The sequence below is a fragment of the Microbacterium hominis genome, from assembly GCF_013282805.1.
Taxonomy (GTDB): Bacteria; Actinomycetota; Actinomycetes; order Actinomycetales; family Microbacteriaceae; genus Microbacterium; species Microbacterium hominis_B.
Map to the genome: position 1 here is coordinate 2,693,070 of NZ_CP054038.1, position 114,476 is coordinate 2,807,545.

The following is a 114,476-nucleotide window of genomic DNA, read 5'->3' on the forward strand; positions in this document are numbered from 1 at the left end:
CGCGAGCAGCAGCGGATCCCGCCACAGGTCCGGCTCGGCGCCGATCGCCACGACGACGGCCTGCGTGCCCAGCGCCAGCGACCCGAGCCCGGCGACGACCGAGATGATGCGCTCGACGCGCGTGCGGGTGAACGAGCCCGTTCCGGCCGATCGGCCGTCGTTCGTGCGCGAGATGCGGCCCCACGCGAGGTCGATCGTCGACGTGGAGACCTCACCCGCCACTCGGAGCGCCTCCCTGCGGCTCGCCCGGGTCGGCCAGGATGCCGTCCTCCATCGCGCGGCGCAGCAGATCCACCTTGGTCGGCGCCGGACGCCCGACCTCGACGTACTTGACCCGCACGCGCGTGATGTTCTCCTTCGCCGTCGAGTACGCGACCCCGAGGCGATCGGCCACGGCCTTCAGCGGCAGCCCGGCCGCGTACAGCCGCAGCACGTCGCGTTCGCGCGCCGACAGCTGCGCGTCGGCGAAGGCGCGATCACCCTCGACGGCGCTGGCCCATTCCACGTTGTTCAGCGGCTCGCCCCGCGCGACGGTGCGCACGGCGGCGATGACGTCGTCGATGCGCGACGCCTTGCTGACCACGCCGGCCGCCCCCGCCGCGAGCGCCTCGCGCACCGCGGCTGGCCGGTCGGCGACGCTGTGGATGATGACGCTGGAGCCGCTCCCGACCAGACGCACGACGTTCTCGGTCACGGTGGTGCCGTCGCCGAGGGTGAGATCGAGCACCACCACATCGGCGGGGGCCGCACCGTGACGCTCGCGCCAGTGGAGGAACTCGGTGACGGTGCTGCCGGAGAAGACGACCCGCAGCGTGCCATCGCGCACGCACGCGGCCTCGAGCCCGAGACGCACGGACTCGTGGTCGTCGATCAGCGCGACCCGGGTCATAGCGGCCACTCTAGCCACGCCCGTCCGCGGTCAGCACGGCGACCGCTTCGAGGTGGTGGGAGTTCGGGAACAGGTCGAGCGCGCGCACGTGGGCGGTCTCGTAGCCGCGGGTGCGGAAGGTCGCGAGGTCCCGCGCCAGCGCGACCGGATCGCACGCCACGTACACGACGGCGCCGGGATTCAGGCCCGCCACCTGCTCGACCACCTCGCGGCCCGCGCCCGAGCGCGGCGGGTCCAGCAGCACGACGCCCCGGGACAGGCGCTCGCGCTCTCCCGCCGACGCCGTGTTCGCCAACTGCCCGATCCAGCGGTCCACACGCGCCGTCTCGGCGCGGGCGCCGACCCACTCGGAGAGGTTCTCGCCGGCGTGCTCGGTCGCCCGCGGGTCGGACTCCACGCTCGTCACGCGGGTGGAGGGTCCGCCCAGGTCGCCGAGCACCGCGGCGAACAGCCCCACCCCGCCGTAGAGGTCGAGGTGCCACGCGTCGGGATCGACGACGGCGCCGCCGTCGCCGAATGCCTGCAGCTGCTCGGTCACGACCCGGGCGAGAGTGGATGCCGCAAGCCGGTGCACCTGCCAGAAGCCGCCGGCGTCGACGCGGAAGGCGCGGCCCCCGACCGTCTCGGTCACGACCTCCCGCGCGGGATCGTTCTTCGCGGGGCGGGAGGCGGGGCCCCTGCGGCCGCGACGCTGCTCGGTCGGGCGCGGCAGCACGCGTACCCGCCCGTCGCCGGGCTCCACGAGATCGACGCGCCCGGGTGCGGTGCCGCCCAGGCGCAGCGCCGCCCGCTCGACGGCCGCCGTGGCCAGCGGGTGGTCCTCGACCTCGATGACGCGGTGGCTGCGGGCGGCGAACGGGCCGACGCGGCCGTCGTCGTCGACGTGGAGGCTCAGCCGCGTGCGCCATCCCGTGCCGTCGGGCGACTCCGCACGCGGCCGGCCGTCGGCGTCGGCCGACGCGGGCGCCTCGACCGAGGAGGAGACCTCGAGCCGACCGATCCGCTCGAGCGCGTCCCGCAGCACCTTGTGCTTGAGTTCGCGCTGCGTCTCCAGCGCGATGTGGCCGAAGTCCGCGCCGCCGGGGCGCTGCTCGGGGGCCGCGTCGATATCGGCCTGACGCCACACGTGCGGGCGGCGGCCGGGCGCGGCATCCACGACCTCGAGGGTCTCGGCCCGCAGGAACCTCTTCTGACCCGCCGCCTCGGGCGCGCTCAGCCGCACGCGCACCCGCTCGCCGGGCAGGGTGTCGGGGGCGAACACCACGCGCCCCTCATGACGGCCGACGAACACGCCGCCGTGGGCGACATCGGTGATGTCGAGATCGATCAGGTCGCCGGAATCCACGCGTCGAGCCTACGGTGGTTCCATGCGCGTGTGCCTCGCTTCGACCTCTCCCGCCCGGCTCATGCTGCTGGGCCAGTTCGGCATCCGGCCGCTCACGGTCGCCCCCGACGTCGACGAGGACGCCGTGGTGGCCGCCGTCGAGTCCGGCGAGGGGAGGCGCCTGTCGCCGCAGGAGCACGTGCTGCTGCTGGCCCGGCGCAAGGCTGCCGATGTCGCTGCGCGGCTGGCCGACGACATCCCCGACTTCGACGGGATCGTCATCGGGGGCGACTCGATGTTCGAGATCGGCGGAGAGGTGCTCGGCAAGCCGCTCACCCCCGAGAACGCCCGCGCCCGCTGGCACGCGATGCGCGGCCGCACCGGGGTGCTCCACTCCGGCCACGCCGTCGTGCGGCTCGCGCCCGGCACCAGACCGCAGGAGGTGCACGCGGTGGCGGGCGCATCGGTCACGTTCGCCGACGACGTCTCCGACGCCGAGATCGACGCCTACGTGGCCTCGGGCGAACCCCTCCACGTGGCGGGCGCCTTCACCGTGGACAGCCTCGGCGGGGCGTTCATCACCCGCGTGGAGGGCGACCCGTCGACCGTTGTGGGGATGTCGCTGTCCACGCTGCGCGGGCTCGTGCGCGAGGTGGGCGGCGAGTGGACATCGCTGTGGAACACGACCGATCCCTCGCTCGACGGCCCCTCGGCTGCCGTCGGCGCCACCCCGCCGTCGTTGTAGTAGGAATCCCACGTTTCTCGTCTGTTCTTGTACGAACCAGTCAAAGGACGGGGGAAACGCGTCGGTAGGCTGACATCCATGCCTCAGATCGCCAAGGTTCTCGTTGCCAACCGCGGCGAGATCGCCGTCCGCGTCATCCGCGCCGCCCGCGATGCCGGGAAGGCCTCCGTCGCCCTCTACGCCGACCAGGATCGCGACGCGATGCACGTGCGTCTGGCCGACGAGGCCTACGCCCTCGACGGCGCGACCTCCGCCGAGACGTACCTGTCGATCGAGAAGATCCTCTCCGTCGCGCGCCGCTCGGGCGCCGACGCCGTGCACCCGGGGTACGGGTTCCTCGCCGAGAACGCCGACTTCGCCCGCGCCGTCATCGACGCGGGGCTCGTGTGGATCGGCCCGTCGCCCGAGGCCATCGAGGCGCTCGGCGACAAGGTCACCGCGCGCGCCGTCGCCGAGAAGGTCGGCGCGCCGCTGGCGCCGGGCACCCCCGGCCCCGTCGCCGGCGCCGACGAGGTGGTCGCCTTCGCCGAGCAGGTCGGACTGCCGATCGCGATCAAGGCGGCCTACGGCGGCGGCGGACGCGGCCTCAAGGTCGCCCGCGAGCTCGGCGAGGTCGCGGAGCTGTTCGAGTCCGCCACCCGCGAGGCGATCACCGCCTTCGGCCGTGGCGAGTGCTTCGTCGAGAAGTACCTCGACAAGCCGCGGCACGTGGAGACCCAGTGCCTGGCCGACGCCGACGGCAACGTCGTCGTCGTCTCCACGCGCGACTGCTCGCTGCAGCGCCGCCACCAGAAGCTGGTAGAGGAGGCTCCGGCACCGTTCCTCAGCGACGAGCAGAATCGCGTGCTCTACGAGTCGTCCAAGGCGATCCTGCGCGAGGTCGGCTACGTCGGCGCGGGCACGTGCGAGTTCCTCATCGGCGCCGACGGCACGATCTCCTTCCTCGAGGTGAACACCCGCCTGCAGGTGGAGCACCCGGTGTCGGAAGAGGTCACGGGCATCGATCTGGTGCGCGAGCAGTTCCGGATCGCCGAGGGCGGCATCCTCGACTACGACGACCCGACGCCCGAGGGCCACTCGATCGAGTTCCGGATCAACGGCGAGGACCCCGGTCGCGGCTTCCTCCCGCAGCCCGGTCACATCCACGTGTTCAAGACCTTCGGCGGTCCTGGCATCCGCCTGGACTCCGGCGTCACCGCGGGCGACTCCGTCTCGGGCGCGTTCGACTCGCTGCTGGGCAAGATCATCGTCACCGGCCGCGACCGCGCCGAGGCGCTCCAGCGCGCCCGCCGCGCGCTCGACGAGTTCGAGGTCGCCGGCATGCCCACCGTGCTGCCCTTCCACCGCAAGGTGGTGCGCGACGCGGCCTTCACCGCCGACGACGGCGTGTTCGGCGTCTACACGCGCTGGATCGAGACCGAGTTCGTCAACGACATCGACCCGTGGGACGGCGAGCTCGACGCACCGAAGCCGGCGGAGAGCCGCCACACGGTGGTCGTCGAGGTCGCGGGCAAGCGCCTCGAGGTGAGCCTTCCCGATCGCATCGCGAGCTCCACGCCGCAGGTCGGCCGCCCCGCCGCCGTGCCGCCCTCGCGCCGCTCGCACGCGACCACCGTGATCGCCGGCGCCTCGGGCGACGCCGTCAAGTCGCCGATGCAGGCCACCGTGGTCAAGGTCGCCGTCGAGGAGGGCCAGACGGTCGTCAAGGGCGACCTCGTGGTCGTGCTCGAGGCGATGAAGATGGAGCAGCCCATCCAGGCGCACAAGGACGGCGTGATCGGCGCCATCAGCGCCGACCCCGGCACGACGGTCTCCGCCGGCCACCAGCTCCTCACCATCTCCTGACGCCCTCGGGGCGCTCGGGGGGCGCGACGAGCCAGTGGATGCCGCGGGCGCGGCATCCACTTCCCGGCGTCAACCGCCGTAGACCTTGTGGTCCACGACGTGCATCGCACGGGCGGCGTCGGTGATGCTGCCCGACAGCGACGGGTACACGGCGAACACGCGCGAGACCTGGTCGACCGTGAGGCGCCGCTCGACGGCGATGGCGATCGGGTAGATGAGCTCCGACGCGCGCGGTCCGACGATGACGCCGCCGATGACGGTGCCGCTGCCCTCGCGGGCGATGAGCTTCACGAAGCCGTCCTTGGTGCCCATCATCTTCGCGCGCGCATTCGCGGCGAGCGGGAGCTTGTGCACGACGCCGTTGATGTGGCCGTCTTCGATGTCCTTCTGCTGCCAGCCGATGGTGGCGATCTCGGGCGCGGTGAAGATGTTCGACGTGATCCGGCGGCGCTCGAGCGGGATGACGACGTCGCCGAGCGCGTGGAACACGGCGGTGCGGCCCTGCATGGCGGCCACCGAGGCCAGCGGCACGAAGGTGGTGCAGTCGCCGGCGGCGTAGATGTTCGGCACCGAGGTGCGCGCGACGCGGTTGACCTGGATGTGGCCGGACTCGGTCATCTGCACGCCGGCCTGCTCCAGGCCGATGCCCGCGGTGTTGGGGATCGAGCCGACCGCCATGAGGCAGTGGCTTCCCTCGACGACCCGGCCGTCCGACAGCGTCACCGTCACCCCGTCGCCGGTGTTCTCGACCTTGTCGGCGCGCGACTTCGACAGCAGGGTCATCCCGCCGCGCTTGAAGACCTTCTCGAGCACGGCCGCGGCGTCGGAGTCCTCACCCGGCAGCACCCGATCGCGGCTGGAGACCAGCGTCACCTTGGCGCCCAGGTTCATGTACGCGCCGGCGAACTCCGCGCCGGTGACGCCGGAGCCGACCACGATGAGGTGCTCGGGCAGCGTCGACATGTCGTACAGCTGCGTCCAGGTGAGGATGCGCTGCCCGTCGGGCTGCGCACTCGCGAGCTCTCGCGGGGAGGCCCCCACCGAGACGACGAGGGTGTCGGCCTCGATGCGGTCGAAGTCGGTGCCGCCGGGACCGGTCGAGACGACCACCGCGGTCTCGCCCTCGAGGCGGCCGTGGCCGGAGATGATGCGCACCCCCGCCTCGACGAGCGAGGCGCGCATGTCGTCGGACTGCTGGCGCGCGAGGGAGAGCAGGCGGCGGTTCACCGCGGCGAGGTTGATCGCGATCTCCGGCTTGAGGGGCTTGCCCTCCTTGCCCTTGGCGAACAGCTGCACGCCCAGATCGCTCGCGCCGGAGATGGCCACGGCGGCGTCCGCGGTGGCGATGAGCGACTTGGAGGGCACGACGTCGGTGATCACGGCCGAGCCGCCGACCCCGGCCCGCTCGACGAGCGTGACCTCCGCCCCGAGCTGGGCGGCGGCCAGCGCCGCCTCGTAGCCGCCGGGTCCGCCGCCGATGATGGCGACGCTCTGGGTGCGCTCGAAGCTCAAGGACATGGCATCCATTCTCCAACGCCCCGGGCTCCGGCACCGACACCGCCCCGACACACCGTGCGTCGGCGCTCTCTGGCCCTGGCGCGTCGGCGTCCATAGAGTGAGGGCATGTCCGACCTCCACGACAATCCGCTCGACGATCCCGCCTCCGATCCGTTCGAGGTGGCAGCCGCCGCGGCCGCCGACATCGCGCGTCTGACCGGCGTCGAGCACCACGACATCGCCCTCACCCTCGGCAGCGGCTGGGGCAAGGCCGCAGAGCTCATCGGCGAGACGGTGGCGGCCTTTCCCGCGACCGAGGTCACCGGCTTCAGCAAGCCGGCGCTGGAAGGCCACGTCGGCACGCTCCGCTCGGTGCGCACCCCCCGGGGCAAGCACGTGCTCGTCATCGGCGCACGCACGCACTTCTACGAGGGCCACGGCGTGCGCCGCGTCGTGCACAGCGTTCGCACGGCGGCCGCCACCGGCGCGCGGACGATGGTGCTCACCAACGGCGCCGGCGGCATCAAGCACACGTGGCAGCCGGGCCGCCCGGTGCTCATCAGCGACCACCTGAACCTCACCGCCGCCTCGCCGCTGGAGGGCGCGACCTTCATCGACCTCACCGACCTGTACTCGATGCGGCTGCGCGATCTCGCCCGCACGATCGATCCGAGCCTCGACGAGGGCGTGTACTGCCAGTTCCGCGGCCCCCAGTACGAGACCCCCGCGGAGGTGCAGATGGCGAAGATCCTCGGCGGGCACATCGTCGGCATGTCGACGGCGCTCGAGGCGATCGCCGCACGCCAGTCGGGCATGGAGATCCTGGGCTTCTCGCTGATCACCAATATGGCGGCCGGCATCCAGACCACGCCGCTGAGCCACCAGGAGGTCATCGACGCCGGCCGCGAGGCCGAGCCGGTGATCTCGTCGCTGCTGGCGCGTGTGATCGGGGCGATGTGACCGCGCCGGGGGGCGAGGGCGTGCTCGACGCGGCGCGCGCGTGGCTGGCCCAGGACCCCGACGGGCAGACCCGCGCCGAGCTGCGGGCCCTCATCGAGATGGCCGAGGTCGGCGACGCCGACGCCCTCGCCGACCTCGAGGACCGGTTCGCGACGCGCCTGGCCTTCGGCACGGCAGGGCTGCGCGGGCGCCTCGGCGCCGGCAGCAACCGCATGAACCGCGTGCTCGTCGCCCAGGCGGCCGCGGGGCTCGCCGCGTACGTGATCGAGCGGGCGGGCGGAGTGGGCGACGACCCCGACACCGCGCCGCTCGTGGTGATCGGCTACGACGGCCGCCGCAACTCCGACGTGTTCGCGCACGACTCGGCGGAACTGTTCGCCGGCGCGGGCCTGCGCGCCGTGCTGCTGCCGCGCCTGCTGCCGACCCCGGTGCTCGCCTACGCCGTACGGGCGATGGATGCCGCCGCCGGCGTCATGGTGACCGCCAGCCACAACCCGCCCGACGACAACGGCTACAAGGTCTACCTCGGCGGCGAGGACGACGGCTCGCAGATCGTCTCTCCCGCCGACGCGGAGATCGCCGCGCACATCCAGCGCGTGGCCGACGCCGGCGACATCTCGGCGCTGCCGCGGTCCCTCGCCTTCGCCACGGCACCGGAATCGCTGGTCGAGGCCTACATCGATGCGACGGCGGCGGTCGCCCCGGCGCCGGAGGGCGCCGAGGGCCTGCGCTGGGTGTACACCGCCATGCACGGGGTGGGCTGGGAGACCTTCTCCCGGATCCTCGAGGTCGCCGGCTACCCGCAGCCGGTCACGGTCGACGCCCAGATCGACCCCGACGGGGGCTTTCCCACCGTCGCCTTCCCGAACCCGGAGGAGCCCGGGGCGATGGATCTCTCGTTCGAGGCCGCCCGCTCCGCCGGGGCGGAGCTCATCATCGCGAACGACCCCGACGCCGATCGCCTGGCTGTCGCCATCCCCGATGAGCAGGCCGACGGCGGGTGGCGCCGGCTCAGCGGCAACCAGATCGGACTCCTGCTCGGCTGGCGGGCCGCGCAGCGCGCCGCGGAGACCGGGATGGATGCCGCGGAGGCGTCGCTCGCGTGCTCGCTGGTGTCGTCGCCGGGCCTGGCCGCCGTGGCCGAGCATTACGGCCTCGGCTTCCACGCGACCCTGACCGGCTTCAAGTGGATCTCCCGCGCGCCGGGGATGATCTACGGCTTCGAGGAGGCCCTCGGCTACCTCGTCAACCCCGAGACGGTGCGCGACAAAGACGGCATCTCGGCCGCGGTCGCGATGCTCGGCATGGCAGCCGACGCACGCGGGCAGGGCCGCTCGGTCACCGACCTCCTTCGCGAGTTCGACGAGACGTTCGGCTTCTTCGCGAGCGACCAGATCTCAGTGCGCGTCGACGACGTCTCGACGATCGGTCGCATCATGGCGGCGCTGCGGGCGGAGCATCCGGGTGCGATCGGCGAGGTGGGCGTGGACCGGATCGACGACCTCCTCGAGGGCGTCGACGACCTTCCGCCCGGCGATGTGCTGCGCCTGTGGCTCGTCGACGGCTCGCGGGTGATCGTGCGGCCCAGCGGCACCGAGCCCAAGCTCAAGCTCTACCTCGACGCGCGCGGAGACTCCGCCGACGATGCGGCGGCGCGCATCGCCGCACTCGGCGACGGGGCGCGCGCACTGCTGGACGCGATCGGCTGATCGCCCGAGCAGGTCGCTCTCGCGATATATCGCGAGTACCCTTTCTCTGTCACCACGACGGGAGGCATCCGTGTCCGCGACCGACGATTCCGCACCGACCCCCGCGTCCGTGACGGCGGCCGATGACCCGCCGCACTGGCTGCGCGGCGTCGTGCTGTTCCTGAGCGGACAGACCACGAGCCTGCTCGGCTCGATGCTCGTGCAGTACGCGGTGTTCTGGTACCTCACCATCACCTTCCAGTCGGGCCTCGTCATGATGCTTGCCGCGGTGTTCGGTTTTCTCCCCCAGGCGGTCGTGTCGATCTTCGGCGGCGTCTGGGCCGACCGGCACAACCGCAAGCTGCTGATCATGGGGGCCGACGCCGCGATCGCGGCGACCACCCTCGTGCTCGCCGTCGTCATCCTCACCGGCAACGACCAGCTGTGGGTGATCATCGCCGCCCTGGCGATCCGCTCGGCCGGCGCCGGCATCCAGATGCCCGCGGTGTCCTCGCTCATCCCCCAGCTCGTGCCGATGCGTCACCTCATGCGCGTCAACGGCATCAACGGATCGATCCAGTCCGCGATGGCGCTGCTCGCCCCGGCCGGGGCGGGCGCGATCTACGCGTGGTCGTCGGCGGTGAACGGCGGGTCGGCGGCGTCCCTGGTGCCGATCTTCCTCATCGACGTCGTCACCGCACTCGTCGGGATCGGATTCCTGGCCTTCATACCGGTGCGCGCCGTGCGCCGCGCCGCCGACGTCGAAACCGGCTACTTCGCCGACCTGGTCGACGGCCTGCGCTACCTCGGCAGCCACGCCTTCGTGCGATGGCTCCTGGTGCTGTTCGCGATCATCTTCCTGCTCACCGTCGCCCCGTCGAACCTCACCCCTCTCATGCTCGTGCGCTCGTTCCCGGCGGGCGAAGCGCAGGATGTCGTCAACCTGGCCGTGCTGGAGATCTCGTTCAGCATCGGCATGACTCTCGGCGGGATCCTCGTCGCCGCGTTCTTCGCGACACGCAGCCGCATCGGGATGATCGTCTCGGCGTCGCTCGTGTTCGGCGGACTCTCGATCGGCCTCGGACTGTCGGTGAACATCTGGATGTTCTTCGGCTTCATGTTCCTCATCGGGCTGGCCGTTCCGTTCTTCTCGACGCCCTCGATGACGCTGCTGCAGGAGACGGTCGAGCCGGAGCGCCAGGGCCGTGTGTTCGGGTTCGTCGGCATCGTGATGGCGGTCGCGATGCCGCTGGGGATGACGGTGTTCGGCCCGCTCGCCGATGTCGTGGCGATCGAGGTGCTCCTGGTCGCGGCCGGGGTGCTCACGTTCGTCGTCGTCGCCCTCGCGGTGTGGCTGCCCGCCGGACAGCGTGCGATCGCGGCGGCACGCGCGGCCGCCGACGCCGGCGACCCGACCTCGGGAGCGGATGCCGCGGAGCGGGCGATGCACCCCTCCGACGAACTCTGATCCCTGCCGCGGGTCTCACTCCGTCGCGGCGAGCTCGTCGAGCCGGCGCTGGAGGTGGCGGCGCTCGGGAGCGGTCGGGGCGCGATCCCGCGCCACCCGCAGCCGCGCCGCCGCAGCGTCCGTCTCACCCGCGCGCCGGAGGAACTCCGCCTGGGCCGCGGGCAGCAGGTGGGATGCGGGCAGGAGACCAGCCTGCTCCAGCGCGTCGAGCTCCGCCAGACCGTACCGCGGCCCGGCTGCCATGCCGAGGGCGATGGCGCGGTTCATCGCGACGGTGGCGGAGGGCAGGATCGCGAACAGCTCGTCGTACCGGGCGAGGATCGCACGCCAGTCGGTGTCGGCGGCGCGGGACGCCTGGTCATGCAGCGCCTGGATCTCCGCCTGCAATCGGTACGCCCCGCGCTCCCCCTCCCCCGCCAGCCCCGCCACCGGCGCCGCGAGCACGGCGCGCCCCTCGGCGATCGCTGCGGCATCCCACAGCGATCGGTCCTGACCGTCCAGCGGAACCAGGTCGCCGTGGGCATCGACCCGCGCCGACGCGCGGGCGTGCTGCAGCAGGAGCAGTGCGAGCAGTCCCCTCGCCTCGGCGGACGCCGGCACCAGAGCCACGACGAGCCGCGCGAGGCGGATCGCCTCGACGGACAGGTCCACGCGCAGGAGGCCGTCGCCGGAGGAGGCGGCGTACCCCTCGTTGTGCACCAGGTAGAGCACGGCCAGCACCCCGTCGACGCGCTCGGGCAGCACGTCGGCAGCGGGGACGCGATACGGGATCCCGGTATCGCGGATCCTGCGCTTTGCCCGCACCAGCCGCTGGGCCATCGTCGCCTCGGGCACGAGGTAGGCCCGCGCGATCTCCGCGGTCGTCAGGCCCGCGACCGTGCGCAGGGTGAGCGCGACGCGGGCCTCCATCGGCAGAGCCGGGTGGGCGCACGTGAACACGAGCCGGAGCCGGTCGTCGACCTCGAGCGCGCGCTCCCCGTCGTCGGCCGCATCGGCGGGGTCGGCCGCCCGGTCGAAGCTTCCGGCCGTCCTCTCGTCGGCGAGCCAGTCCTGCACCTTCTCACGCTCGACCGCGCGCCGACGGAGCCGGTCGAGCGCCAGATGGCGCGCGGTCGTGGTGAGCCAGGCCCCGGGCCGATCGGGGATCCCGTCGCGCGCCCATGCCGTCGCGGCGCGCTCGAAGGCGCCCGCCGCGGCCTCCTCCGCGACGTCCCAGTCCCCGGTCACACGGATGAGTGTGGCGACCACCCGAGCCCACTCGTCCGCGAACGCGCGCTCGAGGGCCGCGGCGACCGCGGGCGCGGGGGCGCGGCCCCCGCGCCCGCGGGTCACCGCGCGGTCATCGGGCATCGGAAGCGGCGGCCCGCGCGAGCATCGCGAGCGCCGCCGCGGCGGGGATCTCGGTGCGCCGATCGTGCTCGGGGGCTTCGCGCGCCGCGCGCGCGACATGGTCCTGGTGCACGTCGAACGCCCACAGCGGCCGCAGCTCCAGCGTGCCGCCTCTGGCCATGGGATGCGACGAGGCCACCTCGATCGCTTCGGCGAGATCGGCCACTTCGAGCAGGTCGAACCCGGCGATCCACTCCTTCGCCTCGGCGAACGGCCCGTCCCCCAGCAGCACCTCGTCCGCCCGGGTGCGGACGAAGGTGGCGGCGTGCGGACCCTGGAGCACATCTCCGAACAGACGCGCACCCCGGGCATCCATCTCCGTCACCCACCGCTCCGGATCGCTCTCGTCGCCCGGCTCCGCCGGCTCGCCGTCGCCTGCGACCACGAGCATGAGATACCGGCGGCCCCGCACCGGACGATCGGCGAGATCCGGCGGCACGACCCGATAGCCGGGCTCGGCGTCGGGCCACTGCACGAACGGGCGGACCTCGACCCGCCCGAAGGTCGCCGCGGGATGCCCGGCGGCGATCCGGACGGCCTCGTCGAGATCGGCCGCCTCGATCACGTCGAACCCGCCGATCGACTCCTTCGACTCGGTGAACGGACCGTCGGTGGCCAGAAGCTCGCCGCCGCGCACCCGCACGGTGGTCGCGTCGCGCTCCGGCCGGAGTCGCTCGCCGAATTCGAGGGCGCCGCGCGCGCCCCAGCGATCAGACCAGTCGCCGATGTCGTCGAGCTCGGGACGATAAGGCAGTGCGTCATCGCCCTCGGCGTAGAACAGTGCGTATTCCATGTGAGACCCCTTCCGGTCACGGTACGCAGGTACGACGAACGGCGCACCCCGATTTCGACACCGCCTCCGAACTCGTTCCCGCCGCGCTCTAGGCTCGGAGGGTGCTGCTGACCGAGCCGATCGCCCTCCAGAACGCCCACGTGCGGCTGGAGCCGCTCGAGCACGCCCATGCCGACGACCTCGCCGCGGCCGCCGTCGGGCTGGAGCGCACGTGGTACACCTCGGTGCCGAGCCCGGGCGGAGTGCGCGCGGCGATCGCCGAGCGCATCGCCTGGCGGGAGGCCGGCCGCATGAACCCGTGGGCGATCCGTCGGCTCGACACAGACCGCGTCGTCGGCATGACGACGTACTGCAACATCGACCAGCCGAACCGGCACGTCGAGATCGGCTACACCTGGATCGGCGTCGAGGCGCAGCGCACCGCCGTCAACACCGCGGCCAAGCTCCTGCTGCTGGGCCACGCGTTCGAGGACTGCGACGCGATCGCGGTGGAACTGCGCACTCACTGGCACAACCGGCAGTCGCGCGCGGCGATCGAGCGTCTGGGCGCCAAGCGCGACGGCGTGCTGCGCAACCACCTCATCGGCCCCGACGGCACGCTGCGCGACACCGTCGTGTACTCGATCCTCCCGCACGAGTGGCCGGCGGTGCGGCTCGGTCTGCGCGAACGGCTCCGGCAGGACTGAGCGCACCGCCGCGACGCGCCTCAGCCGTCGATCACGGCCACCAGCTCATCGAGGAAGCCCGCGAAGTCGGTGGCGCGCCGCACGATGCGCTGCACGCTGTCACGTTCGCTGAACACCTCGACGAACTGCTCGAAGACGGTCTGGAAGGCCTCGCGGTCGGTCTCCGAGAAGGCGACCATCGCCACCACCTGCACCCGCGCATCCCCCACGGCAGCGGCGGGTCGGCGATGCCGATCGCGATCGCCGTGCGCGCGGCGGTCATGCCGATCGCGTGCGGCACCGCGAGCGCGTCGGTGAACGCCGTCGAGGAGAGCTGCTCGCGCTGGATCGCCCGGTCCACGTAGTCGTCGTCGATGACGCCCTGCGCGACCAGCGTCGCCCCGAGCGCGGTGATCGCACCGTCGACGCCGGCGGCGGCATCCAAGCCCCGCAGGAACGACGCCTCGTCGAAGTACCGCTCGAGCTCGGTGCGCAGCCGCGCGAGACGCCGGGCCCGGCGCACGCGCCCGGCCGCCGCCTGCACGCGCTCGATGTCGGCGTCGGTGAGGAACGGCTGGATGCGCACGATCCGGTCGCCCGCCACCGGGGGCTCGATCGTGGTCAGCACCAGATCGGTGTCGATCGAGGCCCAGTCGGGGTCGACGCGGGTCTCCACGCCCACCACCTCGATCGCCTGGCCGAGGGAGCGGTCGACGCTCGAGCGCAGCAGCTCGTGCAGCTCGTAGTAGCCGGGGCACACGATGGTCGCCGTCAGCAGCTGGTCTGCGCGGCGGCTGCGCTCCAGCCGCCCGCCCACGTGCATCGCGATGTAGGCGATCTCGTCGTCCAGGAGCGGGATGTCCAGCCGCTCGTGCAGGCCGTTCGCGATGAACACCGCGACCTCGAAGATCATCGGATACGTCGCCTTCAGCGACTTCGTGAGCGGATTGCGCGACCACGCCTGCTCCCGCGCGCGGTGGCGCAGGTTCTGCACGTGCAGGGCCAGGCGCAGGAGGAAGTCCTCGTGCACGATGTCGACGAGGAACTCCGACGCCGCCTGGCCGACGACATCGCGCACCGCGCGCTCGACGTCGGGTTCGAGCCGCGCGCGCACCTCATCGCCGGGCGTCGCGCCCGGGGCTCCCGGTGCGACCACCCGCGTGAGCACGAGCGTCGACAGGTGCTGCAGGTCGCCCGCCCCGAGGGTCACGCCCAGGTGCCGCGCGGAGAGATCGGCGATGATCTGCGCCACCTCCTGGCCTGCCGGGCGCGCGGCCTGCACGGTCGCCGCGTCGAGGGGCCGGTCGCGCGACACGCGATCGGCGGCGATCGCGATGTGCATGACCACATCGGAGATGCCGAACTCGTTGACGAAGTAGCCGAGCGCGCCCAGCCGCGACACGAGGTCGGTCTTGAACGGCCCGAACGCCTGCGCGCCCACCGACTGCGTGCCGAGGGTGCGCCGCAGCGCGACGAGGTCGAAGGAGCCGGCATCCATCTCGTCATGGGCGAGCTTGGACAGAAGGCGTCGCTGGGCAGCCTCGGTGCCGTGCAGGCGCGCCCGCGAGGCCGAGCGCTCGAGGGTCAGCTCGGTGCCCCCAGCAGTCCGCGCACGCGCGCGAGGTCGGCGTCGAGGGTGGCGGGACTCACGAACATGCCCTCCGCGGTCTCGAAGACGTCGAGGCCGTCGGGTGCGTCCAGCAGCGCCCGCACCAGCGTGTGCAGCCGGTCCCGCGGGGTGCCCGCGTCGGGGGATGCCGAGCGCTGGGCCGTCGCCGCGTCGGGCCCCGCACGGTACCCGTGCGGCCCGGACTCGATGGCCACCCCGGGCGCGACGCGCGCGTTGACGGCGGTGACATAGGAGCGGATGCTGCGTGGAGTGACGCCGATGGTGTCGGCGAGGCTCGCCGCGGTGGCCCAGTCGTCCTCGCGGACGAGGAGCGCCAGCAGCCGATCCTGTCTCGCTCGGGTCACAGGGCTCCTCTCGCGACGGCGCGATCGTCCGCGGACTCCGTCCTCGCCAGTCAACCACGCCGGGCGCGCTGCGGCGCCGCACCGGCACGCGGGCGCTAGCGTGTGGCGCAGACGGGCGGATGGGCCGCTCGCAGGAAGGGACACAGCATGGCAGCACAGCGCCCCGGCGGGGTCACACTCGTCGCGGTGATCGCGTGGCTCAACGGCCTGTTCACGATCATCGGCGGGATCTTCCACATCTTCACCTGGTCGGGCTGGGTGAGCATCATCCTCGGTGTCATCACGATCGCCGTCAGCCTCGGCCTCTTCCGCGGGAACAACCTCTCGCGCATCCTCCTCACCATCGTGTTCGTGCTCGACCTCGCCGTCGCCGCCTACAACGTCTTCACCACCGGCAACGGCTTCTGGGGGCCTCTGGTGGCCGGCGCGATCGCGCTGATCGGCCTGGTGCTGCTCTACACGCAGAAGGCGAACGCCTTCTTCCGCTGAGCCGCACCCGCCCCACCGGGAACGGACCCCCTCGGGGGTCCGTTCCGCTTTCCGCCCCTGCGGAAGAAGACCTGGTTGTCCCCTCCCAGCGACTTCACAAGAATGAGGTCGAGGAGGCAGGTCGATGAGGATCCTGGTTGTCTGCGGTGCGGGCGCGTCGAGCACGTTCGTGGCCCAGCGCGTGCGCCACGCGGCGCATGACCAGGGTCTCGCCTACACCGCCTTCGCGGGCACCGAGCTGTCGTTGCCGATAGATCTCGACGCCGCAGACGTCGTGCTCGTCGGCCCCCACCTGCAGCATGCGCTGGAGCGCATCGAGCGGGAGGCGGCGCCGCGGGGCACAACGGTGGTGCTGCTGCCGAGCGACATCTTCATGGATCTCGACGGCACCCGCACCCTCGCGCTGGTGCGCGACGCGGTCGGAGGCTCCGGGGGGACGCCTCCGACCGCGAAACCCTCCCCGGGCTGATCCGCTCGCCCACGACCGCAGAACGCACGACCGCAGAACGCACGACAGAGACGCACGACAGACAGAGAGGTCACCATGCCCGGCATCGAACGCACGGTCCGCATCGGCTCGTCCCACGGTCTTCACGCCCGGCCCGCGAAGCTGTTCGCGCAGGCCGCGAAGGAGTCCGGCATCCCGGTCACGATCGCCAAGGGCGCGGGGGCGCCGGTGAATGCGGCCTCCATCCTCGGCGTCATCGCCCTGGGCGTCGAGAAGGGCGACTACGTCACCCTGAGCGCCGACGGCGACGCCGCCGAGGCCGTGCTCGACACGCTCAGCGAACTGCTGACCACCGACCACGACACGGAGGCGGCATCATGAGCGCGCTGCGCGGCGTCGGCATCGGATTGGGCGTTGCCCAGGGCCCCGTGGCGCGGATGGCCGAGCCCCTGCCCGCCCCCGCAGACGAGCCCAGCACCCAGACCGTCGAGGCGGAGAAGGCCCGCGTGGCAGAGGCCGTCGCCGCCGTCGCCCGCGAACTGGAGGAGCGCGGCGCGCACGCGGGCGGCGCAGCCCGCGACGTGCTCGAGGCGCAGGCCATGATGGCAGAAGACCCCACCCTCGCCGAGGAGGTCGACGCGCGGCTCGCGCAGGGGAAGACCGGCGAGTTCGCCGTGTTCGACGCCTTCGCGGCCTTCCGCGACCAGCTCACGGCGCTCGGCGGCTACCTCGGCGAGCGCGCGGCAGACCTCGACGACGTCGCCCAGCGCGTGATCGCGCGGCTGCGCGGCGTCCCGGCCCCCGGCGTGCCCGACCCCGGGCATCCGTTCGTGCTCGTGGCGAAGGATCTCGCCCCCGCCGACACCGCCCTCCTCGACCTCGACATGGTGCTGGCCCTGGTGACCACCGAGGGAGGCCCCACCTCCCACACCGCGATCCTCGCCCGCGAGAAGGCGATCGTCGCCGTGGTGGGCACCGTCGAAGCCACCGGGCTCGCCGACGGCGAGACCGTCATCGTGGATGCCGCGGCCGGCGTCGTGACCACCGAGCCGTCCCCAGCTGAGCTCGAGCGCGCACGCAATCGTGCCGACGCCCGCGCCGCCGCGGCATCCGCTCCCGTCACCCCGGGGGCACTGGCCGACGGCACGGCTGTGCCGCTGCTGGCGAATCTCGGCAGTCCGAAGGGCGCGGCCGAGGCGGTCGAGCTCGGGGCCGAGGGTGTGGGGCTGTTCCGCACGGAGTTCCTCTTCCTCTCCTCGAGCCAGGCGCCCACGGTCGAGCAGCAGCGCGCCTCGTACACGGAGCTGCTCTCGGCGTTCCCCGGCAAGAAGGTCGTGGTGCGGGTGCTGGATGCCGGCGCCGACAAGCCCCTCGCGTTCCTCAACGACGCGCACGAGGACAACCCGGCGCTGGGCCTGCGCGGCATCCGCGCGCTGCGGGCGAGCGAGGACATCCTCCGCGAGCAGCTGACGGCGCTGGCGCAGGCCGATGCGGCGACCGAGGCCGACCTGTGGGTGATGGCGCCGATGGTCGCGACGGTCGGCGAGACGGAGTACTTCACCGAGCTCGCCCGCGAGTACGGCATCAAGACGGCCGGCGTCATGGTCGAGGTGCCGTCGTCGGCGCTGCTGGCGGACCGCGTGCTCGGGATCGCGGACTTCGCCTCGATCGGCACGAACGACCTCACCCAGTACACGATGGCCGCCGACCGCCTGCTCGGCTCGGTCGCCTCGTTCCAGGACCCGTGGCACCCCGCGGTGCTGCACCTCATCCGCTCGGTCGGCGCCGCCGGCCGCGCGACCGGCAAGCCGGTGGGCATCTGCGGCGAGGCCGCCGCCGACCCGCTGCTGGCCGTCGTGCTCGTGGGGCTCGGAGCCACCAGCCTCTCGATGGCTCCCACCGCCCTCGCAGATGTGCGGGCCACCCTGCTCGAGCACTCCCTCGACGATGCCGCGCGCATCGCCGAGGCCGCCCTGGCCGCACCCGATGCGGCCGCAGCCCGAACCGCGGCGATGGAGGCCGCATCCCGCTCGGCGGACAGCGCCGCGGCGGCGAGTCACGAGAAAGCGAGCACGTCATGACAACGGAGTCAGCACCCCAGACCGGGGTCAACAAGGCCCGCGTCGGAGTCCAGCGCTTCGGCACGTACCTGTCCGGCATGATCATGCCGAACATCCCTGCGCTGATCGCGTGGGGCATCGTCACGATGTTCTTCATTCCCGACGGTTTCACCCCGAACTCGCAGCTGGTCACCATCGTCGGACCGTTCATCCACTACCTGCTCCCGATCCTCATCGCCTACACGGGCGGCAGCATCGTCTACGGCGTCCGTGGCGGTGTCGTCGCGTCCATCGGACTGTTCGGCGCCATCGCCGGATCCGACTACCTCATCGCGCAGTTCAATGCGAGCCTGCCGGGGGGTGATGCCCCGCTCGGCCAGGTGCACATGTTCATCGGCGCGATGATCATGGCCCCGCTCTCGGCCTACACGATGAAGTGGCTCGACAGCCTGTGGGAGGGCAAGATCAAGGCGGGCTTCGAGATGCTCGTCAACATGTTCTCCGCCGGCATCTGGGGCTTTGTGATGATGATCGTGGGCTTCTACCCGATCGCCTGGCTGGTCAACGGCATCATGAACGTCCTCAGCACGGCAGTGAACTGGCTGGTCTCGATGAACCTGCTGCCGTTGACGAGTATCCTCATCGAGCCGGCGAAGGTGTTCTTCCTCAACAACGCCATCAACCACGGCGTGCTCACCCCCCTCGGCCTCCAACAGGCCGCCGACTCGGGTTCGTCGATCCTGTTCCTCCTCGAGGCCAACCCCGGCCCCGGTGTGGGACTCCTGCTCGCGTTCACCTTCTTCGGGATCGGCGCGGCGCGGGCATCGGCTCCCGGCGCGGCCCTCATCCAGTTCGTCGGCGGCATCCATGAGGTGTACTTCCCCTACGCGCTCATGAAGCCGATGCTGATCCTCGCCCTCATCGCGGGCGGTGCGACCGGCGTCACGACGAACATGCTGTTCGGCGGCTCGCTCGCTGCTCCCGCCGCTCCCGGCAGCATCATCGCGGTCAGCGGACAGGCGATCAGCCCCGCGGCGGGCGGGGTGCCGAACCTGCTGGTGGTCTGGCTCTCTGTGCTGCTGTCCGCGACGGTGACGTTCGTCGTCTCGTGGGTCATCCTGCGAGCCTCGCGCAAGCGCGACCTCGCGGCGATGGCTGCGACCGACGACGCCTTCGGCGCGGCGATCACGCAGACCGAGGCGGCGAAGGGCAAGTCGTCCGACGCGCTGTCGGGCCTGCGCGGCGGCGCGGCGACCGGTGCGGACGGCGGCATCGAGCCGGCGACCATGACCGAGCGCGACATCAAGAACATCGTTTTCGCGTGCGACGCCGGAATGGGCTCCTCGGCGATGGGCGCGAGCGTGCTGCGCAACAAGATCAAGAAGGCCGGCATCGAAGACGTCACCGTCGTCAACAAGGCGATCGCGGCGCTCGACGGCTCCGCCGACCTGGTCATCACGCAGAACCAGCTCACCGACCGGGCGCGCAAGCAGACGCCCGGCGCCGTGCACATCTCGGTGGACAACTTCATGAACTCGCCCCGCTACGACGAGGTCGTCGATCTCGTCCGCGCACAGCACGACGAGAAGGGCGCCTAGGCGCCGAGACCGCTGCGGGGCCGGGACGTGGCGTGAGGCCCCCGGCTCCGCAGCCCCTCCCGCGACGCCACGGCGTCGCATCCACGATCGACGAAAGGCGAGATGATGGCGAACGATGTCCTGAGCATCGGGCAGGTGCGGATCCACTCCGGCGGAGCGACCCGTGAGGAGGCGATGAAGGAGGCCGCCGACATCCTCGAGGCGGCGGGCGCGGTCACCGGCGCGTACTTCGACGCGATGCAGCAGCGCGAGCAGACCGTGTCGACGTATATGGGCAACGAACTGGCGATCCCCCACGGCACGAACGAGACCAAGGAGGCGATCCTCGACTCCGCGCTGTCCGTGGTGCGCTACGACGGGGGCGTCGACTGGGGCGGGGAGCACGTCACGTTCGTCGTCGGCATCGCCGGAAAGGGCGACGAGCACCTCGACATCCTGTCGCAGATCGCGATCCTGTTCTCCGACGAAGACGACGTCGCGCGCCTGAAGGCCGCCGGCAGCCCCGAGGAGCTCTACGAGATCGTCGCGGCGACGGGCGTGTGATGAAGGCGGTGCACTTCGGCGCGGGCAACATCGGCCGCGGGTTCGTCGGCCTGCTGCTGCACGAGGGCGGGTACGAGCTCGTCTTCTCGGACGTGGCCGCGCCCCTCGTCGACGCGATCAACGCCGTCGGCGAGTACACCGTCCATGAGGTCGGCGAAGGGGGCCGGGACCACGTCGTGACCGGGTTCCGCGCCGTGAACTCCGCGGAGCAGCCCGACACCGTGGCCGACGAGGTCGCGACCGCCGACGTCGTCACCACGGCGGTCGGGCCGACGATCCTGCGCTTCATCGCCCCGCACATCGTGGCGGGCCTGACCCGGAGGCCGGCTGACGCTCCCCCGCTGCAGGTGATGGCGTGCGAGAACGCGATCGGCGCCACCGACCTCCTGCGCGACGAGGTCGTGGCGCTGGCCGGAGAGCAGTGGCGCGACCTGGCCGGTCGCGCGGTGTTCGCCAACACCGCCGTCGACCGCATCGTGCCGGGCCAGCCCGAGGGCGGCGGGGTCGACGTGACCGTCGAGCCGTTCCACGAGTGGGCGATCGAGCGCGGACCGTTCGGAGAGTACCCGCCGGCGATCCCCGGCGCGCACTTCGTCGACGACCTCGCCCCCTACATCGAGCGGAAGCTGTTCACCGTCAACACCGGGCACGCCACCACCGCGTACTTCGGCGCCCAAGCGGGGGTGGAGAAGATCGCCGATGCGCTGGCCGATCCGGCGATCGCACAGCGCGTGGCCGCCACCCTCGAGGAGACCTCGGCGCTGCTCGTGGCCAAGCACGGCCTCGACCCGCAGACGCAGGCCGAGTACCGCACGACGATCCTGGGGCGCTTCCGCAACGACGCCCTGCCCGACACCGTGTGGCGCGTCGGCCGGCAGCCGCTGCGCAAGCTCTCCCGGCACGAGCGCTTCGTCGGCCCGGCTGCCGAAGCGGTGGATGCCGGACTGGGCGTCGACGCCCTTCTCGCCGCGATGGGCGCGGCGCTGGCCTTCGACGATCCCGAGGATGCGCAGTCGGTCGACATGCAGCGGATGCTGCGGGAACTCGACGCCACGGCGTTCACGGCGGAGGTCACCGGGCTCGAGGCGCAGCATCCCCTCTTCGATCGCGTCCGGGAGGTCGTGGCGGCCCGCCAGGGCACTCTGCCGGGGTGAGCGTGGGTACGCTCGACGGGTGAGCGAAGACACCGCAGCCCCTGAGACCGCCCCCGCCCCGCGTCGTCGGCGCGGGCGGCGCATCGTCGCCTGGGTGCTGGGCTCGCTCGGCGCGCTGGTGCTCCTGGTCGCTGTCGGCCTCGTCGTCTACAGCCAGGTCGGCGTCATGGCCGCCGAGCCAGGGCCCGTGGCCGACGTGCGCGAGAATCCCGCGATCGAGGTGACCGAGACCGATGCCGCGATCGTGCTCGCGCCGGCGGACGCGGAATCCACCGTCGGCCTCGTCTACATCCCGGGCGCCAAGGTCGAGGCGTGGGCGTACGCCGCGAAGATGTCCGGGGCCGTCGTCGACGACGACGTGACGGTCGTGATCACCAAGCCCTGGCTGAACCTCGCGTTCTTCGACCTGCGCCCGCTGTCGGCGTTCACCGACCTCGCCCCCGGGATCGACACCTGGATCGTCGGGGGCCACTCCCTCGGCGGGGTGAAGGCGTGCATGCTCGCCGCCGATGCCGACGGCCTCGCCCTGTTCGCGTCGTACTGCGCGAACGACCTCGGCGATTCCGGCCTGCCGGTGCTCAGCATCTCGGGGAGCGAGGACGGCCTGTCCACGCCCGAGAAGATCGACGAGGCCGCGCCCCTGCTACCCGCCGACGCCGACTTCGTCGAGGTGGACGGCGCCGCGCACTCCTCGTTCGGCGACTACGGCCCGCAGGCCGGCGACGGCACCCCCACGATCTCCGACCCGGAGATGACCTCGGCCCTCACGGCGCTCGTCGGCACCCTCGTCGCACAGGTGCGCTGACGGGCGGAGCCCTCCCGGCCACGTAGGCTGGACGCCCGTGACTCTTCTCCTCGCCGGCATCGCGGCGCTCGTCTCGGCCGTCATCCAGCGCATCACGGGCCTGGGCTTCATGCTCGTGCTCGTCGGCCCGATCGTGCTCCTGTACGGTCCGCTCGAGGGCGTCACGATCGGCGTGCTGCTCGCCTTCGTCGCCTCGCTGTCGGCGATCCCGCTCGTGTGGCGCGAGATCGAATGGCGCCGCGCCTGGTGGCTCATCTGGCCCGGACTGCTGGCGGCCCCGCTGGGGGCGCTCGTGGTGCGCACCCTGCCCGAGCCGGCGCTGCTGCTGCTGGTCGCCGCGATGGCGTTCTTCGCGCTCGTCGCCGGCTGGATCCCGCTGCTCTCGAGCGCCCTCGTCGGTCGGTCCGGCGCGGTCGCCGCCGGCGCCGCGGCGGGCTTCATGCACGTCGCCAGCGGCCTGTCGGGTCCGCCGCTCGCAGCGCACGCCGTGGGCGACCGCTGGCCGCAGCGCAGCTTCGCGGCCAGCGTGCAGGTCATCTTCGCGGTCTTCAGCATCGTCTCGGTCGGGCTGCGGGGCCTGCCCACCATCGCCGCCGGCGACGTCGGCATCCTCGTGGTGGCCACCGCCGCCGGCATCCTCCTCGGAACCCTGCTGACCCGCTTCGTGCCGGCGCGCGCCGCGCGCCTGGCCATGCTCGTGATCGCGTGGGCGGGCGCGACGGTGGTGCTCGTGCGCGGGCTTCTGGCACTGTGGTCCTGACCCCCGTCGCTGCCGTGATTTCGGTTAATAGCGAGTAACGCTTAGGGTTCTTCCCTGGGGTCGGATCGTCGTGCCCCCACAACGTCGTGCGGGAGAGGACACATGGAGCACCGCTACGCCATCATCGGAGCCGGCCCGTCGGGGCTGGCCGCCGCGCGCGCCCTGCAGAAGGCCGGCATCGCCTTCGACGGCTACGAGGCGTCCCGCGGCGTCGGAGGCCTCTGGGACATCGAGAACCCCCGGTCGACGATGTACGAGTCCGCCCACCTCATCTCCTCGCGCACCACCACCGAGTTCGCCGAGTTCCCGATGGACACCACGGTCGACTACCCGAGCCACAAGGTGCTCATCCGCTACTTCCGGGACTACGCGTCGACGTTCGGCCTCACCGAGCGCTTCCGCTTCGAGACGAAGGTCACGGCGCTCACGCGCGAAGGCGACGGGTGGATGCTGCGCGCCGACGGCCCCGACGGCGAGACCACCGCGCACTACGCGGGGGTCATCCTCGCCAACGGCACGCTCGCCGAGCCCAACGTGCCCGCCTTCCGCGGCGAGTTCACCGGCGAGCTGGTGCACACGAGCGCCTACAAGCGCGCCACCCAGCTCACCGGCAAACGCGTGCTCATCATCGGCGCGGGCAACTCCGGCTGCGACATCGCCGTGGATGCCGTGCACCACGCCGCCGCCGTCGACATGAGCGTGCGTCGCGGCTACTACTTCGTGCCGCGCTATCTGTTCGGCCGCCCCTCGGACACCCTGAACCAGGGCCGTCCGCTCCCGGCGCCCCTCAAGCAGTTCGTCGACACGCGGATCCTGCGCGCCTTCACCGGCGACCCCGTGCGCTTCGGCTTCCCCAAGCCCGACTACAAGATCTACGAGTCGCACCCGATCGTCAACACGCTGATCCTCAACCACCTCGGACAGGGCGACCTCGGCATCCGCCCCGACATCGACCGGTTCGACGGCACGACGGTGCACTTCCGCGACGGGTCCTCGGCGGACTACGACACGGTTCTGCTGGCCACCGGGTACTCGCTGGACTATCCCTTCGTCGACCGCGGCGAGCTGAACTGGACCGGCTGGTCTCCGAAGCTGTTCCTCAACATCTTCCCGCCCTCGTTCAACGGACTCTTCGTGATGGGCATGGTCGAGGCGTCGGGCCTGGGCTGGCAGGGCCGGTACGAGCAGGCCGAGCTCATCGCCGAGTACCTCGCCGCAGACGCGGCGCACCCCGAGCGCGCGGAGCGCTTCCGCCGCACCGCCGCCGAGCCCTGGCCCGACCTCACCGGCGGCTATGACTACCTCGGCCTCGAGCGGATGTCCTACTACGTGAACAAGGACGCCTACCGCCGCACCGTGCGTCAGGCGACCGACGACCTGCGCGCCGACGCCGATCCCGACGCAGCCCCGCCGCGCCGCGGCATCCACATCACCCGCGGCCGGGGCAGCGACATGCAGCTCACCGTGAACCTGGGTCTGCGCAAGAAGGAGGGAGCGCGGGCATGAATCCCGACGACGTCCTGCTGAACTTCAACCCGGGGTCGCTGCTGCTGCTGAACGTGGTGCTCGGACTCATCATGTTCGGCATCGCCCTGGACACCACGCTCGAGGACTTCAAGATCGTCGGGCGAAAGCCCAAGCCCTTCGTCATCGCGATCCTCGCGCAGCTGCTCGTGCTGCCGGCCGTCACCTTCGGGCTCACGCTGATCCTGCCGGTCACCCCGTCGATGGCGCTCGGCATGCTGCTGGTGGCGTGCTGCCCGCCCGGCAACATCTCGCAGGTGCTCACCCATCGCTCGGGCGGCAACGTCGCGCTGTCCGTGTCCATGACGGCGGTCGGCAACGTGCTGTACATCTTCATGCTGCCGCTGAGCATCGCCTTCTGGGGATCCCTGCACCCCACGGCGAGCACCCTGCTGGAGACCGTCGCGCTCGACCCGTGGCAGATGCTCCTCGACATCTTCCTCATCATCGGCCTTCCCTTCGCGGTCGGACTGCTGATCCGGCACCGCTTCCCGGCGTTCTCCCGCCGCGTGCAGCCGTTCGTGAAGTGGTTCTCGCTGCTGGCGCTGGTGGGGTTCATCGTGGCGGCCCTCGCCGGCAACTGGACGTACTTCATCGCCTTCCTCGGGATCATCGTGCTGGTGGTGACGGTGCACGATGCTGTGGCCCTGGCGATCGGCTACGGCACCGCCGTGGTCGGGGGCCTCGGCACGCGCGAGCGGAAGGCGATGACCTTCGAGGTCGGCATCCGCAACGCGGGCCTCGGGCTCGGTCTCGTGTTCTCGTTCTTCGGCGGGCTCGGCGGCATGGCCATCGTCGCCGGCTGGTGGGGCATCTGGGACATCATCGCGGGCCTCATCGTCGCGAGCCTGTGGGCCGCGCGCACGCGCCGCCGCACCGGCTCCGCCAAGGGCGATGCGACCCGCCACGCGATGGCCGGGCCCGACGTCGACGCCGCGGGAGCTGCGGGGTCGGCGTCATGACCCGCGTGCTCATCACCGGCGGTGCCGGATTCCTCGGCTCGCACGTCGCCGCCGCTCTCGTCGCGCGCGACGACGTGGAGCTGGTCGTCGCCGGCGACGTGCGCCGGCCCGAGCATCCCGTCGACGGGGTCGTCTACGACGACAGCGACGTGACCCGCCCGGGCGGCCTCGCGCCCCTGCTGGAGCGGCACGCGATCGACGTGGTCGTGCACCTCGCGGCCATCGTCAACCCGGGCCGTGATCACGACCTGGAGTACCGCGTCGACGTCGACGGCACCCGCAACGTGCTCGAGGCGTGCATCGAGTCGGGCGTCTCGCGCGTGGTCGTCTCGTCGTCGGGAGCGGCGTACGGGTACCATCCCGACAACCCCGAGTGGCTGCGCGAGAGCGACCCGGTGCGCGGCAACGACGAGTTCCCGTACTCCAAGCACAAGCGGCTCGTCGAGCAGCTCCTCGGCGCGTACCGGCAGACCCACCCTGATCTGGAGCAGGTCGTGTTCCGCATCGGCACGATCCTCGGCCCGACGGTGCGCAACCAGATCACCGCGCTGTGGGACGGCCGGGCGATCCTCGGCGTCAAGGGATCCGCATCGCCGTTCGTGTTCGTGTGGGTCAACGATGTGGCCGCGGCGATGGCGCGGGCGGCCACGGTGGGCCCCGCGGGCATCTACAACGTCGCGGGCGACGGACGCGTCACGGTGCAGGAGCTCGCGGCCCGCCTCGGCAAGCCCGTGGTGTCGGTGCCCGCCTCGGTGCTCGCGTTCGCGCTCCGGGTGGGGCGCGCGCTGCGTCTGACGGTGCACGGCCCCGAGCAGGTCGGGTTCCTCCGCTATCGTCCGGTACTCGCGAACGAAGCGCTCAAGCGCGACTTCGGCTACACCCCCGCCAAGACCAGCCGCGAGGCGTTCGAGGCCTACCTCGCCACCCATCCCGGCGTCGCCCGCCGCTGAGCCCGGCCCCGGCCCGGCCCGGCCCCGGCCCCGCGCGGGCTCGCCTGCAGAACTCCGGAGATCCGTGGCGACGCGGACACCCAGCCGCGCCCGTCGACCGCTCGCGCGTGATTCTTCCGGAGTTCTGCCGCCGGCAAGGTCTCCTCCCCACGCGACGAGGCCGGCTGAATAGCCCACACGCACCCCCGGACCGCTCTCGTGCGGGGACCCGGGGCCCAGCGTGGGATCGTGAGTCGACGACGTGACCCTTGGGGTGGCATCCCCCCGACCTTCCTCAGCCCGCGTGCACTCGCCTCGGCGGGCATGTCCCGGCACCGGGTCACGCGCGCCGTCGCGGACGGCACGCTGATCAGGGTCCGGAACGGTCGGCTCGTGCCGGCGGGCACGCACATCGACCTCGTGACGGTCGCCCGGTGGGGCGGGCGCTTGGACTGCGTGTCGCTGCTGCGCCACCTCGGGATCTTCGTGCTCGAGAGGGGCGCGCCGCACGTTCAGCTCGACCCGAAGATGACCCGTCTGCCCGAGCGTCCGGCCGGCGTCGTCGCGCACTGGCGCGCGACGACAGTGCCGCGCGAGGCGCTCGTCACCGACCTGATCGAGGCTCTGGCGCAGGCGACGAGGTGTCAGGATCCCCGCTCCGCCATCGCGACCCTGGACAGCGCGTGGCACCTCGGCCTGGTCGACGCCGAGACGTTGGACGAGGTGTTCGCGCGTCTGCCCCACCGCTATCAGGTGCTGCGCGGTCTCCTCGACCCGAGCTGCGAGTCGGGCCCGGAGTCGCTCGTGCGGCTCATCCTCCGCGCGCTCGGATGCCGGTACGAGACCCAGGTGAAGATCCCCGGGGTCGGCCGCGTCGACTTCGTGGTCGACGGATGGCTGATCATCGAGTGCGACAGCGAGCAGCACCACTCCGACTGGGTCGCTGTGAAGCGGGACCGGCGGCGCGACTTCGCCGCGGCCGAACGCGGCTACACGACCGTGCGCCTGCTCGCCGAGGACGTCATGTGGGACCGGGAGCGGATCACCGCGTCGCTGCGACGGGTCGTTCGCACCCGTCGACCGGCGCGAGGTCGGCAGAACTCCGGAGTTTCTGCCCGCTGAGGCCCGCCTCCCGGGTGCGCGTCACTCGCCGCGCAGATTCTTCCGGAGTTCTGCAGACGGCGGGCGGCCGGGGGCGGCCGCCCGCCCGCCGATCAGCGGTCGAAGCCGTCGCCGATGAGCTCGATCAGCTCTTCGCGGTCCTCGACCGCGAGGAACGCACCCGCGGCGGCGTTCAGCTGGAAGACCTCGAGGTCGTCGAGGTCGTACTCGAAGGTCTCGGCGAGCAGGGCGAGCTCGCGCGTGAGCGAGGTCCCGCTCTGCAGCCGGTTGTCGACGTTCACGGTCACCGCGAAGCCCAGCTGATAGAGCAGGTCGAAGGGGTGGTCCTCCATCGCGGTGCCCCAGCGCTCGATGGCGCCGGTCTGAAGGTTCGACGACGGCGACAGCTCCAGCGGGATCTCCCGGTCGCGCACCCAGCGCGCGAGGTCGCCGAACTGCACGAAGACCTCCTCGCCTTCGCGCGAGACGACCTCGAGATCCTCGGCGAGGCGCACCCCGTGGCCGAGGCGCAGCGCCCGGCCGTCGATGAGCGCGGAGCGGATGGAATCCAGCCCGGCCGCCTCACCGGCGTGCACCGTCGCGGGGAAGAACTCCCCGGCGAGGTAGTCGAAGGCCGCACGGTGCTTCGACGGCGGGAAGCCGTCCTCCGGACCGGCGATGTCGAAGCCCACCGCGCCGCGTCCGCGCCAGTCGACGGCGAGCTTGGCGATCTCGAGCGATCGGTCGGTGTGGCGCATCGCGGTGATGAGCTGGCCGACGCGGATGTCGCGGCCGGCCGACTCGGCGGCATCCTCCCCCTCTTCGATGCCCTCCTGCACCGCGTCGACGACCTCCTCGAGCGAGAGGCCCCGCGCCAGGTGCTGCTCGGGCGCCCACCGCACCTCGCCGTAGATCACGCCGTCGGCGGCGAGGTCTTCGACGAACTCGCGCGCGACGCGCGTGAGCCCCTCACGGGTCTGCATGACCGCCGTGGTCAGGTCGAAGGTCTTGAGGTACTCGACCAGCGATCCCGAGTCGCTCTTCTCGGCGAACCAGTCCGCGAGCGCACCGCCGTCGCTCTCGGGCACGTCGAGGCCGATGGCGTCGGCGAGCTCGATGATCGTGTCGGGTCGAAGGCCGCCGTCGAGGTGGTCGTGGAGCGACACCTTGGGAAGGCTGCGGATCGAGACTCCCTGGAGGACGGCGTCGCCGTCTTTGTCGATGGGCATTGGGGACTCCTCGCGTGCGGGGGCGGACGATGGGGACGAAGGGATGCCGCGGGCTCAGGCCGAGATGCGTTCGAGCACGAGGGGCGTGGCCGCCGGCGCCTGCGCGCCGATCGCCCACGCGCCGTCGAGGGCGTCGAGGGCGCGATCGAATCTGGTGGCATCCTCGCCGAGCAGGGTGAACAGCGGCTGTCCGGCGGCGACGCGGTCGCCGGGCTTCACGTGAAGATCGATCCCGGCCGCGTGGAGCACCGGGTCCTCGGCCCGCGCCCGGCCGGCGCCCAGCCGCCACGCGGCGATGCCGAACGGCAGGGCCTCCATCGCGGTGACGTACCCGTCGACGCCGGCGGTGACCGTGTGCGTCTCGTTCGGCGCGGGCAGCGCGGCATCCGGATCCCCGTCCTGCGCGCGGATCATCGCGCGCCAGGCGTCCATCGCGCGCCCGTCGCGCAGCGCGGCCTCGACGTCGGCCTCGGGCTGGCCGGCGAGCGTCAGCATCTCGCGCGCGAGGGCGACGGTGAGCTCGACCACGTCGGCCGGTCCGCCGCCGGCGAGCACCTCGACCGACTCGCGCACCTCGTTGGCGTTGCCGATCGCGAGGCCGAGAGGGGTGTTCATGTCGGTGAGCAGCGCCGTGGTCGCCACGCCCGAGTCGGTGCCGAGCGCGACCATCGTGCGGGCGAGTTCGCGGGCCCGGTCGACGTCGCGCATGAAGGCGCCCGAGCCGAACTTCACATCGAGCACGAGCGAGTCCGTGCCCTCGGCGATCTTCTTCGACATGATGCTCGACGCGATGAGCGGGATCGCCTCGACGGTCCCGGTCACGTCGCGCAGGGCGTACAGCTTCTTGTCGGCCGGGGCCAGCCCCGACCCGGCCGCGCAGATGACGGCGCCGACGTCGCGCAGCTGCGCGAACATCTCGTCGTTCGACAGTGCCGCGCGCCAGCCCGGAATGGATTCCAGCTTGTCGAGCGTGCCGCCGGTGTGACCGAGCCCGCGGCCCGACAGCTGCGGCACGGCGACGCCGAAGGAGGCGACCAGCGGCGCGAGCGGGAGGGTGATCTTGTCGCCCACCCCGCCCGTGGAGTGCTTGTCGACCGTGGGCTTGCCGAGCCCGGCGAAGCCCATCCGCTCGCCCGAGGCGATCATCGCGTCGGTCATCACGCGGATCTCGTCGCGCTCCATGCCGTTCAGGAGCACCGCCATCGCGAACGCGGCCATCTGCGAGTCGGCCACGTACCCGCGCGTGTACGCGTCGACCATCCAGCGCAGCGCGTCCTCACCCACGGCCCCGCCGTCGCGCTTGGTGCGGATGACGTCCACCGCGTCGTGCGGCTCGGGCGCGGTCATCGCCCGACCTCCTCGAGGTCTCGCGGTCCGAACGCATCGGGGAGCACCTCGTCGATGGTCCGGATGCCCGAGACCGTGTCCAGCAGCATCCCGGGGATCGCGTTCTCGTACAGGAGCTGACGGCAGCGTCCGCACGGCATGATGATGTCGCCCGCGCTGTTGACGCACACGAACGCGACGAGTCTGCCGCCTCCGGTGAGGTGGAGCTGGCTCACCAGGCCGCACTCGGCGCACAGCCCGACGCCGTACGAGGCGTTCTCCACGTTGCATCCCTGCACGATGCGTCCGTCGGACACGAGTGCCGCCGCACCCACCTTGTAGCGCGAGTACGGCGCGTACGCGCACTCCATCGCGCCGATCGCGGCCGCTCGCAGTTCATCCCAATCGATGTCGGTCACGGACGGCTCGCTTTCGGGTCGATATCAGGAGGGTCGGATGCGGCGGCGCGGCCGCACGGCGCGGGCACGGCTCAGCCCTTGATGTAGGGCTTGCCCGCCGCGGCGGGCCCGCGGATCTGACCGGCGAAGCCGGCGACCGCCACGATCGTGACCACGTAGGGGAGCATGAGCATGAACTCGCTCGGGATCGGCGTGCCGAGCACGGTGAGCAGGTTCTGCAGGTTGGTCGCGAAGCCGAACAGCAGCGCGGCGAGCGTCGCCCGGATCGGATCCCATCGCCCGAAGATGACGGCGGCGAGGGCGATGAAGCCGAGGCCCGCGGTCATCTCCTTGGTGAACTGCCCGACCGAGACGAGGGTGAAATACGCGCCGCCGATGCCGGCGATCGCGCCGGCGAGCGACACGTTCCAGAAGCGGCTCGAGTTCACCTTGATGCCGACGGTGTCGGCGGCCTGCGGGTGCTCGCCGACGGCGCGCAGGCGCAGGCCCCAGCGGGTGCGGTACAGGCCCCAGGCCACGAGGGCCACCGTGATGTACATGAGGTAGACGATGAGCGTCTGGTTGAACAGCACCGGACCGATGATCGGGATCTCGCCGAGGATCGGGATCTCCAGCCGCGTGAAGCGCACCGGGCGGTTCAGCGTGTTCTCGTTGGGAACCAGCAGCGCACCGTAGAGGAATCCGGTGAGGCCGGTCACGAGCACGTTGAGGACGACACCGACGATCACCTGGTCGACGAGGTACTTGATCGAGAACGCCGCGAGCACGAAGGCGACCAGGACACCGCCGACCATGGCGGCCAGCAGCCCCACGAAGGGGTTGCCGGTGATGCTCGACAGCAGCGCCGCGCTGAAGGCGCCGAACAGGAACTGCCCCTCGATGGCGACGTTGACGACGCCGACGCGCTCCCCGATGACACCGCCGAGGGCTCCGAAGATCAGCGGGATCGACAGCGACAGGGCGCCGAACAGGAGGCCGGTCACCGGCACGAGGCCGCCTGCGGCGGCCCACACCAGGAACGCGAACACGGCGAGCACACCGTAGACGATGCCCAGCCACAGGCCGGACGTGCGGTACGAGTACGCGTCCCACAGAGCCCAGGCGGTCAGCAGCAGCATGATCACCCACACCGACCAGCTCGTGATCGCCGTCGGCACGCCGACGTTCGGCAGCGCGATCGACGACGACGCGTCGCCCAGGCGGAAGGTGCTGATGCCGTTGCGGGGCACGAGCAGGAAGAGCAGCCCGAGGCCTACGGTGACGATCGAGAGGCTGATGGCCAGCTTCCAGTGACGCACCTTGACGGTGGTGAGGTGGAGGGCGCCGCCGGCGACGGCGGGGGCGGTCACGGCGCTCATGCGGCCACCGCCCGCTTCGCGGCCTTCGCTCTGGCCTTCGCGGCCTTCTCGGCGTCGGTCTTGGGGAGGAAGAAGATCGTGCGGATCAGCGGGGGCGCCGCGATGAACAGCACGATGAGGGACTGGACGACCAGCACGATGTCGACCGGGATTCCCTGCGAGGCCTGCATGGTGAACGAGCCCGCCTTGAGCGCGCCGAACAGGATGCCGGCGGCGAACACGCCCCAGGCGCGGCTGCGGCCGAGGAGGGCGACGGTGATCGCGTCGAAGCCGATGCCGGCGTCGATGAGGCCGTCGAACCCGGTGACGACCGAGCCCTGGATCTGGTTCATGCCCGCGAGGCCGGCCAGGCCACCGGCGAAGAGCATCGCGTAGATGTACATGCGCTGCACCGAGATGCCGGCCGCGCGCGCGGCGTGCGGGTTCTCGCCGACCGCCCGCAGGCGGAATCCGAGGCTCGACCGCTCGACCAGCCACCACACGAACACCGTCGCGCCCAGCACGATGACGAAGCCCCAGTCCAGCAGCGGGAAGCGCGGGCCGATGAGGTCGGGGAACTGGGCCGTGGCGGGCGTCGGCGCCGAGATCGGCTGATCACCGGCCGGGCGCTGCAGGATCCCCGGCGTGCGCACCATCCACGACACCAGGTACAGCGCCACGTAGTTGAGCATGATCGTGAGGATCACCTCGTGGGCTCCGGTGCGAGCCTTGAGCACACCCACGATGCCGCCCCAGATGGCGCCGCCCGCGATGCCGGCCGCGAGGGTCAGCGGCAGGTGGAGGAACATCGGCAGGTCGAGGTTGAAGGTCAGCAGGGCCGCCGTCGCGCACGCGATCAGGATCTGGCCGCGGCCGCCGATGTTGAACAGGCCGACGCGGAAGGCGAGGGCGACGCCGAGCCCGGCCGCGATCAGCGGCGCGGCGAAGCCGAGCGTGTTGGTGAGCGGGCGGATCTGCGTCGCGAAGTCGTTCGCGCGCGGGTTGAAGATCGATCCGCGGAAGAGGGCCTCGTAGCCGCCGTACACCGCGTTCCAGATCGCGACGAACGTGTCGCTCGGGCGCGCGAAGAAGTACGAGGAGGCTTCACGGACGTCCTCGTCGGTGAGCGCCATGAGGAGGCCGCCCACGATCATCGCGGCGACGACGGCGAGGATCGTGGTGACCGCCGAGCCGCGCAGCAGCTCCTTGATGAACACGTTCTGCCGCGGAGGCGGGGGACCTCGCCCCCGTCGGGAGCGGCATCCGCGTCCGCGGCCTTCGCCTCCTCCTTCTCCGGATGACCCGTCAGGGGCCCGCCGACGGGAGGAAGCTGCTCGGGCGGCAGACCCTTGATGTGCTCGTCGCCTGCTCCCGGTGTCGGCCCGCTCATGCGGCCTCCTCGCTGTCGGGGCGCTCGCCGGCCATCATCAGGCCGAGCACGTCGCGCGGGGTGTCTCCGGGCACGATGCCGACGATTCCGCCGCGGTACATGACCACGATCCGATCGGCGAGCGCGGCCACTTCGTCGAGCTCGGTCGAGACGACGACCACCGGGATGCCGGCATCCCGCGTCTCGACGATGCGGGTGTGGATGAATTCGATGGAGCCCACATCGACGCCGCGCGTGGGCTGGGCGGCGACGAGGAGCTTCAGGTCACGGCTCATCTCCCGTGCGATGACGACCTTCTGCTGGTTGCCGCCGGAGAGGGTGCCGGCGGGTACATCGGGCCCCTGGGTGCGGATGTCGTACTCCTCGATGCGCGCGCGGGCGAAGTCGTCGAGAAGCGCGCGGCGGATGGTGCCGCCGCGCACGAACGCGCTGTCGCCCGAGCGGTCGAGGATGAGGTTCTCGGCCACCGAGAAGGCGCCGACCAGGCCGTCTTCCGTCCGGTCCTCCGGCACGAAGCCGACACCTTCGTCGAGGATGCCGCGCACGGTCTTGCCGACGAGTTCGGTGCCGTCGAGGCTGATCGAGCCCGTCACGCGCTCGGCCAGGCCCACGATGGCCTCCACGAGCTCGGTCTGACCGTTGCCCTGCACGCCGGCGACGGCCAGGACCTCGCCGGGCCGCACGTCGAAGCTCACGCCGTCGACGACGACCGTGCCCTCGGCGGTGAGCACGCGAAGATCCTTGATCTGCAGCCCGCCGTCGCGCACCTGCGGCGGCTCCTTCTGCACCGTCAGCTCGACGGCACGGCCGACCATGAGCGAGGCGAGCTCGGCGTTGGAGGCGGTCGGCTCAGCCTCCCCCACGACCTTGCCGAGGCGGATGACCGTGATGCGGTCGGCGACCTCGCGCACCTCGCGCAGCTTGTGGGTGATGAAGACGATGGAGGTGCCCTCGTCGCGCAGCTGCCTCATTATGCCCATGAGCTCGTCGGTCTCCTGCGGCGTGAGCACCGCGGTGGGCTCGTCGAAGACGAGCACCTTCGCGTCACGCGAGAGGGCCTTGATGATCTCGACCCGCTGCTGCACGCCCACGGGGAGATCGCCCACGAGTGCGTCGGGATCGACCTGGAATCCGAAGCGGTCGGCCACGTCGCGCACGTGCTGGCGCGCCTTGGCGAGGTCGAGGGCGCCGAGGGCCTTCGTGCTCTCGTGGCCGAGCATCACGTTCTCGGCCACCGTGAAGACGGGGATCAGCATGAAGTGCTGGTGCACCATGCCGATGCCGGCGGCCATGGCGTCGCCGGGGCCGCGGAAGTGCTGCACCTCGTCACCGAGGAGGATGTCGCCCTCGTCGGCCTGATAGAGGCCGTAGAGCACGTTCATGAGGGTGGATTTGCCGGCGCCGTTCTCGCCCAGGAGGGCATGGATCTCCCCCGGCTCGACCACGAGATCGATGTGGTCGTTGGCCGTGAGTGAGCCGAACCGCTTCGTGATCCCACGGAGCTCGAGCTTCATATGTGCACCTTAGCGAGAGACGGATACGGGCCGGAAGAAGCGCGGCCGGGCGGATCATGATCCGTCCGGCCGCGCTGTGTGCGTCGCGCTTACGGCGAAGCGGGCGAGGTCACCTCGAGCTCGCCGGAGATGATCTGCTCCTGGAGTGCGGCCAGCTCGTCGAGCAGGCCCTCGGGCAGCTGCGACTCGAAGTCGTGGAACGACGACAGGCCCACGCCCTCGTTCTCCAGCGTGCCCACGTAGGGGGTCACGTCGAAGTCGCCGGTGGCGGCCTGCATGGTGGCGTCGAACACGGCCGAGTCGATGCGCTTCATGATCGAGACGAGCAGGATGTCGGCGACCGAGGTGTCGACCTCGGCGAGGTCGGAGTCCACACCGAGCATCAGCGTCGAGGCGCCGCTGTCGGCGATCGCGTCACGGGCCGACTGGTAGATCGGGCCGCCGACGGGCAGGATCACGTCGACGCCCTGGTCGAGGATGCCCTGCGCGGTCTGCTTGGCGGTGTCGTTCGCGGCGAAGCCACCGGTCATCGAGCCGTCCTGGGCGTCGACGTCCCAGCCGAGGGTCTCGACGGAGGCGCCCTTGTCCTCGTTGTACTTCTCGACGCCCTCGACGAAGCCGTCCATGAAGATCGTGACGGGCGGGATCGGGATGCCGCCGAAGGTGCCGACCTTGTTCACACCGGTCTCCGCCGACCACGCCGCCGCGGCGTAGCCGCCGAGGTACGCGGCCTGCACGGTGTCGAACTGCAGCGGCTTGATGTTCGGGGCATCGGGTGCGCCGTCGCCGTCGGCGTCGGCCAGGTCGTCGATGATCGCGTAGTCGATGTCGGGGTTGGCCGTGGCCGAGGCGATGGTGTCCGCCGACAGCTTGAAGCCGACCGAGACGATGAACGTGCAGCCCTCGGCGATCAGGTTCTCGAGGTTCGGCGCGTAGTCGTTGGCCGAGCTGGACTCGACCTCGATGGGCTCCACGCCCAGCTCCTCCGCCGCGCGCTCCATGCCCTCGAGCGCCGACTGGTTGAACGACTTGTCGTTGAAGCCGCCGTCGTCGGAGACGAGGCAGGGGGTGAACCCTTCGATGGGCTCGGCGCCTGCGGATTCGGACGGGGTCGCCTCGGGTGCCGAGCCACAACCGGCAAGGGCGAGCAGAAGGCCCGCGGCGGCGGTCACGCCGACGAGCTTCTTGGTGCGAGAGATGGTCAACTCGGCCTCCACTGTGTCGCCCCGCGTCTCTCACGGGGACTGTACGAAGTTACCTACTGTGACGGGCGGGTTGCGTGCACGCGGGCCCGTCGAGCGCGAATGGTTACAAAGACGCAACTTCCCGATACGCGCCCGTAAGGAACGCCCGGTCAGAGCACGTCGCCGCGACCGGTCAGCTTGAGGGCGTCGACGACGCCCTTCACCCGCTGCGCGTGCTCCGACGTGGTCACCAGCAGCGCGTCGGGGGTGTCCACGACGACGATGTCCCGCACCCCGACGAGGCTGATCACCCGCTGCGTCTGGCTCACCACGATTCCGCTGGCGGCATCGGAGAGGATGCGGGCGTTCTCGCCGAGGATGGCGAGGTCGTTCTTGCGGCCGTGGGAGTTGAGCTTGGCCAGGCTCGCGAAGTCGCCGACGTCGTCCCAGTCGAAGTGCCCCGGGATCACGGCCAGCCGACCCTTCTCGGCGGCGGGCTCGGCGACCGAGTAGTCGATCGCGATCTTCTTGAGGGTCGGCCAGACGCGGTCGACCACGGGCCCGCGTGCGTCGCGATCGTCCCAGGCTTCGGCGAGCTCGAGCAGGCCCGCGTGCAGCTCCGGCTCCTGCTGCGCGATCTCGGCCAGAAGCACGTCGGCCCGCGAGATGAACATGCCCGCGTTCCACAGGTACGAGCGGTCCGCGAAGTACTCCTTCGCCGTCTCCAGATCGGGCTTCTCGACGAACCGCTCCACCGTCGCCGCCTCGGGGGCGCCGTCGACGATCAGCTCCCCGGCCTTCTTGATGTAGCCGAATCCGACGGAGGGCTCGGTGGGCGGGATGCCGATCGTGCAGATGTAGCCCTCGCGTGCGACGGCGATCGCCTGGCGGACCGCCCAGTCGAACAGGTGCGGAACCCGGATCACGTGGTCGGCGGCGAACGAGCCGATGATGACGCCCGGCTCGCGTCGGGCGAGGATCGCCGCGGCGAGCCCGATCGCGGCGGTCGAGTCGCGCGGCTCCGACTCCAGGAACACGTTCGGGTCGGGGATGCCGGGCAGCTCGCGCTCCACGGCGGCACGGTGCGCGCGCCCGGTGACCACCGCGATCCGGTCCGGGCCCGCCAGCGGCTCGAGGCGGTCCCACGTGTCGCGCAGCAGCGTCTGCCCCGAGCCGGTCAGGTCGTGCAGGAACTTCGGCGCGTCCGCGCGGGACAGCGGCCACAGGCGGCTTCCGATCCCTCCGGCGGGGATCACGGCGTAGAAGTCCTCGATCGGCTCAGGCATGGCACCAGGCTAGCCGTCGCCGGCCGCCTCGCTTCACGGGGATCCGGGCACCGGTCGCGCGGAGCACGACCGGTGGGCGCCGCAAGAACCGCGGTTCTTGACTCACCGGAAGATCCCGAGGGGAACGGGACCGATAAGGGTCGCCTTCGTCGCCGGGCGCTCAGAGCGGGGAATAGGATGAAGAAAGCGTCCGCGCGACGCCGTCGATCCGCCCCCAGACGGATCGACCTCGGGGCCTCGAGTCGCCCCACCACGTTTTCGATCCAGGGAGGACGGCCGTGTCTGCTCCAGCGCGCGTCACACCGTCGGTATCCGAGACCACTTCCCGCACCCCCCGAGGCACGCTGTATCGCGGCAACGAGGGCATGTGGTCGTGGGTTCTGCACCGCATCACCGGCATCGCGATCTTCTTCTTCCTTCTCGTGCATGTGCTCGACACGGCGCTCATCCGGGTCTCCCCCGAGGCGTACGACGCGGTCATCGGCACCTACAAGAACCCGATCATGGGGATCGGCGAGGTCGCCCTCGTCGGGGCGATCGCGTACCACGCCTACAACGGCCTGCGCATCATCCTCGTGGACTTCTGGTCCTGGGCCACGCGACACCAGCGTCAGCTGTGGTGGGGCGTGCTGGGCCTGTGGGTGGTGACGATGCTGGGCTTCACCCCGCGTCACCTCATCAACGTGTTCTCGCAGATCGGAGGGGGCCACTGATGTCCCAGGCCATCGCCGACCCGCGCGCCCCCCAGCGGACCGTGCGCCGCTCGGGTCCGAACCTCGAGAAGTGGGGCTGGATCTACATGCGCGCCTCGGGCGTGCTGCTGATCGTGCTGATCTTCGGACACCTGTTCGTCAACCTGATGGTGGGCGAAGGCATCCACGGGATCGACTTCGCCTTCGTGGCCGGCAAGCTCGCCTCGCCGTTCTGGCAGTGGTGGGACGTGCTGATGCTGTGGCTGGCGCTCATCCACGGTGCGAACGGCATGCGCACGATCGTCAACGACTACGTCACCCACGAGGGCACGCGCAAGGTGCTCGTGTGGGCGCTGTGGCTGTCGGCCGGATTCCTGATCCTGCTCGGCACCCTCGTGGTCTTCACCTTCGACCCGTGCATCCCGAACCTGTCCGACGGCAGCATCCTCACCGAGATCTGCAGCGCCGCCTGAGCGCTCCCGACGAGCAAGAGACAACCCGAGGCATTTCACACGTGAGCACCCAGACTGCAGACAGCTACGTCAAGGACGGCGTCCACTACCACCAGTTCGACATCGTGATCGTCGGCGCCGGCGGCGCCGGCATGCGCGCGGCCATCGAGGCCGGTCCCGGCGCGAAGACCGCCGTGATCAGCAAGCTCTACCCGACCCGCTCGCACACCGGTGCCGCGCAGGGCGGGATGGCGGCGGCCCTGGCCAACGTCGAAGAGGACTCGTGGGAGTGGCACACTTTCGACACCGTCAAGGGCGGCGACTACCTCGTCGACCAGGACGCCGCCGAGATCCTCGCCAAGGAGGCCATCGACGCGGTCATCGACCTCGAGAACATGGGCCTGCCCTTCAACCGCACGCCCGAGGGCAAGATCGACCAGCGCCGCTTCGGCGGGCACACCGCCGACCACGGCAAGACCCCGGTGCGCCGCGCCTGCTACGCCGCCGACCGCACCGGCCACATGATCCTGCAGACGCTGTTCCAGAACTGCGTCAAGCTCGGCATCAACTTCTTCAACGAGTTCTACGTGCTCGACCTCATCACGGTGAAGAAGGACGACGGCACCACCGAGATCGCCGGCGTCGTCGCGTACGAGCTCGCCACGGGCGAACTGCACGTCTTCCACTCGAAGGCCGTCATCTTCGCCACCGGCGGCTTCGGAAAGATCTTCAAGACGACCTCGAACGCCCACACCCTCACCGGTGACGGCGTCGGGATCATCTGGCGCAAGGGCCTGCCCCTGGAGGACATGGAGTTCTTCCAGTTCCATCCGACCGGCCTCGCCGGGCTCGGCATCCTCCTCACCGAGGGGGCCCGCGGCGAGGGCGCGATCCTCCGCAACGTCAGCGGCGAGCGGTTCATGGAGCGCTACGCCCCCACCATCAAGGACCTCGCGCCGCGCGACATCGTCAGCCGCTGCATGGTCCAGGAGGTGGCCGAGGGCCGCGGCGCCGGGCCTCACCGCGACTACGTGCTCCTGGACTGCACGCACCTGGGCGCCGAGGTGCTCGAGACCAAGCTCCCCGACATCACGGAGTTCGCCCGCACCTACCTCGGGGTCGACCCCGTGGTCGAGCCGGTGCCGGTCATGCCGACCGCCCACTACGCGATGGGCGGCATCCCGACCAACAACGACGCCCAGGTGCTCAGCGACAACACCACGGTGGTGCCCGGCCTGTACGCCGCCGGCGAGTGCGCGTGCGTCTCGGTGCACGGCTCCAACCGCCTCGGCACCAACTCCCTCCTCGACATCAACGTCTTCGGCAAGCGCGCCGGTCGCAACGCGGTGCAGTACGTGCAGACAGCCGACTTCGTGCCGCTGCCCGAGGACCCGGCCGCCGAGGTGCGGGGTCTGATCGAGGGGCTGCGCGCCAACCAGGGCACCGAGCGCATCGCGGTCCTGCGCAAGAAGCTGCAGGACGAGATGGACCGCAAGGCCCAGGTGTTCCGCACCGAGGAGTCGCTGGGCGAGGTGCTCGAGGTGATCGAGGAGCTGCGCGAGCGGTACAAGAACATCCACGTCGACGACAAGGGCAAGCGGTTCAACACCGACCTGCTCGAGGCCGTCGAGCTGGGCTTCCTCCTCGACATCGCCGAGGTCGTCGTCGTCACCGCCAGGAACCGCAAGGAGAGCCGCGGCGGCCACATGCGCGACGACTTCCCCAAGCGCGACGACGAGAACTACATGCAGCACACGATGGCGTACCTGTCGGGCGATGCCGGATCGGCCAACGCCGATGACCACATCCGCCTGGATTGGAAGCCCGTCGTCGTGACCCGCTACCAGCCGATGGAGAGGAAGTACTGATGTCGACGACGCTCGTCGAAACCGACGCACCCGTCGAGACCGAGACTGCGGCCGACACCGGCATCCAGTCCTTCCTCGTGACCTTCATCATCCGTCGCTTCGACCCCGAGGTGGACGAGGAGCCGCGCTGGGTGGACTACGACGTCGAGCTGTTCTCCACCGACCGCGTGCTCGACGCGCTGCACAAGATCAAGTGGGAGGTCGACGGGTCGCTGACGTTCCGACGCTCCTGCGCGCACGGCATCTGCGGATCCGACGCGATGCGCATCAACGGCCGCAACCGGCTCGCGTGCAAGACGCTGATCAAGGACCTCGACATCTCGCAGCCGATCTACGTCGAGGCGATCAAGGGCCTGCCGCTGGAGAAGGACCTCGTCGTCGACATGGAGCCCTTCTTCGCGTCGTACCGCGAGGTGCAGCCGTTCCTCATCGCGAACTCGAAGCCCGAGCCCGGCAAGGAGCGCGTGCAGTCGATCGTGGACCGCGAGGTCTTCGACGACACGACCAAGTGCATCCTGTGCGCGGCGTGCACCTCGTCGTGCCCCGTGTTCTGGACCGACGGCCAGTACTTCGGCCCGGCCGCGATCGTCAACGCGCACCGCTTCATCTTCGACTCGCGCGACGATGCGGGCGACGTGCGCCTGGACATCCTCAACGACAAGGAGGGCGTGTGGCGCTGCCGCACGACCTTCAACTGCACCGAGGCGTGCCCGCGCGGCATCGAGGTGACCAAGGCGATCGCAGAGGTCAAGCAGGCGGTCCTGAGCGGGCGCTCCTAGCCCTCCATGACGCAGGCCCGGCGCGACGACGCGCTCACCGCGCACCCGCCGCGCTCCCGCACGCGTGCCGCCGTCACCGCGGCGTACGCCGCCCAGGGCCTCGGCTACGCGGTGATCGTCACGTCGCTGCCCGCCCTGAAGGCGCGCCAGGACGTCGACGACACCGTCGTGTCTCTGATCGTGCTGGGCGTGGCCCTCGCCGCCGCCGGCGGATCGCTGGTCGCCAACGCCCTGGCCGTGCGCTTCAGCAGTCGGGTCGGGCTGGTCACGGGGCTGGCGCTGCAGGGCGCCGCCCTGCCGCTGATCGCCGTTCCGCTCCCCTTCCCGCTCTTCGCCGCGGCGTTCGCACTGTTCGGGGTGGGACTCGGGTGCGTCGACGCCGCGGTGGCGATGCAGGGCGTCGCCGTGCAGCGCGCGGGCGGCCGGCCGATGCTCGGCGGCTTCTTCGCCGCCCTCACCGCCGCCGCGATCGCGGGGGCCCTGCTCGTGTCGGCGTTCGCGCTGACCGCCACGGCCGCAGGGATCGCACTGGCGGTTGCGGGGGTCGTGGCGCTGAGCATCGCCGCCGTCGGCGCGCGCCTGTTCGCTCGCGAGACACCGGTCGCGCCGGAGGGGGCCGGAGGCACGCACGGCCGCCTCCCGCGCGCCGGAATCTGGGCGTTCGGATTCGTGATCCTGGCGGTGTTCGTGGCCGACTCCGCGGTGAGCACGTGGAGCACCGTCTACCTGCACGACGACCTCGACGCCCTCGGCTGGGTGGCACCGCTCGGCTACGCCGCCTACCAGGGCGCCGTCCTGGTCACCCGCCTTGCGACCGACCGACTCGTGCTCACGATCGGACGCGCTCCGCTGGTGGCCACGGCCGCGCTGGTATCGGCTGCCGGCTGCGCGGCGGTCGCCCTGCTCCCCTTCGCCTCCGCCGCCGTGATCGGCTTCGCCCTGGCCGGCGTGGCGACCGGGGTGCTCGTGCCGGTGACCTTCGACGCCGCCGGCGACCTGGATGCCGCGCACAGCGACCAGGTGATCGCCCGCGTCAACCTCTTCAACTACGCCGGGGCGATTCTCGGAGCCGTCGTGCTCGGACTTCTCGCCGACGGACCGGGCCTGGGTGCCGCCTTCCTCCTCCCGGCGGCGGCGCTGCTCGCGGTGCTGCTCGTCGTGCCCCGGTTCCGCCGCCCGCTCGCGTGGGCCGCGAGCGCGGCATCCACCTCTCGCTAGTCTGGCGGGGTGAGCCGCACACCGCACCGCACCACGCGCGTCGAAGCGGACGCGGCCCAGCGCGAGGAGGAGACGCTCCGCGCGCGCTGGGAAGCCACGCAGGAGGCCCTGCGCGAACGCTTCGACGAACCGCTCAGCCGCGCGACCAGGATCACCCAGAGGACCCTGGCGTGGTTCCCCGTGCGGGTGTGGCGGCACTTCCTGCAGCACAACGGATTCCTTCTCGCCGCCGGGGTGAGCTATCAGGCGCTGTTCGCCACCTTCGCCGCGATCTACGTGGCGTTCGCGATCGCGGGGCTCTGGCTCGGGGGCAGCGAGCAGGCGATCCAGGGGCTCATCGACCTGATCAACAGCTACATACCGGGCCTGATCGCCCCCGAGGGCGGGCTGTTCACGCCCGACCAGGTGACCGAGATCGCGACCTCCAGCGCCGGGGTGCTCGGCATCACGGGTGCGATCGCGCTCGGCGCGCTGCTGTGGACCGCGATCGGGTTCGTCACCTTCACCCGGCGCGCGGTGCGCGACATCTTCGGCCTGCCCCCGGATCTGCGCAGCTACGTCTACCTGAAGGCCCGCGACTTCGTCGGCGCGATCGCGTTCGCGCTGGCGCTCGTGCTCGGCTTCGCCGCGACCTCGATCGGCACCTGGGCGCTGCATCTCGTGTTCAGCCTGTTCGGCTGGAGCGATGCGTCGGGGTGGTACGTGGGCGCGACCCGCGTGGGCACGATCCTCATCTCGTTCGCGATCTTCACTGCCGCGCTCGGCGCCCTGATCCGGTTCCTCACCGGCACGAAGCTCCCCTGGCGGCGCATCCTGCCCGGTGCGCTCCTCGGCGGCGCGGCCATCACCGTGCTGCAGCTGTTCACCGGCTGGCTCTTCATCTACACGCCCACCAACGCTCTGCTGGCGACCTTCGCGATCTTCGTCGGTCTGCTGCTGTGGTTCCGCATCATCGGCATCATCATGCTCGTCGCCGCCGCATGGGTCGCCGTGTCGGCCAGCGACGAGGATGTCCCGCTGCTGCCGCAGACCGAGGCCGAGCGGGTCGCCGCCGAGCACGCGGCGCTGCTCGTGGCCGCGCAGGTGCGGCTGCGCACGGCGCAGGAAGCGAGGGAGGAGGCGCCCTGGTACCGCCGGTGGATCGACGACCGGGCCGTGAGCGAGGCCGAGTCCGAGCTCGCCGAGGTCGAGGCCGTCGCTCCCCCCGCGCCGCGCAAGGGATCGTCGCTGTTCGAATGACCCCGCGGCGCGGCGGTGTCCGGGGCGCTCATTAGGCTGGAGGGCGTGTCTCGCCGCGTCCGCATCGCCTCTGTCAACGTCAACGGCATCCGCGCCGCCGTCCGCAAGGGCATGATCGAGTGGCTCGACCAGGCCGACGTCGATGTGATGGCGCTGCAGGAGGTGCGTGCCACGCTCGACGAGCTGCACACGGCCCTGCCCGGCTGGCAGATCGTCAACGACGAGGCGCTCGCCAAGGGGCGGGCCGGCGTCGCGGTGGCCAGCCGCCTGCCGTCGGTGGCGGTGCGCAGGGTTCTCGGCCCCGACGACCTCGACGCCCCCGACCGGGCCGACTGGGCGGGGCGATGGATCGAGGCCGACTTCGACATCGACGGCGAAGCGCTGACGGTGGTGAGCGCCTACGTGCACACCGGAGAGGCCGACACCCCCAAGCAGGACGCGAAGTGGGCCTTCCTCGATGCGATGGAGGCGCGCCTTCCGCAGCTGCAGGCGCGGTCTCCCCTGGCCCTGGTGATGGGCGACCTCAACGTCGGGCATCGCGAGCTCGACATCCGCAACTGGAAGGGCAACGTCAAGAAGTCCGGCTTCCTCCCGCGCGAGCGGGCGTACTTCGACCGCATGCTGGGCGCTTCCGGCGAGACGGTGCAGGCCGTCGACGGCACCACCGGCATCGGCCTCGGCTGGGTCGACGTCGGCCGGCGCTTCCACGGCGATGTCGAGGGACCGTACTCGTGGTGGTCGATGCGCGGCCGCGCGTTCGACAACGACACCGGGTGGCGCATCGACTACCACCTGGCCAGCCCCGCGCTGTCCGAGCGGGTGACCGACTACCGCATCTTCCGCGCGTCGGCCTGGGACACGCGCTTCAGCGATCACGCGCCCGTCGTGGCCGACTACACGATCGGCGCCTGACCGCCTCCGGCGTGAACGGGCCGCCACCCGCACGCCCGCCCGCGACCGCCCCGCGGCCCGAAGAGGCCGTCGCGCGGCGGCGGGCGCGGCATCCATCGCCCTAGAATCGATCGGGTGACCAAACCGCGCCTCTACTCCGGAATGCAGCCCTCGGCCGACTCGCTCCAGGTCGGCAACTACATCGGGGCGCTTCTGCAGTGGCGCGACCTGCAGGAGGCGTACGACGCCTACTTCTCGGTCGTCGATCTGCACGCACTGACCCAGCCCAACGACCCGGCGGAGCTGCGTGAGAAGACGCGCCGCACCGCCGCGCAGTACATCGCCGCCGGCATCGAACCGGCGAAGTCGACGCTGTACGTGCAGTCCCATGTCTCCGCGCACGCCGAGCTCGCCTGGATCCTCTCGACCCTCACCGGCTTCGGCGAGGCCGGGCGCATGACGCAGTTCAAGGACAAGTCGCAGCGCTACGGCTCCGACGCGACCAGCGTGGGACTGTTCACCTACCCCGTGCTCATGGCGGCCGACATCCTGCTGTACCAGACGGACATCGTGCCCGTCGGCGACGACCAGAAGCAGCACGTCGAGCTCACCCGCGACCTCGCGGAGCGGTTCAACAGCCGCTACGGCACCGCCTTCCGCGTGCCCATGCCGGTGATCCAGAAGGACACCGCGCGCATCTACGACCTGCAGAACCCGCTCGCGAAGATGTCGAAGTCGGCCGAGTCGGATGCCGGCGTGCTGTGGCTGCTCGATGAGCCGTCGAAGTCGGCGAAGAAGATCATGCGCGCTGTCACCGACTCGGAGGGCTCGGTGCGGTACGACCGCGAAGCCAAGCCCGGGGTGTCGAACCTGCTCGTGATCTACGCCGCCCTCACGGGCCGTCAGATCCCGGCGATCGAGGACGAGTACGCCGGCCGCGGGTACGGCGACTTCAAGAAGGGCCTGGCCGAGGTCGTCGTGAACGAATTCGGTCCGGTGCGCGAGCGGGCGCTCGCCCTCCTCGACGACCCTGCCGAGCTCGACCGCGTGCTGGCCGCCAACGCCGACCGCGCCGCCGAGGTCGCCGGCCGCACCCTCGCCGACGTCTACGACAAGGTCGGCCTGCTGCGGCGGGCCTGACCGAGCAGCCGCAGGAGCCCTCGATGCAGCCGGTGAGCCTGCGCACCGCCCGCGCGGTGCTCTCGACGCCGACCGAGGACGACGTCGACGCTATCTACGTCGCGTGTCAGGATGCCGCGATCCAGCGCTTCACGACGGTGCCCTCGCCCTACGAGCGCGAGCACGCGCTCGGATTCGTGCACATGGTCGCCGAGCGCTGGCGTGACGACAGCGAGTACACCTGGGCGATCCGCGCGAGCGGGCGGCTGGCCGGGATGATCGGTCTGCACGGGGTGGGGCGCGGGGCCGCCGAGATCGGCTACTGGATGGCGCCGTGGGCGCGCCGCCAGGGTCTGCTCGTCGAGGCCGCGCACGCGGTCGTCGACTGGGGCTTCGCCGACCTCTCGCCCCGGCTCGAGCGCATCGAGTGGCGGGCCGTCGTGGGCAACGTGGGATCGGCACGCGTCGCCCGCAGTCTCGGGTTCCGCTACGAGGGGACGCTGCGCCAGGCGCTGGCGAACGCGCACTTCCGCGACGACGGGTGGGTCGCGGGCCTCCTGCGCGGCGACGACCGCACGCCGCAGCCGTGGCCGGTGCTCGGCTGACGGCATCCATCCGCCCGCCGTCGGAAGGACGTGGCAGGATGAGCCCATGCCCGAGATGCCCGAGGTGCAGGGACTCGTCGACTTCCTGAGCGGACGGGTGACCGGGCTGCGCATCCAACGGGCGAGCGTCGCGAACATCGCCGCGCTGAAGACCTACGACCCGCCGATCACGGCGCTCGTCGGCACCGCGATCACCGGTGTCTCCCGGCACGGCAAGTTCGTGGACATCACCGCCCGCACCGCGGCGGACGAACCGCTGCACCTCGTCTTCCACCTGGCGAAGGCGGGATGGCTCCGGTGGTACGACGCCCTCCCCGCCACGATCATCAAGCCCGGCCGCACGCCGATCGCGCTGCGGGTGGCCCTCGACGACGGCTCGGGCTTCGACCTCACCGAGGCCGGCACGAAGAAGTCACTGGCGGTGTACGCGGCGCGCGATCCGCAGGAGGTCCCCGGCATCGCCCGGCTCGGACCCGATCCGCTCGATCCGGCCTTCGACCGTGACGCGTTCGCGGCGCTGCTCGGCGGCCGTCGCACGCAGATCAAGGGGGTGCTGCGCGACCAGTCGATCATCGCCGGCATCGGCAACGCCTACTCCGACGAGATCCTCCACGTCGCGAAGATGTCGCCGTACGCGCTGGCGGCGACCCTCGACGACGACGAGATCGACCGCCTCTACGCCGCGACGAGAACCACCCTCGCCGAGGCCGTCGCCGCGGCGTCGGGCAAGCCGCCCGCCGATCTCAAGGACGCCAAGCGCCGTGGCATGCAGGTACACGGCCGGCGCGGGGAGAAATGCCCGGTGTGCGGCGACGAGGTGCGCAGCGTCTTCTTCGCCGACAACTCCCTGGAGTACTGCGCCACCTGCCAGACCGGCGGCAAGGTGCTCGCCGACCGGCGCCTCTCCCGGCTCCTCAAGTGACGCCCGCCCGGTGCGGCGCGCTGGCTCAGCGCCCCGTGGTCCCCATGAGCTCGCGCGCGTCGTCGTCGACCCAGTCCAGCGACTTCGAGACGGCCTTCTTCCACAGGCGGTAGCGTCGCTCGCGCTCATCGGTCGGCATCGACGGCTCGAAGCGCACGTCTTCGCGCCAGTGGCGACGCAGCTCGTCGGTGCCCGACCACACGCCGGTGGCGAGGCCCGCCGCGTAGGCCGCGCCGAGCGCCGTCGTCTCGACGACCTTCGGGCGCACGACCGGCACGCCGAGCAGGTCCGCCTGGAACTGCATGAGCGCGCTGTTGCGGGTCATCCCGCCGTCCACCCTCAGCTCGTGCAGCGCGCGGCCGGTGTCGGCGACGACCGCCTCGATGACATCGCGGGTCTGGAAGGCTGTCGACTCCAGCGCCGCCCGGGCGATGTGCGCCTTGTTGACGTACCGGGTGAGGCCGACCAGCGCCCCGCGCGCATCGGGCCGCCAGTACGGGGCGAACAGGCCCGAGAAGGCGGGCACGAAGTAGGCGCCGCCGTTGTCGGCGACGGTGGAGGCGAGGGTCTCGACGTCTTCGGAGCGCTGGATGATGCCGAGGTTGTCCCGCAGCCACTGCACGAGCGAGCCGGTCACCGCGATCGAGCCCTCGAGCGCGTAGCGGGCCTGCTCCCCGTCGCGCCGGTAGGCGACCGTGGTGATCAGCCCCGCGTCGGAGCGCACGATCTCGGTGCCGGTGTTCACGAGCAGGAAGTTGCCGGTCCCGTAGGTGTTCTTGGACTCGCCGGCGTCGAAGGCGGCCTGTCCGAAGGTCGCCGCCTGCTGGTCGCCGAGGATGCCCGCGATCGGCACGCCGTGGAGCACGTCGGGCACCTGCGAGGCCCCGACCACCTCGCTCGACGAGCGGATCTCCGGCATCATCGCCCGGGGGATCCCCCACACCCCGAGCAGGTCGTCGGCCCAGTCCAGCGTGCCGAGGTCCATCAGCAGCGTGCGCGACGCGTTGGTGACGTCGGTGACATGGATGCCGCCCCGGGCGCCTCCGGTGAGGTTCCACACCACCCACGTGTCGGGTGTGCCGAACAGCAGGTCGCCCCGCTCGGCGGCCTCGCGCGCCCCGGGCACCCGCTCCAGCATCCACGCGATCTTCGACGCGGAGAAGTAGGTGGCCAGCGGCAGACCGGTCTGCTCGGCGAAGCGGAACACGTCACCCGACTCCGCGGCGAGCTGGTCGATGCGCGGCTGGGTGCGCGTGTCCTGCCAGACGATGGCGTTGTGCACCGGACGCCCCGTGCGCCGGTCCCACACGATGGCCGTCTCGCGCTGGTTGGTCACGCCCACCGCCGCGATGGCCGCCGACTCCAGGCCCGCGCGCGACAGGCACGCGGCGATGACCCATTCGGTGTTCGTCCAGATCTCCACCGGATCGTGCTCGACCCACCCGGCGCGCGGGAAGATCTGCTCGTGCTCGCGCTGCGCGCTCGCCACGATCGCCCCCTCGGCGTCGAACACGATCGCGCGCGTCGACGTCGTCCCCTGGTCGATGGACAGAACGTGGCCCGCCACGCGGTCTCCTTCCTCACGCCGCTCCCGTGCGGCGGATCATCGACGTCCGCCGCGCGGCGGACTGCGGTCAGGCTATCGCGCGTCGGCCGTCTGCCCACCCGCGGGCTGCCAGGTCGGGTCGGCGGCGTGCACGCGATCCAGCGCCCGGCCGACCTCGGACTCGACCCGCGCGGCATCCCACCCGAGCACGGGCGCGATCGCCGCCGCGGCCTCGGCCGCCAGCTCCGGCGTGGCCGCCCCGATGAACGCGAGGCTCGTGCGCCGCAGCAGCAGATCGTCCAGGTGCACGACGTCTTCGGTGGCGGCGAGGTGGCGCAGTTCGCCCGTGCTGTAGTCCGGGGCATGCACGAGGGGCGCGTCGTCGGCATCGGCGCCGAGGGCGTCGATGACATCGGCGGCGACGGTGCCGTAGCGGTCCAGCAGCGTCTCCACGCGCGACGGCGCGAGATCGGCGCAGTGCACGGCCACCCACTTGCGCCGCGCGACGTCGGTCGTGGGGTAGCCGCGACCGCCGCCGATGCCCACCCCCTTGGTGCTCGTGCGCCGCGGCACGGAGAGGAGGTCGAGGGCGCGGTCGGCAAGGGCCTCACCCGACGCGCGGAAGGTGGTCCACTTGCCGCCGACGAGGCTGAGCACGGTGGTCTCGCCGCCGGCGAGCGGGGCGGACTCGATGCGGTAGTCGCGCGAGACGAAGCCCGGCGCCATGTCGCCGTGGCCCGGCAGGGGGCGCACCCCGGCGAACCGGTAGACGATCTGCGAGCGGTCGACGGCGATGCCGGGGAGCACCTGGCCGATCAGATCGAAGAAGTAGTCGACCTCGGCCTCGGTGCACGCGACCGGGTCGGCCATGTCGTGCTCGAGGTCGGTCGTGCCCACCATGACCCGCCCCTTGAGCGGGTAGATGAGCACGATGCGGCCGTCCTCGTTCTCGAAGAAGAGCTCCCGGCCGGCGGTCGCCTCCAGCAGCTCGGGGTGGTCGAGCACGATGTGCGAGCCCTTCGTGCCGCCCATGAAGCGCGTCGGCGCCCCGAGAGCGAGGTTGGTGAGGTCCGCCCAGGGCCCGGTCGCATTGATGACGACGGATGCCGCGAAGGTGGCGCGCTCGCCGGTGAGTCCGTCCTGCAGCACGATCCTGCCCTCGTCCACTCCCACCGCCGCGGTGTGGTTGGCGGCGCGGGCGTTCGCGCGGCCGGCGGCCCGGCCGTCGCGCAGCACATCGATCGCGAGTCGCTCGGGATCGTGCAGCGAGGCATCCCAGTAGGTCGCGGTGTACTTCACGCGGGGGTCGAGGTGCGGCAGCACCTCGAGCGAGCGACGCCGTCCGCGGAAGGTGTGACGGCCGACCCGCCCGCCGCCACGGGAGAAGGAGTCGTAGATCACGAGGCCGATCTTGATCAGCGCCGCACCGCGCTCGCGGCGGGGACCTGCGCCGTGGCGGAGGAACCGCATCGGCGCGGAGAGGATGCCGGAGAAGGTCGAGAAGATCGGGATCGTCGTCCGCAGCGGACGCACGTAATGCGGCGCGACCTTCAGGAGCCCGTTGCGCTCGGTCACCGCTTCGTGCACGAGGCGGAACTCCCCGTTCTCGAGGTACCGGATGCCGCCGTGGATCATGTGGGACGAGGCCGACGACGCGCCGCCGGCGAAGTCGCCGCGCTCGACGAGGGCGACATCCACGCCCTGCATCGCGAGGTCGCGGAACGCGGCCAGGCCGTTGATGCCTCCGCCGACGATGAGCACATCGGCGTACGGGCGCTGCGCCAGCTCGGTGAAGCCTCGGTGTGCGGGTGACTCCGTCATCTCTTCCCCTCCGGTGGTGACTGGTCGGTGACGACTGCCCCCATCCTGACATCCGTGGACGTTCTTGCACTTGTTTTGCACAAACGTGCACGATGGGATCATGTCGACTCCGGAACCCGACGCCCGCACCGCCCAGCGCGCCCTGACCGCGGCGCACCTGTACTACGTGCAGGAGCGCACGATGGAGGCGATCGCCCGCGAACTCGACACGTCCCGCTCGACGGTGTCGCGCCTGCTCGCGCACGCCCGTGCAACCGGCATCGTCGACATCCGCATCCGCTCGCCGTTCGCCGCACCGCGGCGCCTCGAAGACGACATCGCCGCCCGCTTCGGCGTCACCGCCCACGTCGTGCCCGTGCCCGACGACGCGAGCGAGGTGGAGAGCCTCGAGCGGGTGGCGGCGGCGGCCGCCCACCTGCTGCACGAACTGGTCAAGACCGACATGATCGTCGGCGTCGCCTGGGGGTCCACGACCGCCGCCGTCAGCAGGCGCCTCGTGCCCAAGGCGGTGCGCGGCACGGCGTTCGTGCAGCTGAACGGGTCGGGCAACACCCACACCACCGGCCTGCTCTACGCGAGCGAGATCCTGCGACGGTTCGCCGCGGCGTTCGGCGGCAGCGCCCAGCAGTTCCCGGTGCCCGCGTTCTTCGACGACCCGCGCACGCGCAGCGCGATGTGGCGGGAGCGCAGCACCCGCCGCATCCTCGCCCTGCAGGACGCGATGGACCTCGTCGTGTTCAGCACCGGCGCCGCCGACTCCTCGGTGCCCAGTCACGTGTACAGCGGCGGGTACCTCGAGACCCGCGATCTGCAGTCGCTGGCGGCCGAGGGCGTCGTCGGCGACGTCGCGACGGTGTTCTACCGCGCCGACGGCTCCAGCACCGGCATCGCGCTCAACGAGCGGGCGACCGGGCCCCGGTTCGACGTGCTGCGGCGGGTGCCCCGGCGGGTGTGCATCGTGTCGGGCGTCACCAAGCTCGCCAGCGTCCGCGGCGCGCTCGCCGCGCGCCTGGCGACCGACCTGGTCATCGACGACACGACCGCACGGGCGCTGCAGGCCGCCTCGACGACGTGAGCGGCGCACCCGGAATGAAACCGCAACGCGCACGTTGAGTAGACTCGAGAGCATCTACGTGCTCCGGGGTCGGTGAGAATCCGAACCGGCGGTGACAGTCCGCGAGCCACGGCATACGCGCCCGATCGGGCGCCGCCGCGGCTGATCCGGTGGAATTCCGGGACCGACGGTGATGCGAGGGCAGCTGCGCGAGCAGCGGTCGTCGCTAGTCCGGATGGGAGGAAGCACGGGCGGCGCCACGCGCGCCGTCGACATCCTGCGCCCCGGAACGCCGTGATCGACGAGCGAGACGAGGACAGGCATGACGGTGAGCGCCACCGAACGCGAGGCGATGCGTCACGCGCTCGAGCTTGCGCGCCGCGGCCCGCGGGGCGTCAATCCGCAGGTGGGCGCCGTCCTGCTCTCGCCGGGCGGCGAGATCATCGCCGAGGGCTGGCACCACGGCGCCGGCACCGCGCACGCCGAGGTCGACGCCTTGTCGAAGCTGGATCGGGATGCCGCGCGCGGCGCCACCGCTGTGGTCACGCTCGAGCCCTGCAACCACCACGGCCGCACCGGCCCGTGCTCCGAGGCACTTCTGGCCGCCGGCGTCGCGCGCGTCGTCTTCGGCGCCGACGACCCGAACGTCGAATCGTCGGGCGGCGCCGAGCGGCTGGCGGCTGCCGGCGTCGAGGTCGAGCCGCATCTCATGCGCGACGAGTCGCTGGACGTCATCGCCGACTGGCTCGCCGTGCAGAAGCTCGGCCGCCCGCACGTCACCGTGAAGTGGGCGCAGAGCCTCGACGGCCGTGCCGCTGCCGCCGACGGCACGAGCCAGTGGATCACCGGCCCCCTCGCCCGGGCCGACGTGCACCGCCGCCGCGCCGAGGCCGACGCCATCGTCGTCGGCACGGGCACGGTGCTCGCCGACGATCCGGCTCTCACCGCCCGCAGGCCCGACGGCACGCTCTACGACCACCAGCCTGCCCCGGTTGTCGTCGGCCGGCGCCCCCTCCCCCCCGACGCCGCCGTGCACCGGCATCCCCTGCCCCTGCGCCGCCTGGACGCGACGCTCGACGCGGCGCTCGACGCGCTGCGCGCCGACGGCGTGCAGCGGGTGTTCGTCGAGGGCGGCCCGACGCTCGCGAGCGCGTTCCTTTCCGCCGGTCTCGTCGATGAGGTGCTCGCCTACGTCGCCCCGACCCTCATCGGCGCGGGCGCCGACGGCGCCGACCGCCCCGCGCTCGGCGCGATCGGGGTCGACACGATCGCCGACCAGCGACGGCTGCGCGTGGCATCCATCGAGCACCTGGGAGACGACCTGCTGATCGTCGCCCACCCCGCCGGCACCGCGGCGGGAACGGACGACTCCGCGACCGCGGACGAAGGAGAGAGCTGATGTTCACCGGAATCGTCGAGGAGATGGGCGAGATCACCGCCGTCGCGCCTGCGGGCGACGGCGTGCGCGTGACCGTGCGCGCCCCGAAGGCGGTGTCGGATGCCGCACACGGCGACTCGATCGCCGTCAGCGGCGTGTGCCTGACCGTGGTCGACCAGGGCGCGGACTGGTTCACCGCCGACGTCATGAAGCAGACGCTCGACATGTCCACGCTCACCGGCGTCGAGCCGGGCCGCCTGGTGAACCTCGAGCGGGCGACGGTCGCGCACGGCCGCCTGGGCGGCCACATCGTGCAGGGCCACATCGACGGCACCGGCGAGGTGCTCGAGGTGCGCCCCGGCGCGCAGTGGCGCGTGGTGCGCGTCTCCGTGCCCGCGCACCTGGCGCCCCTCGTGGTCGACAAGGGCTCGATCGCCGTCGACGGCGTCTCGCTCACGGTCAGTGCCGCCAGCCCCGCCGACGCCGACGTGCACTGGTTCGAGGTGTCCCTCATCCCCGAGACCCTCGCCGCCACGACACTGGGCGCACGCGTCGCCGGCGACCGTGTGAACCTGGAGACCGACATCCTGGCGCGCCACGTGCAGCGCCTCCTCGCTTTCACCCCGACCGCCGTCGCGGTCTCCACGGAAGGAGGCTCGCGATGAGCCTTTCCCCCATCCCCGAGGCGCTGGATGCGCTGCGCGCGGGCAAGCCCATCATCGTGGCCGACGACGAGAACCGCGAGAACGAGGGTGACGTCGTGCTCTCGGCGCAGCTGGCCACCGCCGAGGCCATCGCCTGGACCGTGCGCTGGTCGAGCGGCTTCATCTGCGCGCCGATGCCGGCCGAGTGGGCGGACCGGCTCGACCTGCCGCCGATGGTGGAGACCAACGAAGACGCGCGCGGCACGGCCTACACCGTGAGTGTGGATGCCGCCGACCGCGTCTCCACCGGCATCAGCGCGTCCGACCGCGCACACACCCTCAACGTGCTCGCCGACCCCACCTCCACGCCCACGAGCGTCATCCGCCCGGGGCACATCCTGCCGCTGCGGGCCGTCGACGGCGGCGTGCGCGAGCGCGGCGGACACACCGAGGCAGCGGTCGAGCTCATGACCCTCGCCGGTCTCGAGCCGGTGGGCGCGATCGCCGAGGTCGTCGCCGAGGACGGTTCGATGATGCGCCTGCCGGGCCTGCTCGAGCTGGGCGCGCGCGACGGCGTCCCCGTCATCACGATCGAGCAGCTGATCGCGTACCTCGACGAGCACCACCCGCGCGACACGGCCGCCCACTCGCCGCACCGGCGCCGTGTGAGCCTGCGCGCCGAGTCGCACGTGCCGACCGGGCACGGCTCGTTCCGCTTCCTCGCCTACAAGGACCGCATGACCGGCACCGATCACCTCGCGGTGGTCTCCGGCGATCTGTCCGACGAGGCCCCCCTGGTGCGCGTGCACTCGGAGTGCCTCACGGGCGAGGCGTTCGGCTCGCTCAAGTGCGAGTGCGGCCCCCAGCTGGATGCCGCGCTCGACGCGATCGAGAAAGATGGCGGCGTCGTCATCTACATGCGCGGACACGAGGGACGCGGCATCGGGCTCATCAACAAGCTGCGCGCCTACAGCCTGCAGGAGCGCGGACTGGACACCGTCGACGCCAACCTGGCGCTGGGCCTGCCCGCCGATGCGCGCGACTACGCGGCGGCCGCCGGGATTCTCGCCGACCTCGGCGTCTCACGGGTGCGCCTGCTCACGAACAACACCGACAAGGTGACGCAGCTGCGCACGTTCGGCCTCGACATCGTCGAGCAGGTGCCGCTGCTGGTCGGCGTGGGCCCGAACAACCACCAGTACCTCGCCACCAAGCGCGATCGCATGGGGCACGTCATCGCCGAAGACGACCTCGCCGACGCCCTGGCGCAGATGCACGAAGGAGCAGACCGATGAGCGGCACCGGAGCCCCCCAGGCCGAGAGCATCGATGCCACCGGCCTGCGCGTAGTGATCATCGCGGGCACGTGGCACGAGGTCATCACCGACGGTCTCATCGCCGGAGCCCAGCGCACGCTCGACGCCGCGGGCGCCACCTCGCACCTGGTGCGGGTGCCCGGCTCGTTCGAGCTGCCCGTCGCCGCGAGGGCCGCCCTCGACGGCGGCGCCGATGCGGTCGTCGCGCTCGGCGTGATCATCCGCGGCGGCACGCCCCACTTCGAGTTCGTCTCGTCGGCGGCCACCGACGGGCTCACCCGCGTCGCGCTCGACACCGGCAAGCCGGTCGGATTCGGCGTGCTCACCCTCGACGACGAGCAGCAGGGCCTCGACCGCGCGGGCCTGGCCGGCTCGAAGGAGGACAAGGGCGCCGAGGCCGCCGACGCCGCCGTGCGCACCACTCTGCTGCTGCGGGAACTCGCCAACCTTCAGTAATACGTAAGGTACGATGTCGGGCATGGAGACCCTCCGTCACATCGTTCTCTTCATCCACCTCATCGGCTTCGCGCTGCTGTTCGGCGCGTGGGCCGTCGAGGTGTACACCCGCCGCTTCGGCGTGACCCCGCTGCAGCACATCGGCGTCACGGTCGCGGCGGTCGCGGGCCTGGCCCTCGCCGCGCCGTGGGGCATCTCGCATGAGCTGAACTACGCCAAGATCGGCACGAAGCTCGTCGTGCTGCTGATCATCGGCGCGTTCCTCGGCATCGGGCAGGCCCGCCAGCGCAAGACCGGTTCGGTGCCGCCCGTGCTCTTCTGGGGCATCGGCGCGCTGACGCTCCTGAACGCCGGTCTCGCCGTGATCTGGCGCTGACCCCTCCCCTTCCCGACCAACCACCGTTCCGCGAGAGTGCATCTGGCGGACGAGGCCGCGCCCCGGCGCTGCACCCTCGTCGCCCAGGTGCACTCTCGCCGTTTCGGGGGTGGCGTCAGTCGAGGAACAGCGCCCGCAGCCGCTTGGTCGTGAAGACCAGGCCGATCGCGATCATGACGACGTAGTAGAGCACGTGCCAGAGCATGTCGGGGCTGAGGATGCCGGTGGTCAGGCCCCGGATGAGCTCGACCCCGTGCCACAGCGGGAACGCCATGATGATCGTCTGGATCCACTCGGGGTAGACCGTGATCGGGTACAGCGTCGCCGAGAAGAGGAACATCGGCAGCAGTATGAAGTTGATCCAGTCCATCTGCTGGAAGGTCTTCATGTAGCTTGTGACAGCCATACCCAGGCTCGCGAAGCCGAAAGCGATCAGCAGCACCGCGGGCAGGGCGAGGATCGCCGTCCACGACAGGTTCAGCCCGAGCAGCTGCATGATGATCATGAAGCCGGTGGCGTAGAGCAGGCCCCGCAGCAGCGCGTACAGGATCTCGCCGAGCGCGACATCGAGCGGGCCCAGGGAGGTCGCGAGCATTCCCTCGTAGAGCTTGCCGTAGTTGAGCTTGAAGAACACGTTCCACGTCGAGTCGTAGATCGCGCCGTTCATCGCCGATACCGCCAGCAGCGCCGGGGCGATGAACGCGGCGTAGGAGACCGCGACGCCCGAGGAGGTCTCCACGTCGCCGATGAGGGCGCCGAGGCCGATCCCCATCGAGGCGAGATAGAACACGGGCTCGAAGAAACCCGACACGACGACAGCCCAGCTCGAGGAGCGCGCCGCGATGAGCCCGCGCTGCACGACCGACTGCGGGTTGCCCGCCCACAGGGCACGCACTCCCCCGGAGCGCACCGGGGCGATCTCTGTCACGGTGGTCATTCGCCGAGCCTCCTTCGGAAGGTGCGGCGCGCGACCGCGAAAGCGCCGACCGCCAGCAGCAGCAGATAGCCGACGTGCACGGCGATCGCGATGGGGTCGGCAGGCTTGTCGTACGAGACGATCCGACCGAGTTCCGACGCGTGCCACAGCGGCGACACCCAGCCGATCCACTGCAGCCACAGCGGCAGGGTCGCGAGCGGGTAGAACGTTCCCGAGAACAGGAACATCGGCATGAAGACGAACCGCTGCACCAGGGCGATCTGCCCCTTGTCCTCGGTGATCGACGCCGAGTACGCCATGTACGGGATGCCGAACGCGAGCCCCGCCAGCACGCCGATCGGGATCATCAGCCACCCCGTGGCCGGGTTCGGCACCGCCTGGAAGATCCAGAGGAACGCGTAGTACGCCGCCACGACGAAGACCATCCGCGCAGCGGCGCCGAGCACGACGCCACCGGCGATCTGACCGGGTGAGAGTGCCGACGCGCTGAATCCGAAGAAGTAGCGACGATACTTGAAGCCGGCGATCACGGGGTACGAGAACTCCTCCGCCCCGACCTGGATCGCCGCCGTCATCAGCAGAGCTGGCGCGACGAAGACGAGGTACGACACCTCGATGCCACCCTCGGTGATCGGAGCGTCGATGAGGGCGGCGAGGCCCACCGCGAGGCCGAGCAGGTACAGCACCGGCTGACCGAGCCCGCCGACGAGGATCGTCCACCCGTAGGCGCGCATCGCCCGCAGCATGTGCTCGGTGACGTAGAGCGCTCCCCGCCGTCGCGGCTTCCGGCCCCACTCCAGCGCCTCCGCACGCAGCTCCTCGAGCGTCGGCAGGCTGTCCGCCCGCGCGGCGGCCGGCTGCGGCATCCCGCCCGGTTCGTTCGACGCGCCGCTCATTCGATGAGCGACCGTCCCGTGAGGCGGAGGAAGACGTCCTCCAGCGAGGATCGGCGCACCAGCGAGGTGACCGGGTGATGCCCGCGGTGGGTGATCTGCTCGAGCGCGGCCTCGCCGTCGGCGGCATAGACGAGGATGCGGTCGGGCAGCACCTCCACACGCTCGCCGATGCCCTCCAGCTGCGGGGCCACCTGCTCGTTGCGGTCGGAGCCGAAGCGCACCTCGAGCACCTCGCGGCTGGAGTGCTCGCGGATGAGCGACGACGGCGTGCCCTCCGCCATGATGCGGCCCTTGTCGACGACGATCAGCCGGTCGCACAGCTGCTCGGCCTCGTCCATGTAATGCGTGGTCAGCACGAGGGTCGTGCCCCGCTCCTTCAGGCGGAACAGGCGATCCCACAGCACGTGCCGCGCCTGCGGGTCGAGGCCGGTCGTCGGCTCGTCGAGCAGCAGGATGCGCGGGTCGTTGATGAGGCCGCGCGCGATCGTGAGGCGCCGCTTCATGCCGCCCGAGAGCTGGTCGACCTTGTTCTTGGCCTTCTCCTCGAGCTGCGCGAAGGCGAGCAGCTCGTCGGCCTTCTGCTGGCAGACCTTGCCGGGAAGGCCGAAGTAGCGCCCGTAGATGTGGAGGTTCTCGCGGGCGTTGAGCTCGCCGTCGAGGTTGTCCTGCTGCGGCACGACCCCCAGCCGCGACCGGATCTCGGGGCCGTAGCGGTCGGGGTCGAGGCCGAGGATGCTGAGGTCGCCGCCCGTGCGGGTGGACACGGCCCCGATCATCTTCATCGTCGTCGACTTGCCCGCCCCGTTCGGGCCGAGCAGGCCGAACGACTCCCCGGGGGCGACCTCGAAGTCGAGGCCGTCGACGGCCAGGAAGTCGTCTTTGCCCTTGACCTTGTAGGCCTTCACGAGGTTCTTCGCGTGGATCACGGGTTCTGGCACCGGACTACTGTAATCGCGACCGGCGACACCGGGCGCGCACGCGTCCCGCGCCCTATCCTGGGCGCGGGACGCTTGGCCGCACCGACCCGCAGAAACGAGGACGCCATGAGCGACGAGACGCACGCCGGCCCACCCGATCCGGAGCCCCGCGGACGCCTGGGGGGAGACGTGCCCGCCGAGGCATCCATCACACGCCGTCTGCTGCTGATGACCGTGCCCGCGCTGCTCGTGGGGATCGGAAGCGCCCTCAGCCTCATCGTGCTCGATCTGCTCGCCGAGGGGCTGGACTCGGTGCTGTGGGAAGCCATCCCCGCCGCCGGCGGATTCGATCCGTACACCGGCTGGTGGGTCATCGTCGTGCTGACCGCCGCGGGCCTGGCGACCGGACTGCTGGTGCGGTTCATGCCCGGGCACGCCGGTCCCGATCCGGCGACCGAATCGTTCTTCCCTCACCCCGAGCGGCTGTCCACCCTCCCGGGCATCGCGCTGGCGGCCGTCATCACGCTGGCGACCGGCGTCAGCCTCGGACCGGAAGGCCCGATCATCGCGATCAACGTCGCCGTCGCGGCATGGATCTTCACGAAGTTCCTCCCGGCCGTTCCGACGAAGCTCGTCATCCTGATGGTGGTCACCGGCACGTTCGGCGCCCTGTTCGGCTCGCCCGTGGGCGCGGCGCTGCTGGCCACGACGGTCGCCGCCACCGTGGCATCCAAGGAGCTGCTCTGGGACCGCCTGTTCCTCCCGCTCGCGTCGGCGGCATCGGGGTCGCTGGTCATGATGCTGCTGAGCGACCACACCCTGGCGATCGATCTCCCCTCCTACACCCCGAACGTGCTCCTCGACCTCGGCATCGCCCTGGCGGTGTGCGGGGTCGGGATCGGCGTGGGCGCCATCATGCTGTGGGCGTTCCCGCATCTGCACCGGATCTTCCACCGCTGGCGCAACCCGATCCTTCCGCTGACCGTCGGCGGGCTGCTCCTGGGCGTCCTCGGCGCGATCGGCGGCGAGGTGACCATGTTCAAGGGCCTGGAGCAGATGCAGCAGCTCGCGCAGGAGGCCGACGACCTCAGCGCGGGACAGGTCGCGATCATCGTGCTCATCAAGGTGACGGCCCTCCTCATCGCCGCGGCGGCCGGCTTCCGCGGCGGCCGCGTCTTCCCCACCGTGTTCATCGGCGCCGCGATCGGCATCCTCGCCTACGCGCTCTTCCCCGGCACGCCGCTGCCGGTCGCGGTGGCAGCCGGCGTGCTCGGCGTCTGCCTCATCGTCGTGCGCGACGGCTGGCTCTCCCTGTTCATCGCGGCGGTCGTCGCGGGCGACCCCGCGATCCTCCCGATCCTGTGCATGGTCGTGCTGCCCGGCTGGCTCGTGGTCGCACGCCTCCGCGAGATGCGCGTCACCGCCCCCGAGGGCGGCGGCGCCGCCGTCGACGCGCCACGCGCCTGACAGCCGGCTCGGCCGTCGGCCGACGTCGGCCGACGTCGACAACGGCGTGACAGGGCGTCCACAAGAAGTACGGTCGTAGGTGACCCCCTGAACGAACGAGGTACACCCATGCCCTCCGCCGACATCGACGACAGCCCCTCGACTCCCGTCGCCTCCCCCGCCGCCCCGGCGCCCGCCCGGCGCGGCCGCGGTTCGCGCCGGGTCAAAGACGACGGCCCGCGCGCCTCGCTCGCGCAGCTGCTGCCGTTCCTGTTCGAGCACAAGGCCACGCTCGCGGTGGTGGTCGTGCTGAGCATCCTCGGCGCCGCGGCATCCCTCATCCAGCCGCTGCTGGTGGGTCAGGTGATCACGCGGGTGCAGGAGAACCTCGACCTCGGCATCCTGCTGTGGGCGCTCGTCGGGTTCGTGATCCTCGCCTCCCTCATCTCGGGCTACCAGCACTACCTGCTGCAGCGCACCGGCACCGCCGTGGTCTACTCGAGCCGCCGCAAGCTCATCGCGCGCATCCTGCACCTGCCCATCAGCGAGTTCGACGCCCGCCGCACCGGCGACCTCGTCTCGCGGGTGGGCAGCGACACCACGCTCCTGTACGCCGCACTCACCCAGGGCCTCGCCGACTCGGTCGGCAACGCGCTCCTGTTCGTCGGCGCCCTGGTGGCGATGGCGATCATCGACCCGCTGCTGCTGGCGATCATCGTGCTCGTCATCGCGATCTCGGTGGTGGGCGTGACCGCGCTCAGCGGCCGCATCCGCAAGGCCTCGACGGAGCAGCAGGAGAAGGTCGGCGCCCTCGCCTCGGGCGTCGAGCGCGCCGTCGGATCGATCCGCACGGTACGCGCTGCCGGCGCCACCGAACGCGAGGTCGACGCGGTCACCATCCAGGCGACCGAGGCCTACCGCGTGGGCGTGCGCATCGCGAAGGTGTCGGCGCTGGTGGTGCCGATCGCCGGCATCGCGCTGCAGGTGTCGCTGCTGGTGGTCATCGGCCTCGGCGGCTTCCGCGTCGCCACCGGCGCGATCACGATCGCGAGCCTGGTGACCTTCATCATGTTCCTGTTCATGCTGATCGCCCCGCTCGGCTCGTTCTTCGGTGCCATCACCTCGGTCAGCCAGGCCCTGGGGGCGCTCGGGCGCATCCAGGAGGTGCTCGACCTGCCGAGCGAAGACGCCCGCGATGCCGAGATCGCCGCGGATGCCGCGCCGGGCGCGGACGGAGCGCCGGCTGCGGCGGCTGCGGCGGGCTCGGATGCGGCCGCCCCGGTGGATGCCGCCGCCGTCGAATTCCGCGACGTGCGCTTCCGCTACCCGGCGAATGTGGTCGAAGCCCGCCGCAAGGCCGAGACCGAGGCGCGCGCGCTGCTGGAGAACGCGCACGTCGACGACTCCGCACGGGCGCTGGAGGCGGCATCCACTTCTGTCGACGGCTCCGCCGACGCCGATGCCACCGAGGTGCTGCGAGGCGTGTCGTTCCGCGTTCCCCGTGGAGCGCGGGTGGCGCTGGTGGGTCCCTCCGGGGCGGGCAAGAGCACCACGCTCGCCCTCATCGAGCGGTTCTACGACCCGACCGGCGGCGCGATCCTGCTGAGCGGCGCCGACGTGCGCACGCTCGACCGCACGGCGCTGCGCGCCCAGCTCGGCTACGTCGAGCAGGATGCGCCGACCCTCGCCGGCACGATCGGCGACAACCTGCGGCTCGCCGCGCCCGACGCGACCGATGCGGAGTGCGAGCGGGTTCTGCGCGCCGTGAACCTCGGCGAGGTGCTCGACCGCAGCGACCTGGGGCTGGATGCGCCCGTGGGCGAGAGCGGCGTCATGCTCTCCGGCGGCGAGCGTCAGCGCCTCGCGATCGCGCGTGCGCTGCTCGCCGCCCCGCCGATCCTGCTGCTCGACGAGTCGACGTCGTCGCTGGACGGACTCAACGAGCAGCGCATGCGCGAGGCGATCGACGCGGTCGCCTCCGGACGCACGCTCATCGTCATCGCGCACCGGCTGTCGACGGTGGTCGACAGCGACCACATCGTGGTCATGGACCACGGCCGCGTCGTCGGCCAGGGCACGCACTCGGAGCTCGTGCAGTCCACCCCGCTCTACCGCGACCTCGCCAAGCACCAGCTCTTGGTCTGACTCGCGGCGTCGCGCCCAGCCCTCGCTGCTCCGCTGTCACGAATCGGTCGAATGGTGACCGATTGCGACAGCGGAGCAGCGGGCGGAGGGCGAACAGGCGCCGGCCGAGCAGCGGGCGGAGGGCGAACAGGCGCCGGCCGAGCAGCGGGCGGAGGGCGAACAGGCGCCGGCCGAGCAGCGGGCCGGCCGGGCCGCGCGCCGTGCCCTCAGGCGCGCTGCAGGCGGTACCGCAGGGCGGCGAGCTCGGCCCACAGCGGGGCGGGGACGCGCCCCTCGAACGTGCGGTAGAACTCCTCGGTGAGGTCGGCTTCGCGCATCCACGAGTCGCGGTCGATCGCGAACAGCTCGTCGAGGTCGGCCTGCGGCACCTCGATGCCGTCGAGGTCGAGGTCGGCCGTCTTCGGCAGGCGCCCGATGGGGCTGTCGACCGCGCCGACCTCGCCGTCGATGCGGCGGATGATCCAGTCGATGACGCGGGCGTTGTCGCCGAATCCGGGCCACAGGAACCGGCCGTCGGCGCCCTTGCGGAACCAGTTCACCTGGAACACGCGCGGCGCCCGGTCGAAGCGCAGCTTCTGCCCGACCTTCAGCCAGTGGCCGAAGTAGTCGGCCATGTTGTAGCCGCAGAAGGGCAGCATCGCGAACGGGTCGCGGCGCAGCTCGCCGACGGTCCCCTCGGCGGCCGCGGTGCGCTCCGACGAGATGTTCGAGCCCATGAAGACGCCGTGCGTCCAGTCGGTGGCCTCGACCACGAGCGGCACGTTGGTCGCGCGGCGGCCGCCGAACAGGATCGCATCCAGCGGCACACCCTCGGGGGCGTCCCAGTCGGGCGCGATCTGCGGGCACTGGGCCGCGGCGACGGTGAAGCGCGAGTTCGGGTGGGCGGCCGGGCGCCCGGAGGCCGGCGTCCAGGGCTTGCCCTCCCAGTCGGTGAGCTCGGCGGGCGGGGTGTCGGTGAGACCCTCCCACCACACGTCGCCGTCGGGGCGCAGCGCCACGTTGGTGAAGATCGTGTTGCCCCACAGCGTCTCGACCGCGGTCACGTTGGTGGACTCGCCGGTGCCGGGCGCGACGCCGAAGAAGCCGGCCTCGGGGTTGATCGCCCACAGGCGCCCGTCCTCGCCGGGCCGCAGCCAGGCGATGTCGTCGCCGAGGGTCTCGACCCGCCAGCCGGGGATCGTCGGCCGCAGCATCGCGAGGTTGGTCTTGCCGCACGCCGACGGGAAGGCCGCGGCGATGTGGTACGCCCGGCCGGCCGGGTCGATCACGCGGATCAGCAGCATGTGCTCGGCCAGCCACCCCTCGTTGCGGCCGATGACCGAGGCGATCCGCAGCGCGAAGCACTTCTTCGCGAGGATCGCGTTGCCGCCGTAGCCGGAGCCGAACGACCACACCTCGAGCGTCTCGGGGAAGTGCACGATGTACTTCTCGTCGTTGCACGGCCACGCCACGTCGGCCTCGCCCGGTGCCAGCGGGGCGCCCACCGAGTGCACCGTCTTCACCCACGGGGCGCCGCCCGCGATCTCGCGGACGACCTCGGTTCCGACGCGCGTCATGATGCCGATGGATGCCACGGCGTAGGCCGAGTCGGTGACCTGCACGCCGATGTGCGACAGCGGTCCGCCGACGGCGCCCATCGAGAAGGGCACGACGTACATCGTGCGGCCCTTCATCGACCCTTCGAACAGCGGCGTGATCGTTGCGCGGATCTCATCCGGCGCGACCCAGTTGTTCGTGGGACCGGCGTCCTCCTCGCGCTCCGAGGCGATGTAGGTGCGACCCTCGGTGCGGGCGACATCGCTCGGGTGCGAGCGCGCCAGGTACGAGCCGGGCCGCCACTCGGGGTTGAGCTTGATGAGCTTGCCCTCGTCGACCATCTCCCGCAGGAACTGGTCGTTCTCGGCGCGCGAGCCGTCGACCCAGTGGATGCGGTCGGGCGTGGTCAGCGCCGCGATCTCGTCGACCCACTCCCGCAGCGCGGCCATGCCGGCCCCCTGGATGGTGGGGACGAGGCCGGTCTCGCGCCGGACCGGCTGCGAGCCTGCGGTGTCGATCGGGCGAGTGAAGATATCGGCCAGAGCCATGAGGTCGCTCCTCTTCGATGCGGACGGTAGATCTTTGGTCTTCCTCCACTTTGACGGGCGATGGATGCTTCTTCCCGGCGGATCACGTGTCAAAAGTCGCAATTCTTTCGCTACGATCAAGGAATGCCGTCATCGCTCGAGCTCTCCACCCTCGGTCACCGCATCCGCCACCAGCGTCTCGAGCACGGGTACACGCTCGACGAGCTCGGCGAGAAGGTCGGCGTCGCGGGCAGCCAGCTCAGCCTCATCGAGAACGGCAAGCGGGAGCCGAAGCTGTCGCTGCTGCAGGCGATCGCCGCCGCGACGGGGGTGGACGTCGGCGATCTGCTCTCCGCAGAGCCGCCCAATCGCCGCGCGGCGCTCGAGATCGAGCTGGAGCGCGCCCAGGCGGGATCCGTGTTCCGACAGCTGGGCATCACGCCCGTGAAGGTCACCAAGGGCATGTCCGACGACACGCTCGAGTCGATCCTTGGTCTGCACCGCGAGCTGCAACGCCGCGAGCGGGAGGCGATCGCGACCCCCGAGGAGGCCCGCCGCGCCAACACCGAGCTGCGGTTGAAGATGCGCGCCATCGACAACTACCTGCCCGACATCGAGAAGCTCGCCGAGAAGCAGCTCAAGGCCGCCGGGCACGTCTCGGGGGCGCTCACCCACCGCACGGTGAGCATCATGGCCGAGCAGCTCGGCTTCGAGCTCCTGTACGTGAGCGACCTGCCCCGGTCGACCCGCTCGATCACCGACCTCGAGAACGGGCGCATCTACCTGCCGCCGGCGTCGATCCCCGGCGGCCATGGTCTCCGCTCGATGGCGCTCCAGGCCATGGCGCACCGCCTGCTCGGCCACAAGCCGCCCACCGACTACGCCGATTTCCTGCAGCAGCGCCTCGAGATCAACTACTACGCGGCCTGCTGCCTCATGCCCGAGACCGCATCGGCGGCGTTCCTGCAGCAGGCGAAGAAGGACCGCAACCTCGCCGTCGAGGACTTCCGCGATGCGTTCGGTGTGACGCACGAGGCCGCCGGCATGCGGCTCACGAACCTCGCGACCCGCCACCTCGGCATCCGTCTGCATTTCCTGCGCGTCGACGGCACCGGCGCGATCCAGCGCGTCTACGAGAACGACGACCTGCCGCTGCCGATGGATGTCACCGGCGCCGTCGACGGCCAGGTGGCGTGCCGCAAGTTCTCGGCGCGGGCGGCGTTCTCCGAGCAGAACCGCACCACGGAGCACTACCAGTACACCGACACACCCGCCGGAACCTACTGGTGCTCCTCGCAGACGGGCACCACCGCCGACGGCGACTTCTCGATCACGGTCGGCGTGCCGTTCGACGACGCCCGGTGGTTCCGCGGACGCGAGACCCAGAAGCGCGCCGTCTCGACCTGCCCCGACGAGGCCTGCTGCCGCCGCGCCGACGGCGAGGTCACCGCGCGATGGGCGGGCAGGGCCTGGCCGAGCGCCCGCGTGCACATGCAGATGTTCTCGCCGCTCCCCCGCGGCGCGTTCCCCGGCGTCGATGACAGCGAGGTCTACGCCTTCCTCGACCGCCACGTCTGAGCGCACTCAGGCGGTGATGAAGGCGCGGTACCGATCGAGCGCCGCGGCGATCTCCTCGGGGGATGCCGCGCCCGGCGCGAACAGCTCGGGAATCGGATCGTCCGCGTGGCGACCGACGGCGAGCGAATGGGTCCACACGCCGACGACCTGGCCGTCGGCGACGAGGATCGGACGCACGTTGCCGTTCATGCCCGGGCCGACCGCGGAGAGGAACTCGGGCGCACACGGCACGGAGCGGTCGGCGTAGGAGAGGTAGTACTCCTCGAACGGCGGCAGGGCGAGCACCCGCGGAGCCGCCGCGATGCGGCGCGGCCGGGGTCCGGCCGCGAGATACTGCGGCTCCGGATGCTCGCCGACGACCGTGATCCGGGTGGACGCGCGTTCCGCCGCAGAGCGCGCCGAGCCCAGGGGCAGCCCCGACCACCACGCGAAGTCGCGCGCACCGGCCGGCCCGTGAGCCCGCACGAAGCGGACGAAGAACTCGGCGAGCGGGTCGGACGGGCTCGCGGCATCCCGGATCCAGTCCTCGGCGAGGACGATGTACTGCTCGCGCGTGGCGCCGCCCGCCCGCGGCACGACGGGCCCCTGGCAGACCACGGCGCGCATCGAGAGGTTCGTGAGCAGGTGGTAGCCGCGCTGGCCGGCCGTCGAGATGCCGGCGCCCTCGAACACGGCGAAAAGCTCCGCTCGGGTCAGCCGCTCACCGCCGGCGAGCGCCCCGCGGGCGACCGACTCGGCGCGCGCGGTCTCGGCACCGTCGATCGCCTCGCGGCGGTGCACCGCCGCGGCGGCGCGGATCTGCCGCTCCCCCGTCAGCGACAGCACCCAGGCGACGTCCTCGGGAGGGATGAGGTGGATCGTGCCCCGCATCGTCCACGTGCGCACGATCTCCCCGCGATCGAACGCCGCGTCGACCTCGCCCACGCTCGGCGCGCCTCGCGTGCGTGAGGCCAGCGCCCAGCGCCCGCCCCAGAACTCCTGCCCCTGCGTGGCGAGCATGTGCCGCGCCGCCTCGGCGACGCTCGCGACCGGGGCGCTCAGGCGATGGGAGCGCAGCCGCTCGGCGACGACGGTGGCGGCATCCATCCCCCCATCCTGCCGCGCGGGTGGGACAACCGCCCTTCGCCTCGTCGGAGCGTGACGAAGGGCGGTCCCTGAACGAGCGCAGCGAGACGAAGGGTCAGAACGGCTGCGGGGTGAGCGTGTACTTGGTCTGGAGGTACTCGTGGATGCCCTCGGCGCCGCCCTCGCGGCCCAGGCCCGACATCTTCCAGCCGCCGAACGGAGCCGCGGCGTTGGAGACGACGCCCATGTTCAGGCCCATCATGCCGGTCTCGAGCCGCTCGATCATGCGCTGGCCGCGCGAGAGGCTTTCGGTGAACACGTACGAGACCAGGCCGTACTCGGTGTCGTTGGCCAGGGCGATCGCCTCGTCCTCGGTGTCGAAGGGGACGATCGCGAGGACCGGTCCGAAGATCTCCTCGCGCAGGATGTCGCTGCCGGCCTGCACGTCGGTGACGACGGTGGGCTGGTAGAACGTGCCGGGGCCCTCGAGCGCGCTGCCGCCGGTGGCCACCGACGCGCCGCGCTCGACGGCGTCCGCCACGAGCTGGGCGGCCTTGGCGACCGCGCGGTCATCGATGAGCGGGCCGATCGCCACGCCTTCCTCGGTGCCGCGGCCGATCTTCATGCCCTGCACCCGCTCGGTCACGCGGCGGGCGAACTCGTCGGCGACGGAGCGGTGCACGATGAACCGGTTGGCCGCGGTGCACGCCTGGCCGATGTTGCGGAACTTCGCGAGCATCGCGCCGTCGACCGCCTTGTCGAGGTCGGCGTCGTCGAACACCACGAACGGGGCGTTGCCGCCGAGCTCCATCGAGGTGCGCAGCACGCCCTGCGCCGCCTGCTCGAGCAGACGCTGGCCGACCTGCGTGGAGCCGGTGAAGGAGAGCTTGCGCAGACGCGGGTCGCGGATGATGGGCTCCGACACCGCCCCCGAGGTCGAGGTCGTGAACACGTTCACGACACCGGCCGGAAGCCCGGCGTCCTCGAGCAGCTTCGCGAACGCGAGGGTCGTCAGCGGGGTGAGCTCGGCGGGCTTGATGACCACGGTGCAGCCGGCCGCGAGCGCCGGAGCGATCTTGCGGGTGGCCATGGCCAGCGGGAAGTTCCACGGCGTGATCAGGAAGCACGGCCCGACGGGGTGCTGCGACACGATCATGCGGCCGGTGCCCTCGGGGTTCGCGCCGTACCGGCCCTGCACCCGGGTCGTCTCCTCGCTGAACCAGCGCAGGAACTCGCCGCCGTAGGCGACCTCCCCGCGCGCCTCGGCCAGCGGCTTGCCCATCTCGATCGTCATGAGGAGCGCGAACTCCTCCTTGCGCTCCTGCAGCAGGTCGAACGCACGACGCAGGATCTCCGCCCGCTCGCGTGCGGGGGTCGCCGCCCACGCCGGGAACGCCTCGACCGCGGCATCCAGCGCCGCCTTGCCGTCCTCCGGCGACGCGTCGGCGATCTCCTTGACCACGCCGTTGGTCGCGGGGTCGCGCACGACGAGGGTCCTGCCCTCCGCCGCCGGGCGCCACTGCCCGCCGATGAACAGCCCATCGGGCACGGACGCCAGCAGGTCGGTCTCGCTGATCTCGGTCACGGGGACTCCTCTTCGATCTCGATACGGGATGCCGCGGCATCCCGATTTCGCACGCTTTCGGGCCATTCTGCCCGCGGCCGCTCGTCGCGGCCGATATACACGATGTACAGATGATGGGGCTTTCTCGCCCCGGTGGACGGGTTCGGGCGACGTCAGCGCGCCGTTGCCATCGAACGCTGATCGGTCAGCGCGCCGGCGAAGAACGCCGACAGCTCCTCGGTCGCCGTCAGCGGAAGCACCGCCGCGACGTACTGATCGGGGCGCACGACGACCACCACTCCGTCACGGGAGAGCTCCCGCTCGGCGAAGATGTCGTTGTCCCGCCACCCGTCGGCGCCCGCCGCGAAGACCTTCTCCCAGTCGGTCAGGCCGAGAGGACCCGTCCGGGGCAGGAAAAGCTCAGGCACCCGCGAGATGTCGACGTCTTCGAAGCGCTGCTGGTAGACGACCTTCACGTCGAAGACCGCGTCGATGTCGGCCCCCTCGGGGGTGTGACGGGAAAGCGGTGCGTCGGGAGCCGACATCCACTCGGCCCAGTCCGACAGCGCGGACGGTTCACCCGCCGCGGGTGCGTCGGCGAACGCGTAGATGCGCCATCGACCGTCCGCCTTGGCGTGGTGCCCCAGGTGCACGACGTTGCCGTCGCTCACGCGAGTGACCTCGGCGGACTTCAGCCGCTTGCCGAGCGGGAACCCGGCGGCGAGCGCCTGGTGGGCGGCATCCGTCACGATCGCCGACGGCCCGTACTGGGTCATGAACCCCGACGGGAACTCGGCGGTGCCGAGGTAGAAGGTGGCGAGCTCCTGCGGGTCGGAGATCTCCTCGGGCTTGCGGGCCATGAGCGAGGACCACTCGCGGTCGAAGTCGATGAGCTGCTGGGCGACCGGCTGCCGCTCGGCCGAGTAGGTCTGCAGGAGGGATGCCGGAGCCAGTCCCGTCACGACGTGACCGAGCTTCCAGCCGAGGTTGTAGCCGTCCTGCATCGAGACGTTCATGCCCTGCCCGGCCTTCGCGCTGTGGGTGTGGCAGGCGTCGCCGGTGAGGAACACGTGCGGGTCGCGGCCTTCGTCTCCGTCGTCGAAGCGGTCGGTCACGCGGTGGCCGACCTCGTAGACGCTGCTCCAGGCGACCTGCTTCACATCGAGCGTGTAGGGATGCAGGATCGCGTTGGCCTTGGCGATGACATCCTCGATGGGCGTCTGGCGCACCCGGTGGTCGTCGTCGGCGGCGACTTCGCCGAGATCGACGTACACGCGGCACAGGTAGCCGCCCTCGCGCGGGATGAGCAGGATGTTGCCGGCCTCGGAGTTGATCGCGCACTTGGTGCGCCAGTCGGGGAAGTCGGTGTTGACCAGCACGTCCATGACGCCCCAGGCGTGGGCGGCGAACGCGCCCACGTGCACGCGGCCGATCGCCTCGCGCACGCCGCTGCGGGCCCCGTCGCTGCCGACGACGTAGGTCGCGCGGATCGTGCGCTCCTCGCCGGCGCGGGGGCCGGTCGTGTGGCGCACGCGCACCTCGACCGGGTGCTCGCCGCTCTCGTGCACGGTGAGGCCGAGGAACTCCACCCCGTAGTCGGGCGCGATCCGGCCGGGGCCGTGGAGGGCCGCCTCGGCGAAGTAGTCGAGCACGCGCGCCTGGTTCACGATCAGGTGCGGGAACTCGCTGATCTTGTACGCGTAGTCCTCGGTGCGCGAGGTGCGGATGATGTCGCGCGGGTTCTCGGGGTCGGGGCCCCAGAAGTTCATGTAGGCGATGTTGTACGCCTCGGCGACGATGCGCTCGGCGAAGCCGAACGCCTGGAAGGTCTCGACGCTGCGCGGCTGGATGCCGTCGGCCTGGCCGAGCACGAGACGCCCGTCACGCCGCTCGATGATGCGGGTCGTGACGTCGGGGAACTGCGAGAGCTGGGCGGCCAGCAGCATGCCCGCCGGCCCCGAGCCGACGATGAGCACGTCCATCTCGTCGGGAAGGTCCGCCGGGCGGTCGACGCCGGTGCCGGCGGCGGGGAGCACGAGCGGGTTGCCCGATACATACCCGTGGTGATGGAACTGCATGGGTTGTCCTCCTCGAACGACGATGTCGAGAGGTCGCACTGCGACGCTGCTTGCGGTCATGATCGGTGCGTTCTATATTCGAACACACCGTTCTACTATTGAACAGATCGTATACGACTTCGCCGCAAAGCGGAACCCCGGAGGTGTCATGACCGAGGAGCGCGCCCCGGCCTCGCAGACGCTGAGCCGCGGCATCCGGATCCTGGAGATCCTCGCCGACGCCCGCGGCCCGCTCGCGATCGACGAGATCGCCCGACGGCTCGGCGTGCATCGCTCGGTCGCCTACCGGCTGCTGCGCACCCTCGAGGACCACGGCCTCATCGAACGGGACTCCGCGGGCCTGGTCGAACTCGGCGCGCGCCTCGCGGCCCTCGCCGCCGGCGTCGCCCACGACCTGCAGGCCGAGGCGCTCCCCGAGCTCACCGCCGTGGCGAACGAGCTGGGAATGACGTGCTTCCTCTCGGTCCTCGACCACGAGGAGTGCGTGACGCTGGCCTCGGTCGAGCCCCGGCACGCCGTCAACGCGGTCGCCCAGCGCCCCGGCACGCGGCATCCGGTCACCCGGGGCGCGCCGGGCAAGGCGATCCTGTCGCTGCTGGCGGAGCCCGCGTGGCCGGACGGCATGGACGCCCGGCTCCGCGACGAGGTGCGCGCGGCCGCCGCCCGCCGCTTCGCGACGAGCCACGACGAGGTCATCCCGACGCTGCGCGCCGTGGCCGTGCCCCTCGCCCTGCGGGGCCGGGGCCCCGCGGCCGTCGCTGTCGTGTTCGTGGCCAGCACGCACGACGACGCCGAGATCGCCGCACGGCTGTCACGCACGGCGGCCGCGATCCGCGACGCCCTGGGCGGCTGACGGCGCCCGGCCGACGCTGCGGCCGGGCGGCTCCCCGCGGCGCGCCCTGCAGAACTCCGGAGATCTGCGCACGATGTCCGAGCCGCCGACCCCATCCGACCGGATCGGAGCGAAATCTCCGGAGTTCTGCACGCGCGGGGCCCGGAACCTCCCGGCCGGCAGGTCAGCGGGCGGGCGAGAAGTCCGCCACGAAGCCGATGTTGTACTCGGCGACGCGCTGCGGCACTCCGTCGAAGGCCTCCGCGCGCGCAGCCGAGGCCATGTACGCCTGCTCGGTCGCGGCGAACGCGTCGGCGTCGCCGGGCGCGCTCACCGCCCACACGAACTCGTTGGTCTCGGGGATGCCGTAGGCGAACTCGATCGTGAATCCGGCCCCGCGCCGCACGCGCGGCATCCACGTCTGCCACCAGGCGACGAACGCGTCGTACTCCCCCTCGACGAGCGTGTACCGGCGCAGCTGGATCGTCTTCATCCCGCCATCTTGGCACGCGCCTATACTCATGATGTCCGGCGGTGCACCTGCGCCGCCCGGTGCTCGAAAAATGGGCACGCAGCCAGCCCCGCGACCCGCGGTGCGCGCGAGACACATACGGCCTGATACTCCGTTCCGTCTCGAAAGCCTTCGCCATGCCCACCGTCTCGGCGCACGTCGCCCTCACCCTCGCCCGCCACATCGACCATGTCTTCGGTCTGATGGGCAACGGCAACGCGTACTTCCTCGACGCCCTCGAGCGCTCCACCGACGTGCAGTTCACGGCCGTCCGCCACGAAGCGGGCGGCGTCGTGGCCGCCGACGCGTTCTTCCGCGCGTCGGGGCGCCTCGCCGCGGCCACCGCGACCTACGGCGCCGGGTTCACGAACACGCTCACCGCCCTCGCCGAGGCCGTGCAGGCCCACGTGCCGCTGGTGCTCGTCGTGGGCGACGAGCCGACCTCGGGCCCACGCCCGTGGGACGTCGACCAGATCGCGCTCGCGTCGGCGGTCGGGGCCCGCACCTACACCGTCGGACGCATGGATGCCGCGGCCACGACCGTCATCGCGATCGAGCACGCCCTCACCTACCGCGTGCCCACGGTGCTGGCCATCCCCTACGACGTCGCGGCGCGCGACGCCGGCGAGGTGCCCGAGACCCTGGAGCCGCGCCTGCCGGCCCCGCTCGCCCCGGCCGGGCCCTTCGCGCTCGGCGCCGTCGACGACCTCGCCGCCGCCCTCGCGTCGGCGAAGCGCCCGTTCCTGCTGGCCGGCCGTGGCGCGTGGCTGGCGGGAGCAGGCGACGCGCTCGGAGAGCTCGCCGACCTGACCGGCGCGGTCACGGCATCCACCGCGCTCGGCCGCGGCATCTTCCCGCGCGGCGAGTTCGATCTGGGAGTCACCGGCGGCTTCGGGGCCGAGGGTGCGATGGCGCTCGTGCACGAGGCCGACGTCGCGGTCGTCTTCGGCGCGTCGCTGAACCAGTTCACGATGCGCTTCGGCGACCTTTTCGCGCCCGGGACGCGCGTGTTCCAGGTCGATGTCTCCCCGGCCGCGACCCATCCGCACGTGGGGGGCTATGTCCGCGGGGATGCCGCGGTGGTGGCATCCGCCGTCGTCGACGCGCTGCGCACGGCCGGGGGCCCCGCCAGCGGATGGCGGGAGTCGGTCGAGATCGCCCCGCTGCGCACGTACGACACCGGCGACGCCGTGGCTCCCGACGGGCGCCTCGACCCGCGCTCGGTGGCCGCCCGCATCGGCGAACTCCTTCCGGAGGATCGCGTCGTCGTCTCCGACGGCGGCCACTTCATCGGCTGGGCGAACATGTTCTGGCCGGTGGCCTCACCCGACCGCATGATGATGGTCGGCACGGCATTCCAGTCGATCGGCCTGGGCTGGCCCTCGGTGCCCGGCGCGGCCCTCGCCCAGCCCGAGGCCACGATCGTGCTCACCAGCGGCGACGGCGGCGGACTCATGGCCCTCGCCGACCTCGAGACCGCGGTGCGGGTCGCGGGCGGTCGCGGGGTCGCGGTGGTGTGGAACGACGCCGCCTACGGCGCCGAGGTGAACCTCTACGGACTGAAGGGCCTCGCCGAGGGTCCGATGCTCATCCCCGAGGTCGATTTCGCCGCGCTGGCGGGCGGCGTGGGCGCCGAGGGCGTCGTCGTGCGCACGCTCGCCGACCTCGACCGCCTGGCGTCGTGGGCGGCCGAGGATGCGGCATCCCGGCCCTTCCTGGTGCTCGACTGCCGCATCTCCGGCACCGTCGTGGCGCCGTACCAGCACGAGATCATCCGCGTGAACTCCTGACGCGGACCGGCGTCACGCCCCGCGGAACTCCGGACGCCGCTTCTGCTGGAACGCCGCGAAGCCCTCGCGGTAGTCGGCGGTCGCCTGCAGCGCCGCCTGCCCGCGGGTCTCGTCGGCGATGACCTCCCACAGCCGCTCCCCCGCGAGGCGCCCGATGAGACGCTTCGAGGCGAGGAACGCCTGAGTGGGGCCGGATGCCGCACGCTGCGCCCTCTCCCGCGTGAACGCGACCACCTCGTCGCCGGGCAGCGCCCTGCTGAACAGTCCGGCGGCGACCGCCTCGGCGCCCGAGAGCAGGTCTCCGGTGTAGATGAGGTCGAGCGCGCGGTGGGCGCCGAGCCGCTCGAACAGCAGCGCGTGACCGCCAGAGTCCAGCAGCGCGCCGAGCCCCGCGAACGGCGAGCCGACCTTGGCGTTCTCGGCGACGTAGACGACGTCGGTCGCGATCGCGAGGCCGAGCCCCACCCCCAGGCACGCGCCGTGCACGGCGGCGAAGGTCGGCGCGGGGAAGGCGGCCATGCGCCGCATCACCCTCTCCACCGCGCCGAGGTAGCCCGGCACGTCGTCGGTGGCGGCATCCACCCCGGCGATGTCACGGCCGGCGCAGAACCCCCGCCCCTCACCGCGCAGCACGAGGGCGCGAACTCCGGCCGTCTCGGCATCGGCGTACGCGGTCTCGAGCTCCTCGAGCCCGGCCAGGGTGAGCGCATTGAGCTTCTCGGGGGCATCGAGCACGACCTCCGCGACACCGGCATCCACGGACAGACGGATCATCGCGACACTCCTCAGACGTCGTAGTCGACCACGACGCGATCGGTCGTGGGGTGGGACTGGCAGGTGAGCACGAAGCCGCGCTCGAGCTCGTCGGGCTCGAGCGCGTAGTTCTCGGTCATCGTGACCGATCCTTCGACCAGTCGCGCACGGCACGTGCCGCACACGCCGCCGGCGCACGCGAAGGGCACGTCGGGCCGCACCCGCAGCGCGGCGTTGAGGATCGACTCGTGCGCGGCGACGGGGCTCTCGACGCTCGAGGACTGCCCGTCGAGCGAGAAGTCGATCCGCCGCACCGGCTCGTCGTCGCGCACCTCGACCGGCCGGCCCCGTCCGGGTTCCTCGCGGCCGGGCTCGCCGGTCGTGAACAGCTCGTAGCGCACGTGCGCGGCATCCACGCCCACGTCGGCCAGGGTGTCGCGGCACAGCTGCACCAGGGCGAACGGACCGCACAGGAACCATTCGTCGACCGTCTCGGGCAGCACGAGCGCGTCGAGGATGCGCCGCAGTCGCGGCTCGTCGATGCGCCCCGACAGCAGCGGCGCCGTGCGCTGCTCCCGCGAGAGCACGTGGTGCAGCGCGAGGCGGGTGGGATACCGGTCCTTGAGGTCGGCGAGGTCGTCGGCGAACATGACGTCGCTCGTCGACCGATTCGTGTACACGAGGGTGAACCGCGAGGTCTCCGACCGCGCGAGCACGGTCGCGGCGAGCGCCATCATCGGCGTGATGCCCGAGCCGGCGGCGATGCCGGCCACGTGCGCACCGTCGAGCGCCGCGATCGTGGAGGTGAAGGTCCCCTGGGGACTCATCACGTCGATCTCGTCGCCCGGTCGCAGCTGCGTCTGCGCCCACGTCGAGAACCGCCCGCCCCGATCGCGCTTGATCGCCACGCTGATCGAGCCCGGCGCCGGAGGGCGGCACAGCGAGTACGACCGGCGCATCTCGTGCCCGTCGATCGTGGCCCGCAGGGCGACGTGCTGACCGGCGAGGTAGTCGAACTCCCCGTGCAGGGCCTCGGGGATCGCGAAGGTCACCTCGACCGCGTCGTCGGTGAGCGCGCGCACCTCGGCGACCCGCAGCGGGTGGAAGCGGGTCCGTCGCCGCCCCGGCGCGGTGGCGCCGCCGACGGCGCTCGACAGCAGCGCCTCGGCCACCTGCTCGGCCGTGCCCTCCGGGGCGGCGGGGCCGGCATCCACATGATCCATCAGTGCGCCTTGAAGTGGTCGAAGGGCTCCAGGCACGCGCGGCACTCGTACAGCGCCTTGCACGCGGTGGAGCCGAAGCGGGCGATCTCGCGGGTGTCGAGCGACCCGCACCGGGGGCACCGCACCGACAGCGCGAGCGGGATCGGCCCGCCCGTGCGGCGCGGCCCGGGCGGCGCGATGCCGTAGTCGCGGAGCTTCTCCTTGCCGGCCGCGGTCATCCAGTCGGTGGTCCACGCCGGCGCGAGCGCGACGCGCACCTCCACCTCGGCGAAGCCCGCGGCGGTGAGGGCGAGGGTGAGGTCGTCGCGGATCGCCTCGACCGCGGGGCAGCCGGAGTAGGTGGGCGTGATCGTGGCCCGCACGCGGTCGCCGTGGACGGCGACGTCCCGCAGGATCCCGAGATCGGCGATCGTGAGCACCGGCACCTCCGGGTCGAGAACCGTGGATGCCGCCTCCCACGCCTCGCGCTCGCGCTCGGTCACCATGTCGCCCCCGGGTGCTGACGGGCGAGCACCTGCATCTCGGCGAGGATGTAGGCCAGGTCCGGGAAGTGGATGCCGCGCCGCCCGCCTCCCGATGACGACGGCCCCGCCGGAAGCGCGATGTCGGCCTCGGCGAAGACAGCGGCGATCACCGCGTCGAACTCCGGCCGCAGGCTCGAGGGACGCACCGCGACCCCGTCGAGCCGGTCGATGAGCGGCTCGTCGCGGAACAGCTCGTCGACGTACGGCCACACGTCGCCGACGGCCCGCAGCAGGCGGCGGCGCGACTCGTCGGTGCCTCCGGAGAGCCGCAGGGTCCACTGCACGGCGTGGTCGCGGTGGTACTCGACCTCCTTCACCGCCTTCGCGGCGATGGCGGCGAGCGTCGGGTCGGCCGATTCGGCGAGCGCCGTGTAGAGCGCGAACTGATACGCGGATGCCACCAGCTGCCGCGCGATGGTCTGCGCGAAGTCTCCGTTGGGCTGGGCGAACAGCCACGCGCACCGGAAGTCGGGCTCGTCGCGCCCGTACGCCAGGTCGTCCTCCGTGCGGCCGTCGAAGCCGCCGGCGTAATGGAGCAGCGACCGCGCGTGCCCGAGCAGGTCGAGGGCGATGTTGGCAAGGGCCACATCCTCCTCGAGCTCCGGTGCTCGCGCGATCCACGCGCCCAGCTGCTGCGACAGGATCAGCGCGTCGTCGCCGAGCCACAGCGCGTACTCCGCGACCTCGGCGGTCGCCGCGCGCCCGCCCTCTCCCGCGAGCTCGTCGGCCAGCCGCAGCTGCTCGACGGTCACGTCGCCGTGCGGATCGCTCACAGGTGCGGCACCCCCTCGGAGGCCGCGTAGTACACGGCGTGACGGTAGTTCTTGCCCGCGGGGCTCTCGAAGTAGGCGCCCTTGCTGTCGGGGTCGCTCGTGGTGATCGCCTCCGACGGCACGACCCAGATCGACGTGCCCTCGCCGCGGCGCGTGTACAGATCGCGGGCGTTGCGCACCGCCATGTCGGCGTCGGGGGCGTGCAGCGACCCGGCGTGCACGTGCGACAGCCCGCGCGAGGCGCGCACGAACACCTCCCACAGCGGCCAGGTCTCGCGCTCGGAGGCGCCCGGAGTCGCCATCACGCCACCTCCGCCGCGCCGGCCGCTGCGGCGGCATGCGAAGCCGTGCGCGCAGCGTACGCGGCGGCGGCTTCGCGCACCCAGGCGCCGTCCTCGTGCGCGTCACGGCGCGCGCGGATGCGCTCGGCGTTCATCGGACCGCGCCCGGCGAGCACCTCGTGGAACTCGGTCCAGTCGATCTCGCTGGTGTGCCAGCGGCCGGCCTCCTCGTCCCAGCGCAGCTCCGGATCGGGGAGGGTCACCCCGAGCACCTCCGCCTGCGGCACGAGCATGCCGATGAACCGCTGGCGCAGCTCGTCGTTGGAGAACCGCTTGATCTTCCAGGCCATCGACTGGGCGGAGTTCGGCGACTGGTCATCGGGCGGCCCGAACATCATGAGCGAGGGCCAGTACCAGCGGTCGACCGCGTCCTGCGCCATCTGCCGCTGGGCGTCCGTGCCCTGCATGAGGGCGAGCAGGATCTCGAACCCCTGCCGCTGGTGGAACGACTCCTCCTTGCAGATGCGCACCATGGCGCGCCCGTACGGCCCGTACGAGGCCCGGCACAGCGGCACCTGGTTGCAGATCGCGGCGCCGTCGACGAGCCATCCGATCGCGCCCATGTCCGCCCACGTCGGGGTCGGGTAGTTGAAGATCGACGAGTACTTCGCGCGGCCCTCGATGAGCTGTGCGGTCATCTCGTCGCGCGTGATCCCGAGGGTCTGGGCCGCCGAGTACAGGTAGAGCCCGTGACCGGCCTCGTCCTGCACCTTCGCCATCAGGATCGCCTTGCGCTTGAGGCTCGGCGCCCGCGTGATCCAGTTGCCCTCGGGCTGCATGCCGATGATCTCGGAGTGCGCGTGCTGTGAGATCTGCCGGATGAGCGTGCGCCGGTAGGCATCCGGCATCCAGTCCCGCGGCTCGATGCGCTGCTCGGCGGCGATCAGCGCGTCGAACGTCTCCTGCTCGGTCGTCATCATCGACTCCTCATTTACAGACCGTTCGTTCAGTAAGTCTAGATCCGGGTGGATGCCGCGGCAACCGGCATCCCGTCAGACCGCGCGCCGGGTGGTGACCGATCGGCCGCGGAACTCCGCCACGACCGTTCCCGACTCGTCGCTCACGGTGACGTCGTACACCCCGTGCGCCCCGAACGGGCGCGGCGGCGCGCGTGCGCGGTGAGCGTCTGCCCCGCCCGCGTCGACGCGAGGAAGGTGATGTCGGCGCCCGCGGCCACCGTGACCGCGTCGTCCTCGTTGCACGCCATCGCGAACGCCGTGTCGGCCAAGGCGAACACGATGCCGCCGTGGGTGATGCCGAACCCGTTGGTGAGGTCCTCGCGCACCGGCATCGAGACCACGACGTCGCCCGGCTCGTCGCGCGCGACGACCATGCCGAGCATCGCCGACGCGCGGTCTCGCCGCAGCATCTCGCGCTGCCCCGCGAAGTGCACCGCGGGGTCGACCTCAGGCATCGGCGTGCTCCACGGCGCGCTCCTCCGTCGGCGCCCCCGCGTGCTCCTTGGCGACGAGCGTCAGCACGTCGTACGTGGCCACCGTCTCGTCGCGCTGGTTGTAGATGACGGCGTCCCACCGCACCTCGCCGTACTCGTCGGTCTCGCGGGGCGTGATCTGCTTCGCGGTGAGCACGACCCGTACCTGGTCGTCGGGCGAGACCGGCGTCACGAACCGCAGGTTCTCGAGGCCGTAGTTGGCCAGCACCGGCCCCGGATCGGGGTCGACGAACAGGCCGGCGGCCCACGAGACGAGCAGGTAGCCGTGCGCCACCCGGCCCGGGAAGAAGGGGTTCGCCGCGGCGGCCTCCTCGTCCATGTGCGCGTAGAAGGTGTCGCCCGTGAAGCGCGCGAAGGTCTCGATGTCGTCGAGGGTCACCGGCCGCGACGCCGAGGCGAGCTGGTCGCCGACGGCGAGCTCGGCGAGCGACTTGCGGAAGGGATGCCGGTCGCTGCGCGCCGCGGCGCCGGTGTGCCACACGCCGGTGAGCGCCGTGAGCATGGCCGGCGAGCCCTGCACGGCGGTGCGCTGCATGTGGTGCATGACGGCGCGGATGCCGCCGAGCTCCTCGCCCCCACCCGCGCGGCCGGGGCCGCCGTGCACGAGGTGCGGCACGGGTGCGCCGTGACCAGTGGAGGTGCGGGCGTCGTCGCGGTCGAGGAACAGGAGCCGGCCGTTCCAGGCGGCGGTGCCGACGAGCATCTCGGTCGCGAACGCCGGGTCGTGCGTGGCGACGCTGGTCACCAGAGATCCGCCGCCGCGGCGTACGAGATCGGCCGCCTCGGCGGCGGTCTCGTAGGCGAGCACGCTCGCCACCGGGCCGAACGCCTCGATCTCGTGCACCTCGTCGGGCGCTGCCGCGTCGAACCCGAGCAGCATCGGGGCGACGAACGCTCCGTCGGGCGCGGGCCCCGTCGTTCCGTCGGCGCGCACGACCTCGGGCACGTCGATGCCGCCGAGCAGCAGCTCCCCGCCGGCATCCATCAGCCGGCGCACGGCCTGCAGCACCTCGTCGCGCTGCTCCAGCGACACGAGCGGCCCCATCGTCACCGCCCCCGCCCGCGGGTCACCCACGACGACGCGCTCGGCGATCTTGGCCCGCAGCGCCTCGACGACGCTCTCGACCGCGGCCGTCGGCACGATGGCGCGTCGGATGGCGGTGCACTTCTGCCCGGCCTTGGTGGTGAGCTCCACCATGAGCTGCTTCACGAACGCGTCGAACTCCGGGGTTCCCGGTACCGCGTCGGGGCCGAGCACCGAGGCGTTGATGGAGTCGGTCTCGCTCGTGAACCGCACGCCGGTCGGCGCGGCATCGCGCAGGAACGCCGCCGTGCCGGCGCTGCCGGTGAACCCGACGAGGTCTCCGAGACGCAGGTGCTCGAACAGCGTCGGCACGCTGCCGCTGACAAGCTGAAGCGTTCCGGCGGGCAGCGCGCCTGATTCCACGAGGATCCGCACCCACGCCTCGGCGACGTAAGCGGTCGGTGTCGCAGGCTTGACGACAGAGGGCACTCCGGCCAGGAACGCGGGCGCGAACTTCTCCAGGGCGCCCCACATCGGGAAGTTGAAGGCGTTGATCTGCACCGCCACCCCGGTCAGGCGCGTGAACACATGCCGGCCGAGGAATGACCCGTCGCGGGCGAGGCTCTCGACCGGCCCGTCGAGCACGACCTGCGTGTTCGGCAGCTCGCGGCGCCCCTTGGAGGCGTAGGTGAACAGCACACCGATGCCGCCGTCGACATCGCTCAGCGAATCGCGCACCGTGGCTCCGGCGTGCTGGGAGAGCGCGTAGAGCTCCTCCTTGCGTGCGGTCAGCGCGATCGCGAACTCCTTCAGAAGCAGCGCACGCTTGTGGAAGCTCAGCGCCCCGAGGCTGGCCTGCCCGACGGTGCGGGCGTGGTGGAGCACGGCGGCGAGGTCGAGTCCCTCGGCGCTGACCTCGGTCACGACCTCGCCGGTCGAGGCGTCGCGCACCGTCGTGGCGGCGGCGCCGGGCTGCGGCATCCACCATCCGTCGCGCACGTAGCTCGGCAGAACTGTCACTTGTCGCTCCATTCGTAGAATCCGCGGCCGGTCTTCCGGCCGAGGTGTCCGTCGGCGACCATGCGCCGCAAGAGGTCGGGGGGTGAGAACCGGTCGCCCAGCCGCGCGTGCAGCTGCTCGGCGATGCCCAGGCGCACGTCGAGGCCCACGAGATCGGTCGTCTTGAGGGGACCGACGGGATGCCGGTAGCCGAGCTCCATCGCGGCGTCGATGTCGGCGGCGCTGGCGACGCCCTCCTCGAGCATGCGGATCGCCTCCAGTCCCAGCACGAGACCGAGACGGCTCGATGCGAACCCGGGGCTGTCGCGCACCACCACCGGCGTCTTGCCGAGGGCCTCGACCCACGCGCGGGCGTCGCCGACCCGGGCGGGATCGGTCGCCGCGCCGACGACGATCTCCACCAGCGCCGACGCCGGCACCGGATTGAAGAAGTGCAGCCCGAGGAACCGCTCCGGGCAGGCGAGGGTTGCCGCCAGCTCGCCGATCGGGATCGACGACGTGTTCGTGGCCAGCACGGCCTCCGGCCCGGTCGCCGCCTCGGCGCGGGCGAGGGCCGCGCGTTTGAGGTCGAGGTCCTCGGGTACCGCCTCCACGACGACCCCGCAGCCGGCGAGCGCCGCGGCGTCGGTCGCGAATTCCAGCGCGAAGTCCTCGACGCGGCGCTGCGTCGTGCCGCGGTCGATGCTGTGGCGGAGACCCTCGAAGACGCGGGTGGATGCCGCTCCCGCCGCCTCCGCGTCGCGTTCGACGACCACCACCTGCGCACCGGCCAGCGCGAACGCGTGGGCGATGCCGGCGCCCATCCGGCCGCCGCCGATCACGCCGACCCGCTCGGGGATCATCGGTTGCGCCTCTCCAGGAACGCGGTCATGCGGCGCTCCTTCTCGGGGCTCTCGAACAGCTCGGCCTGCAGCTCCAGCTCGAGGCCCGGGTGGTCTGCCGCGGCGAGCGCGGTCTTGGTGTGGCGGGTGGCGCGCGCGTCGTTGGCGACGATGCGGTCGGCGAGGGCGTGGGCGGCGGGCATGAGCTCGTCGGGCGCGTGCAGCGATGACACGAGCCCCCACGCGCAGGCCTCGTCGCCGTCGAGGATGCGACCGGTCAGCAGCAGCTCGGCCGCCCGCGCCTCCCCCACGATCTGCGGAAGGCGCCAGGTCGCCCCGGCGGCGGCGATGATGCCGAGGCCCGTCTCGGGGTTGCCGATGCGCAGGCGCGGGGTGCCGATGCGCAGGTCGGCGGCGTAGGCGAGCTCGGCGCCGCCGCCCAGGGCATAGCCGTCGATCGCGGCGATCACCGGCATCGGGAGGGCGCGCATCCGGGCGAAGGCGTGCGTGTTGATGCCGCGCCGGGCGTCGTCGGCGCGCCGCTCGCGCAGCTGGGCGATATCGGCCCCCGACGCGAAGACTCCTCCTGCGCCGGTGACGATGAGCACGCGCGGATCGGCCTCGAGGTCCGCGCACAGCTCGTGCAGGGCGTCGATCAGGGCCTGGTCGATGGCGTTGCGGCTCGAGGGTCGATCGAGAGTGGCGACCACCCGGTCGACGTGCCGTTCGATGCGCAGCGAGGTCTCGGACACCGTCATCCTTCCATCCCGCACCGTCGCGGGCCGGGATTATCTTACCGATCGTTCAGTATTTACGGAACCGGGCTCCCCTGCCACACTGGTGCCATGTCGTCCCCCGCGCTCCCGAGCCCCGCGGCGCCGGCCGCGCCGCGCCGCGGACGCCCCGGATACGACCGCGCGCAGGTGCTCGAGGCGGCCGTCGCCCTCTTCATCGAGCAGGGCTACGACGCGACCTCCGTGGCCGACCTCGCCGCACGCCTGGGGGTGACCAAGTCGGCGCTGTACCACCACTTCGCCGCGAAGGAGCAGCTGCTCGCGCTCGCCCTCGACGAGGCGCTCGACGCCCTCGAAGGCGTGCTCGACGAGCCCGCCGCGACCGCCGGCACCCCCGTCGAGAGAGTGGATGCCGTGCTGCGCGGCGCGGTGCGGGTGCTGGTCGACAGGCTCCCGTACGTGACGCTCCTGCTGCGGGTGCGGGGCAACAGCGACATCGAGCGCGCGGCCCTCGCGCGACGGCGCGCCTTCGACCATCGCGTGACCGAGCTCGTGGCGGCGGCCCAGGCCGCCGGCCAGGTGCGCGCCGACATCGACAGCGCGGTGGCCACGCGCCTCATCTTCGGCATGGTCAACTCCCTCACCGAGTGGTACCGGCCCGGCGGACCGGTCGACGCCGAGCGCCTCGCCCACGACGTCGTCGCGACGGCGCTCGACGGACTGCGCACGCGCTGAGCGCGGCATCCACCCCCGACGCACCCCGTGCCGACGCCGTCCACCCGACGCACGCTGCTCCGCTGTCGCAATCTGCTGGGTGGGGCGCCGATTGCGACAGCGGAGCAGCGGTACTTCTCAGGCAGAACCTGAGAAGCATCGGGGTTTTTCCCGTTTGCGAGGGGTTAGCACCTCGGACGAGCATGTTCGCAACACCCGACGACGGATGCGAACGGATCGACGATGACCACCTTGAACCCCCGAATCATCACCCTCGGCACGGCCGGCGGCCCCCGCTGGTGGACCGGCCCGAACGCCGGACGCCGCGCGGGCATCTCCACCGCAGTCGTCGTCGGCGACGCCGTCTACCTCGTGGATGCCGGATCGGGCGTCGGCCGCCAGCTGATGCTCGCGGGGCTGTCGGTGGCGGACCTGCGCGGCATCTTCCTCACCCACCTCCACTCCGACCACACCGTCGACCTCGCCAGCCTCGCCCTCTTCGGCATGTTCAGCCTCACGCCGGGGCAGACGCCCATCACGATCCTGGGTCCCGGCGACCGCGGCATCCTTCCTCCCGTCTCCCCGCTGGCGACGAAGACGCCCCGCCCCCTGAACCCCGCCTCGCCCACCCCCGGCACCGCGGAGATGTTCGACCTCATGCTGCGGGCGCACGCGACCGACCTGAACGACCGCATCCTCGACGCGCTGCGTCCCTCGCCGCAGGTGCACTTCACCGCGCGCGACATCGCGATCCCCTCCCGCACCGGCTACCACCCGAACGAGAACCCGACCCCCGCGGGCATGGCGCCGTTCGAGATCTACCGCGACGACCTGGTCACCGTCACCGCGACGCTGGTGCAGCACCCGCCGATCGCTCCGGCGTTCGCCTTCCGCTTCGACACCGTCGAGGGGTCGGTGACCATCTCCGGCGACACCGCGCCCTGCGAGAACCTCACCCGGCTCGCCGCCGGCAGCGACCTGCTGCTGCACGAGGCGATCGACTTCGACTGGGTGGAGCGCAGCTACGGCGGGCTCGACGACGACGCGGCGCGGGCATCCATCTCGCACCATCGCCGGTCGCACACCTCTCCGGCCGACGCGATCGACATCGCCCACCGCGCCGGGGTCCCCACCCTCGCCCTGCACCACCTGGTGCCGGGCACCACCCCCGACGCCGTCTGGCGTTCGCACGCGCCGGGCTTCGACGGGACGTTCCTCATCCCCGACGACCTGGACACCATCCCGTTCTCCACCGCCGCGGTTCCCGCCGCGGCATCCATCGACGAAGATGAAATGGCGGTTGCATCATGACCACGACCGAGAGTCCGATGAAGGACACGACCGAGCAGCGACAGCAGGAGCACAGTCTCTCCTCGCCCGAGATGAGGCGCATCCTCACCTCGAGCTTCCTCGGCAGTGCCATCGAGTTCTACGACTTCATCCTGTACGCCACCGCCGCCTCGCTGGTGTTCAGCAAGGTGTTCTTCGTGAACCTCGACCCCGCTGTGGCGATCTTCAGCTCGTTCGCCACCCTCGCGGTCGGCTACCTCGCACGCCCCATCGGCGGCATCGTGTTCGGCCACTTCGGCGACATGCTCGGGCGCAAGGGCGTACTGATCCTGTCGATGGTGATGATGGGCGTGGCCACCACCTGCATCGGCCTGCTGCCCACCACCGCCCAGATCGGGATGCTGGCCCCCATCGCCCTGATCCTGCTGCGCATCGTGCAGGGGCTCGCCGTGGGAGGCGAGTGGGGCGGCGCGATGCTCATGGCCCTCGAGCACGCCCCCGCGGAGCGCCGCGGATTCGCGGCGAGCTTCGCGAACATGGGCGGCCCCGCCGGTGCGGTGCTGGCCACCCTCGCGGTCTCGGCCGTGTCGGTGCTGCCGACGGAGCAGTTCCTGGCGTGGGGCTGGCGCATCCCGTTCCTCGCGAGCGTGGTGCTCGTCGGCGTGGGGCTGATCGTGCGACTGAAGGTCAGCGAGTCGCCGCTGTTCCTGGCGCTGGAGACCGAGGCCGAGAAGCGCCGCCTGCCGCTGCTGGAGGTGCTCACCCGCTACCCGCGCAACGTCGTCGCCGGAACCATCGTCGGCATGAGCTCGTACACCGTGCAGGGGCTCATGACGGTGTGGGCGATCTCGTACGTCGTCGACCAGGTCGGCGTGTCGCAGACCGGCGTGCTCAACATCAAGGCGATCGGCGCGCTGCTCACGGTGATCGCGGTGTGGTTCTCGGCGCGCGCCTCCGACCGCCTGGGCCGCAAGCGGGTCATGGCGATCGGCATCATCGCGGGCGCGGTCGCCGCCTACCCGATGATCTTCCTCCTCGGCATCGGAGAGCTGTGGGCGTTCGCGATCGCCCTGTTCATCGCCAACGGCCTGGTGCAGGGCACGATCTTCGGACCGTTCGGCGCCTTCACGGCGGAGCTGTTCCCGACCCGCATGCGCTACACGGGCGCCTCGCTGGTCTACCAGCTCTCCTCGACCCTCGGCGCCGGATTCACGCCCATGATCGCCGCGGGGCTGGTGGCCCTCGCCGGCGGCGAGCTGTGGATGCTGGCCCTGGTGTGGGCGGGAACCTTCGTCGTGAGCGGACTGGTGCTGCTGACGATCAAGGAGGGCCGCACCCAGGACCTCACGAAGACGGAGTTCTGAGCGAGGATCCCCCGGCGCCCTCCGGCGCCGGGGGATCCTCGCCCACCCGCACGCAGAAATCGATCAGCGCCTGGAGCCGGAAGCTCGGGCGCTGATCGCTCGTGGTGGCGATGCAGATGTCGCTGTGGCCGATCTCGCCGTCGATCTCGACCGCCCGCACGGGCAGCCCGTCGTAGGTCAGGTCCACCGGCGAGCGCTGCACCAGCACGGTGTAGCCGAGCCCCCGGCCCACCATCCCCCGCACCGCCTCGAAGCTCGACGACCGCCAGCGCACGTGGGGGTCCAGGCCCGAGGCGCGCAGATTCGCGAGCTGGTTGTCGCGCACGCTCGGCACGTCGAGCTGGATGTAGTCCAGGTCGCGCAGTTCCTCGAGGGTGACCGCCGGCATCGCGGCGAGGGGGTGCGCGGCCGGAAGCAGCACGTAGGGCCGCCCGGGCTTGACGGTGTGGGCCTCGACGCCGGGCACGAGGTGGCGGCGGTGGGTGAGCACCGCGTCGAGGTAGCCCTCGATCATGCGCTGCTGCAGCACAGCGGCGTCACCCTCCTCGACCGTCATCTCCAGGCGCGGGTGCGGGCGGATGAAGTCGGCAGTGATCGCGGGCACCCAGAACGGCACGAGTGTGGTGTAGCAGCCGAGTGCCAGCGGGCCTACGAGGCCGTGCTGGCGCTCCGCGACCCGCGCCTGCACGTCGCCGGCCTGGCGGAGCAGGGGCCGGGCGTCGGCGAGGAACGCCACGCCGGCGGCGGTCAGCCCGACGCCCTTGGAGCGCCGGCGCACGAGCAGCTGCGCACCCACGCTGCGCTCGAGCTCGGTCACCGCCTGCGCGAGGGCGGCCGTGGACACGTGGCAGACCGCCGCCGCGGCGCTCAGCGATCCGTGCTCGGCCGCCGCGACGAAGTATTCGAGCTGGCGGAGCGTGAAGCCGACCTCCATGCGTTCACCGTACCCGCGCGGGCGCGCCGCGCCGCGGCATCCACCCCCGACGCAACCCGCGCCGCGGCATCCACCCCCGACGCACGCCGCTCCGCTGTCGCGATCTGCCCGATCAGGCGCCGATTGCGACAGCGGAGGCGCGAAGGTCGGGCGCGAGGCCCACTGCTCCGCTGTCACGAACGGCGCCGAGGGCGACCGATTGCGACAGCGGAGCAGCGGAGGTCGAGCGGTCGGGTCAGGCCCTCGACAGCCCGTAGACCGGGGACTTCGCCTGCTCGGCCTCATGGTCGGGGCCGAGCGGGATGCCGGAGCGGTCGCGCAGCAGCAGCGTGGCGACCAGGCCCAGCACCGTCATGCCGGCGAGGTACCAGGTGACGCCGTCGGTCGAGCCGGTGGCCTGCACGATCGCCTGCGCGATGGTGGGGGCGAACGCGCCACCGAGGATCGCGCCGAGCGCGTAGGAGATCGACACCCCCGAGAAGCGGATGCTGGCCGGGAACAGCTCGGAGTACAGCGCCGCCTGCGGGCCGTAGGTGAAGCCGAGGCCGATCGTCAGCACGCACAGTCCGAGCGCGAGCGAGACCACGCTGCCGGTGTTGACGAGGGGGAACAGCAGGAAGACGCCCGCCAGCTGCAGCACCCAGCCGATGATGTACGTCGTGCGGCGCCCGATGCGATCCGACAGCCAGCCCGCGACCCACGTGAACACCAGCCAGGAGACCGCCGAGAGCGTCACCGCGCCCAGCACGTCCGCGGTCGCAAGGCCCACGGGGCCGGCGGGATCGGTCGTGTAGCGCTGGATGTAGCCGCCCGTGGTCATGTACCCGACGGCGTTGTTGCCGGCGAAGACGAGCGCCGCGATGAGCACGAGCAGCGCGTGGTGGCGGAAGAGCTGGATGATCGGCATCTTCGTCTCCTCCTTGCGCTCGGCGAGCTCGGCGAACACCGGGCTCTCCTCCACGCGGCGGCGCACGTAGTAGCCGATGAGGATGAGGGCGACCGACAGCAGGAACGGCACGCGCCAGCCCCACTCCAGGAACGCGTCACCGGGCGCGATGAACGCCATGAGCGCCATGATGCCGGAGGCCAGGAGCAGGCCCAGCGGCACGCCGATCTGCGGCGACGCGCCGAAGACCCCGCGCCTCTTCTTGGGCGCGTGCTCGACCGCCATGAGCACAGCGCCGCCCCACTCGCCGCCCGCCGAGACGCCCTGCAGGATGCGCAGCACGATCAGCAGGATGGGCGCGGCGATGCCGATCGCGGCGTAGGTGGGGAGGAGCCCGACGAGCGTCGTGGCCGCTCCCATGAGGATGAGCGTCCACATCAGCACGACGCGCCGGCCGAACCGGTCGCCGAAGTGGCCGGCCAGGAACGCGCCGAGGGGGCGGAACAGGAAGCTGATGCCGACGGTGAGGAAGCTCAGGATCTGCGCGAAGCCCTCACCGGCGGGGGCGAAGAACAGCTGACCGAACACGAGGCCTGCCGCCGAGGCGTAGATGAAGAAGTCGTACCACTCGACGGTGGTGCCGACGACGGTCGCGAACACGACACGACGACGGTCGGTGCTCGCGGCGATGGTGCCGGTGGGGGTGAACCCGGGATCGGGCGATGTACTCATGGTGACTCCTGTGTCGTGTGCGGACGTCGTCGTCTCCGGCGAGCCGCTCGAAATTCGCGGTTGCCGGATGCCACATGATCATATACGATTTCGGATACGACGCAAGGGTCCACCGACGAGCGAGGGAGCTCATGAGCACCGACACCACGACCGACACCCGGTTCAGCGGCCTCCCCGGCCGTCCGGGCAAGATCGTCGCGATCCACCTCAGCTACGCCTCCCGCGCCGACCAGCGCGGACGCCGGCCGCAGCATCCCTCCTACTTCTTCAAGCCCTCGAGCTCGGTCGCCGCCTCCGGCGGCGTCGTCGAACGCCCCGCCGGCACCGAGCTGCTCGCCTTCGAAGGCGAGATCGCCCTCGTGATCGGGGATGCCGCGCGCCGCGTTCCGCTCGAGACCGCGTGGTCGCACGTCGCGTGGGTGACGGCATCCGATGATCTCGGCCTGTACGACCTGCGCGCCAACGACAAGGGCTCGAACGTGCGCTCCAAGGGCGGCGACGGCTACACCCCGATCGGCCCCGGCCTGATCGACGCCCGCACCATCGACCCGGCCGCGCTGCGCGTGCGCACCTGGCTCAACGGCGAGCTCGTGCAGGACGACACCGCCGCCGGCATGATCTTCTCCCTCCCGCAGCTGGTCGCCGACCTCTCGCAGCACTTCACCCTCGAGCCCGGCGACGTGATCCTCACCGGCACCCCGGCCGGATCGTCGGTCGCCCAGCCGGGCGATGTCATCGAGGTCGAGGTCGACGTGCCCGGCGGCCCCACCTCGGGCCGGCTGGTCACGACCGTCGTCGAGGGCGTCGCGCCGTTCGACGGCGCGCTCGGATCGCTCCCCGCCGTCGACGACCTGCAGCGCACCGAGGCCTGGGGGTCCCGCGAGGCCGCGGGCCTGCCCGAGCCGTTGCCCGAAACAGGTGATCCGGCGAGCGCAGGCCGTTCCGGCGCGGATTCTCCTGTCTCCGGCGGATCACCTGTTCTCGGCAACGGGGATGCCGCCCCCGGCCCCTCCCCCGCCGCAGGCCCCTCCCCCGCCGCAGGCCTCTCCCCCGCCCTGCGCGCCAAGCTCGTCGAGGCCCCGGTCGCCGGGCTCTCGGGCCAACTGCGCAAGCGGGGCCTGGACAACGTGCACATCGACGGCGTCGCCCCGCTGCATCCGGACGCCAAGCTCGTCGGCACCGCCCGGACGCTGCGCTTCGTGCCCAACCGCGAGGACCTCTTCCGCAGCCACGGCGGCGGCTACAACGCCCAGAAGCGCGCGTTCGACGCGGTCGGCGAGGGCGAGGTCATCGTCATCGAAGCCCGCGGCGAGACCGGCTCCGGCACGCTCGGCGACGTGCTCGCGATCCGCGCGAACGCCCGCGGGGCCGCCGGCATCGTCACCGACGGCGGGGTGCGGGATGCCGCCGCGGTCGCCGCGGTCGGCATCCCCGTCTTCACCTCCGGCGCCCACCCGGCCGTCCTCGGCCGCAAGCACGTGCCGTGGGATGTCGATCTCACCATCGCGTGCGGCGGCGCCACGGTGCAGCCCGGCGATGTGATCGTCGGCGACAGCGACGGCGTCATCGTCATCCCCGCCGCGATCGCCGAGGAGATCGCGGATGCCGCGCTCGCCCAGGAGGCCGAGGATGCCTGGATCGCGCAGCGCGTGGCAGAGGGGCACCCGGTCGACGGGCTGTTCCCGATGAACGCCGCATGGCGCGCCCGCTTCGAGCAGGAGGGAGGCGCCCATGCCTGATACGCAGACCGCGGCGCCGGAGAGCCTCAGCAAGTCGCAGAAGGCCTATCACTGGATCAAGCAGCGCATCGCCTCGCAGGAGTTCACGCCCGGCTACCGGCTCGTGCTCGGCTCGATCGCCGGCGATCTCGACATGAGCGTCGTGCCCGTGCGCGAGGCCATCCGCCAGCTCGAGGCCGAGGGGCTCGTGACGTTCGAGCGCAACGTCGGCGCCCGGGTCTCGATGGTCGACGACTCGCAGTACCGGTTCTCCATGCAGGCCCTCTCCATCCTCGAGGGCACCGCCACCGCGCTGTCGGCGCGCCGCCTCACCCACGAGGACATCGCGCGTGCGCGCGCCGTGAACGAGCGCATGATCCAGACCCTCGACCACTTCGACCCGAGGTCGTTCACGGCACTCAACCAGGAGTTCCACGCGACGCTGTTCGAGAAGTGCGCCAACCCGCGCATGCTCGAACTCGTCCGGGCCGAATGGGCCCGCCTCGGGCACCTGCGCGACTCGACGTTCAGCTTCGTCCCCGGTCGCGCCGCCGAATCCGTGCGAGAGCACGAGAACATCCTGCAGCTCATCGAGAGCTCCGCCCCGCTGGGCGAGATCGAGAAGGTGGCCCGCCGCCACCGCTCGGCCACGCTCGACGCCTACATGATCCACGAGCACCCCGACGAGACCCTCGGCCTCCCGGCGTTCTGAACTCCCGAAGGAGACACCATGACCGACACCGCCACCATCGCGACGCAGCGACACGTGCCCGCCGATCTGCCGGGCGGCATCCAGCATTACATCGACGGCGCGTTCGTCGACTCGATCGACGGCGACACCTTCGACGTGCTGGACCCGGTCTCGAACGAGACCTATCTGCAGGCCGCCGCCGGCAAGAAGGCCGACATCGACGCCGCCGTCGCCGCCGCCCGCCGCGCCTTCACCGACGGCCCCTGGCCGCGGATGCTGCCGCGCGAGCGCTCGCGCGTGCTGCACCGCATCGCCGACATCGTGGAGTCGCGCGACGCGCGGCTGGCCGAGCTGGAGTCGTTCGACTCCGGCCTGCCGATCACGCAGGCGCTCGGCCAGGCGCGCCGCGCCGCCGAGAACTTCCGGTTCTTCGCCGACCTGATCGTGGCGCAGGCCGACGACACCTACAAGGTGCCCGGCCGCCAGATCAACTACGTGAACCGCAAGCCGATCGGCGTCGCGGGCTTGATCACGCCGTGGAACACGCCGTTCATGCTCGAGTCGTGGAAGCTCGCCCCGGCGCTGGCCACCGGCAACACCGTGGTGCTCAAGCCCGCCGAGTTCACGCCGCTGTCGGCGTCGCTGTGGGCCGGCATCTTCGAGGAGGCGGGCCTGCCGCAGGGCGTGTTCAACCTCGTCAACGGACTCGGCGAAGACGCCGGAGACGCTCTGGTGAAGCATCCCGACGTCCCCCTCATCTCGTTCACCGGCGAGAGCCGGACCGGCCAGATCATCTTCGGCAACGCGGCGCCGTTCCTGAAGGGCCTGTCGATGGAGCTCGGCGGCAAGTCCCCCGCGGTCGTGTTCGCCGACGCCGACCTGGATGCCGCGATCGACGCGACGATCTTCGGCGTCTTCTCGCTCAACGGCGAGCGCTGCACCGCGGGCTCCCGCATCCTGGTGGAGCGCCCGGTGTACGACGAGTTCGTGCGCCGCTACGCCGAGCAGGCCGACCGGGTCGTCGTCGGGCACCCGCACGATCCCGCCACCGAGGTGGGCGCGCTCGTTCACCCCGAGCACTTCGACAAGGTGATGTCCTACATCGAGATCGGCAAGGGCGAGGCGCGCCTCGTCGCCGGCGGCGACCGCCCCGAGGGCTTCGAGACGGGCAACTTCGTGCGGCCCACGGTCTTCGCCGACGTGGCGCCCGACGCCCGCATCTTCCAGGAGGAGATCTTCGGCCCCGTCGTGGCGATCACGCCGTTCGACACCGACGAGGAGGCGCTGGAGCTCGCCAACGGTGTGAAGTACGGCCTCGCCGCTTACGTGTGGACCAACGACCTCAAGCGCGCCCACAACTTCTCGCAGGCCATCGAGGCCGGCATGGTGTGGCTGAACTCCAACAACGTGCGCGACCTCCGCACCCCGTTCGGCGGCGTCAAGGCCTCCGGCCTCGGCCACGAGGGCGGCTACCGCTCGATCGACTTCTACACCGACCAGCAGGCCGTGCACATCACGCTCGGCAAGGTCCACAACCCCACCTTCGGGAAGGCCGGCGCGCCGGCATCCCACTGATCGACCCACGCAAGCAAGGACGCTGACATGACCGACCGCAACGACATGACCCGCACCTCCTCCGGCTTCTTCGTGAGCCAGGAGGCGCCGATCCACACCGACAACCCGGTGCCGACCCCGCAGAGCCCCGCGCCCGACATCCTGCGCTGCGCGTACATGGAGCTCGTCGTCACCGACCTGGCGGCATCCCGCGAGTTCTACGTCGACGTGTTGGGCCTGTACGTCACCACCGAGGACGAGTCGAACGTCTACCTCCGTTCAACGGAGGAGTTCATCCACCACAACCTCGTGCTGCGCCAGGGCTCGGTCGCGGCGGTCGCGGCGTTCTCGTACCGCGTGCGCACCCCGGAGGACCTCGACAAGGCCGAGGCGTTCTACCGCGAGCTCGGCTGCGACGTGCGTCGCAACCCCGCCGGCTTCACCGAGGGCATCGGCGACTCGGTGCGCGTGACCGACCCGCTCGGCTTCCCGTACGAGTTCTTCCACGACGTCACCCACGTCGAGCGGCTGTCGTGGCGCTACGACCTGCACACCCCCGGCGAGCTGGTGCGCCTCGACCACTTCAACCAGGTCACCCCCGACGTGCCCCGCGCGGTGAAGTTCATGCAGGACCTCGGGTTCCGCGTGACCGAGGACATCCAGGACGACGAGGGCACCGTGTACGCCGCGTGGATGCGCCGCAAGCCCACCGTGCACGACACCGCCATGACCGGCGGCGACGGGCCGCGCATGCACCACGTCGCGTTCGCCACGCACGAGAAGCACAACATCCTCGCCATCTGCGACAAGCTCGGGGCCCTCCGCCGCTCCGACGCGATCGAGCGCGGCCCCGGCCGCCACGGCGTGAGCAACGCGTTCTACCTGTACCTGCGCGACCCCGACGGACACCGCGTCGAGATCTACACGCAGGACTACTACACCGGCGACCCCGACAACCCCGTCGTCACGTGGGACGTGCACGACAACCAGCGCCGCGACTGGTGGGGGAACCCCGTCGTGCCATCGTGGTACACCGAGGCATCCCTCGTGCTCGACCTCGACGGCAACCCGCAGCCGGTCGTGGCCCGCACCGACTCCAGCGAGATGGCGGTGACCATCGGCGCCGACGGCTTCTCGTACACGCGCGCCGGCGAGGACTCGATGCCCGAGTACAAGCTCGGCAACCAGCTCTGACCCCGGCGCCCGCCGCTCCGCTGTCACGAAGCGCGACTTCGGTCGCAGATCGTGACAGCGGAGCGGCGGACCGAGACACCGAACGAGACACACAGCACCGACTGAAGGAGAGGGTGGATGCTGCCCCCGAAGTGATCGAGCAGCTCGCCGCCGAGCTCGCCGAGGCCGACCGCGCGCACGGGGTGATTCCGCGCATCACGGCGCGGCACCCGGAGGCGACGGTCGAGGACTCGTACGCCATCCAGGGTGTGTGGCGCGACCGCATGGTCGCGTCGGGAAGGCGCCTGGTGGGCCGCAAGATCGGGCTCACCAGCAAGGCGATGCAGCAGGCGACGGGCATCACCGAGCCGGACTACGGGGTGATGTTCGACGACACCGTGTACGCGTCGGGCGACGAGATCTCCGTCGATCTCTTCTCGAACGTGCGCATCGAGGTCGAACTGGCGTTCGTGCTGAAGGCGCCGCTGGAGGGCCCGGACTGCACGCTCGAGGACGCCCTCGCCGCGATCGACTACGCGGTGCCGGCGCTGGAGATCCTCAACTCGCACATCGAGCTCGAGGGCCGAACGATCGTCGACACGATCAGCGACAACGCCGCGTACGGCGCGATGGTGCTCGGCGACGTGCGCAAGCGCCCCGACGAGATCGACCTGCGCTGGGTGCCCGGAGTGCTCTCCCGCAACGGCGAGATCGAGGAGACGGGCGTGGCCGCCGGCGTGCTCGGGCACCCGGCGACCGGCGTCGCATGGCTGGCGAACAAGTTCGCTGCCCACGGCGCGCGCCTGGAGGCGGGCGAGATCATCCTCGCCGGGTCGTTCACGCGCCCCATGTGGGTGTCGCGGGGCGATAGCGTGCTGTGCGACTACGGACCCATGGGAGTGATCGAATGCCGCTTCGTCTGAGCCCGACCTTCGGCGACCGACTCGCCGCCGCCGAACGGCCGCTCGCCGGAATGTGGGCGTGCTCGGGCTCGGCGCTGGTCGCCGAGATCTGCGCGGGTTCGGGGCTGGACTGGCTGCTCATCGACATGGAGCACTCCCCGAACGACCTCGCATCCACCCTCGCCCAGCTCCAGGCGGTCGCCGCCTATCCGATCACCCCGGTGGTGCGGGTGCCGATCGGCGACCCCGTGACGCTCAAGCAGGTGCTCGATCTCGGAGCGCAGAACGTGCTGGTGCCGATGGTCGACAGCGCAGCGGATGCCGCAGCCGCCGTCGCCGCCGTGCGCTATCCCCCGCGCGGCAGGCGCGGGGTCGGCTCGGCACTGGCGCGGTCGGCGCGGTGGAACCGGGTCGACGGGTACCTGGAGAACGCCGACGACCACGTGTCGCTGTTCGTGCAGGTCGAGACCGCCGCCGCGGTGGAGGCCGCCGCCGAGATCGCCGCCGTCGACGGGGTGGACGGGGTGTTCGTCGGACCATCCGACCTCGCGGCATCCCTGGGTCTGCTGGGGCAGCAGACCCACCGCGACGTCGTCGCGGCCGTGCGACGCGCGTTCGACGCCGTGCGCGCGGCCGGCAAGCCCGTCGGCGTGAACGCCTTCGACCCGGCCGCCGCACGGGACTACCTCGACGCGGGCGCCTCCTTCGTGCTCGTGGGCGCCGACGTCGCCCTGCTCGCGCGGGGCTCCGAAGCCCTCGCGGCGCGGTGGGTGACCCCCGACGACGGACCGGCGCGCACCTCGTACTGACCCCGGTCGAGGGCTGTCAAGCCCTCGACCGGGATTCGCGCGCGCGGCGCGCCGGTGCCAGTCTGGGGCGCATGCGCAGAGAAGTCTCGAGCCGCGTCACCCTGTCCGTGTCGGAAGACGCCGATCTCGTGTTCGCCATCGCCGTGTCCGGCCACTACACGCCCAGCCGCGAGTCGTTCACGGCCACCCTCGATGGCCGGCCGGTGCGGGTGCACGAGTTCCCCGACGCGCACGGCACCCGCCTCCACCGGCTGCGCAGCGCGCCGGGCGAGCTCGTGGTCGACTACAGCGCTCTCGTGCTGGGCGCCGGCGAGACCGCGATCGCGAACGAGGCCGATCTGGTCACGTACGTGCGGCCGAGCCGCTACGCCGAGTCCGACGCGCTCGCCCCCACTGCGGCCTCGGAGTTCGCCGGCATCGATGATCGCGCCGACCTGCTGCGCGCGGTGTCGTCGTGGGTCGGCACGCATCTGTCGTACGTGCCGGGGTCATCGCTGCCCACCGACGGCGCGACGCGCACGCTCCTGGCCCGCCAGGGCGTCTGCCGCGACTACGCGCACCTGTGCGTCGCGCTGCTGCGCAGCCTCGGCGTGCCCGCCCGCGTCGTCGCCGTCTACGCGCCCGGGCTCGACCCGATGGACTTCCACGCGGTCGCCGAGGCGTGGGTCAACGGCGGGTGGCGGGCGGTCGATGCGACCACCCTCGCCCCGCGGTCGTCGCTGCTGCGGGTGGCGACGGGGAGGGATGCGGCCGACACGGCGTTCCTCACCGTGATGTCCGGCCGCGCCGACCTGGGCGCCGTCACCGTGACCGCCACCGTCGACGACCTCCCCGGAGACGACCTCGACCGTCTGGTCTCGATCGCGTAGCGAACGGCGCCGCCGCGGCCGCGACGTGGCACAGTGAATCCCATGAAGAAGTGGATCGTTCGCTTCGGCTCGCTCCTGGCGTTCAACGTGATCGTGCTGCTGCTCATCGGATGGCTGACGCCCGCGCGCGTCGGCTGGTCGGCGCTGTGGGCGGGGATCCTGCTCACCGCGATCGTGGTGTGGATCAAGCCGCTCGTCGAGAGGTGGTTCCGCTCGATGGCGGCGAAGTCGGCGAACCGGCGCACGCGCGCGGGCGAGTGGCTCGTCGAGGCCTTCCTCACGTTCAGCGTCGCGCTGATCGTGTGGGTCGCGTTGGTGCTGCTGTCGGGGGTGAGCGTCGGCGGCGGGTTCTTCGGCTCGTTCTGGGGCTGGGTGCTGCCGCCGGTCATCCTGCTGATCGGCTGGGCGGTGTACGCCGTGATCGTCGACCGCCTGGAGGCGCAGGCGAGCGCCCTGTACGACAAGGCCGCCGGCGGCCGGGTCGCCGGTGAGACGGATGCCGCACCCGCCGTCCCGAGCCCGGAGGCGGACGCGGGCCGGCGCGAATTGCACGACGGCCTCACCGACGAGCAGCGGCGCATGCTCGACGACCTCGGCAAGAGCTGACGGCCTCCGTCAGGCGGTGGCGCGCTCGGCCGCCTCGACGACGTTCGTCATGAGCAGGGCGACCGTCATCGGACCGACCCCGCCGGGGTTCGGCGAGAGCCAGCCGGCCACCTCGGCGACATCGGGGTGCACGTCGCCGAAGACCTTGGCCTTGCCGGTCTCGGGGTCGTCCTCGCGCGTGACGCCGACATCGAGCACGGCGGCACCCGGCTTCACGTCCTCCGCGCGCACGATGTGCTTCACCCCGGCCGCGGCCACGATCACGTCCGCCTCGCGCAGGTGCGCACCGAGATCGACGGTGCCGGTGTGGGTGAGCGTCACGGTCGCGTTGTACTGGCGGCGGGTCAGCAGCAGCCCGATCGAGCGGCCGATCGTCACGCCGCGGCCCACCACGACGACGTTCTTGCCGTTCAGGTCGTAGCCGTTGCGCACGAGCAGCTCGATCACGCCGCGCGGCGTGCACGGCAGCGGCGTCGTGATCGGCGCATTGACGTTCAGCACGAGGCGGCCGAGGTTCGTGGGGTGCAGCCCGTCGGCATCCTTCGCAGGATCGATCCGCTCGAGGATCGCATCGGTGTCGAGGTGCTTCGGCAGCGGCAGCTGCACGATGTAGCCGTGGCACGCCGGGTCGGCGTTGAGCTCGTCGATCAGCGCCTCGACCTCGGCCTGCGTCGCGTCGGCGGGCAGTTCGCGCTGGATCGAGTTCATGCCCACCGCCTCGGACTGGCGGTGCTTCATGCCGACGTACAGCTGCGACGCCGGGTCGGCGCCCACGAGCACCGTCGCGATGCCCGGCGTCACGCCGCGGTCCTTGAGCGCTGCCACGCGCTCGCGCAGCTCGTCCTGGATGGCGGCCGCGGCCGCGCGGCCGTCGAGCTTGGTCGCAGTCATGGTTCCTCCCGATGCCGAGACCCGACTCCGCGGGCGAGACCCGCCGGCGGCGGCGTGGGTCTCACCCGGGAATCCGGGTCTCGGCGTAAGTGATGACAGATGGATGCCGCGCGCGGCGTTACTGCTGCAGGCCGGGGTAGAGCGGGAAGGCGGCGGCGAGCGCGTCGACGCGGGCGCGCAGCGCGTCGAGGTCGGCGCCGGGCTGCAGCGCGAGGGCGATCACGTCGGCGACCTCGGCGAACTCGGCGTCGCCGAATCCGCGCGTCGCGAGCGCGGGCGTGCCGATGCGCAGGCCCGAGGTGACCATCGGCGGGCGCGGGTCGTTCGGCACGGCGTTGCGGTTGACGGTGATGTGGATCTCGTGCAGGAGGTCCTCGGCCTGCTTGCCGTCGATGGCGGCCTCGCGCAGGTCGACGAGCACGAGGTGCACGTCGGTGCCGCCCGAGCGCACCGCGACGCCGGCATCCTTCACGTCCTGCTGCGAGAGGCGATCGGCCAGCAGCGCGGCGCCGCGCACCACGCGCTCCTGGCGCTCCCGGAACTCGGGGGTGCCGGCGAGCTTGAACGCGGTCGCCTTCGCGGCGATGACGTGCATGAGCGGGCCGCCCTGCTGCCCGGGGAAGACGGCGGAGTTGATCTTCTTGGCGATGTCGGCGTCGTTGGTGAGGATGAAGCCCGAACGCGGTCCGCCGATGGTCTTGTGCACGGTCGACGACACGACGTCGGCGTACGGCACGGGCGAGGGGTGCAGGCCCGCCGCCACGAGACCGGCGAAGTGCGCCATGTCGACCCACAGCAGGGCGCCGACCTCGTCGGCGATCGCGCGGAACGCGGCGAAGTCGAGCTGGCGCGGGTAGGCCGACCAGCCCGCGATGATGACCTTCGGCTGGTGCTCGAGGGCCAGGCGCCGCACCTCGTCCATGTCGATGATGCTGGTCTCGGGGTTCACGCCGTACGCAACGATGTTGTAGAGGCGCCCGGAGAAGTTGATCTTCATGCCGTGCGTGAGGTGGCCGCCCTGATCCAGCGACAGACCCAGCAGCGTGTCGCCGGGGCGCGCGATCGCGTGCAGCACGGCGGCGTTGGCGGAGGCGCCGGAGTGGGGCTGCACGTTGGCGTACTCGGCGCCGAACAGCTCCTTGGCGCGGGCGATCGCGAGCTCCTCGGCGACGTCGACCTCCTCGCAGCCGCCGTAGTAGCGGCGGCCGGGGTAGCCCTCCGCGTACTTGTTGGTGAGCACCGAACCCTGCGACTGCAGCACCGAGACCGGAACGAAGTTCTCGGACGCGATCATCTCGAGGAAGCCGCGCTGGCGGTTCAGCTCGCGCTCGAGCACCTCCGCGATCTCGGGGTCGACCTCGGCGAGCGGGGCGTTGAAGTACGGATCTGTCATGACGATCTCCTGACGACGGCTGGATTCGGACGCCCGCAGCGCGGGAGCGGGTGAACATCGGCCCAGGCGTGCGGTCGAATGCCGTTGTCGGTCGCTCCCCGGTGGTTCCCCACCTCAACGCCAGTCGCGACCCTGCGAGCATACCGGATCCGCACCCTCGCGCCGCGGGCGATCGGCGCGATAGGCTGGCCGGACGCATTTTGTTAGGACTCTTTACTAGGAGGATCCGTGCCGCACCTTCCGGTCGTCCCCGCTCCCGCGTCGCTGGCCGTCGCGGACGGCGCCCCGTTCGCCCTCACCGGTGCCGTCGCGGTCATCGGCGACGCGGCGGCCGGGGCTCAGCTGGCGGACCTGGTCGCCGCGCGCACCGGTCTCGAGCTCACCGCCACCGCGGGCTCCTCCGACACCGGCGCGATCGCCCTCCGCGTCGAGCCCGGGGGCCCCGCCGAGTCGTACCGGCTCTCGGTGAGCGCCGGAACGGTGACCGTGGTCGGCGCCGACGCAGCCGGCCTCTTCTACGGCGTGCACACTCTGGCGCAGCTGATCGCCCGCTCCGGCGACGCCTGGACCGTTCCCCCCGTCGAGATCGACGATGCCCCGCGCTTCGCCTACCGCGGCGTCATGCTCGACGTCGCGCGCCACTTCCACGCCGTCGAGACGGTCACCGACTACATCGACCGCGCCGCGAGCCTGAAGTTCAACGCGCTGCACCTGCACCTCACCGACGACCAGGGCTGGCGCATCCACCTCGACTCCCGTCCGGCGCTCACCGAGAAGGCGACGAGCACGTCGGTCGGCGGCGACCCCGGCGGCTTCTTCACGAAGGACGACTACCGCCGGATCGTCGCGCACGCGGCATCCCGCCACATGATCGTCGTGCCCGAGATCGACATGCCCGGGCACACCCACGCCGTCGGACTCGCGTACCCCGAGCTGGTCGAGAAGCCGGTGCTGAGCGAGCACATCCACGAGATCTTGCAGCAGTACGGCGGTCAGCTGCCGACGCCGGGCGTGCCCTACGACGGCATGGCCGTCGGCTTCTCGTCGCTGCGCATCCACGACGAGGCCACGTACGACTTCGTCGCCGACGTGTTCGGCGAGCTCACCGCCCTGACCCCGGGGCCCTATCTGCATCTGGGCGGCGACGAGGCGCTGGGCACCGACCCCGACGATTTCGCGACCTTCGTCTCGCGCGCCAGCGAGATCATCGCCGACCTCGGCAAGACGCCGATCGCGTGGCACGAGGCCGGGGCGGCGGCGGGCCTGCACCCCGACACGGTCGGCCAGTACTGGGGCTTCGTCACTCCCACCGACGGCATGGATGAGAAGGCGCGCGCCTTCGTGCGCGCGGGCGCGGGCCTCATCCTCTCGCCCGCCGACGCGATCTACCTCGACATGAAGCACTCCGCCGACTCGCCGCTCGGGCTGGTGTGGGCCCACGGCGTGACGAGCGTGCGCCGCTCGTACGAGTGGGAGCCCGCCGCGATCATCGAGGGCGTCGGCGACGACGACATCCTCGGTGTCGAGGCGCCCCTGTGGACCGAGACGGTCCGCACCGCCGCCGACATCGACGAACTCGCCTTCCCCCGTATCGCCTCGGCCGCCGAGGCGGCCTGGTCGCCCGCGACCGGTGCGAGCGAGCTGCGCACGTGGGAGTCCTTCCGCGCACGCGTCGGCGGCCTCGCTCCCCTGTGGCGGGCGCTCGGCATCGGCTTCCACCCCTCCGACGAGATCGACTGGGCGGCCGAGTGAGCGCCACCCTCATCCACTCGGCGCGACTCGTCGACGACGGGCGGGTGACCGACGACGGGTGGGTGCTGTTCGCCGACGGCCGGGTCGCCGCCGTCGGCGACGGCGAGAGCGGGAGGGATGCCGCGCCCGCCGCGACAACGGTGATCGACGCCCGCGCGCTCGCCGGCCCCGGGGCGATCCTCACGCCCGGCTTCATCGACCTGCACGGCCACGGCGGCGCCGGCGCGTCGTACGACGAGGGCGCCGACGCGATCCGCGCCGCCCGGGCGCTGCACCGTGCGCACGGCACGACCCGTGCGGTGGTCTCGCTGGTGACCGCCTCGGTCGACGACCTCGTCGAGCGGGTGGGCGTGGTGGCCGGGCTCGCCGCCCACGACCCCCAGATCCTCGGCTCGCACCTCGAGGGGCCCTTCCTCGACCCGGGCCACAAAGGCGCGCACACCGAGGGGCTGCTCGTCGATCCGACCCCCGTCGCCATCGACCGACTCGTGGATGCCGCGCGCGGCACCCTCGTGCAGGTCACGCTCGCCCCCGAGCGTCCGGGTGCCGGGGCGGGGCTGGAGCGCCTGCGCGCGGCGGGCGTGGTGGTGGCCGTCGGCCACACCGACGCCGACGCCGACACGGCGCGGGCCGCCTTCGACGCCGGGGCGAGCCTGCTCACGCATGCGTTCAACGCGATGCCCGGCATCCACCACCGCGCTCCCGGCCCGGTGGTCGCGGCGCTGCGCGACCCGCGTGTGGTGCTGGAGATCATCGCCGACGGCGTGCACGTCGATCCCGCCCTCATCGCGGTCGCCTTCGACGCGGCGCCGGGCCGGATCGCGCTCGTGACCGACGCCATGGCCGCCGCCGGCGCCGACGACGGGCGCTACCTGCTGGGCGGCCTGGAGGTGAGCGTGGACGACGGCGTGGCGCGCCTGGTCGAGGGCGGCGCGATCGCGGGGTCCACGCTGACGCAGGACGCCGCGCTGCGGGTCGTCGTGGCGGCGGGCGTCGCCCTGCCGGCGGCCGTCGCGGCGCTCACCCGCACCCCGGCGCGCGCGATCGGTCGCGACGACATCGGTCGGCTCTCCCCGGGCGCCCGCGCCGACGCGGTGCTGCTGGACGCGGGACTCGGCGTGCGGGGCGTGTGGGCCGACGGCGACGCGGTCTGAACCGCCCCATCCGGGGGGGCGGCGGCCGCTGCATCCCCCACCATGCAGCGGCCGCATCCCCTGAGAGGTTCGCGGGCCGGAGATCCCTCCCCCGAGACATCCCCGGACCCGCTGGGCGACCGACGTCGGCTGCCCACCCGGCTCCCGTCCCCCCGACGGGGCGGCGGGCCTGTGATCCTCTGATCATGAGATGCGGTGGCAGCCGATCCATTACGCGAGTTCGCAGAATTCCTGCGAGAAAGTTCCGGATCGGTCTCGATGCGACGGCACACGGTCGCACGGGTGGTGAAACCGGGTGCGAACCGTGAGAATGGACCGATCGCGTGATGACCCCCGGCTTTGCGCGTCTCATGGGCAGGACCGGCGTGCGCCGGCCGAAACCGTCCACGTCCGGAGACATCGATGACGCAGGAACTCCCGCGCGAGAGCGTCGCGCCCGCCGACCTCGGCGACGCCGATCTCGTCCTTCGCACGCGTTCGGGCGACAGCGACGCGTTCGGCGAGCTGTGGCGCCGCCACTACCGCTCCGGCATCACCGTTGCCCGCTCGGTGACCTCGACCCTCGACGCCGACGACCTCGTGCAGGAGGCGTACACGCGCATCTACCAGTCGATCCAGCGCGGGGGCGGGCCGACGGGGTCGTTCCGCGCCTACCTGTTCACGAGCATCCGCAACACGGCCGCCTCGTGGGGGCGATCGAACCGCGAGACCACGATCGAGACGCTGGATGCCGTCGAAGACCCGTCCACGACCGAGCAGGCGACCTCCGAGGCACTGGACCGCAGCCTCACCCACAGCGCCTTCCGCAGCCTCCCCTCGCGATGGCAGGAGGTGCTCTGGTACACCGAGATCGAGCAGATGAAGCCGGCCGAGATCGCGCCGCTGCTCGGGATGAAGGCGAGCGCCGTCGCGCAGCTGGCGTTCCGCGCGCGGGAGGGCCTCCGCGAGGCGTGGATCCAGGCCCACCTGCGCAGCGTGGCGGACGGGTCGCAGTGCCAGTGGACCATCGAGCGGCTGGGCGCCTATGCGCGCGAGAACGTCGGCCGCCGCGACCGCCGTCGCCTCGATGAGCACCTCGCCGAATGCGCGCGCTGCGCGATCGTCGCCGGCGAGGCGAAGGAGGTCTCGCACCGTCTCGCCCTCGTGCTGCTCCCGCTGACGGTCGGCGTCGCCGGCACCGCCGGCTACCTCGCGTCGCTGCAGGGCGGGGGCGTGCCGCTGATCGCCCTGGCCGCGATGCCCGGGACCGTGATCGACGGCGCGGTCGGCGCGTCTCCCGGGGCCGCGTCGGGCTCGGGCGCCGCGGCGGGAGCCGGCTCGAGCTCGGCCGCCGCGGGGGCCACCGCGACCGGCGGTGCGCTGTCGGGAGTGGCGGCCTCGGCAGGCCTGGTGGCCGCCGGCCTCGTGGTCGTGGGCACCGTTGTCGCCGGCGCTGTGATGCTGCCGGGGCTCCTGGCGCCGCCGACGTCATCCGACGCCGCGGGCGCCTCCGCCGCCGAGCGCGGCGCGCCGAACGCGGTGCTGGGCGATGCGCCCGTGTCGTCGGGCGCCGACGGCGTCCCCGTCGACGAACTGCCGACGCCCCCGATCACCGCTCCCGCTCCGCCCGTCACGACCCCCGCCCCGGGCGACGATCCCGTCGCCGACGCGGGGGCGCGCGCCGCCGATCCCCGCACCGACGAGCCGGTCGCCCCGCCGGCCGCGGAGGAGCCGTCGGCGCCGGTCGACCCCGCCGACCCCGACCCGGTCGACCCCGCCGACCCCGACCCGGTCGACCCCGTCGACCCCGACCCGGTCGACCCGGGCGGTCCGGATGCGCCCGTCGATCCCGCACCGCCGAGCGACCCCGCCGCCCCGTCCGGAGGCCCCGAGGAGGATGCCGCGACGGGCCTGCCCGCCGGCGCCCCGCTGATCGGCGCGGCCACGACGTCGGTCGAGGATTCGCAGCTGATCGTCGTGATCGAGGTGTCCGGCGAGCCCGGCGCCCTCGTACGGGTCAAGTTCGCGGGCTCGGAGCGCGATGTGCTCACGCTCGATGACGCCGGCACGGGCGTGGTCGTGCTGCGGCCGACGACGGCGCAGCTGCTCACCGACAGCGCGCTGGAGCTGCGGTACACGACCGGCACCCGCGTCGGCGCGGCCGCCCGGGCGAACCTGAGCGACCTGGTCGATCTGCGCGAGATCATCGACGCCCTCCCCTGAGCGAAGGATGCGCCCGGCGCCGGGCGCCGACGTCGGGGCATCCGGCCGCCCGACGTAGACTGGAGGCCATGCCCGAGACCCCCTCCGCCGCCTCCGCATCGCCCGCCCCGGGCATGCGCGCCCCGCTGTCGGCGATCGATGTGCTGGCCTTCGTGTGCGAGCTCTTCGCGTTCGGCACCCTGGCCTTCTGGGGCTTCGTGGCGTGGCCGTTCCCGTGGAACATCGTGGTCGGCATCGCCGCCCCCGTCGTGGCGATCCTCGTGTGGGCGCTGTTCGTCTCCCCGCGCGCGGTCTTCGCCGTGCACCCGTTCGTGCGCGCGTTCGTCGAACTCCTCGTCTACGCGTCGGCGACGATGGCGTGGTGGAGCCTCGGCCAGGCGTGGATCGGCTTGGTCTTCGCCGTCATCGCCGTGACGGTCGGCGTCATCGCGGGCCGGCGCCGCTTCGCGTGACCGCAGCCGCCGCCGACGTCGTCGCCCTCCTGCGGGCCGATCTCGGCGAGCGCGTCGACACGACCCTCGCGGAACGCGAGCGAGCGCGCGCCGACAAGTCCGGCCACGCCGCCGCCGGCATCCCCCTCGCCGTCGTGCACGCCGAGTCGGTCGCTGACGTGCAGACCGTGCTGCGGATCGCCTCGGCCACCCGCACCCCGGTGGTCACCCGCGGTGCGGGAACGGGTCTGGCCGGCGGCGCGAACGCGGGCGAGGGGGAGATCGCCCTGTCGCTTCGACGCATGGATCGCCTCCTCGAGGTGCGGCCCGACGATCTCCTCGCGGTCGTCGAGCCGGGCATCCTCAACGGCGACCTCAACGCCGCCCTCGCCGTGCACGACCTGTGGTGGGCTCCCGATCCCGCCAGCCGCGCGATCTCCACGGTCGGCGGAAACATCGCCACCGGCGCCGGCGGCCTCCTGTGCGCCAAGTACGGCGTCGTGCGCGACGCGGTGCTCGGCGTCGACCTCGTGCTGGCCGACGGTCGCCTGCTGCACCTCGGCCACCGCACGGTGAAGGGCGTGACCGGGCTCGATCTCACCTCGCTCGTGATCGGCTCCGAGGGCGTGCTGGGGGTCGTCGTGGGCGCGACCCTGAAGCTGCGCCGCCTCGTCGCCGGCGAGGTCTGCACGCTCACCGCCGTCTTCCCCGATGTCCGCACCGCGGCACGCGCCTCCGCCGCGGTCACCGCGTCCGGCGCCCAGCCGGCGATCATGGAGCTGATGGATGCCGCGGCCCTCGCCGCCGTGCACGACCTGCTCTCCCTCGCCCGGCCCGCCCCCGGCGCCGCCCAGCTCACCCTGCAGACCGATGGTCCAGCCGCCGTGGCGGAGGCCGCCGCGATCGCCGAGGTGCTGCGGACGGCCGGCGGCACCGTGGCCATCTCGCACGATCGCGAGGAGGGCGAGCGTCTGCTCGCGATCCGCCGCGCGATGCATCCCGCCATGGAGCGCCTGGGCACCACCCTCATCGAGGACGTGTCGGTGCCCCGCAGCGCCCTGCCGGCCATGTTCGACGAGATCGCGCGCGTCGAGCGCGAGCACGGGCTCACCATCCCCACCGTCGCCCACGCCGGCGACGGCAACCTCCACCCCAACTTCATCTTCGACGCCGCGCCCGGAGCCGCCGGCGCGGTGGAGGTGCCGCCGCACATCTGGGAGGCCGCCGACGACCTCTTCCGCGCCGCGCTGCGGCTGGGCGGAACCCTCACCGGCGAGCACGGCGTCGGCGTGCTCAAGCGCCGGTGGCTGGTCGACGAGCTCGGCGACGATCAGTGGGAGCTGCAGCGTCAGGTCGCGCGGGTGTTCGACCCGCTCGGCATCCTGAACCCCGGCAAGGTGTTCGCGGCGCCGCGCTGAGCGCGGGGGCGCGGGGGCGCGGGCTACAGCCCCTGCCACTCCGGCTTGTTCTCGAAGGTGTAGCGGTAGTAGTCGGCGTGCTCCAGCCGTGACGCGGCCGCCTCGTCGACGACGACGGTCGCGTGCGGGTGCAGCTGGATCGCGGACCCCGGCAGCGACGCGCTCAGCGGTCCCTCCACGGCGCCGGCGACCGCGTCGGCCTTGCCCTCGCCGAAGGCGAGCAGCACGAGGTGGCGCGCACGCAGGATCGTGCCGAGGCCCTGCGTGATGCAGTGCCGGGGCACGTCGTCGATGGCGTCGAAGAACCGGGCGTTGTCCAGGCGGGTCCGCTCGGTCAGCGTCTTCACGCGCGTGAGCGAGGCGAACGACGACCCCGGTTCGTTGAAGCCGATGTGCCCGTCGGTGCCGATCCCCAGGATCTGCAGGTGGATGCCGCCCGCCGCCCGGATCGCCGCCTCGTAGTCGTCGCCGTGGTGCTCGATGCCGTCGGGAGACCCGTCGGGCGTGCGGATGCGCGCCGGGTCGAGCCCGAGCGGCTCCACGACCTCACGGGTGATCACCGAGCGGTAGCTCTCCGGGTGCGCGGGATCGATGCCCACGTACTCGTCGAGCGCGAAGCCGCGCACGCGCGACACGTCGACGCCGTCGAGGCGGGGGCGCAGGGCCTCGTACACCGGCAGGGGCGTCGAACCCGTCGCGAGACCGAGGACGACCTCCGGATCCGCGCGCACGAGGCGAACGATCTCCTCGGCGACCAGCGCGCCGGCCGCCGCGGCATCCTTCACGATCACGACTTCAGCCATGGGCGAGCACCTCCTCGGTCTCCCGCGCGGCGCCGACCAGCGCCGCGCCGATCGCCGCCGCGGCCGAGCCGGTCGGCAGGATCTCGACGCGCTCAGTCAAGCGCAGGGAGCGCATGAACGGCGAGGCCGCGGCGCTTTCGGCGAGCTCCGCCCGCACCGGCGCCATGAGCCGGTCGCCGAGCGCGGTCAGCCCTCCGCCGAGGACGACGGTGTCGACATCGGCCGTGAGCACGAGCACCCGCACCGCGGCGGCGACACCGCGGGCGAGCCCGGCGCGCAGCTCCCGGGCGAGCGGGTCGCCGGCGTCGGCCGCATCGAACACGGCGAGCACCGGATAGTCGGCGCTCTGGGCCCAGCGCTGCGCGAGGGCACCGCCACCCGCGAAGGCCTCGATGCACCCGCGCTGCCCGCACCGGCACAGGGGCCCGGCCGGATCGACCGATATGTGGCCGACCTCGCCGGCGGTGCCGCGCGAGCCGCGCCACAGGATGCCGTCGGTGACGATGCCGGCGGCGACCCCCGTGCCGAGGTTGAGATACGCCATGGATGCCACTTCGCGGCCGGCCGCGCGGTGCAGCGCGTCGGCGCCGAGGGCGGCGGCCTTCACGTCGTTCTCGACCGAGACCGGCAGCGCCAGGCGCTCCCCCACCGCTGCTTCCAGATCGAGCTCCTCGACGCCGAGGTTCACCGCGTGCACGACGCGCGCGGTGCCCGGCTCCACCTGGCCCGGGATGCCGATCCCGACCGAGCGGAGGGCTGCGGCATCCACTCCCGGCTCGCGGCGCAGCGCGTCGACAGCGGTCGCGACCGTGTCGGCGACGGCTGCAGGTCCCCAGCCGGTCGGCAGTCGCAGCCGCGCCGCGATGGTGCCGGCATCGTCGACGACGACCGCGTCGGTCTTGGTGCCGCCGACGTCCAAGCCCACCCTCATGAGCCGCCCTCCCCACGGGAGGCGGCGATGTCCAGCCCGCGCATCAGCCCTTGACCGCCCCGGAGACGAGTCCGCCGGTCATGCGGCCCTGGACGATCAGGAAGAAGATGATCACCGGGATCGAGATCATCGTGGCGCCGGCCATGACCGCGCCCCAGTTGACCGAGCCCGATGCCGACGACGAGGTGAAGGCCATGAGCCAGGGCATGAGGGTCAGGTTGTAGCCGCGCATGAGCAGCAGCGCCATCGTGAACTCGTTCCACGCCTGGATGAAGGCGAAGATGCCGGTCGAGACCAGGCCCGGGGCCAGGAGCGGGAAGGTCACCTTCCAGAACGCCTGCGACTTGGTGCAGCCATCGATCATCGCGGCCTCTTCGAGGTCGGCGGGGACGCCGGCGACGAATCCGCGGAGCGTCCAGATCGTGAAGGGGATGACGGATGCCACGTACACGATGCCCAGACCCAGCATGGTGTTCACCAGTCGCCAGTCGTCGAGCATGCCGTAGATCGTGAACATCATCGCTTCGCCGGGGATCATCTGCACGACGAGGACCGCGATGATGAAGGTCTTGCGACCCTTGAACGCGAAGCGGGCGACCGCGATGGATGCCAGGAACGCGAACAGCAGGGTGGCGATCAGCACGCCCGCGGTGATCGTCACCGTCGTCGCCAGCGCGTGGGTGAAGTCGGTCTGGCCCGGCGCCGCCTCACGGCTCCACGCCGTGACGTAGTTGTTGAGCGTGAACTCGAACGGGAGCAGATCGGGGTCGCGGCTGATGATCTGGTCGTTGCGGGTGAACGACAGGTTGACCATCCAGTAGACCGGGAAGATCGAGCAGGCGAAGACGATCGCGGCCGCGATGTTCAGGAGCGTGCGGATGACGACGCGCCGCGACGACGGGCGGCGCGCGTCGATCGATCCGCGCTTGGGGGTCTTGACCTGGCCGACCTCGCCGATGATCTCATCGACGCCGACGGTGCCGAGCTGCGTGCCGGCGGAAACCTGAGTGCTCACAGCTCCTCCTCCTTGAGCGTGGTGCGGACATAGCCCATCGACAGGACGAGCAGCAGGATGACCATGAAGACACCGATCGCCGCGGTCGCGCCGAACTCGCCGATGCCCTGGCGGAACAGGTACGTGCCGAGCACGTTCGTCTCGGATGCCACGCCGCCGCGCTCCTGCAGCGCGTACACCTGCGTGAAGATGCGGAGGTTCCAGATAATCTGGAGCACCAGCACGACGGTGAGGATGTTGCGCAGGTACGGGAAGACCACCAGGCGGAACCGCTGGATGCCGGTGGCGCCGTCGAGCGACGATGCCTCGAGCACCTCGGCGGGCACCTGGCCGAGGCCGGCGTAGGTGGTGAAGGCCACGAACGGCACGCCCTGCCACACGATGATGATCGTGAGCACGAAGAAGAACGACAGCGGAATCTCGAGCCAGCTGTGGTTGGTCCAGTCGTTGGTGCCGGTGATCGCGTTCAGGGCCCAGTTCACGACGCCGTACTGGGTGTCGAAGATCCAGCCCCACACGACCGTGGCGGCCAGCGGCGGCATCGCCCAGGCCAGCAGCAGGCCGATCGAGACGGTGATGCGCCACGCGCGGCTGAGGCGCATCATGAGCACCGCGACGAGCACGCCGAAGAAGATGATCAGCACCGTGAGCACGACCATGAGCCCGAGGCTGCGCATGAGCACGGCCGGGAAGTCCGACTGCGTGAACAGGTCGATGTAGTTCTCGAAGCCGATGAAGTCGGGCGCGACGCCGAGCACGTCGTCCTTCACCGTGAAGTCGGTGAAGGACTGCCAGACCATCGTGAAGGCCGGGTAGCCGACCATGACGGCGAGGACGATCAGGGACGGGCCGAGGAGTGCCCAGGCGGTGCGGGCGTCACGTCGGGCACGCGCCTTCTCACGGGTGGTGGGGGCTTCCTTCTTGGAGCTCCGGGAGCCCGTCGCACGGATCGCGGTGGCTGTCTCGCTCATGTCGCCTCCTCTCTGATGGGGGGGATTCGTCGGGTGTGCGGGCACGTCGAACGTGCCATGCGATGTAGGGGGTGTGGGAGAAGACCGGTCTCCTGGTGCCCGCCAGCCGGCTGCCGCCTGGCGGGCACGAGAGGAACGGTCTCGGCGAGGGCTCCGGGCCGGGGGGATCCCGGAGCCCTCGCACGAGAGATCAGTCGTTGAGGATGGCTTCGATCGCCTCGTCGAGCTCGGCCGCGATCGCCGCGACGTCGCCGCCCTGCGCGATCTTCACGAGCGCGTCGGGGATGAGCTGCGCAGCCTCGACCTCGGACCACTTCGGGCTGGCCGGGGTGCCCTTCGAGTTGGCGAGCGCCTCACCCTGAGCCTTGGCCGACGGTGTGTCGGGCAGAGCCGAGGCGGCCTCGACCAGACCCGGGACCAGACCCTGGGCCGCGAGCAGCTCCTGGTAGCCGGCCGAGAGCATGATCTTGAGGGCCGACTTGGCCTTCTCGGGGGCGTCGCTCTTCGTGGTGACGGCGATGTTCGAGCCACCGGCGAAGATCGGGGCGGTGGTGCCCTCCTCCATGCCCGGGAGCGCGAACGCGTTCAGGTCGCTCGCGTAGGTGTCGGGGCAGCCCTGCGAGACCTCTTCGCCCTTAGCCTTGTCACCCCACGGCCAGGCGCCGGTGAGGTTGCCCTCGGCCCACGCCGGGGTCGAGAGGAAGCCGACCTCGCCCGCGCAGAACGCGATGTTGCCGAGACGCTCGTTGCCGTCGGTCGGAGCAGCCGAGGCGTTCAGGTAGACGTCCTGCAGCATCTCGAGTCCCTCGAGGCTCTCGTCGCTGGAGAACTGGGCGTCCCAGGTGTCGCCGTCCTGGACCGCGATCTCGCCGCCGTGCGCCCACACGTAGGGAAGCGCGTTGTACCAGTCCTTGCCGGGGGCGAAGATGCCCGAGACCGTGTCGGTCTTGAGCTCCTTGCCCTTGGCGACGTACTCCTCGAGGGTCGCCGGCAGGGTGTCGCCGACGATCTGCGGGGTGTAGAAGACGATGCGGCCACCGGCGTAGTACGGCGCGGCGTACAGCTCGCCGTCGTAGGTGCCGGCGTCGACCAGACCGCCGACGAGCTCGCCGAGGTCACCCTCGATGTCGCTCAGCGAGGCGAACAGGCCCGCGTCGGCGAAGCCGAGCGCCTGGGTGTTGCCGACCTCGACCACGTCGGGCGCGTCGTTGGAGGCGAGCGCCGCGGTGTACGTGTTCGACACGTCGTCCCAGGTCTTCTCCTCGATGTTGAGGGTCCAGCCCTCGTTCTCGTCGGCGAAGGTCTCGACGAGGTAGTCGCGCGCCGTCTGCGGCGTGTCGGTGCCGACCAGCCACACCGTCAGCTCGCCGGTCTCCGGCTCTTCGGGGGCGGCCGCAGTGCCGCCGGCGCAACCGGCGAGGACAACAGCCGAAGCGCCGACGAGCGCGAGGGCTCCGAGCTTCTTGTTCATGGGTGTCTTCCTTCGTGTTTCTCTTGGTGTCGGAAGGGCCGGGCGGCCCATCCGGGGGGAATTGCGGGTGCCGCGTCGTTGCTACGACACCCCGAGTTGTCCAGACAGGACCATGACGGCGGCGCCGCGCAGGACGATGTCCTGGCCTTGCGCCGTCATCCGCACGCGTACGCCGTCGTGGAACTGCGCGAGAGTGCGGGAGCGGAGGGTCTCGACCGCGGCCGCCGCGAGCGGTCCGTCGAGAAGTTCGATGGGGCCGGAGAGCACGATCTCCGACAGATCGAGGGCGCCCACGACCGGCGCCAGGGCGATGCCGAGACGCTCGCCGGCGTCGCGGAGCACGCTCTCGCGACCGGCCGCGTCGGGCGCGGCATCCATCCGCTCGGTCAGCGATGGCACCGACAGCCAGGCCTCGAGGCACCCGACCTTGCCGCAGACGCACTGCGGGCCGCCGTCGGTGCCGACGGTGACGTGGCCGATCTCGCCGGCGGCGAAGCGGCTGCCGCGCATGGGCTGGCCGCCCGAGAGCAGGCCGGAGCCCACACCGCGGCCGACCTTGACCAGGAGCACGTCGTCGCCGGCGCCGCCCCACGTGTATTCGGCGAGCACGGCGGCGTTCGCGTCATTGGCCACGAGCACGGGAAGCTGCAGGGCGCCCTCGAGGGCGGATTCGAGGTCGAACCCCGCCCAGCCGAAGTTCGGGGCGGTGAGGATGATGCCGCGGTCGTCGACGACACCGGGGGTGCCGACGCCGATGCCGAGCACCGGGGCGTGGGATTCGGCGACGAGCTCGCGGGCGAGTTCCACCACCGTGGCGACCACGTCGCCGGCGCTGGCCGGCACGGGGGCCTCGCGGCGCACGACGATCTCGCCGTCGAGGGTGAGCACGGCGCCGATGAAGGTGTCGGTGCCCGAGAGGTCGAGGCCGACGATGCGGTGGCCGGCGCGGTCGAGATCGACGAGGATCGCCGGCTTTCCGGGGCGCGAGGACTCGCGCACGCCGAGTTCGGCGACGAAGCCGTCGGCGATCAGCTCGCCCACGAGGTCGGAGATGGTGACTCGGGTGAGCCCGGTCTCGCGAGAGAGGTCGGCGCGGCTCATGGCACCCTGGTGGAAGAGCGTCTGCAGCACGAGCGAGCGGTTGTGGCCGCGGGCGTGCTCGGGAAGCACCTTGGCGCCGGGCCGCAGCGCACGGCCCGCCCCGAAGGAGCGGCCGCCCGTGGCGGTGAGGGTGTGCGGCGGCTCGAGTGTGGAAGAGCCGCGGTGCACTTCCGATGCAGACATGTTTGTTAGTAGACCTTACGAACAAACGTCGCGCAACCCCTGGGAGGAATTTGGGTGGCGTGTTTACAAAACCGTTACATTGCATCCCCCACGGCCGCATTCCCTGGCGCGCACACGCGTCCCTTACCATAGGGAGGACGTAGATCGCGATCGGGGGGTGATGGCGTGACGGATCTGGCGACCAAGCCGGGCGCCGACGGGGCGCAGCCGAACGATGCCGTGTCGTCGAACGACGCTGCGGAGACGGCCGTCATCGACGGACCGCCGCCGCTTCCCGGCGAGCCGACGTACGAATGGGCGCCTGCGGAGCCGGCGCCCAAGAAGAAGCGCACCGGACTGTGGATCGGCCTCGGCGCCGGCGCCATGGCGGTCGCGCTGGTCGTCGCGTCGCTGTTCCTCATCGCCCCCGGAACCTCGATCGCCGGCGTCCCCGTCGGCGGCATGACCGTCGGCGGCGCCACCGACGCCGTGCAGCAGCGGCTCGCCCAGACCACCATCGTCCTGACCGGCGCGGGCGACGACGTCACCGTCACCGGGGCCGACCTCGGCGCCTCGGTCGACGCGAGCGCCCTCGCCGACGACGCCTTCGCGGCGCACCCCATGTGGAACCCCACCACGTGGAACGGCGAACCCTCCCCCGCCACTGTCACGATCGACCACGTCGCCGCCACCGAGGCCCTCGTCGCCGCGGTGCCCGACCTGTACGTCGAGCCGGTGGATGCCACCCTCGCGTACGACGCCGACGCCGCGCGCTACGTGACGACCCCCTCCACCGCGGGCTCGGGCATCGACCTCGCCGTGATCGAGGAGGCCCTGCAGAGCGCCTTCGACAGCGGGAAGACCAGCATCGACCTCGAGCCCGCGCAGGTGCCGATCGAGGCCGTCACCACCTCCGCCATCGCCGATGAGACGGCCGCCCGGCTCAACGGCATCCTCGAGAGCGCCGGCTTCTACGTGGGCGACGATCGCGCCGTCGCCGTGGAGCCCGCGGTCGCGGCATCCTGGCTCACCGTCACCCGCAACACCGACGGCACCTACGCGATCTCGGCCGACGCCGGCGCGATCCAGTCCGTCGTCGACACCCTTCCGGCCGCCATCGACCGCGCCGCCGTCGATGCCACCGTCATCACCAACTCCAGCGGCGGGGTGCTTCGCACGGTCACGGAGGGAGTGACCGGACGCACGCTCGGCGCCACCGACGGCATCGCCGACGACTACGCCGCACAGCTCGCGGGCGGCGAGGGCGCGTTCGCCCTTCCCGTCACCGAGCAGGAGTTCACCACCACGGCCCTGGAGCGCACCATCGAGGTCGACCTCGGCGCGCAGCGTGCATACCTCTACGAGAACGACGAGATGGTCGCGAACATCATCGTCTCCTCAGGGCTCTCCGGCTCGCCGACTCCGCAGGGCCGGTTCACGGTGAACGGCTACTCGCGCATCCAGAGCATGGGATGCTTCGACGGCGCGCCGTACTGCGTGGAGGACGTGCCGTACGTCACCTGGTTCGCACCGGACATCGGCTTCCACGGGGCGAGCAACCTCCGCTCGAGCCTCGGCTTCCCTCAGAGCCACGGCTGCGTGAACATGTGGGACAACGACGCGAAGTTCGTCTACGACTGGACCGTCCCGGGAACCGAGGTCTGGGTCCACGCGTGACGCGACCCGGAGCAATGCCGCGCACTAATCTGACGGGGTGCCCCGCTTCGATCTGAGCCTGCCCGAACTGCGCAGCTATGCGCCCGAGATCCGCGAGCCCGAGGACTTCGACGCCTTCTGGGCCGACACCATCGGCATGGCCCGCGAGGCCGGAGGCGAGGTGGTGCTCGAGCCGGTCGACACGGCGCTGCGCACCGTCGACGTGTTCGACGTCACCTTCCCCGGCTTCTCCGGCGAGCCGGTCAAGGCCTGGCTGTGGATGCCGCGCGGCATCGAGGGGCCACTGCCCGCGATCGTCGAGTACAACGGCTACGGCGGCGGCCGCGGCCTCCCCCACGAGCGGCTCGCCTGGGCGAGCGCCGGATACGCGCACCTGTTCATGGACACGCGCGGGCAGGGCTCCGCCTGGGGCGGCGGCGGGGCGACCGCCGACCCGCACGGAACCGGCCCGTCGTCGCCGGGCTTCATGACGAGGGGAATCGACTCCCCCACCACGTATTACTACCGCCGCGTGTTCACCGACGCCGTCCGCGCCGTCGACGCCGTGCGCGGCATCCCGGACATCGACGCGGCCCGTGTGGCGGTCGCCGGCGGCAGCCAGGGCGGCGGCATCGCCCTCGCCGCAGCCGGCCTCGTGCCGGGACTTCGCGCGGTGCTCCCCGATGTGCCGTTCCTGTGCCACTTCGAGCGCGCCGTCGGCCTCA

Annotated in this window: 101 protein-coding genes, 2 pseudogenes and 2 riboswitches (2 of these 105 cut by a window edge); of the genes and pseudogenes, 58 read left to right on the plus strand and 45 right to left on the minus strand. The window is 71.6% G+C overall.

Going from position 1 to position 114,476, the window contains the following annotated elements; all coding sequences use genetic code 11:
- The 3 genes in view from HQM25_RS12220 to HQM25_RS12230 are tightly spaced (at most 10 nt apart) and all read right to left on the minus strand, a layout consistent with a single transcriptional unit that may run on beyond the window.
- Positions 1–222, minus strand: the 5' end (the start) of a protein-coding gene (locus HQM25_RS12220) for a sensor histidine kinase (protein WP_172990479.1). Its footprint begins 1,029 nt before the window's first position; the window shows 222 of its 1,251 coding nt (coding positions 1–222); its start codon is at positions 220–222; its stop codon lies off the left edge, out of view.
- On the minus strand, positions 212–889 hold the full coding sequence (locus HQM25_RS12225; RefSeq protein ID WP_172990480.1) for a response regulator transcription factor: 678 nt from the start codon (positions 887–889) through the stop codon (positions 212–214). Before HQM25_RS12225 ends, HQM25_RS12220 begins: the two co-directional genes overlap by 11 nt.
- A gap of 10 nt (positions 890–899) precedes the next feature.
- On the minus strand, positions 900–2,234 hold the full coding sequence (locus HQM25_RS12230) for a class I SAM-dependent RNA methyltransferase (RefSeq protein WP_172990481.1): 1,335 nt from the start codon (positions 2,232–2,234) through the stop codon (positions 900–902).
- 22 nt (positions 2,235–2,256) lie between these two features.
- Here HQM25_RS12230 and HQM25_RS12235 point away from each other — a divergent pair, with 22 nt between their 5' ends.
- Both HQM25_RS12235 and HQM25_RS12240 read left to right on the plus strand, forming a co-directional pair.
- Positions 2,257–2,958, plus strand: a complete 702-nt coding sequence (locus HQM25_RS12235) for a Maf family protein (RefSeq protein ID WP_172990482.1) — start codon at positions 2,257–2,259, stop codon at positions 2,956–2,958.
- A 78-nt stretch (positions 2,959–3,036) separates the two neighbouring features.
- A complete protein-coding gene (locus HQM25_RS12240) occupies positions 3,037–4,803 on the plus strand; it encodes an acetyl/propionyl/methylcrotonyl-CoA carboxylase subunit alpha (protein ID WP_172990483.1) in 1,767 nt (588 codons plus the stop codon).
- Positions 4,804–4,872: 69 nt separating this feature from the next.
- On the opposite strand, the gene HQM25_RS12245 is transcribed toward HQM25_RS12240, so the two are convergent.
- Positions 4,873–6,321, minus strand: a complete 1,449-nt coding sequence (locus HQM25_RS12245) for an NAD(P)H-quinone dehydrogenase (RefSeq protein WP_438803603.1) — start codon at positions 6,319–6,321, stop codon at positions 4,873–4,875.
- Positions 6,322–6,426: 105 nt separating this feature from the next.
- On the opposite strand from HQM25_RS12245, the gene HQM25_RS12250 reads away from it, so the two are divergent.
- The 3 genes from HQM25_RS12250 to HQM25_RS12260 all read left to right on the plus strand — a co-directional run bounded on the left by HQM25_RS12250 (position 6,427) and on the right by HQM25_RS12260 (position 10,416).
- Entirely contained in the window at positions 6,427–7,260 is an 834-nt protein-coding gene (locus tag HQM25_RS12250; protein WP_172990485.1) for a purine-nucleoside phosphorylase, read from the plus strand.
- Complete coding sequence (locus HQM25_RS12255) at positions 7,257–8,969, plus strand: phospho-sugar mutase (protein ID WP_172990486.1); 1,713 nt, start codon at positions 7,257–7,259, stop codon at positions 8,967–8,969. Before HQM25_RS12250 ends, HQM25_RS12255 begins: the two co-directional genes overlap by 4 nt.
- Before the next feature lie 70 nt (positions 8,970–9,039).
- A complete protein-coding gene (locus HQM25_RS12260) occupies positions 9,040–10,416 on the plus strand; it encodes an MFS transporter (protein WP_172990487.1) in 1,377 nt (458 codons plus the stop codon).
- 15 nt (positions 10,417–10,431) lie between these two features.
- Here HQM25_RS12260 and HQM25_RS12265 read toward each other — a convergent pair whose 3' ends face one another.
- Positions 10,432–11,748: an RNA polymerase sigma factor gene (locus tag HQM25_RS12265; protein WP_254359322.1), complete on the minus strand. Its 1,317-nt coding sequence runs from the start codon at positions 11,746–11,748 to the stop codon at positions 10,432–10,434.
- Between the two features lie 7 nt (positions 11,749–11,755).
- The gene (locus tag HQM25_RS18055; RefSeq protein WP_367948271.1) at positions 11,756–12,598 is read right to left on the minus strand and encodes a YciI family protein; all 843 of its coding nucleotides are present in this window, start codon (positions 12,596–12,598) and stop codon (positions 11,756–11,758) included.
- A 101-nt stretch (positions 12,599–12,699) separates the two neighbouring features.
- Between HQM25_RS18055 and HQM25_RS12280 the strand changes: the two genes are divergently transcribed.
- The gene (locus tag HQM25_RS12280; RefSeq protein WP_172990489.1) at positions 12,700–13,284 is read left to right on the plus strand and encodes a GNAT family N-acetyltransferase; all 585 of its coding nucleotides are present in this window, start codon (positions 12,700–12,702) and stop codon (positions 13,282–13,284) included.
- A gap of 20 nt (positions 13,285–13,304) precedes the next feature.
- On the opposite strand, the pseudogene HQM25_RS12285 reads toward HQM25_RS12280, so the two are convergent.
- Positions 13,305–15,237: pseudogene (locus HQM25_RS12285) on the minus strand (BglG family transcription antiterminator).
- A 147-nt stretch (positions 15,238–15,384) separates the two neighbouring features.
- Here HQM25_RS12285 and HQM25_RS12290 point away from each other — a divergent pair.
- From HQM25_RS12290 to HQM25_RS12350, 13 genes are all read left to right on the plus strand, one after another.
- Positions 15,385–15,726, plus strand: a complete 342-nt coding sequence (locus HQM25_RS12290) for a hypothetical protein (protein ID WP_172990490.1) — start codon at positions 15,385–15,387, stop codon at positions 15,724–15,726.
- A gap of 124 nt (positions 15,727–15,850) precedes the next feature.
- Positions 15,851–16,195: a PTS sugar transporter subunit IIB gene (locus tag HQM25_RS12295; protein ID WP_172990491.1), complete on the plus strand. Its 345-nt coding sequence runs from the start codon at positions 15,851–15,853 to the stop codon at positions 16,193–16,195.
- A gap of 75 nt (positions 16,196–16,270) precedes the next feature.
- Positions 16,271–16,555: an HPr family phosphocarrier protein gene (locus HQM25_RS12300; RefSeq protein WP_172990492.1), complete on the plus strand. Its 285-nt coding sequence runs from the start codon at positions 16,271–16,273 to the stop codon at positions 16,553–16,555.
- Complete coding sequence (gene ptsP, locus HQM25_RS12305) at positions 16,552–18,255, plus strand: phosphoenolpyruvate--protein phosphotransferase (protein WP_172990493.1); 1,704 nt, start codon at positions 16,552–16,554, stop codon at positions 18,253–18,255. Before HQM25_RS12300 ends, ptsP begins: the two co-directional genes overlap by 4 nt.
- Complete coding sequence (locus HQM25_RS12310) at positions 18,252–19,832, plus strand: PTS mannitol transporter subunit IICB (protein WP_172990494.1); 1,581 nt, start codon at positions 18,252–18,254, stop codon at positions 19,830–19,832. The genes ptsP and HQM25_RS12310 overlap by 4 nt, the downstream gene beginning before the upstream one ends.
- A 105-nt stretch (positions 19,833–19,937) precedes the next feature.
- A complete protein-coding gene (locus HQM25_RS12315; protein WP_172990495.1) occupies positions 19,938–20,375 on the plus strand; it encodes a PTS sugar transporter subunit IIA in 438 nt (145 codons plus the stop codon).
- Positions 20,375–21,529, plus strand: a complete 1,155-nt coding sequence (locus HQM25_RS12320) for a mannitol-1-phosphate 5-dehydrogenase (RefSeq protein WP_172990496.1) — start codon at positions 20,375–20,377, stop codon at positions 21,527–21,529. The genes HQM25_RS12315 and HQM25_RS12320 overlap by 1 nt, the downstream gene beginning before the upstream one ends.
- Before the next feature lie 19 nt (positions 21,530–21,548).
- A complete protein-coding gene (locus HQM25_RS12325; RefSeq protein ID WP_254359324.1) occupies positions 21,549–22,334 on the plus strand; it encodes an alpha/beta hydrolase in 786 nt (261 codons plus the stop codon).
- A gap of 37 nt (positions 22,335–22,371) precedes the next feature.
- Positions 22,372–23,094, plus strand: a complete 723-nt coding sequence (locus tag HQM25_RS12330; protein WP_172990497.1) for a TSUP family transporter — start codon at positions 22,372–22,374, stop codon at positions 23,092–23,094.
- Between the two features lie 102 nt (positions 23,095–23,196).
- Positions 23,197–24,600, plus strand: a complete 1,404-nt coding sequence (locus HQM25_RS12335; RefSeq protein ID WP_172990498.1) for a flavin-containing monooxygenase — start codon at positions 23,197–23,199, stop codon at positions 24,598–24,600.
- Positions 24,597–25,580: a bile acid:sodium symporter family protein gene (locus HQM25_RS12340; RefSeq protein WP_172990499.1), complete on the plus strand. Its 984-nt coding sequence runs from the start codon at positions 24,597–24,599 to the stop codon at positions 25,578–25,580. Before HQM25_RS12335 ends, HQM25_RS12340 begins: the two co-directional genes overlap by 4 nt.
- Positions 25,577–26,530 carry an NAD-dependent epimerase/dehydratase family protein gene (locus HQM25_RS12345; RefSeq protein ID WP_172990500.1) on the plus strand — a complete coding sequence of 318 codons (954 nt, stop codon included), beginning with the start codon at positions 25,577–25,579 and terminating at the stop codon, positions 26,528–26,530. Before HQM25_RS12340 ends, HQM25_RS12345 begins: the two co-directional genes overlap by 4 nt.
- Before the next feature lie 228 nt (positions 26,531–26,758).
- Positions 26,759–27,631: an endonuclease domain-containing protein gene (locus HQM25_RS12350; RefSeq protein WP_254359326.1), complete on the plus strand. Its 873-nt coding sequence runs from the start codon at positions 26,759–26,761 to the stop codon at positions 27,629–27,631.
- Between the two features lie 92 nt (positions 27,632–27,723).
- On the opposite strand, the gene HQM25_RS12355 is transcribed toward HQM25_RS12350, so the two are convergent.
- The 8 genes and pseudogenes from HQM25_RS12355 to HQM25_RS12390 form a co-directional block, all read right to left on the minus strand.
- Positions 27,724–28,839, minus strand: coding sequence for an adenosine deaminase (locus HQM25_RS12355; protein ID WP_172990501.1), 1,116 nt, complete (start codon positions 28,837–28,839; stop codon positions 27,724–27,726).
- Positions 28,840–28,893: 54 nt separating this feature from the next.
- Positions 28,894–30,186, minus strand: a complete 1,293-nt coding sequence (locus tag HQM25_RS12360) for a thymidine phosphorylase (protein ID WP_172990502.1) — start codon at positions 30,184–30,186, stop codon at positions 28,894–28,896.
- Positions 30,183–30,584: a cytidine deaminase gene (locus HQM25_RS12365; RefSeq protein ID WP_172990503.1), complete on the minus strand. Its 402-nt coding sequence runs from the start codon at positions 30,582–30,584 to the stop codon at positions 30,183–30,185. Before HQM25_RS12365 ends, HQM25_RS12360 begins: the two co-directional genes overlap by 4 nt.
- Positions 30,585–30,655: 71 nt before the next feature.
- Positions 30,656–31,942, minus strand: coding sequence for an ABC transporter permease (locus HQM25_RS12370; RefSeq protein WP_172990504.1), 1,287 nt, complete (start codon positions 31,940–31,942; stop codon positions 30,656–30,658).
- A pseudogene (locus HQM25_RS12375) lies at positions 31,939–33,311 on the minus strand (ABC transporter permease). Before HQM25_RS12375 ends, HQM25_RS12370 begins: the two are co-directional and overlap by 4 nt.
- Entirely contained in the window at positions 33,308–34,825 is a 1,518-nt protein-coding gene (locus HQM25_RS12380; protein WP_172990506.1) for an ABC transporter ATP-binding protein, read from the minus strand. Before HQM25_RS12380 ends, HQM25_RS12375 begins: the two are co-directional and overlap by 4 nt.
- A gap of 89 nt (positions 34,826–34,914) precedes the next feature.
- Positions 34,915–36,030: a BMP family lipoprotein gene (locus HQM25_RS12385; protein ID WP_172990507.1), complete on the minus strand. Its 1,116-nt coding sequence runs from the start codon at positions 36,028–36,030 to the stop codon at positions 34,915–34,917.
- Positions 36,031–36,179: 149 nt separating this feature from the next.
- Positions 36,180–37,295 (minus strand): mannose-1-phosphate guanylyltransferase, encoded by a 1,116-nt coding sequence (locus HQM25_RS12390; protein ID WP_172990508.1) that lies wholly within the window; start codon positions 37,293–37,295, stop codon positions 36,180–36,182.
- A 278-nt stretch (positions 37,296–37,573) separates the two neighbouring features.
- Here HQM25_RS12390 and sdhC point away from each other — a divergent pair, with 278 nt between their 5' ends.
- The 10 genes from sdhC (at position 37,574) to HQM25_RS12440 (ending at position 47,080) form a co-directional block, all read left to right on the plus strand.
- Entirely contained in the window at positions 37,574–38,008 is a 435-nt protein-coding gene (sdhC, locus tag HQM25_RS12395; RefSeq protein WP_172990509.1) for a succinate dehydrogenase, cytochrome b556 subunit, read from the plus strand.
- Positions 38,008–38,460, plus strand: coding sequence for a succinate dehydrogenase hydrophobic membrane anchor subunit (locus HQM25_RS12400; RefSeq protein ID WP_172990510.1), 453 nt, complete (start codon positions 38,008–38,010; stop codon positions 38,458–38,460). Before sdhC ends, HQM25_RS12400 begins: the two co-directional genes overlap by 1 nt.
- A 41-nt stretch (positions 38,461–38,501) precedes the next feature.
- Positions 38,502–40,307 (plus strand): succinate dehydrogenase flavoprotein subunit, encoded by a 1,806-nt coding sequence (gene sdhA, locus HQM25_RS12405; protein WP_172990511.1) that lies wholly within the window; start codon positions 38,502–38,504, stop codon positions 40,305–40,307.
- Complete coding sequence (locus HQM25_RS12410; protein ID WP_172990512.1) at positions 40,307–41,086, plus strand: succinate dehydrogenase iron-sulfur subunit; 780 nt, start codon at positions 40,307–40,309, stop codon at positions 41,084–41,086. The genes sdhA and HQM25_RS12410 overlap by 1 nt, the downstream gene beginning before the upstream one ends.
- 6 nt (positions 41,087–41,092) lie before the next feature.
- Entirely contained in the window at positions 41,093–42,304 is a 1,212-nt protein-coding gene (locus tag HQM25_RS12415) for an MFS transporter (protein WP_172990513.1), read from the plus strand.
- A gap of 9 nt (positions 42,305–42,313) precedes the next feature.
- Positions 42,314–43,543 (plus strand): YihY/virulence factor BrkB family protein, encoded by a 1,230-nt coding sequence (locus HQM25_RS12420; RefSeq protein ID WP_172990514.1) that lies wholly within the window; start codon positions 42,314–42,316, stop codon positions 43,541–43,543.
- Between the two features lie 45 nt (positions 43,544–43,588).
- On the plus strand, positions 43,589–44,455 hold the full coding sequence (locus HQM25_RS12425; protein ID WP_172990515.1) for an exodeoxyribonuclease III: 867 nt from the start codon (positions 43,589–43,591) through the stop codon (positions 44,453–44,455).
- Positions 44,456–44,569: 114 nt separating this feature from the next.
- Positions 44,570–45,574, plus strand: coding sequence for a tryptophan--tRNA ligase (gene trpS, locus HQM25_RS12430; RefSeq protein ID WP_172990516.1), 1,005 nt, complete (start codon positions 44,570–44,572; stop codon positions 45,572–45,574).
- A gap of 23 nt (positions 45,575–45,597) precedes the next feature.
- Positions 45,598–46,158 (plus strand): GNAT family N-acetyltransferase, encoded by a 561-nt coding sequence (locus tag HQM25_RS12435; protein WP_172990517.1) that lies wholly within the window; start codon positions 45,598–45,600, stop codon positions 46,156–46,158.
- 46 nt (positions 46,159–46,204) lie between these two features.
- The gene (locus HQM25_RS12440; protein ID WP_172990518.1) at positions 46,205–47,080 is read left to right on the plus strand and encodes an Fpg/Nei family DNA glycosylase; all 876 of its coding nucleotides are present in this window, start codon (positions 46,205–46,207) and stop codon (positions 47,078–47,080) included.
- Positions 47,081–47,105: 25 nt separating this feature from the next.
- Here the strand turns inward: HQM25_RS12440 and glpK are convergent, their stop codons facing one another.
- Both glpK and HQM25_RS12450 read right to left on the minus strand, forming a co-directional pair.
- Complete coding sequence (gene glpK, locus HQM25_RS12445) at positions 47,106–48,647, minus strand: glycerol kinase GlpK (RefSeq protein WP_172990519.1); 1,542 nt, start codon at positions 48,645–48,647, stop codon at positions 47,106–47,108.
- A 72-nt stretch (positions 48,648–48,719) separates the two neighbouring features.
- Entirely contained in the window at positions 48,720–50,447 is a 1,728-nt protein-coding gene (locus tag HQM25_RS12450; RefSeq protein WP_172990520.1) for a glycerol-3-phosphate dehydrogenase/oxidase, read from the minus strand.
- 100 nt (positions 50,448–50,547) lie between these two features.
- On the opposite strand from HQM25_RS12450, the gene HQM25_RS12455 reads away from it, so the two are divergent.
- The 6 genes from HQM25_RS12455 (at position 50,548) to HQM25_RS12480 (ending at position 55,670) form a co-directional block, all read left to right on the plus strand.
- Positions 50,548–51,522 (plus strand): sugar-binding transcriptional regulator, encoded by a 975-nt coding sequence (locus tag HQM25_RS12455; protein WP_172990521.1) that lies wholly within the window; start codon positions 50,548–50,550, stop codon positions 51,520–51,522.
- A 55-nt stretch (positions 51,523–51,577) separates the two neighbouring features.
- Positions 51,578–51,753: riboswitch (FMN riboswitch) on the plus strand.
- A 70-nt stretch (positions 51,754–51,823) separates the two neighbouring features.
- The gene (ribD, locus tag HQM25_RS12460; RefSeq protein ID WP_172990522.1) at positions 51,824–52,900 is read left to right on the plus strand and encodes a bifunctional diaminohydroxyphosphoribosylaminopyrimidine deaminase/5-amino-6-(5-phosphoribosylamino)uracil reductase RibD; all 1,077 of its coding nucleotides are present in this window, start codon (positions 51,824–51,826) and stop codon (positions 52,898–52,900) included.
- Positions 52,900–53,544, plus strand: coding sequence for a riboflavin synthase (locus HQM25_RS12465; protein WP_172990523.1), 645 nt, complete (start codon positions 52,900–52,902; stop codon positions 53,542–53,544). The genes ribD and HQM25_RS12465 overlap by 1 nt, the downstream gene beginning before the upstream one ends.
- Positions 53,541–54,818 carry a GTP cyclohydrolase II gene (gene ribA / locus HQM25_RS12470; RefSeq protein WP_172990524.1) on the plus strand — a complete coding sequence of 426 codons (1,278 nt, stop codon included), beginning with the start codon at positions 53,541–53,543 and terminating at the stop codon, positions 54,816–54,818. Before HQM25_RS12465 ends, ribA begins: the two co-directional genes overlap by 4 nt.
- Positions 54,815–55,294 carry a 6,7-dimethyl-8-ribityllumazine synthase gene (ribH, locus tag HQM25_RS12475; protein ID WP_172990525.1) on the plus strand — a complete coding sequence of 160 codons (480 nt, stop codon included), beginning with the start codon at positions 54,815–54,817 and terminating at the stop codon, positions 55,292–55,294. Before ribA ends, ribH begins: the two co-directional genes overlap by 4 nt.
- Before the next feature lie 22 nt (positions 55,295–55,316).
- The gene (locus HQM25_RS12480; RefSeq protein WP_172990526.1) at positions 55,317–55,670 is read left to right on the plus strand and encodes a Fe-S protein; all 354 of its coding nucleotides are present in this window, start codon (positions 55,317–55,319) and stop codon (positions 55,668–55,670) included.
- Between the two features lie 115 nt (positions 55,671–55,785).
- Here the strand turns inward: HQM25_RS12480 and HQM25_RS12485 are convergent, their stop codons facing one another.
- The 3 genes from HQM25_RS12485 to HQM25_RS12495 are packed head-to-tail and all read right to left on the minus strand — an operon-like array spanning position 55,786 to position 58,441.
- Positions 55,786–56,607, minus strand: a complete 822-nt coding sequence (locus HQM25_RS12485) for an ABC transporter permease (RefSeq protein ID WP_172990527.1) — start codon at positions 56,605–56,607, stop codon at positions 55,786–55,788.
- Positions 56,604–57,473: an ABC transporter permease gene (locus tag HQM25_RS12490; RefSeq protein WP_172991657.1), complete on the minus strand. Its 870-nt coding sequence runs from the start codon at positions 57,471–57,473 to the stop codon at positions 56,604–56,606. The genes HQM25_RS12485 and HQM25_RS12490 overlap by 4 nt, the downstream gene beginning before the upstream one ends.
- 26 nt (positions 57,474–57,499) lie before the next feature.
- Positions 57,500–58,441, minus strand: a complete 942-nt coding sequence (locus HQM25_RS12495; RefSeq protein WP_172990528.1) for an ABC transporter ATP-binding protein — start codon at positions 58,439–58,441, stop codon at positions 57,500–57,502.
- Positions 58,442–58,546: 105 nt separating this feature from the next.
- Here HQM25_RS12495 and HQM25_RS12500 point away from each other — a divergent pair, with 105 nt between their 5' ends.
- Complete coding sequence (locus HQM25_RS12500; protein WP_172990529.1) at positions 58,547–59,887, plus strand: ion channel protein; 1,341 nt, start codon at positions 58,547–58,549, stop codon at positions 59,885–59,887.
- A 108-nt stretch (positions 59,888–59,995) separates the two neighbouring features.
- Positions 59,996–62,011 (plus strand): ABC transporter ATP-binding protein, encoded by a 2,016-nt coding sequence (locus HQM25_RS12505; RefSeq protein ID WP_172990530.1) that lies wholly within the window; start codon positions 59,996–59,998, stop codon positions 62,009–62,011.
- A gap of 206 nt (positions 62,012–62,217) precedes the next feature.
- Here the strand turns inward: HQM25_RS12505 and HQM25_RS12510 are convergent, their stop codons facing one another.
- On the minus strand, positions 62,218–64,095 hold the full coding sequence (locus tag HQM25_RS12510) for a phosphoenolpyruvate carboxykinase (GTP) (RefSeq protein WP_172990531.1): 1,878 nt from the start codon (positions 64,093–64,095) through the stop codon (positions 62,218–62,220).
- Positions 64,096–64,218: 123 nt separating this feature from the next.
- Between HQM25_RS12510 and HQM25_RS12515 the strand changes: the two genes are divergently transcribed.
- The gene (locus HQM25_RS12515) at positions 64,219–65,652 is read left to right on the plus strand and encodes an XRE family transcriptional regulator (protein WP_172990532.1); all 1,434 of its coding nucleotides are present in this window, start codon (positions 64,219–64,221) and stop codon (positions 65,650–65,652) included.
- A 6-nt stretch (positions 65,653–65,658) separates the two neighbouring features.
- Here HQM25_RS12515 and HQM25_RS12520 read toward each other — a convergent pair whose 3' ends face one another.
- The 3 genes from HQM25_RS12520 to HQM25_RS12530 all read right to left on the minus strand — a co-directional run bounded on the left by HQM25_RS12520 (position 65,659) and on the right by HQM25_RS12530 (position 70,359).
- Positions 65,659–66,738, minus strand: a complete 1,080-nt coding sequence (locus HQM25_RS12520; RefSeq protein WP_172990533.1) for a winged helix DNA-binding domain-containing protein — start codon at positions 66,736–66,738, stop codon at positions 65,659–65,661.
- Positions 66,739–66,832: 94 nt separating this feature from the next.
- Positions 66,833–68,293 (minus strand): NAD-dependent succinate-semialdehyde dehydrogenase, encoded by a 1,461-nt coding sequence (locus HQM25_RS12525; RefSeq protein WP_438803635.1) that lies wholly within the window; start codon positions 68,291–68,293, stop codon positions 66,833–66,835.
- 161 nt (positions 68,294–68,454) lie between these two features.
- Positions 68,455–70,359, minus strand: a complete 1,905-nt coding sequence (locus HQM25_RS12530) for an FAD-dependent monooxygenase (RefSeq protein ID WP_172990535.1) — start codon at positions 70,357–70,359, stop codon at positions 68,455–68,457.
- A gap of 148 nt (positions 70,360–70,507) precedes the next feature.
- Between HQM25_RS12530 and HQM25_RS12535 the strand changes: the two genes are divergently transcribed.
- Positions 70,508–71,212 carry an IclR family transcriptional regulator gene (locus HQM25_RS12535; RefSeq protein ID WP_172990536.1) on the plus strand — a complete coding sequence of 235 codons (705 nt, stop codon included), beginning with the start codon at positions 70,508–70,510 and terminating at the stop codon, positions 71,210–71,212.
- Positions 71,213–71,375: 163 nt separating this feature from the next.
- Here HQM25_RS12535 and HQM25_RS12540 read toward each other — a convergent pair whose 3' ends face one another.
- Positions 71,376–71,684, minus strand: coding sequence for a hypothetical protein (locus HQM25_RS12540; RefSeq protein ID WP_172990537.1), 309 nt, complete (start codon positions 71,682–71,684; stop codon positions 71,376–71,378).
- Between the two features lie 155 nt (positions 71,685–71,839).
- On the opposite strand from HQM25_RS12540, the gene HQM25_RS12545 reads away from it, so the two are divergent.
- Entirely contained in the window at positions 71,840–73,492 is a 1,653-nt protein-coding gene (locus tag HQM25_RS12545) for a thiamine pyrophosphate-binding protein (protein ID WP_172990538.1), read from the plus strand.
- A gap of 12 nt (positions 73,493–73,504) precedes the next feature.
- Here HQM25_RS12545 and HQM25_RS12550 read toward each other — a convergent pair whose 3' ends face one another.
- The 10 genes from HQM25_RS12550 to HQM25_RS12595 form a co-directional block, all read right to left on the minus strand.
- Entirely contained in the window at positions 73,505–74,266 is a 762-nt protein-coding gene (locus tag HQM25_RS12550; RefSeq protein WP_172990539.1) for an enoyl-CoA hydratase/isomerase family protein, read from the minus strand.
- 11 nt (positions 74,267–74,277) lie between these two features.
- Positions 74,278–75,468: a 1,2-phenylacetyl-CoA epoxidase subunit PaaE gene (paaE, locus tag HQM25_RS12555; protein ID WP_172990540.1), complete on the minus strand. Its 1,191-nt coding sequence runs from the start codon at positions 75,466–75,468 to the stop codon at positions 74,278–74,280.
- The gene (paaD, locus tag HQM25_RS12560; protein ID WP_172990541.1) at positions 75,468–75,953 is read right to left on the minus strand and encodes a 1,2-phenylacetyl-CoA epoxidase subunit PaaD; all 486 of its coding nucleotides are present in this window, start codon (positions 75,951–75,953) and stop codon (positions 75,468–75,470) included. Before paaD ends, paaE begins: the two co-directional genes overlap by 1 nt.
- Positions 75,947–76,765 carry a 1,2-phenylacetyl-CoA epoxidase subunit PaaC gene (paaC, locus tag HQM25_RS12565; RefSeq protein WP_172990542.1) on the minus strand — a complete coding sequence of 273 codons (819 nt, stop codon included), beginning with the start codon at positions 76,763–76,765 and terminating at the stop codon, positions 75,947–75,949. The genes paaD and paaC overlap by 7 nt, the downstream gene beginning before the upstream one ends.
- Positions 76,762–77,067: a 1,2-phenylacetyl-CoA epoxidase subunit PaaB gene (gene paaB / locus HQM25_RS12570; RefSeq protein WP_172990543.1), complete on the minus strand. Its 306-nt coding sequence runs from the start codon at positions 77,065–77,067 to the stop codon at positions 76,762–76,764. Before paaB ends, paaC begins: the two co-directional genes overlap by 4 nt.
- Positions 77,067–78,023 (minus strand): 1,2-phenylacetyl-CoA epoxidase subunit PaaA, encoded by a 957-nt coding sequence (gene paaA / locus HQM25_RS12575; protein ID WP_254359328.1) that lies wholly within the window; start codon positions 78,021–78,023, stop codon positions 77,067–77,069. Before paaA ends, paaB begins: the two co-directional genes overlap by 1 nt.
- Positions 78,024–78,166: 143 nt before the next feature.
- Positions 78,167–78,520, minus strand: coding sequence for a hotdog fold thioesterase (locus HQM25_RS12580; RefSeq protein ID WP_367948272.1), 354 nt, complete (start codon positions 78,518–78,520; stop codon positions 78,167–78,169).
- Complete coding sequence (gene paaZ, locus HQM25_RS12585) at positions 78,513–80,564, minus strand: phenylacetic acid degradation bifunctional protein PaaZ (RefSeq protein WP_254359692.1); 2,052 nt, start codon at positions 80,562–80,564, stop codon at positions 78,513–78,515. Before paaZ ends, HQM25_RS12580 begins: the two co-directional genes overlap by 8 nt.
- A 35-nt stretch (positions 80,565–80,599) precedes the next feature.
- Complete coding sequence (locus tag HQM25_RS12590) at positions 80,600–81,445, minus strand: 3-hydroxyacyl-CoA dehydrogenase family protein (protein ID WP_172990546.1); 846 nt, start codon at positions 81,443–81,445, stop codon at positions 80,600–80,602.
- The gene (locus HQM25_RS12595) at positions 81,442–82,182 is read right to left on the minus strand and encodes an enoyl-CoA hydratase/isomerase family protein (RefSeq protein WP_172990547.1); all 741 of its coding nucleotides are present in this window, start codon (positions 82,180–82,182) and stop codon (positions 81,442–81,444) included. The genes HQM25_RS12590 and HQM25_RS12595 overlap by 4 nt, the downstream gene beginning before the upstream one ends.
- A gap of 87 nt (positions 82,183–82,269) precedes the next feature.
- On the opposite strand from HQM25_RS12595, the gene HQM25_RS12600 reads away from it, so the two are divergent.
- From HQM25_RS12600 to HQM25_RS12610, 3 genes are all read left to right on the plus strand, one after another.
- The gene (locus HQM25_RS12600) at positions 82,270–82,893 is read left to right on the plus strand and encodes a TetR/AcrR family transcriptional regulator (protein ID WP_172990548.1); all 624 of its coding nucleotides are present in this window, start codon (positions 82,270–82,272) and stop codon (positions 82,891–82,893) included.
- A gap of 222 nt (positions 82,894–83,115) precedes the next feature.
- Positions 83,116–84,183, plus strand: coding sequence for an MBL fold metallo-hydrolase (locus tag HQM25_RS12605; RefSeq protein ID WP_172990549.1), 1,068 nt, complete (start codon positions 83,116–83,118; stop codon positions 84,181–84,183).
- A complete protein-coding gene (locus HQM25_RS12610; RefSeq protein WP_172990550.1) occupies positions 84,180–85,526 on the plus strand; it encodes an MFS transporter in 1,347 nt (448 codons plus the stop codon). The genes HQM25_RS12605 and HQM25_RS12610 overlap by 4 nt, the downstream gene beginning before the upstream one ends.
- Here HQM25_RS12610 and HQM25_RS12615 read toward each other — a convergent pair.
- Both HQM25_RS12615 and HQM25_RS12620 read right to left on the minus strand, forming a co-directional pair.
- Positions 85,507–86,460, minus strand: coding sequence for a LysR substrate-binding domain-containing protein (locus HQM25_RS12615; protein ID WP_172990551.1), 954 nt, complete (start codon positions 86,458–86,460; stop codon positions 85,507–85,509). The genes HQM25_RS12610 and HQM25_RS12615 overlap by 20 nt on opposite strands.
- A gap of 235 nt (positions 86,461–86,695) precedes the next feature.
- A complete protein-coding gene (locus HQM25_RS12620) occupies positions 86,696–88,078 on the minus strand; it encodes an MFS transporter (RefSeq protein ID WP_172990552.1) in 1,383 nt (460 codons plus the stop codon).
- Positions 88,079–88,209: 131 nt separating this feature from the next.
- Here HQM25_RS12620 and HQM25_RS12625 point away from each other — a divergent pair, with 131 nt between their 5' ends.
- The 8 genes from HQM25_RS12625 to HQM25_RS12660 all read left to right on the plus strand — a co-directional run bounded on the left by HQM25_RS12625 (position 88,210) and on the right by HQM25_RS12660 (position 96,400).
- Entirely contained in the window at positions 88,210–89,817 is a 1,608-nt protein-coding gene (locus HQM25_RS12625; RefSeq protein ID WP_172990553.1) for a fumarylacetoacetate hydrolase family protein, read from the plus strand.
- Complete coding sequence (locus HQM25_RS12630; protein ID WP_172990554.1) at positions 89,810–90,508, plus strand: GntR family transcriptional regulator; 699 nt, start codon at positions 89,810–89,812, stop codon at positions 90,506–90,508. Before HQM25_RS12625 ends, HQM25_RS12630 begins: the two co-directional genes overlap by 8 nt.
- A gap of 18 nt (positions 90,509–90,526) precedes the next feature.
- Positions 90,527–92,062 carry a 5-carboxymethyl-2-hydroxymuconate semialdehyde dehydrogenase gene (gene hpaE, locus HQM25_RS12635; protein ID WP_172990555.1) on the plus strand — a complete coding sequence of 512 codons (1,536 nt, stop codon included), beginning with the start codon at positions 90,527–90,529 and terminating at the stop codon, positions 92,060–92,062.
- 27 nt (positions 92,063–92,089) lie between these two features.
- Positions 92,090–93,235, plus strand: a complete 1,146-nt coding sequence (hpaD, locus tag HQM25_RS12640) for a 3,4-dihydroxyphenylacetate 2,3-dioxygenase (RefSeq protein ID WP_172990556.1) — start codon at positions 92,090–92,092, stop codon at positions 93,233–93,235.
- A 113-nt stretch (positions 93,236–93,348) separates the two neighbouring features.
- On the plus strand, positions 93,349–94,137 hold the full coding sequence (locus tag HQM25_RS12645) for a 2-keto-4-pentenoate hydratase (RefSeq protein WP_172990557.1): 789 nt from the start codon (positions 93,349–93,351) through the stop codon (positions 94,135–94,137).
- On the plus strand, positions 94,122–94,925 hold the full coding sequence (locus HQM25_RS12650; RefSeq protein WP_172990558.1) for an aldolase/citrate lyase family protein: 804 nt from the start codon (positions 94,122–94,124) through the stop codon (positions 94,923–94,925). Before HQM25_RS12645 ends, HQM25_RS12650 begins: the two co-directional genes overlap by 16 nt.
- 71 nt (positions 94,926–94,996) lie before the next feature.
- Positions 94,997–95,794, plus strand: a complete 798-nt coding sequence (locus HQM25_RS12655) for a transglutaminase-like domain-containing protein (protein WP_172990559.1) — start codon at positions 94,997–94,999, stop codon at positions 95,792–95,794.
- Positions 95,795–95,836: 42 nt separating this feature from the next.
- Positions 95,837–96,400, plus strand: a complete 564-nt coding sequence (locus HQM25_RS12660; RefSeq protein ID WP_172990560.1) for a hypothetical protein — start codon at positions 95,837–95,839, stop codon at positions 96,398–96,400.
- A gap of 9 nt (positions 96,401–96,409) precedes the next feature.
- Here the strand turns inward: HQM25_RS12660 and HQM25_RS12665 are convergent, their stop codons facing one another.
- Complete coding sequence (locus HQM25_RS12665; RefSeq protein ID WP_172990561.1) at positions 96,410–97,291, minus strand: bifunctional methylenetetrahydrofolate dehydrogenase/methenyltetrahydrofolate cyclohydrolase; 882 nt, start codon at positions 97,289–97,291, stop codon at positions 96,410–96,412.
- Between the two features lie 118 nt (positions 97,292–97,409).
- A complete protein-coding gene (glyA, locus tag HQM25_RS12670) occupies positions 97,410–98,684 on the minus strand; it encodes a serine hydroxymethyltransferase (RefSeq protein ID WP_172990562.1) in 1,275 nt (424 codons plus the stop codon).
- A gap of 53 nt (positions 98,685–98,737) precedes the next feature.
- Positions 98,738–98,822: riboswitch (ZMP/ZTP riboswitch) on the minus strand.
- A gap of 90 nt (positions 98,823–98,912) precedes the next feature.
- Here glyA and HQM25_RS12675 point away from each other — a divergent pair.
- From HQM25_RS12675 to HQM25_RS12695, 5 genes are all read left to right on the plus strand, one after another.
- Positions 98,913–100,436, plus strand: coding sequence for a beta-N-acetylhexosaminidase (locus tag HQM25_RS12675; protein WP_172990563.1), 1,524 nt, complete (start codon positions 98,913–98,915; stop codon positions 100,434–100,436).
- Positions 100,433–101,590 carry an N-acetylglucosamine-6-phosphate deacetylase gene (gene nagA, locus HQM25_RS12680; protein WP_172990564.1) on the plus strand — a complete coding sequence of 386 codons (1,158 nt, stop codon included), beginning with the start codon at positions 100,433–100,435 and terminating at the stop codon, positions 101,588–101,590. The genes HQM25_RS12675 and nagA overlap by 4 nt, the downstream gene beginning before the upstream one ends.
- 402 nt (positions 101,591–101,992) lie before the next feature.
- On the plus strand, positions 101,993–103,792 hold the full coding sequence (locus tag HQM25_RS17970; protein WP_172990565.1) for a sigma-70 family RNA polymerase sigma factor: 1,800 nt from the start codon (positions 101,993–101,995) through the stop codon (positions 103,790–103,792).
- Positions 103,793–103,860: 68 nt separating this feature from the next.
- Entirely contained in the window at positions 103,861–104,244 is a 384-nt protein-coding gene (locus HQM25_RS12690; protein WP_172990566.1) for a YrdB family protein, read from the plus strand.
- Positions 104,241–105,641 carry an FAD-binding oxidoreductase gene (locus HQM25_RS12695; RefSeq protein WP_172990567.1) on the plus strand — a complete coding sequence of 467 codons (1,401 nt, stop codon included), beginning with the start codon at positions 104,241–104,243 and terminating at the stop codon, positions 105,639–105,641. Before HQM25_RS12690 ends, HQM25_RS12695 begins: the two co-directional genes overlap by 4 nt.
- A gap of 23 nt (positions 105,642–105,664) precedes the next feature.
- Here HQM25_RS12695 and HQM25_RS12700 read toward each other — a convergent pair whose 3' ends face one another.
- The 6 genes from HQM25_RS12700 to HQM25_RS12725 all read right to left on the minus strand — a co-directional run bounded on the left by HQM25_RS12700 (position 105,665) and on the right by HQM25_RS12725 (position 112,116).
- Complete coding sequence (locus tag HQM25_RS12700) at positions 105,665–106,444, minus strand: glucosamine-6-phosphate deaminase (protein ID WP_172990568.1); 780 nt, start codon at positions 106,442–106,444, stop codon at positions 105,665–105,667.
- The gene (locus HQM25_RS12705) at positions 106,437–107,375 is read right to left on the minus strand and encodes an ROK family protein (RefSeq protein ID WP_172990569.1); all 939 of its coding nucleotides are present in this window, start codon (positions 107,373–107,375) and stop codon (positions 106,437–106,439) included. Before HQM25_RS12705 ends, HQM25_RS12700 begins: the two co-directional genes overlap by 8 nt.
- A 43-nt stretch (positions 107,376–107,418) precedes the next feature.
- A complete protein-coding gene (locus HQM25_RS12710) occupies positions 107,419–108,390 on the minus strand; it encodes a carbohydrate ABC transporter permease (protein WP_172990570.1) in 972 nt (323 codons plus the stop codon).
- Positions 108,387–109,361, minus strand: coding sequence for a carbohydrate ABC transporter permease (locus HQM25_RS12715; protein WP_172990571.1), 975 nt, complete (start codon positions 109,359–109,361; stop codon positions 108,387–108,389). The genes HQM25_RS12710 and HQM25_RS12715 overlap by 4 nt, the downstream gene beginning before the upstream one ends.
- Positions 109,362–109,551: 190 nt before the next feature.
- The gene (locus tag HQM25_RS12720) at positions 109,552–110,832 is read right to left on the minus strand and encodes an extracellular solute-binding protein (RefSeq protein ID WP_172990572.1); all 1,281 of its coding nucleotides are present in this window, start codon (positions 110,830–110,832) and stop codon (positions 109,552–109,554) included.
- 81 nt (positions 110,833–110,913) lie between these two features.
- Positions 110,914–112,116 carry an ROK family transcriptional regulator gene (locus HQM25_RS12725; protein ID WP_172990573.1) on the minus strand — a complete coding sequence of 401 codons (1,203 nt, stop codon included), beginning with the start codon at positions 112,114–112,116 and terminating at the stop codon, positions 110,914–110,916.
- 165 nt (positions 112,117–112,281) lie between these two features.
- On the opposite strand from HQM25_RS12725, the gene HQM25_RS12730 reads away from it, so the two are divergent.
- The gene (locus HQM25_RS12730; protein ID WP_254359329.1) at positions 112,282–113,772 is read left to right on the plus strand and encodes a L,D-transpeptidase family protein; all 1,491 of its coding nucleotides are present in this window, start codon (positions 112,282–112,284) and stop codon (positions 113,770–113,772) included.
- A gap of 37 nt (positions 113,773–113,809) precedes the next feature.
- Positions 113,810–114,476, plus strand: partial view of an acetylxylan esterase gene (locus HQM25_RS12735; protein WP_172990574.1) — the 5' portion only. It continues 302 nt past the right edge of the window; 667 of the gene's 969 nt are visible here — the first part of the coding sequence; its start codon is at positions 113,810–113,812; its stop codon lies beyond the right edge, outside the window.

Excerpts from the sequence above, each read along its gene's own strand:
- HQM25_RS12535 (WP_172990536.1), top strand. The coding sequence starts at position 70,508 with ATGACCGAGGAGCGCGCCCCGGCCTCGCAGACGCTGAGCCGCGGCATC.
- HQM25_RS12605 (WP_172990549.1), top strand. The coding sequence starts at position 83,116 with ATGACCACCTTGAACCCCCGAATCATCACCCTCGGCACGGCCGGCGGC.
- HQM25_RS12625 (WP_172990553.1), top strand. The coding sequence starts at position 88,210 with ATGAGCACCGACACCACGACCGACACCCGGTTCAGCGGCCTCCCCGGC.
- ribA (WP_172990524.1), top strand. The coding sequence starts at position 53,541 with ATGAGCCTTTCCCCCATCCCCGAGGCGCTGGATGCGCTGCGCGCGGGC.
- HQM25_RS12380 (WP_172990506.1), bottom strand. The coding sequence starts at position 34,825 with ATGAAGCTCGAGCTCCGTGGGATCACGAAGCGGTTCGGCTCACTCACG.
- HQM25_RS12590 (WP_172990546.1), bottom strand. The coding sequence starts at position 81,445 with ATGATCCCCGAGCGGGTCGGCGTGATCGGCGGCGGCCGGATGGGCGCC.
- HQM25_RS12655 (WP_172990559.1), top strand. The coding sequence starts at position 94,997 with ATGCGCAGAGAAGTCTCGAGCCGCGTCACCCTGTCCGTGTCGGAAGAC.
- HQM25_RS12245 (WP_438803603.1), bottom strand. The coding sequence starts at position 6,321 with ATGTCCTTGAGCTTCGAGCGCACCCAGAGCGTCGCCATCATCGGCGGC.
- HQM25_RS12520 (WP_172990533.1), bottom strand. The coding sequence starts at position 66,738 with ATGGATGCCGCCACCGTCGTCGCCGAGCGGCTGCGCTCCCATCGCCTG.
- HQM25_RS12610 (WP_172990550.1), top strand. The coding sequence starts at position 84,180 with ATGACCACGACCGAGAGTCCGATGAAGGACACGACCGAGCAGCGACAG.
- HQM25_RS12345 (WP_172990500.1), top strand. The coding sequence starts at position 25,577 with ATGACCCGCGTGCTCATCACCGGCGGTGCCGGATTCCTCGGCTCGCAC.
- HQM25_RS12415 (WP_172990513.1), top strand. The coding sequence starts at position 41,093 with ATGACGCAGGCCCGGCGCGACGACGCGCTCACCGCGCACCCGCCGCGC.
- HQM25_RS12530 (WP_172990535.1), bottom strand. The coding sequence starts at position 70,359 with ATGCAGTTCCATCACCACGGGTATGTATCGGGCAACCCGCTCGTGCTC.
- HQM25_RS12725 (WP_172990573.1), bottom strand. The coding sequence starts at position 112,116 with ATGTCTGCATCGGAAGTGCACCGCGGCTCTTCCACACTCGAGCCGCCG.
- HQM25_RS12335 (WP_172990498.1), top strand. The coding sequence starts at position 23,197 with ATGGAGCACCGCTACGCCATCATCGGAGCCGGCCCGTCGGGGCTGGCC.
- HQM25_RS12310 (WP_172990494.1), top strand. The coding sequence starts at position 18,252 with ATGACAACGGAGTCAGCACCCCAGACCGGGGTCAACAAGGCCCGCGTC.
- HQM25_RS12480 (WP_172990526.1), top strand. The coding sequence starts at position 55,317 with ATGGAGACCCTCCGTCACATCGTTCTCTTCATCCACCTCATCGGCTTC.
- HQM25_RS12315 (WP_172990495.1), top strand. The coding sequence starts at position 19,938 with ATGGCGAACGATGTCCTGAGCATCGGGCAGGTGCGGATCCACTCCGGC.
- HQM25_RS12410 (WP_172990512.1), top strand. The coding sequence starts at position 40,307 with ATGTCGACGACGCTCGTCGAAACCGACGCACCCGTCGAGACCGAGACT.
- HQM25_RS12660 (WP_172990560.1), top strand. The coding sequence starts at position 95,837 with ATGAAGAAGTGGATCGTTCGCTTCGGCTCGCTCCTGGCGTTCAACGTG.
- HQM25_RS12400 (WP_172990510.1), top strand. The coding sequence starts at position 38,008 with ATGTCCCAGGCCATCGCCGACCCGCGCGCCCCCCAGCGGACCGTGCGC.
- HQM25_RS12620 (WP_172990552.1), bottom strand. The coding sequence starts at position 88,078 with ATGAGTACATCGCCCGATCCCGGGTTCACCCCCACCGGCACCATCGCC.
- HQM25_RS12390 (WP_172990508.1), bottom strand. The coding sequence starts at position 37,295 with ATGCCTGAGCCGATCGAGGACTTCTACGCCGTGATCCCCGCCGGAGGG.
- HQM25_RS12320 (WP_172990496.1), top strand. The coding sequence starts at position 20,375 with ATGAAGGCGGTGCACTTCGGCGCGGGCAACATCGGCCGCGGGTTCGTC.
- ribD (WP_172990522.1), top strand. The coding sequence starts at position 51,824 with ATGACGGTGAGCGCCACCGAACGCGAGGCGATGCGTCACGCGCTCGAG.
- HQM25_RS12455 (WP_172990521.1), top strand. The coding sequence starts at position 50,548 with ATGTCGACTCCGGAACCCGACGCCCGCACCGCCCAGCGCGCCCTGACC.
- HQM25_RS12650 (WP_172990558.1), top strand. The coding sequence starts at position 94,122 with ATGCCGCTTCGTCTGAGCCCGACCTTCGGCGACCGACTCGCCGCCGCC.
- hpaE (WP_172990555.1), top strand. The coding sequence starts at position 90,527 with ATGACCGACACCGCCACCATCGCGACGCAGCGACACGTGCCCGCCGAT.
- HQM25_RS12340 (WP_172990499.1), top strand. The coding sequence starts at position 24,597 with ATGAATCCCGACGACGTCCTGCTGAACTTCAACCCGGGGTCGCTGCTG.
- ribH (WP_172990525.1), top strand. The coding sequence starts at position 54,815 with ATGAGCGGCACCGGAGCCCCCCAGGCCGAGAGCATCGATGCCACCGGC.
- HQM25_RS12715 (WP_172990571.1), bottom strand. The coding sequence starts at position 109,361 with ATGAGCGAGACAGCCACCGCGATCCGTGCGACGGGCTCCCGGAGCTCC.
- HQM25_RS12550 (WP_172990539.1), bottom strand. The coding sequence starts at position 74,266 with ATGATCCGTCTGTCCGTGGATGCCGGTGTCGCGGAGGTCGTGCTCGAT.
- paaD (WP_172990541.1), bottom strand. The coding sequence starts at position 75,953 with ATGGTGACCGAGCGCGAGCGCGAGGCGTGGGAGGCGGCATCCACGGTT.
- HQM25_RS12290 (WP_172990490.1), top strand. The coding sequence starts at position 15,385 with ATGGCAGCACAGCGCCCCGGCGGGGTCACACTCGTCGCGGTGATCGCG.
- HQM25_RS12250 (WP_172990485.1), top strand. The coding sequence starts at position 6,427 with ATGTCCGACCTCCACGACAATCCGCTCGACGATCCCGCCTCCGATCCG.
- paaB (WP_172990543.1), bottom strand. The coding sequence starts at position 77,067 with ATGGCGACTCCGGGCGCCTCCGAGCGCGAGACCTGGCCGCTGTGGGAG.
- HQM25_RS12510 (WP_172990531.1), bottom strand. The coding sequence starts at position 64,095 with ATGGCTCTGGCCGATATCTTCACTCGCCCGATCGACACCGCAGGCTCG.
- HQM25_RS12515 (WP_172990532.1), top strand. The coding sequence starts at position 64,219 with ATGCCGTCATCGCTCGAGCTCTCCACCCTCGGTCACCGCATCCGCCAC.
- HQM25_RS12295 (WP_172990491.1), top strand. The coding sequence starts at position 15,851 with ATGAGGATCCTGGTTGTCTGCGGTGCGGGCGCGTCGAGCACGTTCGTG.
- HQM25_RS12545 (WP_172990538.1), top strand. The coding sequence starts at position 71,840 with ATGCCCACCGTCTCGGCGCACGTCGCCCTCACCCTCGCCCGCCACATC.
- HQM25_RS12355 (WP_172990501.1), bottom strand. The coding sequence starts at position 28,839 with ATGCCCATCGACAAAGACGGCGACGCCGTCCTCCAGGGAGTCTCGATC.
- HQM25_RS12630 (WP_172990554.1), top strand. The coding sequence starts at position 89,810 with ATGCCTGATACGCAGACCGCGGCGCCGGAGAGCCTCAGCAAGTCGCAG.
- HQM25_RS12500 (WP_172990529.1), top strand. The coding sequence starts at position 58,547 with ATGAGCGACGAGACGCACGCCGGCCCACCCGATCCGGAGCCCCGCGGA.
- HQM25_RS12580 (WP_367948272.1), bottom strand. The coding sequence starts at position 78,520 with ATGCCTGAGGTCGACCCCGCGGTGCACTTCGCGGGGCAGCGCGAGATG.
- HQM25_RS12600 (WP_172990548.1), top strand. The coding sequence starts at position 82,270 with ATGTCGTCCCCCGCGCTCCCGAGCCCCGCGGCGCCGGCCGCGCCGCGC.
- HQM25_RS12615 (WP_172990551.1), bottom strand. The coding sequence starts at position 86,460 with ATGGAGGTCGGCTTCACGCTCCGCCAGCTCGAATACTTCGTCGCGGCG.
- HQM25_RS17970 (WP_172990565.1), top strand. The coding sequence starts at position 101,993 with ATGACGCAGGAACTCCCGCGCGAGAGCGTCGCGCCCGCCGACCTCGGC.
- HQM25_RS12540 (WP_172990537.1), bottom strand. The coding sequence starts at position 71,684 with ATGAAGACGATCCAGCTGCGCCGGTACACGCTCGTCGAGGGGGAGTAC.
- HQM25_RS18055 (WP_367948271.1), bottom strand. The coding sequence starts at position 12,598 with ATGGAATACGCACTGTTCTACGCCGAGGGCGATGACGCACTGCCTTAT.
- HQM25_RS12720 (WP_172990572.1), bottom strand. The coding sequence starts at position 110,832 with ATGAACAAGAAGCTCGGAGCCCTCGCGCTCGTCGGCGCTTCGGCTGTT.
- hpaD (WP_172990556.1), top strand. The coding sequence starts at position 92,090 with ATGACCGACCGCAACGACATGACCCGCACCTCCTCCGGCTTCTTCGTG.
- HQM25_RS12700 (WP_172990568.1), bottom strand. The coding sequence starts at position 106,444 with ATGGCTGAAGTCGTGATCGTGAAGGATGCCGCGGCGGCCGGCGCGCTG.
- HQM25_RS12665 (WP_172990561.1), bottom strand. The coding sequence starts at position 97,291 with ATGACTGCGACCAAGCTCGACGGCCGCGCGGCCGCGGCCGCCATCCAG.
- paaE (WP_172990540.1), bottom strand. The coding sequence starts at position 75,468 with ATGGATCATGTGGATGCCGGCCCCGCCGCCCCGGAGGGCACGGCCGAG.
- HQM25_RS12690 (WP_172990566.1), top strand. The coding sequence starts at position 103,861 with ATGCCCGAGACCCCCTCCGCCGCCTCCGCATCGCCCGCCCCGGGCATG.
- glyA (WP_172990562.1), bottom strand. The coding sequence starts at position 98,684 with ATGACAGATCCGTACTTCAACGCCCCGCTCGCCGAGGTCGACCCCGAG.
- HQM25_RS12490 (WP_172991657.1), bottom strand. The coding sequence starts at position 57,473 with ATGCCGCAGCCGGCCGCCGCGCGGGCGGACAGCCTGCCGACGCTCGAG.
- HQM25_RS12360 (WP_172990502.1), bottom strand. The coding sequence starts at position 30,186 with ATGACCGCGCCCGAGCCGCACGACGCGGTGGACGTCATCCGCACCAAG.
- HQM25_RS12465 (WP_172990523.1), top strand. The coding sequence starts at position 52,900 with ATGTTCACCGGAATCGTCGAGGAGATGGGCGAGATCACCGCCGTCGCG.
- HQM25_RS12235 (WP_172990482.1), top strand. The coding sequence starts at position 2,257 with ATGCGCGTGTGCCTCGCTTCGACCTCTCCCGCCCGGCTCATGCTGCTG.
- HQM25_RS12595 (WP_172990547.1), bottom strand. The coding sequence starts at position 82,182 with ATGACGGTGTCCGAGACCTCGCTGCGCATCGAACGGCACGTCGACCGG.
- HQM25_RS12450 (WP_172990520.1), bottom strand. The coding sequence starts at position 50,447 with ATGACGGAGTCACCCGCACACCGAGGCTTCACCGAGCTGGCGCAGCGC.
- HQM25_RS12240 (WP_172990483.1), top strand. The coding sequence starts at position 3,037 with ATGCCTCAGATCGCCAAGGTTCTCGTTGCCAACCGCGGCGAGATCGCC.
- HQM25_RS12485 (WP_172990527.1), bottom strand. The coding sequence starts at position 56,607 with ATGACCACCGTGACAGAGATCGCCCCGGTGCGCTCCGGGGGAGTGCGT.
- HQM25_RS12705 (WP_172990569.1), bottom strand. The coding sequence starts at position 107,375 with ATGAGGGTGGGCTTGGACGTCGGCGGCACCAAGACCGACGCGGTCGTC.
- paaZ (WP_254359692.1), bottom strand. The coding sequence starts at position 80,564 with ATGCCGCAGCCCGGCGCCGCCGCCACGACGGTGCGCGACGCCTCGACC.
- paaA (WP_254359328.1), bottom strand. The coding sequence starts at position 78,023 with ATGACGACCGAGCAGGAGACGTTCGACGCGCTGATCGCCGCCGAGCAG.
- HQM25_RS12435 (WP_172990517.1), top strand. The coding sequence starts at position 45,598 with ATGCAGCCGGTGAGCCTGCGCACCGCCCGCGCGGTGCTCTCGACGCCG.
- HQM25_RS12300 (WP_172990492.1), top strand. The coding sequence starts at position 16,271 with ATGCCCGGCATCGAACGCACGGTCCGCATCGGCTCGTCCCACGGTCTT.
- ptsP (WP_172990493.1), top strand. The coding sequence starts at position 16,552 with ATGAGCGCGCTGCGCGGCGTCGGCATCGGATTGGGCGTTGCCCAGGGC.
- HQM25_RS12370 (WP_172990504.1), bottom strand. The coding sequence starts at position 31,942 with ATGAGCGCCGTGACCGCCCCCGCCGTCGCCGGCGGCGCCCTCCACCTC.
- HQM25_RS12440 (WP_172990518.1), top strand. The coding sequence starts at position 46,205 with ATGCCCGAGATGCCCGAGGTGCAGGGACTCGTCGACTTCCTGAGCGGA.
- HQM25_RS12225 (WP_172990480.1), bottom strand. The coding sequence starts at position 889 with ATGACCCGGGTCGCGCTGATCGACGACCACGAGTCCGTGCGTCTCGGG.
- HQM25_RS12505 (WP_172990530.1), top strand. The coding sequence starts at position 59,996 with ATGCCCTCCGCCGACATCGACGACAGCCCCTCGACTCCCGTCGCCTCC.